This is a genomic window from Streptomyces sp. NPDC007896, assembly GCF_042959425.1.
Taxonomy (GTDB): Bacteria; Actinomycetota; Actinomycetes; order Streptomycetales; family Streptomycetaceae; genus Streptomyces.
Genome location: NZ_JBIBKX010000002.1, coordinates 112,013 through 223,932, shown reverse-complemented (window position 1 = coordinate 223,932; position 111,920 = coordinate 112,013). Strand labels below are relative to the sequence as shown.

Annotated in this window: 106 protein-coding genes, 1 tRNA gene and 1 pseudogene (1 of these 108 cut by a window edge); 38 read left to right on the top strand and 70 right to left on the bottom strand. The window is 69.8% G+C overall.

Translation table 11 applies throughout. From position 1 onward, the window contains the following. Both ACFZDJ_RS08660 and ACFZDJ_RS08655 read right to left on the bottom strand, forming a co-directional pair. Positions 1 to 626, bottom strand: partial view of a thioredoxin-like domain-containing protein gene (locus ACFZDJ_RS08660; RefSeq protein WP_390932843.1) — the start only. It extends 1,216 nt beyond the left edge of the window; 626 of the gene's 1,842 nt are visible here — the first part of the coding sequence; its start codon is at positions 624 to 626; the stop codon falls past the left edge of the window. Between the two features lie 30 nt (positions 627 to 656). Beyond that, positions 657 to 1,112, bottom strand: a complete 456-nt coding sequence (locus ACFZDJ_RS08655; protein WP_384908496.1) for a cupin domain-containing protein — start codon at positions 1,110 to 1,112, stop codon at positions 657 to 659. A gap of 52 nt (positions 1,113 to 1,164) precedes the next feature. Between ACFZDJ_RS08655 and ACFZDJ_RS08650 the strand changes: the two genes are divergently transcribed. Further along, on the top strand, positions 1,165 to 2,217 hold the full coding sequence (locus ACFZDJ_RS08650; RefSeq protein WP_391057162.1) for a helix-turn-helix domain-containing protein: 1,053 nt from the start codon (positions 1,165 to 1,167) through the stop codon (positions 2,215 to 2,217). Here the strand turns inward: ACFZDJ_RS08650 and ACFZDJ_RS08645 are convergent. Next, positions 2,188 to 2,691: a hypothetical protein gene (locus tag ACFZDJ_RS08645; RefSeq protein WP_391057159.1), complete on the bottom strand. Its 504-nt coding sequence runs from the start codon at positions 2,689 to 2,691 to the stop codon at positions 2,188 to 2,190. The genes ACFZDJ_RS08650 and ACFZDJ_RS08645 overlap by 30 nt on opposite strands. A 142-nt stretch (positions 2,692 to 2,833) precedes the next feature. Here ACFZDJ_RS08645 and ACFZDJ_RS08640 point away from each other — a divergent pair, with 142 nt between their 5' ends. After that, positions 2,834 to 3,328: an LURP-one-related family protein gene (locus ACFZDJ_RS08640; RefSeq protein WP_391057156.1), complete on the top strand. Its 495-nt coding sequence runs from the start codon at positions 2,834 to 2,836 to the stop codon at positions 3,326 to 3,328. 21 nt (positions 3,329 to 3,349) lie between these two features. On the opposite strand, the gene ACFZDJ_RS08635 is transcribed toward ACFZDJ_RS08640, so the two are convergent. After that, entirely contained in the window at positions 3,350 to 4,144 is a 795-nt protein-coding gene (locus ACFZDJ_RS08635) for a carbon-nitrogen family hydrolase (protein WP_384908489.1), read from the bottom strand. A gap of 154 nt (positions 4,145 to 4,298) precedes the next feature. Here ACFZDJ_RS08635 and ACFZDJ_RS08630 point away from each other — a divergent pair, with 154 nt between their 5' ends. Next, positions 4,299 to 5,123, top strand: a complete 825-nt coding sequence (locus tag ACFZDJ_RS08630; protein WP_390932834.1) for a maleylpyruvate isomerase family mycothiol-dependent enzyme — start codon at positions 4,299 to 4,301, stop codon at positions 5,121 to 5,123. Positions 5,124 to 5,190: 67 nt separating this feature from the next. Here ACFZDJ_RS08630 and ACFZDJ_RS08625 read toward each other — a convergent pair whose 3' ends face one another. After that, a complete protein-coding gene (locus ACFZDJ_RS08625) occupies positions 5,191 to 6,495 on the bottom strand; it encodes a nitrate/nitrite transporter (protein WP_101399237.1) in 1,305 nt (434 codons plus the stop codon). Continuing rightward, positions 6,492 to 7,166 carry a GntR family transcriptional regulator gene (locus ACFZDJ_RS08620; protein WP_168509712.1) on the bottom strand — a complete coding sequence of 225 codons (675 nt, stop codon included), beginning with the start codon at positions 7,164 to 7,166 and terminating at the stop codon, positions 6,492 to 6,494. Before ACFZDJ_RS08620 ends, ACFZDJ_RS08625 begins: the two co-directional genes overlap by 4 nt. 222 nt (positions 7,167 to 7,388) lie before the next feature. Between ACFZDJ_RS08620 and ACFZDJ_RS08615 the strand changes: the two genes are divergently transcribed. Beyond that, positions 7,389 to 8,285 carry a D-alanyl-D-alanine carboxypeptidase family protein gene (locus ACFZDJ_RS08615; protein ID WP_390932830.1) on the top strand — a complete coding sequence of 299 codons (897 nt, stop codon included), beginning with the start codon at positions 7,389 to 7,391 and terminating at the stop codon, positions 8,283 to 8,285. A 124-nt stretch (positions 8,286 to 8,409) separates the two neighbouring features. On the opposite strand, the gene ACFZDJ_RS08610 is transcribed toward ACFZDJ_RS08615, so the two are convergent. The 3 genes from ACFZDJ_RS08610 to pdhA (ACFZDJ_RS08600) are packed head-to-tail and all read right to left on the bottom strand — an operon-like array spanning position 8,410 to position 12,111. Then, positions 8,410 to 9,867 carry a 2-oxo acid dehydrogenase subunit E2 gene (locus tag ACFZDJ_RS08610; protein WP_390932828.1) on the bottom strand — a complete coding sequence of 486 codons (1,458 nt, stop codon included), beginning with the start codon at positions 9,865 to 9,867 and terminating at the stop codon, positions 8,410 to 8,412. A 10-nt stretch (positions 9,868 to 9,877) separates the two neighbouring features. Continuing rightward, complete coding sequence (locus tag ACFZDJ_RS08605; protein ID WP_168509709.1) at positions 9,878 to 10,858, bottom strand: alpha-ketoacid dehydrogenase subunit beta; 981 nt, start codon at positions 10,856 to 10,858, stop codon at positions 9,878 to 9,880. Between the two features lie 2 nt (positions 10,859 to 10,860). Then, positions 10,861 to 12,111, bottom strand: a complete 1,251-nt coding sequence (pdhA, locus tag ACFZDJ_RS08600; RefSeq protein WP_390932826.1) for a pyruvate dehydrogenase (acetyl-transferring) E1 component subunit alpha — start codon at positions 12,109 to 12,111, stop codon at positions 10,861 to 10,863. A gap of 380 nt (positions 12,112 to 12,491) precedes the next feature. On the opposite strand from pdhA (ACFZDJ_RS08600), the gene ACFZDJ_RS08595 reads away from it, so the two are divergent. The 3 genes from ACFZDJ_RS08595 (at position 12,492) to ACFZDJ_RS08585 (ending at position 14,965) form a co-directional block, all read left to right on the top strand. Further along, positions 12,492 to 13,160: a response regulator gene (locus ACFZDJ_RS08595; RefSeq protein WP_384908477.1), complete on the top strand. Its 669-nt coding sequence runs from the start codon at positions 12,492 to 12,494 to the stop codon at positions 13,158 to 13,160. Positions 13,161 to 13,320: 160 nt separating this feature from the next. Further along, positions 13,321 to 13,743 (top strand): pyridoxamine 5'-phosphate oxidase family protein, encoded by a 423-nt coding sequence (locus ACFZDJ_RS08590; protein ID WP_391057152.1) that lies wholly within the window; start codon positions 13,321 to 13,323, stop codon positions 13,741 to 13,743. A 103-nt stretch (positions 13,744 to 13,846) separates the two neighbouring features. After that, positions 13,847 to 14,965: a phosphotransferase gene (locus tag ACFZDJ_RS08585; protein WP_391057149.1), complete on the top strand. Its 1,119-nt coding sequence runs from the start codon at positions 13,847 to 13,849 to the stop codon at positions 14,963 to 14,965. Positions 14,966 to 15,097: 132 nt separating this feature from the next. Here ACFZDJ_RS08585 and ACFZDJ_RS08580 read toward each other — a convergent pair whose 3' ends face one another. Beyond that, the gene (locus tag ACFZDJ_RS08580; protein WP_391057146.1) at positions 15,098 to 16,669 is read right to left on the bottom strand and encodes a protein kinase; all 1,572 of its coding nucleotides are present in this window, start codon (positions 16,667 to 16,669) and stop codon (positions 15,098 to 15,100) included. 457 nt (positions 16,670 to 17,126) lie between these two features. Between ACFZDJ_RS08580 and ACFZDJ_RS08575 the strand changes: the two genes are divergently transcribed. Then, entirely contained in the window at positions 17,127 to 18,758 is a 1,632-nt protein-coding gene (locus ACFZDJ_RS08575; RefSeq protein ID WP_391057143.1) for a protein kinase, read from the top strand. A gap of 117 nt (positions 18,759 to 18,875) precedes the next feature. Here the strand turns inward: ACFZDJ_RS08575 and ACFZDJ_RS08570 are convergent, their stop codons facing one another. Beyond that, on the bottom strand, positions 18,876 to 19,418 hold the full coding sequence (locus tag ACFZDJ_RS08570) for a bacterial proteasome activator family protein (RefSeq protein ID WP_054234194.1): 543 nt from the start codon (positions 19,416 to 19,418) through the stop codon (positions 18,876 to 18,878). 156 nt (positions 19,419 to 19,574) lie between these two features. On the opposite strand from ACFZDJ_RS08570, the gene ACFZDJ_RS08565 reads away from it, so the two are divergent. Continuing rightward, positions 19,575 to 20,051 carry a hypothetical protein gene (locus ACFZDJ_RS08565; protein WP_391057140.1) on the top strand — a complete coding sequence of 159 codons (477 nt, stop codon included), beginning with the start codon at positions 19,575 to 19,577 and terminating at the stop codon, positions 20,049 to 20,051. Positions 20,052 to 20,156: 105 nt separating this feature from the next. Here the strand turns inward: ACFZDJ_RS08565 and ACFZDJ_RS08560 are convergent, their stop codons facing one another. Continuing rightward, a complete protein-coding gene (locus ACFZDJ_RS08560; RefSeq protein WP_391057137.1) occupies positions 20,157 to 21,146 on the bottom strand; it encodes a zinc-binding dehydrogenase in 990 nt (329 codons plus the stop codon). A 176-nt stretch (positions 21,147 to 21,322) separates the two neighbouring features. Further along, positions 21,323 to 21,994: pseudogene (locus ACFZDJ_RS08555) on the bottom strand (potassium channel family protein); the annotation flags it as partial. A gap of 341 nt (positions 21,995 to 22,335) precedes the next feature. Between ACFZDJ_RS08555 and ACFZDJ_RS08550 the strand changes: the two are divergent. Then, positions 22,336 to 23,445, top strand: coding sequence for an NAD-binding protein (locus ACFZDJ_RS08550; RefSeq protein WP_391057134.1), 1,110 nt, complete (start codon positions 22,336 to 22,338; stop codon positions 23,443 to 23,445). Between the two features lie 274 nt (positions 23,446 to 23,719). On the opposite strand, the gene ACFZDJ_RS08545 is transcribed toward ACFZDJ_RS08550, so the two are convergent. The 5 genes from ACFZDJ_RS08545 to pdhA (ACFZDJ_RS08525) are packed head-to-tail and all read right to left on the bottom strand — an operon-like array spanning position 23,720 to position 29,597. Further along, positions 23,720 to 25,111, bottom strand: coding sequence for a molybdopterin-binding protein (locus ACFZDJ_RS08545; RefSeq protein WP_391057132.1), 1,392 nt, complete (start codon positions 25,109 to 25,111; stop codon positions 23,720 to 23,722). Further along, complete coding sequence (locus ACFZDJ_RS08540) at positions 25,108 to 26,043, bottom strand: NTP transferase domain-containing protein (RefSeq protein ID WP_391057130.1); 936 nt, start codon at positions 26,041 to 26,043, stop codon at positions 25,108 to 25,110. Before ACFZDJ_RS08540 ends, ACFZDJ_RS08545 begins: the two co-directional genes overlap by 4 nt. 25 nt (positions 26,044 to 26,068) lie before the next feature. Next, positions 26,069 to 27,454: a 2-oxo acid dehydrogenase subunit E2 gene (locus tag ACFZDJ_RS08535; RefSeq protein ID WP_391057128.1), complete on the bottom strand. Its 1,386-nt coding sequence runs from the start codon at positions 27,452 to 27,454 to the stop codon at positions 26,069 to 26,071. Continuing rightward, entirely contained in the window at positions 27,454 to 28,458 is a 1,005-nt protein-coding gene (locus ACFZDJ_RS08530) for an alpha-ketoacid dehydrogenase subunit beta (RefSeq protein ID WP_101399209.1), read from the bottom strand. Before ACFZDJ_RS08530 ends, ACFZDJ_RS08535 begins: the two co-directional genes overlap by 1 nt. Continuing rightward, entirely contained in the window at positions 28,455 to 29,597 is a 1,143-nt protein-coding gene (pdhA, locus tag ACFZDJ_RS08525) for a pyruvate dehydrogenase (acetyl-transferring) E1 component subunit alpha (RefSeq protein WP_391057125.1), read from the bottom strand. The genes ACFZDJ_RS08530 and pdhA (ACFZDJ_RS08525) overlap by 4 nt, the downstream gene beginning before the upstream one ends. Before the next feature lie 173 nt (positions 29,598 to 29,770). On the opposite strand from pdhA (ACFZDJ_RS08525), the gene ACFZDJ_RS08520 reads away from it, so the two are divergent. After that, entirely contained in the window at positions 29,771 to 30,271 is a 501-nt protein-coding gene (locus ACFZDJ_RS08520; protein WP_373306538.1) for an Lrp/AsnC family transcriptional regulator, read from the top strand. A gap of 60 nt (positions 30,272 to 30,331) precedes the next feature. Here ACFZDJ_RS08520 and ACFZDJ_RS08515 read toward each other — a convergent pair whose 3' ends face one another. Both ACFZDJ_RS08515 and ACFZDJ_RS08510 read right to left on the bottom strand, forming a co-directional pair. After that, positions 30,332 to 30,922 (bottom strand): TetR/AcrR family transcriptional regulator, encoded by a 591-nt coding sequence (locus ACFZDJ_RS08515; RefSeq protein WP_168509697.1) that lies wholly within the window; start codon positions 30,920 to 30,922, stop codon positions 30,332 to 30,334. Further along, the gene (locus tag ACFZDJ_RS08510; protein WP_390932804.1) at positions 30,919 to 32,433 is read right to left on the bottom strand and encodes a 3-hydroxyacyl-CoA dehydrogenase; all 1,515 of its coding nucleotides are present in this window, start codon (positions 32,431 to 32,433) and stop codon (positions 30,919 to 30,921) included. The genes ACFZDJ_RS08515 and ACFZDJ_RS08510 overlap by 4 nt, the downstream gene beginning before the upstream one ends. 148 nt (positions 32,434 to 32,581) lie before the next feature. On the opposite strand from ACFZDJ_RS08510, the gene paaN reads away from it, so the two are divergent. After that, a complete protein-coding gene (gene paaN, locus ACFZDJ_RS08505) occupies positions 32,582 to 34,282 on the top strand; it encodes a phenylacetic acid degradation protein PaaN (protein WP_391057123.1) in 1,701 nt (566 codons plus the stop codon). A 22-nt stretch (positions 34,283 to 34,304) separates the two neighbouring features. Here paaN and ACFZDJ_RS08500 read toward each other — a convergent pair whose 3' ends face one another. Genes ACFZDJ_RS08500 through ACFZDJ_RS08490 form a run of 3 tightly spaced genes read right to left on the bottom strand, consistent with a single transcriptional unit; the run spans position 34,305 to position 37,110 of the window. Further along, positions 34,305 to 35,048, bottom strand: coding sequence for a TrmH family RNA methyltransferase (locus ACFZDJ_RS08500; protein ID WP_390932800.1), 744 nt, complete (start codon positions 35,046 to 35,048; stop codon positions 34,305 to 34,307). Further along, positions 35,045 to 36,274: an HTTM domain-containing protein gene (locus tag ACFZDJ_RS08495; RefSeq protein WP_391057120.1), complete on the bottom strand. Its 1,230-nt coding sequence runs from the start codon at positions 36,272 to 36,274 to the stop codon at positions 35,045 to 35,047. Before ACFZDJ_RS08495 ends, ACFZDJ_RS08500 begins: the two co-directional genes overlap by 4 nt. Beyond that, the gene (locus ACFZDJ_RS08490; RefSeq protein ID WP_391057117.1) at positions 36,271 to 37,110 is read right to left on the bottom strand and encodes a DUF5819 family protein; all 840 of its coding nucleotides are present in this window, start codon (positions 37,108 to 37,110) and stop codon (positions 36,271 to 36,273) included. Before ACFZDJ_RS08490 ends, ACFZDJ_RS08495 begins: the two co-directional genes overlap by 4 nt. A 366-nt stretch (positions 37,111 to 37,476) precedes the next feature. Between ACFZDJ_RS08490 and ACFZDJ_RS08485 the strand changes: the two genes are divergently transcribed. After that, positions 37,477 to 38,610 carry an acyl-CoA dehydrogenase family protein gene (locus ACFZDJ_RS08485; protein ID WP_391057115.1) on the top strand — a complete coding sequence of 378 codons (1,134 nt, stop codon included), beginning with the start codon at positions 37,477 to 37,479 and terminating at the stop codon, positions 38,608 to 38,610. Between the two features lie 157 nt (positions 38,611 to 38,767). Here ACFZDJ_RS08485 and ACFZDJ_RS08480 read toward each other — a convergent pair whose 3' ends face one another. The 4 genes from ACFZDJ_RS08480 to ACFZDJ_RS08465 all read right to left on the bottom strand — a co-directional run bounded on the left by ACFZDJ_RS08480 (position 38,768) and on the right by ACFZDJ_RS08465 (position 42,192). Continuing rightward, a complete protein-coding gene (locus ACFZDJ_RS08480) occupies positions 38,768 to 39,097 on the bottom strand; it encodes a rhodanese-like domain-containing protein (protein ID WP_054237233.1) in 330 nt (109 codons plus the stop codon). A gap of 71 nt (positions 39,098 to 39,168) precedes the next feature. After that, complete coding sequence (locus tag ACFZDJ_RS08475; RefSeq protein ID WP_168493646.1) at positions 39,169 to 40,068, bottom strand: hypothetical protein; 900 nt, start codon at positions 40,066 to 40,068, stop codon at positions 39,169 to 39,171. Positions 40,069 to 40,127: 59 nt separating this feature from the next. Next, positions 40,128 to 41,684 carry a DUF2252 family protein gene (locus tag ACFZDJ_RS08470; RefSeq protein ID WP_391057112.1) on the bottom strand — a complete coding sequence of 519 codons (1,557 nt, stop codon included), beginning with the start codon at positions 41,682 to 41,684 and terminating at the stop codon, positions 40,128 to 40,130. A 136-nt stretch (positions 41,685 to 41,820) separates the two neighbouring features. Next, on the bottom strand, positions 41,821 to 42,192 hold the full coding sequence (locus ACFZDJ_RS08465; protein WP_054237231.1) for a helix-turn-helix domain-containing protein: 372 nt from the start codon (positions 42,190 to 42,192) through the stop codon (positions 41,821 to 41,823). Between the two features lie 104 nt (positions 42,193 to 42,296). Between ACFZDJ_RS08465 and ACFZDJ_RS08460 the strand changes: the two genes are divergently transcribed. Further along, on the top strand, positions 42,297 to 42,950 hold the full coding sequence (locus ACFZDJ_RS08460) for an FMN-dependent NADH-azoreductase (protein ID WP_168493642.1): 654 nt from the start codon (positions 42,297 to 42,299) through the stop codon (positions 42,948 to 42,950). 247 nt (positions 42,951 to 43,197) lie between these two features. Here ACFZDJ_RS08460 and ACFZDJ_RS08455 read toward each other — a convergent pair whose 3' ends face one another. Next, the gene (locus ACFZDJ_RS08455; protein WP_168509690.1) at positions 43,198 to 44,040 is read right to left on the bottom strand and encodes an NAD(P)H-binding protein; all 843 of its coding nucleotides are present in this window, start codon (positions 44,038 to 44,040) and stop codon (positions 43,198 to 43,200) included. 125 nt (positions 44,041 to 44,165) lie between these two features. Next, positions 44,166 to 45,200 (bottom strand): WYL domain-containing protein, encoded by a 1,035-nt coding sequence (locus tag ACFZDJ_RS08450; protein ID WP_391057110.1) that lies wholly within the window; start codon positions 45,198 to 45,200, stop codon positions 44,166 to 44,168. A 155-nt stretch (positions 45,201 to 45,355) separates the two neighbouring features. Here ACFZDJ_RS08450 and ACFZDJ_RS08445 point away from each other — a divergent pair, with 155 nt between their 5' ends. Then, positions 45,356 to 45,958, top strand: a complete 603-nt coding sequence (locus ACFZDJ_RS08445) for a TIGR03086 family metal-binding protein (protein ID WP_390932786.1) — start codon at positions 45,356 to 45,358, stop codon at positions 45,956 to 45,958. 135 nt (positions 45,959 to 46,093) lie between these two features. On the opposite strand, the gene ACFZDJ_RS08440 is transcribed toward ACFZDJ_RS08445, so the two are convergent. From ACFZDJ_RS08440 to ACFZDJ_RS08420, 5 genes are all read right to left on the bottom strand, one after another. Next, positions 46,094 to 47,605: an FAD-binding protein gene (locus tag ACFZDJ_RS08440; RefSeq protein WP_391057107.1), complete on the bottom strand. Its 1,512-nt coding sequence runs from the start codon at positions 47,603 to 47,605 to the stop codon at positions 46,094 to 46,096. Between the two features lie 275 nt (positions 47,606 to 47,880). Then, entirely contained in the window at positions 47,881 to 49,581 is a 1,701-nt protein-coding gene (locus tag ACFZDJ_RS08435) for an NAD(P)/FAD-dependent oxidoreductase (RefSeq protein ID WP_168509688.1), read from the bottom strand. An 85-nt stretch (positions 49,582 to 49,666) separates the two neighbouring features. After that, positions 49,667 to 51,142 carry an FAD-dependent monooxygenase gene (locus ACFZDJ_RS08430; protein ID WP_168509687.1) on the bottom strand — a complete coding sequence of 492 codons (1,476 nt, stop codon included), beginning with the start codon at positions 51,140 to 51,142 and terminating at the stop codon, positions 49,667 to 49,669. Positions 51,143 to 51,356: 214 nt separating this feature from the next. Continuing rightward, complete coding sequence (locus ACFZDJ_RS08425) at positions 51,357 to 51,752, bottom strand: pyridoxamine 5'-phosphate oxidase family protein (protein WP_054237224.1); 396 nt, start codon at positions 51,750 to 51,752, stop codon at positions 51,357 to 51,359. A 47-nt stretch (positions 51,753 to 51,799) separates the two neighbouring features. Then, positions 51,800 to 53,293 carry an MFS transporter gene (locus ACFZDJ_RS08420; protein WP_384908429.1) on the bottom strand — a complete coding sequence of 498 codons (1,494 nt, stop codon included), beginning with the start codon at positions 53,291 to 53,293 and terminating at the stop codon, positions 51,800 to 51,802. Between the two features lie 206 nt (positions 53,294 to 53,499). On the opposite strand from ACFZDJ_RS08420, the gene ACFZDJ_RS08415 reads away from it, so the two are divergent. Beyond that, a complete protein-coding gene (locus ACFZDJ_RS08415) occupies positions 53,500 to 53,901 on the top strand; it encodes a winged helix-turn-helix transcriptional regulator (RefSeq protein ID WP_384908788.1) in 402 nt (133 codons plus the stop codon). Between the two features lie 14 nt (positions 53,902 to 53,915). Here the strand turns inward: ACFZDJ_RS08415 and ACFZDJ_RS08410 are convergent, their stop codons facing one another. The 3 genes from ACFZDJ_RS08410 to ACFZDJ_RS08400 form a co-directional block, all read right to left on the bottom strand. Next, positions 53,916 to 54,440, bottom strand: coding sequence for a flavin reductase family protein (locus tag ACFZDJ_RS08410; protein ID WP_235613982.1), 525 nt, complete (start codon positions 54,438 to 54,440; stop codon positions 53,916 to 53,918). Positions 54,441 to 54,555: 115 nt separating this feature from the next. Beyond that, positions 54,556 to 55,866, bottom strand: a complete 1,311-nt coding sequence (locus ACFZDJ_RS08405) for a cation:proton antiporter (protein ID WP_391057103.1) — start codon at positions 55,864 to 55,866, stop codon at positions 54,556 to 54,558. Then, positions 55,863 to 56,309: a nuclear transport factor 2 family protein gene (locus ACFZDJ_RS08400; RefSeq protein ID WP_168493630.1), complete on the bottom strand. Its 447-nt coding sequence runs from the start codon at positions 56,307 to 56,309 to the stop codon at positions 55,863 to 55,865. The genes ACFZDJ_RS08405 and ACFZDJ_RS08400 overlap by 4 nt, the downstream gene beginning before the upstream one ends. A 236-nt stretch (positions 56,310 to 56,545) precedes the next feature. Between ACFZDJ_RS08400 and ACFZDJ_RS08395 the strand changes: the two genes are divergently transcribed. The 3 genes from ACFZDJ_RS08395 (at position 56,546) to ACFZDJ_RS08385 (ending at position 59,302) form a co-directional block, all read left to right on the top strand. Then, the gene (locus tag ACFZDJ_RS08395) at positions 56,546 to 57,241 is read left to right on the top strand and encodes an antibiotic biosynthesis monooxygenase (protein WP_054237220.1); all 696 of its coding nucleotides are present in this window, start codon (positions 56,546 to 56,548) and stop codon (positions 57,239 to 57,241) included. Positions 57,242 to 57,545: 304 nt separating this feature from the next. After that, complete coding sequence (locus tag ACFZDJ_RS08390) at positions 57,546 to 58,499, top strand: SRPBCC family protein (RefSeq protein ID WP_391057100.1); 954 nt, start codon at positions 57,546 to 57,548, stop codon at positions 58,497 to 58,499. Further along, on the top strand, positions 58,496 to 59,302 hold the full coding sequence (locus ACFZDJ_RS08385; RefSeq protein WP_384908419.1) for a 4'-phosphopantetheinyl transferase family protein: 807 nt from the start codon (positions 58,496 to 58,498) through the stop codon (positions 59,300 to 59,302). The genes ACFZDJ_RS08390 and ACFZDJ_RS08385 overlap by 4 nt, the downstream gene beginning before the upstream one ends. Positions 59,303 to 59,452: 150 nt before the next feature. Here ACFZDJ_RS08385 and ACFZDJ_RS08380 read toward each other — a convergent pair whose 3' ends face one another. The 16 genes from ACFZDJ_RS08380 to ACFZDJ_RS08305 all read right to left on the bottom strand — a co-directional run bounded on the left by ACFZDJ_RS08380 (position 59,453) and on the right by ACFZDJ_RS08305 (position 76,922). Beyond that, positions 59,453 to 59,725, bottom strand: coding sequence for an acyl-CoA carboxylase epsilon subunit (locus tag ACFZDJ_RS08380; RefSeq protein ID WP_391057098.1), 273 nt, complete (start codon positions 59,723 to 59,725; stop codon positions 59,453 to 59,455). 14 nt (positions 59,726 to 59,739) lie between these two features. Further along, a complete protein-coding gene (locus tag ACFZDJ_RS08375) occupies positions 59,740 to 61,308 on the bottom strand; it encodes an acyl-CoA carboxylase subunit beta (RefSeq protein WP_067384835.1) in 1,569 nt (522 codons plus the stop codon). A gap of 45 nt (positions 61,309 to 61,353) precedes the next feature. Continuing rightward, positions 61,354 to 61,668 (bottom strand): acyl carrier protein, encoded by a 315-nt coding sequence (locus ACFZDJ_RS08370; RefSeq protein ID WP_384908417.1) that lies wholly within the window; start codon positions 61,666 to 61,668, stop codon positions 61,354 to 61,356. After that, a complete protein-coding gene (locus tag ACFZDJ_RS08365; protein ID WP_391057096.1) occupies positions 61,652 to 62,998 on the bottom strand; it encodes an MFS transporter in 1,347 nt (448 codons plus the stop codon). Before ACFZDJ_RS08365 ends, ACFZDJ_RS08370 begins: the two co-directional genes overlap by 17 nt. A gap of 4 nt (positions 62,999 to 63,002) precedes the next feature. After that, on the bottom strand, positions 63,003 to 63,902 hold the full coding sequence (locus ACFZDJ_RS08360; RefSeq protein ID WP_384908784.1) for an alpha/beta hydrolase: 900 nt from the start codon (positions 63,900 to 63,902) through the stop codon (positions 63,003 to 63,005). A 122-nt stretch (positions 63,903 to 64,024) separates the two neighbouring features. Beyond that, positions 64,025 to 65,500: an FAD-dependent monooxygenase gene (locus ACFZDJ_RS08355; protein ID WP_391057094.1), complete on the bottom strand. Its 1,476-nt coding sequence runs from the start codon at positions 65,498 to 65,500 to the stop codon at positions 64,025 to 64,027. A gap of 166 nt (positions 65,501 to 65,666) precedes the next feature. Then, positions 65,667 to 67,289: an FAD-dependent monooxygenase gene (locus tag ACFZDJ_RS08350; RefSeq protein ID WP_391057091.1), complete on the bottom strand. Its 1,623-nt coding sequence runs from the start codon at positions 67,287 to 67,289 to the stop codon at positions 65,667 to 65,669. 2 nt (positions 67,290 to 67,291) lie between these two features. Next, positions 67,292 to 68,227, bottom strand: a complete 936-nt coding sequence (locus tag ACFZDJ_RS08345) for an aromatase/cyclase (RefSeq protein ID WP_168509678.1) — start codon at positions 68,225 to 68,227, stop codon at positions 67,292 to 67,294. 50 nt (positions 68,228 to 68,277) lie between these two features. Beyond that, a complete protein-coding gene (fabG, locus tag ACFZDJ_RS08340) occupies positions 68,278 to 69,063 on the bottom strand; it encodes a 3-oxoacyl-ACP reductase FabG (RefSeq protein ID WP_384908409.1) in 786 nt (261 codons plus the stop codon). Positions 69,064 to 69,196: 133 nt separating this feature from the next. Continuing rightward, a complete protein-coding gene (locus ACFZDJ_RS08335) occupies positions 69,197 to 69,472 on the bottom strand; it encodes an acyl carrier protein (protein ID WP_054237212.1) in 276 nt (91 codons plus the stop codon). A 74-nt stretch (positions 69,473 to 69,546) separates the two neighbouring features. Further along, positions 69,547 to 70,761 (bottom strand): beta-ketoacyl synthase N-terminal-like domain-containing protein, encoded by a 1,215-nt coding sequence (locus ACFZDJ_RS08330; protein ID WP_391057088.1) that lies wholly within the window; start codon positions 70,759 to 70,761, stop codon positions 69,547 to 69,549. Next, complete coding sequence (locus ACFZDJ_RS08325) at positions 70,758 to 72,029, bottom strand: beta-ketoacyl synthase (RefSeq protein ID WP_101399151.1); 1,272 nt, start codon at positions 72,027 to 72,029, stop codon at positions 70,758 to 70,760. The genes ACFZDJ_RS08330 and ACFZDJ_RS08325 overlap by 4 nt, the downstream gene beginning before the upstream one ends. Beyond that, on the bottom strand, positions 72,026 to 72,355 hold the full coding sequence (locus tag ACFZDJ_RS08320) for a TcmI family type II polyketide cyclase (RefSeq protein ID WP_054237209.1): 330 nt from the start codon (positions 72,353 to 72,355) through the stop codon (positions 72,026 to 72,028). Before ACFZDJ_RS08320 ends, ACFZDJ_RS08325 begins: the two co-directional genes overlap by 4 nt. A 165-nt stretch (positions 72,356 to 72,520) precedes the next feature. Next, positions 72,521 to 74,296 carry a biotin carboxylase N-terminal domain-containing protein gene (locus tag ACFZDJ_RS08315; protein WP_391057085.1) on the bottom strand — a complete coding sequence of 592 codons (1,776 nt, stop codon included), beginning with the start codon at positions 74,294 to 74,296 and terminating at the stop codon, positions 72,521 to 72,523. 362 nt (positions 74,297 to 74,658) lie between these two features. Beyond that, positions 74,659 to 75,672, bottom strand: coding sequence for an NAD-dependent epimerase/dehydratase family protein (locus ACFZDJ_RS08310; protein ID WP_391057082.1), 1,014 nt, complete (start codon positions 75,670 to 75,672; stop codon positions 74,659 to 74,661). A 56-nt stretch (positions 75,673 to 75,728) separates the two neighbouring features. Next, positions 75,729 to 76,922: a ScbA/BarX family gamma-butyrolactone biosynthesis protein gene (locus tag ACFZDJ_RS08305; protein ID WP_391057079.1), complete on the bottom strand. Its 1,194-nt coding sequence runs from the start codon at positions 76,920 to 76,922 to the stop codon at positions 75,729 to 75,731. Positions 76,923 to 77,396: 474 nt separating this feature from the next. Between ACFZDJ_RS08305 and ACFZDJ_RS08300 the strand changes: the two genes are divergently transcribed. Together ACFZDJ_RS08300 and ACFZDJ_RS08295 are read left to right on the top strand one after the other, a co-directional pair. Continuing rightward, the gene (locus ACFZDJ_RS08300) at positions 77,397 to 78,191 is read left to right on the top strand and encodes a response regulator transcription factor (RefSeq protein ID WP_168509673.1); all 795 of its coding nucleotides are present in this window, start codon (positions 77,397 to 77,399) and stop codon (positions 78,189 to 78,191) included. Between the two features lie 232 nt (positions 78,192 to 78,423). After that, positions 78,424 to 79,044: a ScbR family autoregulator-binding transcription factor gene (locus ACFZDJ_RS08295; RefSeq protein ID WP_168493607.1), complete on the top strand. Its 621-nt coding sequence runs from the start codon at positions 78,424 to 78,426 to the stop codon at positions 79,042 to 79,044. 696 nt (positions 79,045 to 79,740) lie between these two features. On the opposite strand, the gene ACFZDJ_RS08290 is transcribed toward ACFZDJ_RS08295, so the two are convergent. After that, complete coding sequence (locus ACFZDJ_RS08290) at positions 79,741 to 80,346, bottom strand: TetR family transcriptional regulator (RefSeq protein WP_390932753.1); 606 nt, start codon at positions 80,344 to 80,346, stop codon at positions 79,741 to 79,743. Positions 80,347 to 80,658: 312 nt separating this feature from the next. Here ACFZDJ_RS08290 and ACFZDJ_RS08285 point away from each other — a divergent pair, with 312 nt between their 5' ends. Next, positions 80,659 to 81,861 (top strand): histidine kinase, encoded by a 1,203-nt coding sequence (locus tag ACFZDJ_RS08285; protein WP_391057077.1) that lies wholly within the window; start codon positions 80,659 to 80,661, stop codon positions 81,859 to 81,861. Positions 81,862 to 82,137: 276 nt separating this feature from the next. Here ACFZDJ_RS08285 and ACFZDJ_RS08280 read toward each other — a convergent pair whose 3' ends face one another. The 6 genes from ACFZDJ_RS08280 to ACFZDJ_RS08255 all read right to left on the bottom strand — a co-directional run bounded on the left by ACFZDJ_RS08280 (position 82,138) and on the right by ACFZDJ_RS08255 (position 87,351). Further along, entirely contained in the window at positions 82,138 to 82,278 is a 141-nt protein-coding gene (locus tag ACFZDJ_RS08280) for a hypothetical protein (protein ID WP_391057074.1), read from the bottom strand. 92 nt (positions 82,279 to 82,370) lie between these two features. After that, complete coding sequence (locus ACFZDJ_RS08275) at positions 82,371 to 83,120, bottom strand: hypothetical protein (protein WP_391057071.1); 750 nt, start codon at positions 83,118 to 83,120, stop codon at positions 82,371 to 82,373. Positions 83,121 to 83,133: 13 nt separating this feature from the next. Further along, entirely contained in the window at positions 83,134 to 84,018 is an 885-nt protein-coding gene (locus ACFZDJ_RS08270; RefSeq protein WP_391057068.1) for a DNA-processing protein DprA, read from the bottom strand. Between the two features lie 335 nt (positions 84,019 to 84,353). After that, positions 84,354 to 84,848, bottom strand: coding sequence for a hypothetical protein (locus ACFZDJ_RS08265; RefSeq protein ID WP_391057066.1), 495 nt, complete (start codon positions 84,846 to 84,848; stop codon positions 84,354 to 84,356). Between the two features lie 113 nt (positions 84,849 to 84,961). Then, positions 84,962 to 86,893, bottom strand: coding sequence for an alpha/beta hydrolase (locus ACFZDJ_RS08260; protein ID WP_391057063.1), 1,932 nt, complete (start codon positions 86,891 to 86,893; stop codon positions 84,962 to 84,964). Beyond that, positions 86,890 to 87,351, bottom strand: a complete 462-nt coding sequence (locus ACFZDJ_RS08255) for an amino acid ABC transporter permease (protein ID WP_391057060.1) — start codon at positions 87,349 to 87,351, stop codon at positions 86,890 to 86,892. Before ACFZDJ_RS08255 ends, ACFZDJ_RS08260 begins: the two co-directional genes overlap by 4 nt. 493 nt (positions 87,352 to 87,844) lie before the next feature. On the opposite strand from ACFZDJ_RS08255, the gene ACFZDJ_RS08250 reads away from it, so the two are divergent. From ACFZDJ_RS08250 to ACFZDJ_RS08225, 6 genes are read left to right on the top strand one after another with little or no spacing between them, the layout of a single operon-like run. Beyond that, positions 87,845 to 88,402, top strand: a complete 558-nt coding sequence (locus tag ACFZDJ_RS08250) for a hypothetical protein (protein WP_391057057.1) — start codon at positions 87,845 to 87,847, stop codon at positions 88,400 to 88,402. Between the two features lie 60 nt (positions 88,403 to 88,462). After that, entirely contained in the window at positions 88,463 to 90,148 is a 1,686-nt protein-coding gene (locus tag ACFZDJ_RS08245) for a hypothetical protein (protein WP_391057054.1), read from the top strand. Positions 90,149 to 90,150: 2 nt separating this feature from the next. Further along, entirely contained in the window at positions 90,151 to 91,449 is a 1,299-nt protein-coding gene (mycP, locus tag ACFZDJ_RS08240) for a type VII secretion-associated serine protease mycosin (protein ID WP_391057051.1), read from the top strand. A gap of 1 nt (position 91,450) precedes the next feature. Beyond that, positions 91,451 to 91,894: a hypothetical protein gene (locus ACFZDJ_RS08235; RefSeq protein WP_390932733.1), complete on the top strand. Its 444-nt coding sequence runs from the start codon at positions 91,451 to 91,453 to the stop codon at positions 91,892 to 91,894. A gap of 2 nt (positions 91,895 to 91,896) precedes the next feature. Continuing rightward, a complete protein-coding gene (locus tag ACFZDJ_RS08230; protein WP_391057049.1) occupies positions 91,897 to 93,138 on the top strand; it encodes a hypothetical protein in 1,242 nt (413 codons plus the stop codon). A 4-nt stretch (positions 93,139 to 93,142) separates the two neighbouring features. After that, the gene (locus tag ACFZDJ_RS08225; protein WP_391057047.1) at positions 93,143 to 93,349 is read left to right on the top strand and encodes a hypothetical protein; all 207 of its coding nucleotides are present in this window, start codon (positions 93,143 to 93,145) and stop codon (positions 93,347 to 93,349) included. Between the two features lie 293 nt (positions 93,350 to 93,642). Here the strand turns inward: ACFZDJ_RS08225 and ACFZDJ_RS08220 are convergent, their stop codons facing one another. Further along, positions 93,643 to 94,176, bottom strand: a complete 534-nt coding sequence (locus ACFZDJ_RS08220) for a DEAD/DEAH box helicase family protein (RefSeq protein WP_391057045.1) — start codon at positions 94,174 to 94,176, stop codon at positions 93,643 to 93,645. A 171-nt stretch (positions 94,177 to 94,347) separates the two neighbouring features. Here ACFZDJ_RS08220 and ACFZDJ_RS08215 point away from each other — a divergent pair, with 171 nt between their 5' ends. Next, the gene (locus ACFZDJ_RS08215) at positions 94,348 to 94,575 is read left to right on the top strand and encodes a hypothetical protein (protein ID WP_391057043.1); all 228 of its coding nucleotides are present in this window, start codon (positions 94,348 to 94,350) and stop codon (positions 94,573 to 94,575) included. 188 nt (positions 94,576 to 94,763) lie between these two features. On the opposite strand, the gene ACFZDJ_RS08210 is transcribed toward ACFZDJ_RS08215, so the two are convergent. Further along, a tRNA-Leu gene (locus tag ACFZDJ_RS08210) sits at positions 94,764 to 94,850 on the bottom strand. Positions 94,851 to 95,217: 367 nt separating this feature from the next. On the opposite strand from ACFZDJ_RS08210, the gene ACFZDJ_RS08205 reads away from it, so the two are divergent. The 7 genes from ACFZDJ_RS08205 to pknB all read left to right on the top strand — a co-directional run bounded on the left by ACFZDJ_RS08205 (position 95,218) and on the right by pknB (position 103,554). Further along, positions 95,218 to 95,361 (top strand): hypothetical protein, encoded by a 144-nt coding sequence (locus ACFZDJ_RS08205; protein ID WP_384913837.1) that lies wholly within the window; start codon positions 95,218 to 95,220, stop codon positions 95,359 to 95,361. Then, on the top strand, positions 95,349 to 96,206 hold the full coding sequence (locus tag ACFZDJ_RS08200; protein ID WP_391057041.1) for an FhaA domain-containing protein: 858 nt from the start codon (positions 95,349 to 95,351) through the stop codon (positions 96,204 to 96,206). Before ACFZDJ_RS08205 ends, ACFZDJ_RS08200 begins: the two co-directional genes overlap by 13 nt. A gap of 10 nt (positions 96,207 to 96,216) precedes the next feature. Beyond that, positions 96,217 to 96,744, top strand: a complete 528-nt coding sequence (locus ACFZDJ_RS08195; RefSeq protein ID WP_168509669.1) for an FHA domain-containing protein — start codon at positions 96,217 to 96,219, stop codon at positions 96,742 to 96,744. Between the two features lie 120 nt (positions 96,745 to 96,864). Continuing rightward, entirely contained in the window at positions 96,865 to 98,418 is a 1,554-nt protein-coding gene (locus tag ACFZDJ_RS08190) for a Stp1/IreP family PP2C-type Ser/Thr phosphatase (RefSeq protein ID WP_391057038.1), read from the top strand. A 26-nt stretch (positions 98,419 to 98,444) separates the two neighbouring features. Further along, positions 98,445 to 99,893, top strand: a complete 1,449-nt coding sequence (locus ACFZDJ_RS08185) for an FtsW/RodA/SpoVE family cell cycle protein (protein ID WP_390932720.1) — start codon at positions 98,445 to 98,447, stop codon at positions 99,891 to 99,893. Next, complete coding sequence (locus ACFZDJ_RS08180; protein ID WP_384913830.1) at positions 99,890 to 101,377, top strand: peptidoglycan D,D-transpeptidase FtsI family protein; 1,488 nt, start codon at positions 99,890 to 99,892, stop codon at positions 101,375 to 101,377. The genes ACFZDJ_RS08185 and ACFZDJ_RS08180 overlap by 4 nt, the downstream gene beginning before the upstream one ends. Before the next feature lie 170 nt (positions 101,378 to 101,547). Then, a complete protein-coding gene (pknB, locus tag ACFZDJ_RS08175; RefSeq protein WP_391057035.1) occupies positions 101,548 to 103,554 on the top strand; it encodes a Stk1 family PASTA domain-containing Ser/Thr kinase in 2,007 nt (668 codons plus the stop codon). A 307-nt stretch (positions 103,555 to 103,861) separates the two neighbouring features. Here the strand turns inward: pknB and ACFZDJ_RS08170 are convergent, their stop codons facing one another. The 6 genes from ACFZDJ_RS08170 to ACFZDJ_RS08145 all read right to left on the bottom strand — a co-directional run bounded on the left by ACFZDJ_RS08170 (position 103,862) and on the right by ACFZDJ_RS08145 (position 108,442). Continuing rightward, on the bottom strand, positions 103,862 to 104,614 hold the full coding sequence (locus ACFZDJ_RS08170) for a class E sortase (protein ID WP_390932714.1): 753 nt from the start codon (positions 104,612 to 104,614) through the stop codon (positions 103,862 to 103,864). A gap of 62 nt (positions 104,615 to 104,676) precedes the next feature. Continuing rightward, positions 104,677 to 106,029 (bottom strand): class E sortase, encoded by a 1,353-nt coding sequence (locus tag ACFZDJ_RS08165; protein ID WP_391057032.1) that lies wholly within the window; start codon positions 106,027 to 106,029, stop codon positions 104,677 to 104,679. Then, positions 106,026 to 106,664, bottom strand: a complete 639-nt coding sequence (locus tag ACFZDJ_RS08160) for an aminodeoxychorismate/anthranilate synthase component II (protein ID WP_391057029.1) — start codon at positions 106,662 to 106,664, stop codon at positions 106,026 to 106,028. Before ACFZDJ_RS08160 ends, ACFZDJ_RS08165 begins: the two co-directional genes overlap by 4 nt. Then, positions 106,661 to 106,822, bottom strand: coding sequence for a hypothetical protein (locus tag ACFZDJ_RS08155; protein WP_165854063.1), 162 nt, complete (start codon positions 106,820 to 106,822; stop codon positions 106,661 to 106,663). The genes ACFZDJ_RS08160 and ACFZDJ_RS08155 overlap by 4 nt, the downstream gene beginning before the upstream one ends. A 73-nt stretch (positions 106,823 to 106,895) precedes the next feature. Next, entirely contained in the window at positions 106,896 to 107,627 is a 732-nt protein-coding gene (locus ACFZDJ_RS08150; protein ID WP_391057839.1) for a class E sortase, read from the bottom strand. 35 nt (positions 107,628 to 107,662) lie between these two features. Further along, a complete protein-coding gene (locus tag ACFZDJ_RS08145; protein ID WP_168509664.1) occupies positions 107,663 to 108,442 on the bottom strand; it encodes a DUF881 domain-containing protein in 780 nt (259 codons plus the stop codon). A gap of 143 nt (positions 108,443 to 108,585) precedes the next feature. On the opposite strand from ACFZDJ_RS08145, the gene crgA reads away from it, so the two are divergent. Further along, positions 108,586 to 108,840, top strand: coding sequence for a cell division protein CrgA (crgA, locus tag ACFZDJ_RS08140; protein ID WP_054236413.1), 255 nt, complete (start codon positions 108,586 to 108,588; stop codon positions 108,838 to 108,840). Between the two features lie 286 nt (positions 108,841 to 109,126). Here crgA and ACFZDJ_RS08135 read toward each other — a convergent pair whose 3' ends face one another. Next, positions 109,127 to 110,038, bottom strand: a complete 912-nt coding sequence (locus ACFZDJ_RS08135; RefSeq protein WP_390932706.1) for a rhomboid family intramembrane serine protease — start codon at positions 110,036 to 110,038, stop codon at positions 109,127 to 109,129. A gap of 174 nt (positions 110,039 to 110,212) precedes the next feature. Next, a complete protein-coding gene (locus ACFZDJ_RS08130) occupies positions 110,213 to 110,746 on the bottom strand; it encodes a peptidylprolyl isomerase (RefSeq protein WP_168509662.1) in 534 nt (177 codons plus the stop codon). A gap of 311 nt (positions 110,747 to 111,057) precedes the next feature. Here ACFZDJ_RS08130 and ACFZDJ_RS08125 point away from each other — a divergent pair, with 311 nt between their 5' ends. Next, positions 111,058 to 111,744, top strand: coding sequence for a DUF5324 family protein (locus ACFZDJ_RS08125; RefSeq protein ID WP_390932702.1), 687 nt, complete (start codon positions 111,058 to 111,060; stop codon positions 111,742 to 111,744). The last annotated feature ends 176 nt before the right edge of the window (positions 111,745 to 111,920 follow it).

The window sequence follows — 111,920 nt, the reverse complement described above, 5'->3', positions numbered from 1 at the left end:
TGGTGCCGGGTCGTGTCACTGACCAGGAGGTTCCCGCTCGGCAGGGCGAGGGCCTTGCCGGGGAAGCGGAGCGCCGTGGGCTCGGGCTCGGGTGCCACGTACGGCCCGTCGCCGCGGCGCAGCGTCCCCTTGGCCGCGTGCTCGGCCTCCAGTTCCTCCACCAGGCGGGCGATCGCGTGCGCGTGCCCCTCACCGGCGTGCTGCGCGACCACGTACCCCTCGGGGTCGATCACGACGAGCGTCGGCCAGGCGCGCACGGCGTACTGCTTCCAGGTCGCGAGCTCGGGATCGTCGAGCACCGGGTGCTCGACCCCGTACCGCTCCACCGCGTCCACGACCGCCTGGTGCTCGGCCTCGTGCGCGAACTTCGGCGAGTGCACCCCGATGATCACCACCGTGTCCCGATGCTTCTCCTCCAGCTCCCGCAGCTCGTCCAGGACATGCAGACAGTTGATGCAGCAGAAAGTCCAGAAGTCGAGGACGACGATACGTCCTCGCAGGTCGGCAAGGGTGTACTGCTGCTCTCCCGTGTTCAGCCAGCCGCCCTTGCCGATCAGCTCGGGGGCGCGGACACGGACGCGACGGGGGGTGGGTGCCGAGGCAGCGGTCGGGGCGGAGTCGTTCATGGAAACAAGGGTGCCACCCGCCACCGACCGTCAGGTCAGGGCATGCCCCGTGGTGGCGTCCACGTGGTCCGGGACCTCGTCGTGGCGGTCGCCGACGGTGACGGTTCCGGTGGGCTCGAAGAGCAGGATCGCGGCGCCGGCAGGGGCGGCCGGCTTGTGTTCGGTGCCGCGGGGGACGGTGAAGACGGAGCCCTTGGGCAGGACGACGGTCCGCTCGCCCGCCGTCTCCCGCAGCGCGATGGTCAGCTCGCCCTCCAGGACCAGGAAGAACTCGTCCGTGTGGTCGTGCACGTGCCACACGTGCTCGCCCTCGACCTTGGCGATGCGCACGTCGTAGTCGTTGACGGCGGTGACGATACGAGGGCTCCAGAGGTCGGAGAAGGAGGCGAGGGCGGTCGAGAGGGCGACGGGTTCACCGCCGCTGCTCGAAGAGGTCGCGTGGGTGCTGTTCGAAGAGGTCGTGTGAGTGCTGCTCGAAGAGGCCATGTGGGCATCCTCGGCGGTGGTGCAGCAAGGGCACGAGTGCTAGAAATCGCATATGGCGCAAGGATCCTCTCATCGTGTCGTGCTGATCGTCGACGAGAACTCGAACCCGTTCGAGATGAGCTGTGCCATCGAGGTCTTCGGGCTGCCCCGGCCCGAACTGGGGCGGGAGTTGTACGACTTCCGGCTCTGCGCCGCCGGGCCGCGCACGCGGATGCGCGACGGCTTCTTCACGCTGACCGGAGTCGCCGGGCTGGAGGCGGCCGAGGAGGCGGACACGCTGATCGTGCCGAACCGGCCGGACACCGAGGCCCCGCGCTCACCCCGCGTCCTGGACGTCGTACGCCGGGCGCACGCGCGCGGCGCACGGCTACTCGGCTTCTGCTCGGGTGCGTTCACCATCGCGGAGGCCGGGCTGCTGGACGGACGGCGGGCGGCCTGCCACTGGATGTGGGCGGACTCCTTCCGGGCGCGTTTCCCGGCGGTCCGCCTGGAGCCGGACGTCCTCTTCGTGGACGACGGCGACATCCTCACGGCGTCCGGCAGCGCCTCGGCGCTCGACCTGGGGCTGCACGTCGTACGCCGGGACCACGGCGCCGAGATCGCCAACGCGGTCAGCCGACGGCTCGTGTTCGCGGCGCACCGCGACGGAGGTCAGCGGCAGTTCGTGGAGCGGCCGGTGCCCGACGTGCCGGACGAGTCGCTCGGTCCGCTGCTGGCGTGGGCGCAGGGACGGCTGGGCGAGCCACTGACGGTGGCGGACCTCGCGGCCCGCGCGGCCGTCTCCCCCGCCACGCTCCACCGTCGTTTCCGAAACCAACTGGGGACCACGCCGCTGGCCTGGCTCACCGGGGAACGCGTCGCCCTCGCCTGCCGGTTGATCGAGCGAGGAGAGGAACGGCTGGACGTCGTGGCCGCGCGGAGTGGCCTGGGTACGGCGGCCAATCTACGGGCACGGCTAAGGCGGGAGACCGGGCTGAGCCCGTCGGCGTACCGGAAACGGTTCGGGCCGGGCCCTGGAGAGGCGATGACACCCGGCCGCTTCGCGAGGAAGGAGCCGGGCGCGGGTGTTCCGGCATCAGGAGGACGGGGCGGGGTCGGGTTCTGAAGTGGCCCGGGATCTGATCTGCTTGAACCAGGCCTCCGACACCGCCTTCGGGATCTTCGCGGTCAGACCCCCTTCTTTGGTGAAGGCGAGCCCTCGGCCGTAGTCGCCACCGCCACAGTTGTCGGACTGGAAAGTGAGCCTCACGTCGGCGGACGTGTCGATCACGGGGCGGGGGGCGTCCTTGCGGGTGACCCGGAAGCGGATCGGGCCGGAGTCGGGGTCCACGTCGTGCGGCAACGGAAGACTCACGCGCGTGACGCCCTCCTGCGGCAGCTCACCCTTCGTGCACCTGCCCCGCGCGCACAGCTCGAAGGAGGCGCCCCCCAGGTCGCCGTACCCCTGGTGGACGAACAGCACGCCGACACTGGAGACGGTGCCCACGCCGGCGCAGATCTCCGCCTGGGAGCACCCGGACGTGGCCGCGAGCAGGGCGGCCACGCCGACGAGGGCACGCCTTTCCGTGATCGCTCGCACTGGACCTCGCCCTTGACCTCGCACTGGACCTCGGACCAGACCTCGCACCACACCTCGCACCAGCGACTTCCTCCCCCTCGCCCCCGCCTTCGGAAGGGGTGAACGCGTGATGATCTTGTGAATCCCGGGAACCGGTAACGGTATGAGATTCCTCGTACGCGACCGGCTCCTCGGCTTCGGTGACGACTACTGGATCGAGGACGACCACGGCACCAAGGTGTTCCTCGTCGACGGCAAGGCGATGCGACTGCGGGACACCTTCGAGCTGAAGGACACCCGCGGGCGTGTCCTCATCGACATCCACCAGAAGATGTTGGCCCTGCGGGACACGATGGTGATCGGGCGGGACGGGGAACCGCTGGCGACGATCAGACGCAAGCGGCTGTCCCTGCTCCGCAACCACTACCGGGTGTCCCTGGTGGACGGTACGGAACTCGACGTCAGCGGCAAGATCCTCGACCGCGAGTTCGCCGTCGAGTACGAGGGTGAGCTGCTGGCGGTGATCTCGCGCCGTCGGCTGCACGTGAGGGAGACGTACGGCGTCGACGTCGTCCGCGAGGACGCGGACCCCGCGCTGCTGATCGCGGTGGCGGTGTGCGTGATCCACCTGGCGGAGAAGGAGCGGGCCGAGGACTGACTCAGCGGGGCGAGGACCGGCTCAGCGGCGCGGTGCCGTCAGTCCCAGCATCCGGTCCTTCAGCGCCGGGAACTGCTCCCGCGTGGTCGCGACCTTCCCGGGGTCGAAGTCCACCGTGAGCACCTGCTCCCCTGCCCCGGCCTCCGCCAGGACCTCCCCCCACGGATCGACCACGATCGAGTGACCGGCCTGGGGAACGCCCGCGTGCGTGCCGGCCGTTCCGCAGGCGAGAACGAACGCCTGGTTCTCGACCGCGCGGGCCTGGGCGAGCAGCGTCCAGTGGGAGCGGCGCCGCTCGGGCCACCCGGCCGAGAGGACGACGGTCTCGGCGCCGGCGTCGACGAGCCCGCGGAAGAGCTCGGGGAAGCGGAGGTCGTAGCAGGTGGCGATGCCGAGGGTGGTCTCCGGCAGACGGACCGTCACCAGTTCGCCGCCCGCGCCCATCAGTACGGCCTCGCCCTTGTCGAAGCCGAAGCGGTGGATCTTTCGGTAGGCGGCGGCCAGGTCGCCGGAGGGGGTGAAGACGAGGGAGGTGTTGTAGAGCGTGCCGTCGGCGTCCCGCTCGGGGATCGACCCGGCGTGCAGCCAGATGCCCGTGTCGCTCGCCGCCTTCGCCATGACCTCGAACGTCGGCCCTTCGAGGGACTCCGCCTCCGTGCCGAACGACTCGTAGGCGAACGCCCCGGTGGTCCACAGTTCCGGCAGCACGACCAGATCGACTCCGGCTTGTTCTCGTACCAGAGCCGCCACACGACGCCGACGCGAATCGACCGATTCGCCGTCGTTTACGTCGATCTGGAGGAGAGAGGCGCGCACACTACCACCGTCCTGGCATTCGAGCCGTCCATACAGGCCTACGATCGTCACACCAAAGCACTGCCGGGGTGCCTCACAGCAGCGTAACTTAGCGTCCCAAGACACCCGCTGCCTGTGCACTGCCCGCGTCCAACCGCCCGAGGGGTCCCGTTCCGTGAGTCTGCATCCCAGCCTTCAGTCCTACGCCGACGCCTGGACCCACTCCGTCGATGCGATATCCGAGTTGGTGTCGCCGTTGGTGGAAGGTGAATGGAACCGGCGCACGCCCTGCCCCGGCTGGTCGGTACGTGATCTCGTCTCGCATGTCATCGGGCTCGACTGCGAGATGCTGGGCGACCCGCGGCCGATCCACACGCTCCCCCGCGACCTGTTCCACGTGACGAACGAACACCAGCGGTACATGGAGATGCAGGTCGACGTGCGCCGCCACCACACGGCACCGGAGATGACCTCCGAGCTGGAGTACACGATCATCCGCCGCAACCGTCAGCTGCGGAACGAGTCGCGGCAGCCGGACGCCAAGGTACGTGGCCCGCTCGGGACCGAGATCACCCTCGAACAGGCGATGCAGAGGCGCGCCTTCGACGTATGGGTGCACGAACAGGACCTGCGGACCGCGCTCGGCGTCCCCGGCAACCTCGACTCTCCCGGCGCGCACATCGTCCGCGACAAACTCCTCGAGGCCCTGCCGAAGGTCGTCGCCAAGGACGCGGGGGCGCCCGCGAACTCGGCGGTCGTCTTCGACATCCACGGGCCGATGGAGTTCCTGCGGACGGTGCGGGTCGATGCGGACGGGCGCGGCTCGATAGACGGCGCCCCCTCGCTCGGCCCGGCCGCCACCCTCACCCTCGACTGGGAGACGTACTTCCGCCTCGCCTGCGGCCGCGTCACGGCCGAGGCCGTCTCCGACCGCATCAAGACGGAGGGCGACCCGGAACTGACCACAGCCATCCTGAGGAACTTCGCGGTCACGCCGTAGCGCGGGGTTCTTCGACTGCGGGTGGGCGGGGGCTGGTCGCGCGGTTCCCCCCGTCCCTGAAGGGGCGCTACGCGGGGACGTGTACCGTCTCCACGCGGCTGGCCACCAACCGCTCACGCTCCCTGCGCGCCGCCTGCTTCCGCAACCGGAAGATCTGACTCAGCCCCAGCGCCTGAAGAACGAACACGGCGGAGAAGGCGACGCGATAGTTGTCCCCGGTCGCGTCCAGCAGCACGCCGATCGCGAACAACGTCGTCATGGAGGCGACGAAACCGCCCATGTTGGTGATCCCGGACGCGGTCCCCTGCCGCTCCGGCGGATTCGCGGGCCGCGCGAAGTCGAACCCGATCATGGAAGCCGGCCCACACGCCCCGAGCACCGCGCACAGCACGACCAGCAGCCACATGGGATCCCGGTCACCGGGATACGCCAGCGCACTCGCCCAGACCACCGCCGTCGCCGTCACCGTCCCGAGCGCCAACGGCAGCCGCGCCGCGTGATGCCGGGCGACGATCTGCCCGTAGACAAGACCCACGAACATGTTGGACAGCACCACGAGGGTGAGCAGTTCACCGGCCGTCGCCCGCGACAGCCCCTGCGCCTGGACCAGGAACGGCATGCCCCACAGGAGCAGGAAGACCATCGCCGGGAACTGTGTCGTGAAGTGCACCCACATCCCCAGCCGCGTACCGGGTTCCCGCCACGACGCCGCGATCTGCCGCCGCACATACGCGGCCCCCTGGTGCGGGAACGGTTCCGGCTCGTGCCCCTCGGGGTGGTCCTTCAGGAAGAGAAGAAGGAGTACGAGGACGACGACCCCGGCGAACGCGCTGCCAGCGAACGCCGTCGTCCACCCCACCCCGTGCAGCAGCCGCGCGATGACAAGGGTGGAGACCAGGTTGCCCGCCATGCCCACAAGACCGGCGAGCTGCGCGACCAACGGCCCCCGCCGCGCCGGGAACCATCGCGTGCCCAGGCGCAGCACGCTGATGAACGTCATCGCGTCCCCGCAGCCCAGCAGCGCGCGCGAGGCCAGCGCCATCCCGTACGTGGAGGAGAACGCGAAGCCCAACTGGCCTGCGGTGAAGAGCAGTACGCCGATGGTCAGTACCTTCTTGGTGCCGAGCCCGTCGACCAGCAGTCCCACGGGTATCTGCATGCCCGCGTAGACGAGGAGTTGGAGGATCGAGAAGGTGGAGAGCGCGGAGGCGTTCACATGGAAGCGGTCCGCGGCGTCGAGCCCGGCCACTCCCAGCGACGTACGGAAGATGACGGCGACGAAGTAGACGGAGACGCCGATGCCCCAGACGCCGATCGCCCGGCGTCCGCCGGGCGGGTCTCCGGGGAGCGAGACGGCCGAGTGGGAGCTCATCGGACCTCTCCCCGCGCCAGGTTCGAGAACCAGCTGACGTGTCCGTGGACGATATTGACCGCCGCCTCCGCGTCGCCGGACCGCAGCGCTTCAAGGATCGCCTCGTGCTCGGTGAGCGTCTTGGTGATCCGGTCCGGATGCGCGTGCATCACGGCGACGCCCATCCGCAACTGCCGGTCGCGCAACTGGTCGTAGAGCCGGGAGAGGATCTCGTTGCCGCCGCTGCGGACGATCTCGGCGTGGAAGCAGCGGTCGGTGACGGCGGCGCCGGCCAGGTCTCCCGCGGCGGCCTGCTCCTTCTGCTGCGCGAGGAGTTCCTCCAGGCGCGCGATGAGATGCGGCGACGCGGGTACGGCCTTGCGGACCGAGTGTTCCTCCACAAGTTGCCGTGTCTCGACCACGTCCGCGATCTCCTGCGCGGAGACGGGCAGGACGAGCGCGCCCTTCTTCGGGTAGAGCTTGATCAGGCCCTCGACCTCGAGCCGGAGCAACGCCTCGCGCACCGGCGTGCGCGAAACGCCCACGGCCTCGGCGAGTTCGCCCTCGGTGAGCAGCGTCCCGCCCTCGTAACGACGTTCCAGGACACCCCGCTTGACGTGGGCGTAGACGCGGTCGGCGGCGGGGGGTTGCTTGGTGGCGGGCGGAGCGGACACGGACGGCGCGGCAGGCATGCGCACATCATAGATACAACACGTACGCATGGTCGTGCGTCGTCCAGGATGCGGACCGGTAGCCTTTCACGCGGTCAACACCCGCCCCTCGGCGTAACCCACGTCACACAATTCCACCCCCTCGTCCGTGCATCCCTTTGGGTCCCTCACGAGTCCGTACGTAAGACGGCACTGCCATGTGCCGTTCTCCCAGGGGCATTTCGCGCATTCGGAGCGTTCATTTTGATTACCGGCATTAAGGGCACGCGTTTCCGCCGAGCCGCCGCTGTTACCGTCACCACCGGCGCCGTGCTGGCGGCCGGAGCTTTCGGGGCCGCCCCCGCAGGGGCTGTCACGACGCCCACGATCGCCGCCGCCGGCGGCTACGTGATGAACAACGGCACGGCCAAGACCTTGTACACCAAGGCTGCGGACACCCAGCGTTCCACCGGTTCCACCACCAAGATCATGACCGCCAAGGTCGTGCTCGCGCAGCCGAACCTCAACCTCGACGCCAAGGTCACGATCCAGAAGGCGTACAGCGACTACATCGTCGCCAACACCGCGTCATCCGCCCACCTGATCGTCGGCGACAAGGTCACCGTCCGTCAGCTCCTCTACGGTCTGATGCTGCCGTCCGGCTGTGACGCCGCCTACGCGCTCGCCGACAAGTTCGGCTCGGGCTCCACCCGTGCCGCCCGTGTGAAGTCGTTCATCGGCAAGATGAACACCACGGCGAAGAGCCTCGGCATGACGAAGACGAAGTTCGACTCGTTCGACGGCATCGGCAACGGCAACAACTACTCGACGCCGCGCGACCTGACGAAGCTCGCCAGCAGCGCGATGAAGAGCACCACGTTCCGCACGGTCGTCAAGACCAAGTCGTACACGGCGAAGACCGTGACGAAGACCGGCAGCATCCGCACCATGGCGGCGTGGACCAACACGAACACGCTGCTCAGCAGCTACAGCGGCACCATCGGCGTGAAGACCGGCTCCGGCCCCGAGGCCAAGTACTGCCTCGTCTTCGCCGCCACCCGCAACGGCAAGACGATCATCGGCACGGTCCTCGCGTCGACCTCGATCCCCCAGCGCGCCACGGACGCCACCAAGCTCCTGAACTACGGCTTCGCCAGGTAGTTTCCCGGACACCAGCCGAAGGGGGCCCATCGCTCATCGCGACGGGCCCCCTTCGTCGTACTGGGCCGCGCGCCCCTGGGGACGCGCGGCTCGTCTTCGCTCACGCGCTCACGCGCTCACGCGCTCACGCCCAGGTGATCAGCCGCTTCGGCTGTTCCAGGATCGCCGCCACGTCGGCCAGGACCTTGGAGCCCAGTTCGCCGTCGACCAGGCGGTGGTCGAAGCTCAGCGCGAGTGTCGTCACCTGGCGGGGCTTGACCTTGCCCTTGTGGACCCACGGCTGGAGCTTGATCGCGCCGATCGCGAGGATCGCCGACTCGCCGGGGTTGAGGATCGGCGTGCCGGTGTCGACGCCGAAGACGCCGACGTTCGTGATCGTGACCGTGCCGCCCTGCATCGCGGCGGGTGAGGTCTTGCCCTCCCGGGCCGTGGCCACCAGCTCGCCCAGGGACCCGGCGAGTTGGGGGAGCGTCTTGGTGTGAGCGTCCTTGATGTTCGGGACGATCAGACCACGCGGGGTGGCGGCGGCGATGCCCAGGTTCACGTAGTGCTTGAGCACGATCTCCTGGGCCGCCTCGTCCCAGGACGCGTTGACGTCCGGGTTGCGCTTGATGGCGACCAGCAGGGCCTTGGCGATGAGCAGGAGCGGATTGACCCGCAGGCCCTGCATCTCCTTGTCCTGCTTGAGCTCCTCGACGAGCTTCATCGTGCGCGTCACGTCGACCGTCACGAACTCGGTGACGTGCGGCGCGGTGAACGCCGAGCCGACCATCGCGGCGGCCGTGGCCTTGCGGACCCCCTTGACCGGGATACGGGTCTCACGCGCCGAGTCGTACATGACGACCGGAGCGGGAGCCTGGGCCTGGGCGGGAACCGGGGGCGCCGTCACGGCCGGCTGCTCCGCGGCCGGAGCCGGTGCGACCGCCGCGTGCACGTCCTCGCGCGTGATGATGCCGTCCGGACCCGAAGGCGTGATCGTGGCCAGGTCGACGCCGAGGTCCTTGGCGAGCTTGCGGACCGGGGGCTTGGCGAGGGGGCGCTGCCCGCCCGGCGCGGACCCGTGGCCATGGCCGTTGAGCTCGCCCTGGATCGCGGTGGCCGCCAGGAACGTCTCGGGCTGCTGGGCCGGGACCGCGGAGCCCTTGCGAGGGCGGCGCTTCGTGGAGGCCTCGGCCACCCCGTACCCGACGAGGACCGGGGTGCGGCCCTCGGGCTTGGGTTCCTCGGCGACCGGTGCCTGGGGGGTGGGTGCGGTGGGCGCCTCGGCCACAGGAGCTTCCACGGCGACGGGGGCCTGCCCCGTCGGCGCCGATCCGCCGGCCACGTCCACCGCGATGATCACCTGGCCCACGTCCACCGTCGTCCCCTCGGGGAAGTGGAGTTCGCGCACCACACCGTCGTAGGGGATGGGAAGTTCCACGGCGGCCTTGGCGGTCTCGACCTCGCAGACGACCTGGCCGTCGGTGACCGTGTCACCGGGCTGGACGTACCACTTGAGGATCTCCGCCTCGGTGAGTCCCTCGCCCACGTCGGGCATCTTGAACTCGCGGAGCCCCGACGCGTTCTCAGTCATCGTCGTCACGACCCTCTCCTCAGTACGCCAGCGAGCGGTCGACGGCGTCGAGCACCCGGTCCAGGCCCGGAAGGTACTCCTCTTCCAGGCGCGCCGGCGGATAGGGGGCGTGATAGCCGCCCACCCGCAGGACGGGTGCCTCCAGGTGGTAGAAGCACCGCTCCGTGATGCGGGCGGCGATCTCCGCGCCCGTACCGAGGAAGACCGGGGCCTCGTGCACCACGACCAGGCGGCGGGTCTTCTCCACCGAGGCCTGGACGGAGTCGAAGTCGATCGGGGACATCGAGCGCAGGTCCAGGACCTCGATCGACTTGCCCTCCTCCTGGGCGGCCGCGGCGGCCTCCAGGCAGACCTTCACCATCGGGCCGTAGGCGGCGAGCGTCAGATCGCTGCCCTCACGCGCCACGACCGCCTTGTGCAGCGGTCCGGGAATCGCGTCCTTGGTGACCTCGCCCTTGTCCCAGTAGCGCCGCTTCGGCTCGAAGAAGATCACCGGGTCGTCGCTCTGGATGGCCTGCTGCATCATCCAGTAGGCATCCGACGCGTTCGACGGGGAGACCACCTTCAGGCCCGCCACGTGCGCGAACAGCGCCTCGGGTGACTCGGAGTGGTGCTCGACCGCGCCGATGCCACCGCCGTACGGAATCCGGATCACGACGGGGAGCTTGATCTTGCCGAGCGCCCGCGCGTGCATCTTCGCGAGCTGCGTGACGATCTGGTCGTACGCCGGGAAGACGAAACCGTCGAACTGGATCTCCACCACCGGCCGGTAGCCGCGCAGCGCGAGACCGATCGCCGTACCGACGATGCCCGACTCGGCGAGCGGGGTGTCGATGACCCGGTCCTCGCCGAAGTCCTTCTGGAGCCCGTCGGTGACCCGGAAGACACCGCCGAGCTTGCCGACGTCCTCACCCATGATCAGGACCTTGGGGTCGGCGTCGAGGGCCGTGCGCAGCGACTCGTTGATCGCCTTGGCCAGCGCCATCTTTTCCGCAGCCATCGCTACTTGCCCTCCCCTTCATCCGCGAACGACGCCTGGTAGGCGGCGAACTGGGCCCGCTCCTCGTCGACGAGCGCGTGCCCGTCGGCGTACACGTTCTCGAAGATGGCGAAGTGGTCCGGGTCCGGCATGGCGCGAACGACTTCGCGTACTCGTTTGCCCAACGCCTCGCTCTCGGCCTCAAGTTCCGCGAAGAATCCCTCGTCCGCGTGGTTTGAAGCCTCCAGGTACGTGCGCAGGCGCAGGATCGGGTCCTTCGCCTCCCACGACTCGCGCTCCTCGTCGGCCCGGTACTTGGTCGGGTCGTCCGAGGTGGTGTGCGCGCCCATGCGGTAGGTGTACGCCTCCACGAGGGTGGGGCCCTCGCCGCGGCGGGCCCGCTCCAGCGCCCACTTGGTGACCGCCAGGCAGGCCAGGACGTCGTTGCCGTCGACCCGCACGCCCGGGAAGCCGTAGCCCTGCGCGCGCTGGTAGAGCGGGACGCGGGTCTGCTTCTCGGTCGGCTCGGAGATCGCCCACTGGTTGTTCTGGCAGAAGAACACGACCGGGGCGTTGTAGACCGCGGAGAAGGTGAACGATTCGGCGACGTCGCCCTGGCTGGAGGCGCCGTCCCCGAAGTACGCGATCACGGCCGAGTCCGCGCCGTCCTTGGCGATGCCCATGGCATAACCGGTGGCGTGCAGCGTCTGCGAGCCGATGACGATCGTGTACAGGTGGAAGTTGTTGCTGTTCGGGTCCCAGCCGCCGTTGTTCACACCCCGGAACATGCCGAGCAGGTTGGTCGGGTCGACCCCGCGGCACCAGGCGACGCCGTGCTCACGGTAGGTCGGGAAGACGTAGTCGTCCTCGCGGGTGGCCCGCCCGGAGCCGATCTGGGCGGCCTCCTGGCCGAGCAGCGAGGCCCACAGGCCCAGCTCGCCCTGGCGTTGCAGGGAGGTGGCCTCGGCGTCGAAGCGGCGGGTCAGCACCATGTCCCGGTACAGACCGCGCAGATCTTCGGGGGTGATGTCGGCGACGTACGGGTCGTACGTGGCGTCCTTGACCCGCTCGCCCTCCGGCGTCAGCAGCTGGACGAGCTCGGGACCGGGGCCCGATGCGCCAGGTGCGCCGGGTACGCCCGGTGACTTCTTGCCGGCCGCGCTGGTGCGCTTGCTCGCGGCGCTCTTCGTACCGGTCGTACCGGCGCCGCTTTTCGCAGCGGTCGTACCGGCGCTGCGTCGCGGCTTGCGCGCGGCAGTGCTCTCCACGGTCACGTGTGCTCCTCCGTCGGTCCGGCCCCCGGGGTTGCCGGGTGGCCAGTGCGGCTCGCCTGCTCCAAGTACCCGTGCACGGGGTGGGTGCACTCGGCCGGGAACAGGCGTGACAGGTGCCCCGGCGAGCGCCCTGCAACGGCCACGTTACCCAGTGCTCCACAATTCTGTGAAACCCCTCCTGACCTGCGTTTTTGCTTGGACTTCCCACTACTTATTAGTCGGATTTCCAAGTAATGCACGCAGGTCGGGAACAGTCGCTGGTCACAGCACTGGTCACAGCCTCGCAGGGGGCCGGAACACGGGCACGTTATCCCGGTCACCCCAGGCACGGGAAGAGTTCACCCCGGGCAGGGCCAAGGGTGGCGTGTGACACTGACTTTGTGCCCGAAAGCGGAAAAATTACCGTATTTCTCCTCGACGATCACGAGGTGGTACGGCGCGGTGTCCATGAGTTGCTTTCGGGGGAGGACGGCATCGAGGTCGTCGGCGAGGCCGGTACGGCGGCCGACGCGCTGGTGCGGATCCCGGCCACGGCCCCGGACGTCGCGATCCTGGACGTACGGCTCCCGGACGGCAGCGGAGTGGAGGTCTGCCGCGAGATCCGGTCGCGGAACGAGGACATCAAGTGCCTGATGCTGACCTCCTTCGCCGACGACGAGGCGCTTTTCGACGCGATCATGGCGGGCGCGTCGGGCTATGTGCTGAAGGCGATCCGCGGCGCTGAACTGCTCTCGGCCGTACGCGATGTCGCGGCCGGCAAGTCGCTGCTCGACCCCGTGGCCACCGCGCAGGTCCTCAAGCGGCTGCGGCACGGCGGCGGCGGTGCCAAGAACGACGACAAGCTCGGGCACCTCACCGAGCAGGAGCGCAAGATCCTCGACCTGATCGGCGAGGGGCTCACCAACCGCTCCATCGGCGAGCGGCTGCATCTCGCCGAGAAGACGATCAAGAATTACGTGTCGAGCCTGCTGTCCAAACTGGGCATGGAACGGCGCTCCCAGGCCGCCGCCTATGTGGCGCGCATCCAGGCGGAGAAGCAGCACCACTGAGTGCGGCACCAATGAACACGGGTCACCGGGTGCGACTGAACCCGGGTCACCGGGTGTGGCGCCGCCGATACCGTCCTACTTGCTTTTCGGGACCTTTGGCCCCTCTTCAGGGGGCGGGTGCCTCTTTTTCGGGGCCTTCAGGGTGCCGGAAATTGGGGGCATGCCCATCGACGAAGAGCTCGCCGTGGAACTCCTCCGCCGTACCGACCATGGCCGGTTGGCCGCCAGCCTGCGCGCCATGCCCTTCCTCGCCCTAGCCCGGCACGTCGTGGTGGACGGCCGCGTCCTGTTGCGCCTGCACCGGGGCTGCGGGTACCACCGGGCCTGCCTCGGGAGCGTCGTCGCCTACGGCACCGACAACCTGGCTTCGGCAGGGCCCGGCGAGAGCGTGTGGTCCGTGCAGATCGTGGGCCGGTGCGAGGCCGTGGAGCCGACCGAGGCCCACCGGGAGCTGTTCGGGCCCGCGCCGCGGTTCATGGACGGCGAGCCCTTCGACCCGGTCCATCTGAGCATCGAGCCCCAGTTCTCCACCGTCCATTCCTCGGACGATGCCATGGAACGCCAGTTCCGGAGCGCCCTGTGACTGTCCCGTGATCGAAGACGACTGTCTGTGACAAACCCGAGGTCAGAGGCCCGGCCCGTGCCCTAGCATCTGGCGCGTGCCGCGCCTATCTGCACCACCCCCGGTGTCTCACGCGCCCCCTCTGGGCGCCCTCCTCCGCCAGTACGCCGCCGGGTCCGCGTTGACCTGCGACCCCGTCGAACAGGGGCTGCTCAACCGCGGATACCGGCTCCGCACCACCCGCGGCCGTTACTTCCTCAAGCACCATTTCGACCCCGAGACCGCCGACCCGGTCGCGATCGCCCGCCAGCACCGGGCGACCCAGCGTCTGGCGGACCTCGGCGTCCCCGTCGCCCCGCCGCTGACCGGCACCGACGGGCGCACCGTCGCCGTCATCGGGGGCCACGCGTACGCGCTGCACCCCTGGATCGACGGCCGACACCGGCACGGCGGCCAGCTCACCACGCAGCAGTGCGCACGGCTGGGGGCGCTCCTGGGCGTCGTCCACGCGAGCCTGGAACGGGTGATGCCGACGCAGGGCCGCGCCCCGGCGAGACCGACCGACGTCACCGGGGCGACGGAGGGATCGGCGGGCGCGGGAGGCTCAGCGAGGGCCGGAGACTCAGCGAGGGCAGGCGCGGGAGGCTCAGCGGCGGCGGAAGGGGTGGATCCGGCCCGGGGAGCCGACCCCGCCGACACCTTCGCGCTCATCGACCGCCTGCTCGCCCAGGTGCGCCGCCACCGCCCGTACGACGCCTTCGACGAGCTGGCCCGGCACCGGCTCCTGGAGCGGCGCGCCCTCCTGGAGCGGCATGCCGACCGACGGCCCCCGCAGGGCGGCTCGGTGGGCTGGGTGCACGGCGACTTCCACCCCTTCAACCTGCTCTACCGCGACGGCGAACCGGCCGCGATCGTCGACTGGGACCGGCTGGGCGTCCATCCCCGCGCCGAGGAGGCCGTACGCGCCGCGGTGATCTTCTTCGTACGTCCCGTCGGCGCCCTGGACCTGGCGAAGGTGCGGGCCTACGCGCGCGCGTACCGGCGTACCGCGGGCGCCGGCCCCGCCGAGCTGGCGGCCGCCGTGCACCGGGTGTGGTGGGAGCGCCTCAACGACTTCTGGATGCTGCGCTGGCACTACGAGCGCGGCGACACCCGCGCCGATCCGCAGTTCCCGGCGGCCTCGGCGCTGGCGGTGTGGTGGACGCGGGAGTACGACGCGGTGTGCGAGGCGTTCGCGGGCTGATCGCCGACACCGGTCGGGACAGACACGGCGGCCGGGGCGCGAACACCGCGGCCGGGGGAGGGAAACACCACGCGCGCGTGGCGCCCGTTTCGGGCTTCACGCGCGCGTGGAAGGCGTTTCCGTCGGTGTCCCTCAAGGGTTCTGCGAGCTGCCCTGGCTGTCGCCGCCACCGACGGCACCGTCCGTCGGATCGGCCGGCGTCGTCGGATCCTGGCTCGCGGTCGCCGGGTCCGAAGGCGTCGTATCCGTCGGCGTCGTGTTCGTGGCCGTGTCCGACGGCTGGTTCGAGGGCTGGCTGCTGTAGCTCTGGGACGGCGTGTACGACGGCGTGTAGTTCGAACCGCCGCCCGAGCTGGTGTTGTCGTCCGTGGAATCGTCCGTCGCGGTGTCCGTGGGGCTGTCGCTGGGACTCGCGCTGGTCTCGTTGTCCTTGGCGGACGGCGTGGTGGTCGGCGAGTGGGTCGTACCGCTCCCGCCGCCACCCGTGCCACCGGTGGTGTGGAGCGCGAGCGCGACGCCCGTCGCGATCGCGATCACCGCGAGGACCGCGAGGATCCACAGCTTGCCGCGGCCGCTGCCGTGGTTGCCGTGCCCCTCGAAGCCGCCGTCGTCCCCGCCGCTGCCGTACGGCGGGATGATCGGCGCCGGGATCTGCGTGGTGCCGGACTCACCGGGATGCGGCAGCGCGGTCGTGCCCGCGAAGCCGGACGCCGGGGTGTGGAACCCCTCGTGCATGGCGACCGGGCCGGTGTTCCAGGTGCCGGTGTGCCCGCCCTGGTCGTACAGCATCTGCAGCCCGTACTGGACAAGGCCGCGCATCTCCTCGGCGGTCTGGAACCGGTCGTCCGGCTCCTTCGCGAGGGAGCGCATGACGAGCCCGTCGAGCTCCGGCGGCGCCCCCTGCGCGACCTCGGAAGGGGGTACCGGGATGTCCTGGACGTGCTGGTAGACCACCGACAGCGGCGTCTCGCCGGTGAACGGGGGCCGCAGCGCGAGCAGCTCGTACAGCAGACAGCCGGTCGCGTACAGGTCGGAGCGGTGGTCGACGGCCTTGCCGAGAGCCTGCTCCGGGGAGAGGTACTGCGGTGTGCCCATGACCATGCCGGTCTGGGTCATCGTCGACTGCGCGCCGTGCAGGGCGCGCGCGATGCCGAAGTCCATCACCTTCACCGCACCGGTGTTCGTGATGATCACGTTCGCCGGCTTGATGTCGCGGTGCACGATGCCGTGCTGGTGCGAGTAGGCGAGCGCCTCCAGGACACCGGACACGATGATCAGCGCCTGCTCGGGCCCGGGGGCCTCGGCGTTGATCAGCAGGTCGCGGATCGTGCGGCCCTCGACGAGCTCCATCACGATGTACGGCACGATCGCGTGGCCGACGACGTCCTCGCCCGAGTCGTACACGGCGACGACGGCGTGGTGGTTGAGTCCGGCCACCGACTGCGCCTCACGCGTGAAGCGGGCCTTGGACACCGGGTCCTCGGCCAGGTCGGAGCGGAGCAACTTGACCGCGACGGTGCGCCCGAGGCGCACGTCCTCGGCCGCAAACACCTCGGCCATGCCGCCCCGGCCTAGTCTGTGGGTCAGCCGGTATCGGCCGTCCCCCACAAGTCCGCCATTACCCCACATCTCCGGCGCATCTGACATACCGCCGCCAGTCGCCTCGGGGTCGGACGGGCCCTGAGCGCGCTGCTGCTGTGCCATCAGTCCTCGCCGTCGTTTCTGCCCGCGGTCTGCGCGGTGGTTGTTACGGTCTCCGTCGGGCCACGCTACAGGCTTCGCGCAAGACTCCGGCCCGAGATGGAAGTGAGATGGACCGGCCATGAAACCTGTCCAGGGTGTCGGCGTGCAAATTCTGTGTACCGCCCGTACGGCACCTGTAACGCTTCCGCGACGCTTCTTTCGCAGACGGTCACGGAACGGGCACCGCGCTTGACGTGTCAGTGCCCTACGGCAGACTTGGCCGGGAATCAGCCAATCGATCAACGAGACACAGATCGATCACAGCACGGACTCAGACGGACTCAGACGGACTCAGTACGGGTCACAACGCAGTTCACCGCGCAGTTCATTGCGCGGATCACCGCACGACCGCGCGGAGCGCGCGCAGGACAGCTCGCAGCACAGGCAGAACAATCCGCGCCAATGGGGGACGCAGAACATGAGCCAGGACGGCGCACAGGGCCGGTACGCGGGACGCGCGGTCGCCGGCGGCCGCTACCAGCTGCGTGATCTGCTCGGCGAGGGCGGCATGGCCTCGGTGCACCTCGCCTACGACTCGGTGCTCGACCGCCAGGTCGCGATCAAGACACTGCACACCGAACTCGGCCGCGAGCAGGCCTTCCGCGAGCGCTTCCGCCGCGAGGCCCAGGCGGTGGCGAAACTCACGCACACGAACATCGTCTCGGTCTTCGACACCGGCGAGGACGAACTGGGCGGCATGACGACGCCGTACATCGTCATGGAGTACGTCGAGGGCCGCCCGCTCGGCTCCGTGCTCGACCAGGACATCGCGCAGTACGGCGCCATGCCCGCCGACAAGGCCCTGAAGATCACCGCGGACGTGCTGGCGGCCCTGGAGATCAGCCACGAGATGGGCCTGGTCCACCGGGACATCAAGCCGGGCAACGTGATGATGACGAAGCGCAACGTCGTCAAGGTGATGGACTTCGGCATCGCCCGCGCCATGCAGTCCGGCGTCACCTCGATGACGCAGACCGGCATGGTCGTCGGCACCCCTCAGTACCTCTCCCCGGAGCAGGCGCTCGGCCGGGGCGTGGACGCCCGGTCCGACCTCTACTCCGTCGGCATCATGCTGTTCCAACTGGTCACCGGACGGCTGCCGTTCGAGGCCGACTCACCGCTGGCCATCGCGTACGCGCATGTCCAGGAGGAGCCGGTCACGCCCTCCTCGATCAACCGCTCGCTGCCCCCGGCGGTGGACGCGCTGATCGCCCGCGCGCTGAAGAAGAACCCGAACGAGCGCTTCCCGAGCGCCGAGACCATGCGCGACGAGTGTCTGCGGGTGTCACAGTCGCTGCAGGCCGCCGCGCCGAGCATCGTGCCGGGGGCCAGGACGTCGAGCGGCGCGGGCGTCGGCTCGGCCGTCTTCCCGCCCGTGGACCAGGCGATGCCGACCCCGGGTCCCGTGCAGACCCCGTACCAACCCCATCCCTACGGCGCGCCGACCCCGCCGCCCGCGCCGTCCCAGGCGTACGGGTATCCGCAGCAGGGGGGCTACCCGACGCCGGGGGTCCCGGCGTACGCCCCCCAGCAGGGCGTGTCGACCCCGCCGCCGTACCACCTCACGCCCCAGCCCCAGAACTCCGTCCCGGGAGGTTCCGGTGGCCGCAAGGGCAACAAGGCGGTCGTCGTCGGCTCGATCGTGGTCGCGCTCGTCGCGATCGGCGGTCTGATCACCGCCCTCGCGCTGAACAACAACGGCGGCGGCGACAACCAGGGAGGCGGCGGCAGCAGCCCCTCGACGTCCGTGGTGGCGGGGCACAAGGGTCCGGACACGTCGAAGACGATCGACAAGGAGAAGTGCACGTCTCCGCAGGAGTCGTACAACGACCCGAACAAGATCAAGATCCCGGACTTCCAGTACAAGAACCTGACGTCCGTGAAGTCCTGCTTCCAGGCCGCGGGCTGGCAGATGAAGATCAAGCGCGTCGACGAGAACACCTACGGCCAGGACACGATCATGGATCAGTTCCCGTCCGCGGACGAGGACGTCGATCCCAAGAACATGCCGGTGATCGAGCTGAGCGTCTCTTCAGGCAACCCGTCCTGAACCGCCACGCATAAGCCCGACAACACTTACGAGCGCCCATGGCGCGCATGAGTACCCATAAGGCGGGCCCGGCACTTCACGTGCCGGGCCCGTTTCGTGAGAAGGAGTCGCCCAGGGCTACAGGTACGGTCCGCCGGAGCGGCCGCCCGCGCGCGGGTCCTCGTCGCCGTCCAGGCCGCCGACACCCGGCGGGAGCGCGCGGCGCATCTGCTCCAGCTGGGCCCTGGCCGCCATCTGCTGGGCGAACAGAGTCGTCTGGATCCCGTGGAAGAGGCCCTCGAGCCAGCCCACCAGCTGGGCCTGCGCGATGCGCAGCTCGGCGTCGCTGGGGGTCGCGTCGTGCGTGAAGGGCAGCGAGAGCCGCTCCAGCTCCTCGACCAGCTCGGGCGCCAGGCCGTCCTCCAGCTCCTTCACGGAGCTGGCGTGGATCTCCTTGAGCCGGACCCGGCTCGCCTCGTCCAGAGGCGCGGCGCGCACCTCTTCGAGAAGTTGCTTGATCATGCTCCCGATACGCATGACCTTGGCGGGCTGTTCGACCATCTCTGTCACCGGGACCTCGCGGGAGTCCTCGTCTCCGGTGCCGCCGAGAGCCATCCCGTCCTGGCCAACGACCAGGATCTGGGGGTTCTCCGGCGACCTTTCGTTCCTCGGCATCTCCATGCCGCCATTCTCTCGCACACCTCCACCCCATCACGGTGGTGCCCCCCATGCAGCCTGATCCACCATCCAGGTGACCGCCGAGATGCCGGGAAGGAGGCGTCATGTGAGGCTTGCCCCATTGATCATGGGACTCCTCACCGGGAGGGGGTCACCCACGTGACTCCACGGCTCACCGCGCTCCGTGTGCCCGGACTGCTGCTCGTCCTGACGACCGGCGCGGCATCCCCTTCGTACGCCGTCTCACGCGCCGTCCCGTACGCGGTGTCGTACGCCGCCGATCCCGCTCCGAGCGCCGGCGCATCCCGCGCGGGGAGCAGCGCGGGCCAGGGCCGTACGCGTCCGGGGCGCGAGGAGCCCTCGGCGCCGGACGAGGACGGGAGCGGGAGCGGCGAGGACACCGTGCCGACGTACACGGACCGCGACCCCGCCGGGGAGAACGCCGCGTCGGACCCCGAGGAGACCGGTGCATCCGAGCCGTCGCGGCCCGCGGCGGTGCCCGTCCAGCACGACGAGGTCGGCCCGGCGACCGCCCCCGAACCGGTCCTCAAGATCCTGCCCCTCGGCGGCGGGCTGATCCTCATCGGCCTCGGCCTCGGCCTCGCCTTCCTCGCCCTGCGCCTGCGACGCGGCTGAGCAGATCACCCGGGCACCCGGACCAGGTCGCCGGGGCTTCGGTGCCGCAGTCGTTGCCGGGGACGGCTCCTCCTCGTCCCCTCCCAACCCTTTCCCAGTCCTTGCCTAGTCCTTGCCGGGGACGACGAGGAGGACCTTGCCGATGTGGCCGCTCTCCTCCAGGACCTGGTGCGCCGTCGCCGCTTCGCTCATCGGCAGCTCGCGGTCGACGACCGGCCGTACATGGCCGGAGGCGATCAGCGGCCACACGTGCTCGCGCACGGCCGCGACGATCGCCGCCTTCTCGCCGAGCGGGCGGGCGCGCAGCGAGGTGGCACTGATCGCGGCACGCTTCATGAGGAGCGCGCCGATGTTCAGCTCCCCCTTGGCGCCGCCCTGCAGACCGATGATCGCGAGCCGTCCGTTGACCGCGAGGGCCCGCACGTTCCGGTCGAGGTACTTGGCGCCCATGTTGTCGAGGATGACGTCGGCGCCCGAGCCGTCCGTGGCCCGCTCGATCTCCTCGACGAAGTCCTGCTCGCGGTAGTTGATGAGGATGTCCGCACCGAGCTCGGCGCAGAAGTCGAGCTTCTCCTTGGTACCGGCCGTGACGGCGACCTTCGCGCCGACGGCCTTCGCCAGCTGGATCGCCATGGTGCCGATGCCGCTGGAGCCGCCGTGCACGAGCAGCGTCTCGCCCGGGCGCAGGTGGGAGACCATGAAGACGTTGGACCAGACGGTGCAGGTCACTTCGGGCAGCGCGGCCGCCTGCCTGAGGTCCAGCCCCTCGGGAACGGGCAGCAGCTGTCCGGCCGGGACGGCGACCTTCTCGCCGTATCCGCCGCCCGCGAGCAGCGCGCAGACCTCGTCGCCGACGGCCCATCCGGAGACTCCGGGGCCGATCTCGACGATCCGGCCCGAGCATTCGAGTCCGGGGTACGCGGAGGCGCCGGGCGGCGGGTTGTAGAAGCCCTGTCGTTGCATCAGATCGGCGCGGTTGACGGCGCTGGCCACTACTTCGACGAGGACTTCCCCGTGACCGGGAACGGGGTCCGGCACATCCGTCCACGTGAGCACTTCGGGGCCGCCGGGCTGGGTGATCGTCACTGCCTTCATGAAGCTGACGCTACCCCTGTCACACGGTGAGAAGCCCGCGGGCACCGTCCACGGCGGGCTGCCGGCGCTCGGCCCGGCGGACGACGACGAAGGTGGTCACGTGGTCCCGGCGCGCTGGGTGGGTGTCCGCGGAAGTCCGAGGATTCAACCCCGAGGATTCAGTCCTGTGACAGCGGTCAGCTGTGCGGTGCCACCTGGGCGCCGCGCGTGACCCGCACGATGGTGATGACCCGGTCCGTCAACTGGAGCTTCCCGATGGCCGGATCGTCGTAGCCGAGCACGCGATGCCCCCGTACGACACTGACCACCAGGTCGTCCGTCTCGCGTACACCCTTGCCCACCTCGGCCTTCACGACGGGCCGTTCCACGATGTCGAGCCCGCTGCCCTGCTGGATGAGGTCTTCCATGACCATGCCGGCGCTGGGGCTGAGCACGGAGAGTCCGAGGAGCCGTCCGGCCGCGCTGGCACTGGTGATGACGGCGTCGGCGCCGGACTGCCTGAGCAGCGGCGCGTTCTCCTCCTCACGCACCGCGGCGACGATCTTCGCTTCCCGGTTGAGCTGGCGTGCGGTCAGCGTGACCAGCACGGCCGTGTCGTCGCGCTGGGTCGCGATGATGATCTGCCGCGCCTTGTGGACCTCGGCCCGCATCAGCACATCACTGCGGGTCGCGTCCCCGACGACCCCGGCATACCCCTCGGCCGTCGCCGCGTCGACCGCCTTGGCGCTGGGGTCGACGACCACGACCTGCTCTTTCTTCAGCCCGGTCGCACAAACGGTCCGCACCGCCGACCGCCCCTTGGTCCCGAACCCGACAACGACGGTGTGGTCGCGCAAAGTCGCCCTCCATCAGTTTCCCGAAAGCACCTTATGAGCAGGCCCGTTCAGCCGGCACCGACGACCCGCACACCGGTGGAGCTCATTGCTCTGCCCCCTGCCCTCAACCGTCGACCGTATCCGGTCGGCGCCGCGCGATCCCCTCGGGCGACGCGCCCTCAGCCGCCGCACCACCGAACCGCCCTGTGGTGCTTTGGCTAATCTTCATCGAACAGAACCTCACCCGGCATACGCCCGAAGCCACCCAGGAGCGGGACGTGCCGGGTTCTGTGGTTCAACACCGGTGCAGCATCGTCGTCCGAGATCATGGTCACCACGCCGGCCGGCTGGATCACCGTCGCAGGGGGCAAGCGATGAACGACGAGAAGCAACCACCCTCCAAGACCGGGAGGTTCTCGATTCTCCGGTCCCTCTGGTACCGGTCACGGGCCGAGGCTCTGGACGATGCCGAGGCCGGACGTTCGATCACCATGCCCATCGAGAGCGGCGTGCCGCCTCTCCAGCAGGTGCTACGGCGCTTGGCCATGGCCCTGTTGGTGCTGGCCGTCACTACGTTTCTCGTCTGGTTCGACCAGGACGGCTACAACGACAACTCGGACGGCAGCGTCGACTTCCTCGATGCCGCGTACTACGCGACCGTCACCCTCTCGACGACCGGATACGGCGACATCACCCCGGTCAGCGACGCTGCCCGGCTCACCAACATCCTGGTAATCACCCCGCTGCGCGTCCTCTTTCTGATCATCCTGGTCGGGACCACGCTCGAAGTGCTCACCGAGCGCACCCGCCAACAGGTGCGGGTGCATCGTTGGCGCTCGCGCATGCGGGATCACGTGGTCGTCGTCGGCTACGGGACCAAAGGCCGGCACGCCATCGAGACGCTTCTGGGGCAGGGCATCCCCAAGGACAAGATCGTTGTTGTCGACCCGCAGCGGAAGATCGTGGAGGCCGCCGGCACCGATGGGCTGGTTTCGGTACTCGGAGACGCCACCCGCTCCGACACCCTTCGAAAGGCCGAGTTGCAGAGTGCTGCCCAGGTGATCGTTGCCCCTGAGCGCGACGACACCGCGGCATTGGTCACCCTTACCGCGCGCCAGCTCAACAAGCGCGCGACCATCGTCGCCGCGGTGCGGGAAGACGAGAACGTACCGCTGTTGAGGCAGAGCGGCGCCGATACGGTCGTTACCAGCTCCAGCTCCGCGGGACGTCTCCTCGGTGTGTCCATGGCCAGCCCTCATGCCGCAGACGCTTTGGAGGATCTGATGACCTCCGGGAGTGGACTGGATCTCGCGGAGCGACCGGTGACCAAGGATGAGGTTGGTCGATCGCCTCGGGAGTGCACGGATCTGATCGTGGCCGTCGTACGCGGGAACGCGGTCTTCGACTACACCGAGCCGCAGGCCGCGACCCTCCAGGCCGGAGACCGTGTGATCTCGATCAGGCAGTCAGTATCCAGCAGCTGATCAGGCAAAGCGTGACCGTGGCGTTGCGCTGCGTGCAAAACGCCGAATCTCGCTCAGGACGACATCAAGACCGTGGCGTCCGCCGCCTCCGTCACAGGCAGCGCCGCATATCCCCTCAAGGGCGGAGTCCTGGCGGGCAAAACCCTTGCTACCGCAGTGAACTGTGATGGGACCCGCACCCTCCACAACACGAGGATGCCGACGGCTCGGCGTGAACGTTTCACGTGAAACACTCCCCGATCCGGCTCACCGTCCGGTTCATGCCCCACTCGACTCAGGCATTCCCCATACCGGCCAATGCCCAGGGCAGATCGAGGAGTTCCAGCTCCTGACCCTGACGGGCGCCGCCGGGCGGTACGACCGCGAGGGCGTCGGAAGCCGCGATGCCTCGCAGCATGGCCGGACCGTTGTAGTGCAGCGGCATGGCCCGGTCGGCACGCACCACGACGGGGATGAGCCGGGTGTCGTACGGGTGTCCGTGGACCGCTTCCCCGAGGGGCAGCGTGTACGGCTCCGGGGCCACCCGGCCTGCCAGGATGCGCAGGAGAGGCTCGGCGAGCGTCAGCAGGCCGGAGACGGCCGCCAGGGGGTTGCCCGGCAGGCCGACGAGGTGCTGGTTCTCCGTGGTGCGGGCCAGGAGCATGGGGTGCCCCGGGCGGACCTTGACACCGTCCACGAGGAGTTGGGCGCCGATCCGGCTCAGGGTGGGGTGGACGTGGTCGACGGGGCCCGAGGCGGTGCCCCCGGTCGTGACGATCAGGTCGGCGTCGGAACGGGTGATCGCCTTGTGCAGGGCCTTGGCGTCGTCGCCCAGCCTGCGTACCGCGAGGACCTCGGCACCGAGCGCGCGCAGCCAGGGCGGCAGCATCGGGCCGAGCGCGTCCCGGATCAGGCCCTCCTGGGGGAGCCCCTCGGTGAGCAATTCGTCACCGAGGACGAGGACTTCGGCGCGGGGGCGGGGTACCGCGGTGAGGGTGTCGTATCCGGCGGCCGCGGCGAGGCCCAGCACGGCGGGGGTGACCAGGGCGCCGGCCGGCAGGAGCTGGTCGCCGCTACGGCATTCCTGGCCACGGGGCCGGATGTCCTGCCCGTGCACGGCCTCCCGGGTGGCGTGCAGCCGCCCCTTGTCGTCGAGGCGCCCGTGCTCGCTGCGCAGCACGGCGGTGGCGTCCTGCGGGATGCGCGCGCCGGTGGCGATCCGCACCGCCTCGCCGTCGATGAGCGGCTCCGGCTTCGCGTGGCCCGCGAGTACCCGCTCCTCGCGGAGGTCCCAGGGGCCGGGTCCGGCGACCGCATAGCCGTCCATCGCGGAGGTGTCGAAGGAGGGGAGGTCGGTGAGCGCGGCGAGCGGGGCGGCGAGGACCAGGCCCAGAGCCGCGTCCAGGGACACGGAGGCGGGGGCGCGCCGCGGGACGGAACGGGCGGCCCGCTCGGCGGTCGTACGGGCCTGGGGCCAGGGGGTGGCCTTGTGCCCGTCGCCCTTGCCCTTGGCGCCGGGGGCGTGGGTGCGGTTCTCGCCCTCCGATGTGGGCGCGGGGACCGCGGGGGTGCCGTGGCCGTGCCGGGGGTCGGACGCGCCTCGGGGGTCCTTGACCAAGGCCAGGGCCTCCTCCACGTCGAGGTCGTCGGCGTCCTGGCCGAGGGGCCTGGCGCGGGGCGCGTTCATCCGGCGTCGGGGGTCGGCTTGGCGTCTGAGGTCGGCTTGGCGTCGGGGGCGTCCTCGGCGGCCCAGCGGAGCGCGAGCGCCGCGGCCCTGCGGGATGCCTCCGCGACGGCCTCGGGGCCTCCCCCGGCCTGTGCGGCGGCGTACCCCACGAGGAACGTGGTCAGCGGCGCCGCGGGCCGGGCCACACCGTGCGCGGCGTCGCGGGCCACGTCGAGCAGGAGGCCGGTGTCGACGTCCAGGTCGATGCCCAGCTCGTCCTTGACTGCGGAAATCCATTCATCCAACACGTTCCCATGCTCCCTGATGCGGGCCCGGGCCGCGGCGATGTCGTCCCAGGTGTCGCAGTCGAAGGACGCGACGGGGTCGGAGATGCGGGTGAGGTCGAGCGCGGCGGTGAGCCGCCGCAGCGGCAGGCCGATGACTCCACCGTGGGCGGCGGTGAGCGCCGCCAGCTCCCGGCGCAGGGCGTCCGCGCGGTAGGCGGCCACGAGCGGCTGGTCGCGGCCGTCGGGGTCGGTGAGCAGCACGCCGTCGGGTTGCGCCGGGCCCTTGGGGGCGTCGCCCGTCCGCAGGGCGTCCAGCAGGCGCCCTACCGTCGTCCGGTCCAGGAACGGCAGGTCGGCGGAGAGCACCACGACGTGTTCCGCCGAGGTGTGCCGCAGGCCGGCGTCGAGCGCTGCGAGCGGCCCCCCTCCGGGCGGGTCCTCGCGTGCCCACTCCACGGGCCGCGCGGTCTCTCTGGGCTCGGCGACGACCACCGTGGTGGTGGCGGTGGCACAGGCGGCGAGCACCCGGTCGAGGAGCGGGCGCCCGCCCACGCGCAGACCGGGCTTGTCCGCGCCGCCGAGCCGGCGGGCGGCGCCGCCCGCGAGGACGACGGCGTCGTACGGGGCGGCGGGGCCGGGGGTCCCCGGTGGCTCGGACGCGGTCATCCCCCGAGTATGCGTGCCGCCGCGATCACAGGGAACGCAGGAGCACCGCCGGCTGTTCGACGCAGTCGGCCACATGGCGCAGGAAGCCGCCCGCCGTGCCGCCGTCACACACCCGGTGGTCGAAGGTGAGCGAGAGCTGGACGACCTGGCGCACGGCCAGCTCGCCCTCGTACACCCAGGGCTTGGGGACGATCCGGCCGACGCCGAGCATGGCGGCCTCGGGGTGGTTGATGATCGGCGTGGAGCCGTCGACGCCGAACACCCCGTAGTTGTTCAACGTGAAGGTGCCGCCCGTGAGGTCCGCGGGCGTCAGCGTGCCGGTGCGTGCGGCCCCGGTCAGCCGGGCGAACTCCGCGCTCAGCGATTCCGCGTCGCGCGTGTGGGCGTCCCGGACGACGGGGACGACGAGACCGCGCTCGGTCTGTGCCGCGAAGCCCAGGTGGACGTGGCCGAGTCGGACGATCTCGCGGGCTTCCGTGTCGACCGTGGAGTTGAGCTCCGGGTAGCGGGCCAGTGCGGCGGTGCAGATGCGGGCGAGCAGCGCCAGCAGGGAGATCTTGGGGCCGCCGGTGGCGTTCATCGCCCTGCGCGCGTGCAGGAGTTCGGTCGCGTCGGCGTCCACCCAGCAGGTCGCGTCGGGGATCTCGCGACGGCTGCGGGAGAGTTTGTCGGCGACCGTGCCGCGGATGCCGCGCAGGGGGATGCGGGTGCCGGCCGTGGCAGGTGCCGGGCCGACGGGCGCGGGTTCGGGGGTGTGCGGGGCGAGCAGGCTTTCCGGCTCCAGGACCGGGGTGCCGGCCGAGCGCAACGCGTGCTCCACGTCCGACCGCAGGATCAGCCCGTCGGGGCCGGAGCCCACCAAGGTCCGCAGGTCCAGGCCGTTTTCCCGGGCGAGCCTGCGGACGAGCGGGGAGATCACCGGCACGGGGCCCTCGGCGCGTGCCGTCGTCCCGATGTGGTCATGGGCCGGCCTGGTCTCCCGCGCCGGGGCGCCCGGGTGGTTGTCGGCGGCGGAGTGGTGTGCGGGCCGGGTCTGCGTGTGTGCCCCGGGCGGAGTGGTTGCCCCGGCGGGCGGCCGTACCCTTCTGCGTCGCGCCGGTGGCGCCCCGGTGCCGTACCCCACCAGCACGTTGCCGGAGCCCTCGCTCTCCTCGCCGGAGGACGGCGCGCCGACCGCGACGGTCAACAGGGGGGAGCCCACGGGCAGTTCCGTGCCCTCCTCGCCGAAGCGTGCGGTGACCACGCCTCCGTAGGGGCAGGGGACCTCGACCATCGCCTTGGCCGTCTCGACCTCGACGACGGGCTGGTCGACGGCGACGACGTCGCCGACCTCCACCAGCCAGCGGACGATCTCCGCTTCGGTGAGGCCCTCACCGAGGTCGGGGAGCTTGAACTCGAGCACCTGGGCCATCAGCTGTCCGCCTCCCATTGCAGACGCCCCACGGCGTCCAGGATCCGGTCGACGCCGGGCAGGTGGTGCCGCTCCAGCATCGGCGGCGGGTACGGGATGTCGAAACCGGCGACGCGCAGCACCGGCGCCTCCAGGTGGTGGAAGCAGCGCTCGGTGACGCGGGCCGCGATCTCGCCGCCCGGGCCGCCGTAACCGCCGGCCTCGTGCACGACGACCGCGCGTCCGGTCCGCCGTACCGATGCCGCCACGGTCTCGTCGTCGAAGGGCACGAGCGAGCGCAGGTCGACGACTTCGAGGTCCCAGCCCTCGGCCCGCGCCGCCTCGGCCGCCTCCAGGCAGACGGGCACGGACGGGCCGTACGTGATGAGCGTGGCGCTGCGGCCCGGGCGTCGCACCACCGCGCGGCCTATCGGTTCAACGGCCGGTGGCTCGTCGGGGTTCCAGGAGTCCTTCGACCAGTACAGGCGCTTGGGCTCCAGGAAGACGACCGGGTCGTCGGAGGCGATGGCGGCGCGCAGCAGCCCGTAGGCGTCGGCGACGGTCGCGGGGGTGACGACATGGAGCCCGGGGGTCGCCATGTAGTACGCCTCGGAGGAGTCGCTGTGGTGCTCGACTCCGCCGATGCCGCCGCCGTACGGGACACGGATGGTGATCGGGAGCGGCATGGCGCCACGGGTGCGGTTGCGCATCCGTGCCACGTGGGAGATCAGCTGCTCGAACGCCGGGTAGGCGAACGCGTCGAACTGCATCTCCACGACCGGCCTGAGCCCGTACATGGCCATGCCGACGGCCGTCCCCAGGATGCCCGCCTCGGCGAGCGGGGTGTCCGTGCAGCGGTCCTCGCCGAACTCCTTGGCGAGCCCGTCGGTGACGCGGAAGACGCCGCCCAGGGTGCCGACGTCCTCGCCCATGACGTGGACGGTCGGGTCGGCGGCCATGGCGTCGCGGAGCCCGCGTGTGAGGGCCTGCGCCATGGTGGCGGGTTTGAGCGCGACAGTGGTCATCGGGCCGTACCCTCCGTCTCGGCCTCGGCCGCGAGCTCGGCGCACAACTGCACCTCCTGCTCACGCAGTTGAGGTGTGGGCTCGGCGTACACATGGGCGAAGAGGTCCATGGGGTCGAGCACCGGGTCCTGGTTCATGCGGGCGCGCAGGTCGGCGGCCATGGTCTCGGCGGCCTCGCGGGCCTCCCGTATGCCGTCGTCGTCGAGCAGGCCGCGCTCGGTCAACTCGTGCTCCAGGAGGGCGATCGGGTCGTGCGCCCGCCAGGTCTCGACCTCGGAGTCGCCTCGGTAGCGGGTGGCGTCGTCGGCGTTCGTGTGGGCCTCCATGCGGTACGTCACGGCCTCGACCAGCGTCGGACCGCCTCCCGCGCGCGCGTGGCGCACGGCGTCGCTCAGGACCTCGTGCACGGCCGCCGCGTCGTTGCCGTCGACCAGCCGGCCGGGCATTCCGTAACCGACGGCCTTGTGGGCCAGGGAGGGGGCGGCGGTCTGCTTGGCGAGCGGGACGGAGATGGCGAAGCCGTTGTTCTGGACGAGGAAGACGACCGGGGCCTGCCAGACCGCCGCGAAGTTCAGCGCCTCGTGGAAGTCGCCCTCACTGGTGCCGCCGTCGCCGACCAGGGCGAGCGCGACCACGTCGTCGCCCTTGAGGCGGGCGGCGTGCGCGAGGCCCACGGCGTGCGGGAGCTGGGTGGCGAGGGGGGTGCACAGGGGTGCGATGCGGTGCTCGTGGGGGTCGTAGCCGGTGTGCCAGTCGCCGCGCAGGAGGGTGAGGGCCTGGACGGGGTCGAGGCCGCGGGCGACGGCGGCGAGGGTGTCGCGGTAGCTCGGGAAGAGCCAGTCGCGCTCCTCCAGGACGAGTGCGGCGGCGACCTCGCAGGCCTCCTGGCCGGTGCTGGAGGGGTAGACGGCGAGGCGGCCCTGCTTGGTGAGGGCGGTGGCCTGCGCGTTGTAGCGACGGCCGCGCACCAGTTCCGCGTACAGGCGGCGCAGCAGGCCCGGGTCGACCTGCGCGGCGGCTTCGGTGCCGAGGACGCGGTGGGGCAGCGCGTCGGGCAGCAGCGGCGCGGGGTCGGTGCGGGGCTGCCAGGCGGGCGGCGGCGTGGGCCGGTAAGCGCCTCGCTGCTCCATGACCGTCATGACGGCACCTCCTCGTGGGAGCGGCTTGGGCGCTGCACGGGTGTGAGGCGCCTCACCTACCGATTGTTCGGTCGTCGGCACATTTTGGCTACAGGCACCGTCAGGCTGTGGACAAACGGTTCGGCACAGCCTGAGATGGACGCAGTACGTCCATGGTAGGGAGGCGGGGGGACATGGCACCTGAACAAATGGCCGAGCCGTCGGAGGCCGGCCCCGTCCCGCCGCCCGCCCGTCCGCTCGACGCCATCGATCAGGACATCCTGCAGATGCTCCAGGCGGACGGCCGCGCATCGATACGCTCCGTGGCCGAACGGGTCCATGTGTCCCGCGCCAACGCCTACGCGCGGATCAACCGGCTCATCGAGGACGGCGTGATCCGCGGCTTCGGGGCGCGCGTCGACCACGAACGCGCCGGGCAGGGCACGTCCGCGTACATCACCCTCAAGATCGTGCAGAACTCCTGGCGCACGGTCCGTGAGCAGCTCAGGGTGCTGCCCGGCGCCTCCCACATCGCCCTGGTGGGCGGCGACTTCGATGTCCTGCTCCTGGTGCACACCCCCGACAACAGAGCCCTCCGCGAACTGGTCCTCACCCGCCTCCAGGCCATCCCCGAGGTCCTCAGCACCCGAACACTCCTGGTCTTCGAGGAGGAGGACCTGGAGCCGGAGGGGTGACCGAGCCCGAGCGGTGACCGAGCCCGAGTGGTGAGCTCCGTGCCGGGGGCGGCCGAAGCGTCACGCCTCGTTCCGGAGCCCTCCGAAGACCAGCTGCGCCACCGCGTCGGCGACCTCGCGTTCGCCCATGCCCCGGCTGTCGGGGCGGTACCACTCGACGAGCGAGTTGATCATTCCGAAGACCAGGCGGGTCGCGAGGCGGACCTCGATGTCGCCGCGTACGTCCCCGTCGGCGGCCGCGGCCTTCAGGAGTTCGGCCACCTGGTGGTCGAACTCGCGGCGCCGCTCCAGGGCCCAGCGCTCGGTGCCCGTGTTGCCGCGCACGCGCAGCAGCAGGGTCACGTACGGGAGTTCCGCGGTGAGTACCTCGACCATGCGCCGTACGACGTACTCCAGGCGCTCCACCGCACGCCCCACGCGCGCGTGCTCCTCGTCGAGGATGGCGAAGAGGCCGTCCAGAGCCCGGCTGACGGCGCGGCGCAGCAGCTCCTCCTTGCCCGTGACGTGGTGGTATATCGACGACTTGGAAATGCCGGCCGCCTTGGAGAGATGCTCCATGGAGGTGCCGTCGTAGCCGCGTTCGTTGAAGACCTGGACGGCGACGGAGAGCAGGCTCTCGGGGGTGTACGTGTCGCGCTTGGCGGTGGTCATGAGCTTCCCTCGCGCTTCTCGGTGGCGTACGCGTGGCGGTAGAGCGCGAGAGAGGGCGCGTAGCGCCCGGAGGGATCGCGCTGGTGCAGGTCGTCCAGAAGGGAGCAGGCCCAGCTCCGGCCGAGCCTGCGGCTCCATTCGAAGGGGCCCAGGGGGTAGTTGACCCCGAGCCGCATCGCGGTGTCGATGTCCTCCTCGGTGGCGACGCCCTTGGCGACGGCGTCGTGCGCAAGATCGACGATCCTCGCCACGGTCCGGGCGACGATCATGCCGGGAACGTCCCCGATGACACTGACGGTCTTGCCCAGCGCCTGGAAGAGGCCGACGGCCTCGGAGAGGGTCTGCGGGGCGGTGTCCTGGGAGGCCGAAAGGGCGATCCTGGTCGCCCGGCGGTAGTCGAGCGCCAGGTCGAAGTAGACGACGTCGCGGAACTCGACCGACGTCTGGCCGTCGGCTAGGACCAGCTGGCCGCCGCTGGGCAGCACCAGCCGGGTCCCGTGGTCCTCCTCGTCCTCGCGGACCTGGATTCCCGCCTCGCGGATCAGCGTGAGCAGTTCGGAGGCCGGGCCCAGATCGCCCTCGGCGACGACGTACGCGGGCGCCTGCGCCTTCTCCGCGGTGTGCGGCTCGGGACGCTCGGCGTCGGCCCCGTGGTCGTACCAGCCGTGCCCCGTCTTGCGGCCGAGCCGGCCGGACTCGACGAGCCGCCGCTGGGCGAGCGAGGGCGTGAAGCGCACGTCCTGGAAGAAGGACTGCCACACGGAGTGCGTCACGGACTCGTTGACGTCCTGGCCGATCAGGTCGGTCAGCTCGAAGGCCCCCATCCGGAAACCGCCGGACTCGCGCAGGACGGCGTCGATCGTCGCGGGGTCGGCGGCCTGCGCCTCGTACACCGCGAAGGCCTCGGCGTAGAAGGGCCGGGCGATGCGGTTGACGATGAAGCCGGGGGTGTCGGCGCAGGCGACCGGTGTCTTCCCCCAGGCGCGTGCCGTCTCGTACGCGCGCGTGGCCGACGAGAAGTCGCTCGCGTACCCGGAGACGACCTCCACCAGCGGCAGCAGCGGCGCCGGGTTGAAGAAGTGCAGTCCGACCAGACGGCCGGGGTTGCGCAGAGCGCCGCCGATGGCCGTGACGGACAGGGACGAGGTGTTGGTGGCGAGCAGACAGTCGTGTTCGACGATGTCCTCGAGCTCGCGGAACAGCTGCTGTTTCGCCTCGAGTTGTTCGAGCACCGCCTCGATGACGAGCGCGCAGTCCGCCAGCTCGGCGAGGCTGTGCGCGGGGTGCAGCCGGGCGCGTGCCGCGTCCCGGTCGGCGGCGACGAGCCGGTCCTTCTCGACGAGCCGGTCGAGACGCGCGCCGATCGCTTCGGCCGCCGCGTCGGCACGCCCGGGAACCGTGTCGAAGAGCCGCACGGGGTGGCCCGCGACGAGCGCGACCTGGGCGATGCCCTGGCCCATGGTGCCGGTGCCGACGACGGCCACGGGGCTGTTGAGGTCGAGTGCTGTCATGTGCGCGATCCTCCCGCACGGGGTTTTCCACAGATGCGGCGGACCCCCTTGTCCCGACCGATCGTTCGGTTACTCTAACTCTGTCCGGCTATTTCTGCCCAGGTCATGAGCTCAGCGAAGAGTTCTTGAGACGAGGAGATGGTCCCGCATGGCCGCCGAACTGACCGCGCACGAGCTGACCGCCCAGCACCGGCCCACGCTCGACCAGGCACTGGAAGCGATCCGTACGCGCGCGTACTGGTCCCCGCACCCCGAGCACCCGAAGGCCTACGGGGAGAACGGCAGCCTGAGCATGCCCGAGGGCAAGGCCGCCTTCGACGCCCTCCTCGGCAGCCGCCTCGACCTCGGCCAGCCCGGCACCGACGACTGGGTGGGCGGCGAGATCTCCCCGTACGGCATCGAGCTGGGCGTCACCTACCCGCACGCGGACGTCGACGTGCTGCTGCCCGCCATGCGGGCCGGGCAGCGGGCCTGGCGCGACGCGGGCGCGGAGATGCGCGCGCTGGTCTGTCTGGAGATCCTCAAGCGGATCGCCGACCGCACGCACGAGTTCGCGCACGCGGTCATGCACACCAGCGGCCAGGCCTTCATGATGGCGTTCCAGGCGGGCGGCCCGCACGCGCAGGACCGCGGCCTGGAGGCGGTGGCGTACGCGTATGTGGAGCAGGTCCGCACCCCCGACACCGCGGAGTGGACCAAGCCCCAGGGCAAGCGCGACCCGCTCGCGATGACCAAGCGGTTCACGCCGGTGCCGCGCGGCATCGCGCTGGTGATCGGCTGCAACACCTTCCCGACGTGGAACGGCTATCCGGGCCTGTTCGCCTCCCTGGCCACCGGCAACGCCGTGCTCGTCAAGCCGCACCCGCGCGCGGTGCTGCCGCTCGCGCTCACCGTCCAGGTCGCGCGCGAGGTGCTCGCCGAGGCGGGCTTCGACCCGAACCTGGTGGCGCTGGCCGCCGAGCGGCCCGGGGAGGGCATCGCCAAGACCCTGGCCGTGCGCCCCGAGATCCGGATCATCGACTACACCGGGTCGACGGCGTTCGGCGACTGGCTGGAGACCCACGCCCGCCAGGCGCAGGTCTACACGGAGAAGGCCGGCGTCAACACGGTGATCGTGGAGTCGACCGACGACTACAAGGGGATGCTGTCCAACCTGGCCTTCTCCTTGTCCCTGTACAGCGGCCAGATGTGCACGACCCCGCAGAACCTCCTCATCCCCCGCGACGGCATCCGTACGGAGGAGGGCTCCAAGTCGTACGACGAGGTGGTCGCCGACCTCGCCCGGTCGGTCGACGGACTCCTCGGGGACGACGCGCGTGCCAACGGGCTGCTGGGCGCGATCGTGAACCCGGACGTCAAGGCGCGTCTGGAGGCCGCGGCGGGGCTCGGCGAGGTCGCCCTCGCCTCACGGGAGATCGCCAACCCGGAGTTCCCGGACGCGGTCGTCCGCACCCCGGTGATCGTCAAGCTCGACGGCGCGCGGAAGTACTGGGAGAGTGCCGACGACGAGGCCGCCTACATGAACGAGTGCTTCGGACCGGTGTCCTTCGCGGTCGCGGTCGACTCGGCGGGGGACGCGGTGGAGCTGCTGCGGCGGACCGTCCGGGAGAAGGGGGCGATGACCGTCGGGGCGTACACCACCGACGAGGTCGTCGAGGAGGCCGTGCAGGAGGCCTGTCTGGAGGAGTGCGCCCAGCTGTCCCTGAATCTGACGGGCGGCGTGTACGTCAACCAGACGGCGGCGTTCTCCGACTTCCACGGGTCGGGGGGCAACCCGGCGGCGAACGCCGCGCTGTGCGACGGGGGCTTCGTGGCCAACCGGTTCCGGGTGGTGGAGGTCAGGCGCTAGATCCCGATCCGCCGGACAGGCCCTACCGCCCCTGCGGGGCGCTCCAGTGGAACAGGGTCATGGCCACGCTCGTCGCCAGGTTGTAGCTGGAGACCTGGGGGCGCATCGGGAGCGACACCAAGTGATCGGCACGAGCGCGCAGGTCGGCGGAAAGGCCGCTGCGCTCGGAGCCGAACGCGAGCACGGCGTCGTCCGGGAGCTTCATTGCCCGGATGTCCTCGCCGTCCGGGTCGAGGGCGAACACCGGCCCGGACGGCAGCTCGGCCACCGTCAGCCGCTCCACGGCGGTCGCGAAGTGCAGGCCCGCCCCGCCCCGCACGACTGTGGGGTGCCAGGGGTCGAGGGTGCCGGTGGTGACGACGCCGGTGGCGCCGAAGCCGGCCGCGAGGCGGATCACGGCACCGGCGTTCCCGAGGTTGCGCGGATGGTCGAGCACGACCACGGGGGCGGTGCGGGGCGTGTGGGCCAGCGCCCGCAGATTGGCCTCGCGGGAGGGACGTACCGCCAACGCGGCCACCGCGGTCGGGTGCGGACGCGGGACGAGGGAGCGGTACGTGGCCTCCGGGACCTCCACCAAGAGGGCGTCCAGGGTGTCCCGTACGTCCGGGGCCAGCTCGTCGGTGAGGGCGAGCGCCGCCTGCCGGTCGCCGGTGACCGCCACCAGGACCTCGGCCCGGAAGCGCACGGCGTGCTTGAGGGCGTGGAAGCCGTCGAGCAGGACGGAGGTGTCGGCGAGGCGGCGCCAGGCGCTCACGGGGTCCTTCATGCGGTGAAGCCTACGTGCGGGTCCTCGGCCGGCTCCGGGGTGCGCGGCTCCTGAGCGCGCTGGCCCGGCAGCTCGCGGGCGCCGGGCGGGAACAGTCGGCCACGCGCGCGTGCCGCCCATCCGCCGAGGCGCCGCAGGAACGACGTCGGCAGGAACACCGCGTCGGCGGCGATCATCGCGAGCGAGAAGAACGGCAGCCCGAGGACCACGGCGATCACGGCGTGCTCGGTCATCATGGCGGCCAGCAGGACGTTCTTGACGCGCCGGTTGATCAGAGTGAAGGGGAAGGCGACCTGCACGGCGACCGTCCCGTAGGTCACCAGCATCACGATCGTGCCGTGTGAGGCCAGCAGGTCGGACAGCGCCGGCCAGGGGGAGAAGTAGTCCAGGTGGAGCGGGTAGTAGACGGCGGTGCCGTCCTGCCAGCGCGAGCCCTGGATCTTGTACCAGCCGGCGGTCGCGTAGATCAGACACGCCTCGGCCATGATCACGAGCAGGGCCGCGTTGTGCACGGCGTTGGCGATGACGTCGAGCAGGGTCCGAGGCTCCGCGGCGCGCGCCAGGCGGCCGACGGCCCACCACAGCGCCTGGACCGCCCACAGCCCCCAGAAGACCAGCAGCCAGCCGGGGCTGAGCCGCCCCGCGCCCGTCGCCGCGGCGAGCAGCAGGCCGAGCGCCGCCCACAGGACGAGTCCGACCCGGTCCTGCGCCCCGGCCCGCGGGAGGTCCCCACGCGCGCGTGCCTCCCGCGCGAGCCGGGCCCGCCGGGCGTCCAGCGACCACACCTGTCCACAGCGCGTGAACACCAGATAGATCGCCATCAGGTGGATGACGTTGTCGCCGCCGTCCCCCATGAAGATGCTGCGGTTCTGCAGCGAGAGCACGCCGACCATGAAGAGCACGGACATCGTGCGGGTCCGCCAGCCCACCAGCAGCAGGAGCGCGGAGAGGACGGCCAGGGTGTAGACGATCTCGAACCACACCTGGCTGTCGGACCACATCAGGATCGTGAAGGCGTGGTTGTCCGCGACGAGCCGCTGGGCCAGGTCCCACTTCCACGGTCCGTCGGGGCCGTACATCTCCTGGCGGTGCGGGAACTCGCGCAGCAGGAACAGCAGCCAGGTGGCGGCGAAGCCGATGCGGATCACGGCCGTCTGGTACGGGCCGAGGGCGGCGTCGGTGACCCGGGCGATACCGCGCGAGATCGACACTGCGATGCGGTTCATCGGGCGCTCGCCTCCGTCCGCGCGTCCGTCACGTCCTCCTCGGGAACGGTCCACCAGGGCAGCTCGCGCAGGACGGGCGTGTCGGACACCTGCTCCTCGCTCCATTTCGGGGGCGGCACATTGGTGGTGCGGGAACGGACCTGGACGCTTTCGACGACCGCGCCTTTGCCGCCGGCCCCCTCACGGTCGAGACGCAGCACGACGACCCGGCGCAGATAACGCTGGGAGAGGTCGCCGCGCAGGCCCATCGGGCGGTTCTGGTTGTCGTGCGTGCCGGTGTAGAAGTCCCAGGCCCGGCGCAGTTCGTTCTGCTGGGTGTGGCTCGGCAGCAGATTGCCGTCGATCGCCGCGCCGTCCAGCGCGGACAGGTCGTACCAGCCGGTCTCGGTGATGCCACCGTCCGCGCCACGGACCTGGGCACGGACCTGGACGTCGATGTTCTGCTGCAGCGGGTTGGGGGCGAAGAGCTTCCAGTTCTGCTCGAACTCCGGGTAGATCCAGTCGTCGATCGCCCGGCCGTGCTGCTTGGTGACCGTGTTCGAGGGCGCGACGTGCAGGAACACCATGCCGAGGTGCACACAGGCGACAACCGCGACGACCGCGAGGGCGAGGGCGGCGACAACCTGGGAGCGGAGGGGGAGGGACGCTATGCCGGTGGGGGCGGGGACTGGAACGGGGACGGGGGGATCGGCGGGGGGTGCCTGGGGGACGGGGTCCTGGTCCGTGGAGGGGGTGCTGTCAGGGGTGGAACCTGCGGAGGCGGGGCCCTCGGGCAGGGAGCAGTCAGGGCCGTCCGGCAGGTGCCGGGCCTTCGAGCCCTCGTCGTACTCGTCCATTCCGCCCCGATTCCCGATCCCGGTCCGATTCCCGCCGCCGGGCCGCGCGGCGCCGTGGCACCTGCGCGCACCACACCGCGGCGTGCGCACGGGAACGGTACTCAGGCCGGACCGCCAGGCACAGCCCCATTCGGCACAGTGCGCACAACAGCGACACAACAGCGACCCCGAGGTTATCCACAGCGGTGGACACCCTACGGCCGCCCGCCCCCGCGCGTGACGTGACAAACCGAACGATCGGTCTGCAGGCGTGGTGGGGCTTCCGTGGTCGAACCGTTCCCTTCTTGTAGAACCTGTTCTATCTTGACGCTCCGTCAGATCCGGTGTCCGCCGGGTCGGTGGGTCGGTGCGTGGGAGGACAGGACCGTGGACTTCACCTTCACCGAGGAGCAGCAGGCGGCGGTCGAGGCGGCGAAGGCGGTGTTCGGCGGGGTCGCGCCGGACGGAGTGCCCAGCCCCGCGGTCACCGCGGGCGCCGTCGCCGACGACTTCGACCGGGCGCTGTGGGCGAGGCTCGCCGATGCGGATCTGTTGAGTCTGCTGCTCGCCGCGGAGTACGGCGGGGCCGGCCTCGACGCGATCGCGCTGTGCCTGGTGCTGCGCGAGGCGGCGAAGGTGCTGGCGCGGGTGCCGTTGCTGGAGAACAGTGCGGCGGCGGTGGCCGTACAGGCGTACGGCGGCGACGAGCTGAAGGCGGAGCTGCTCGCGCGGGCGGGCCGGGGCGAGGTCGTGCTGACCGTCGCGGCGAACGGGCGGACCGGGCACGACCCGGCCGAACTCGCCGTGACCGCACGGCAGGACGGTGGCGCGTGGGTGCTGGACGGGGTGCAGACGGCGGTTCCGTGGGCGGAGAATGCCGACTTCACCGTCGTACCCGCGCACACGGGCGGCGGCCGGACGGTCCTCGCGCTGGTGCCCCGGGTCCATGAGGGGGTCGTCCTCGGTGAGCAGATCTCCACGACCGGCGAACGGCTCGGCGAGCTGCGTCTGGAGTCCGCGCGGATCATCGCCCGGGATGTCATCGAAGCGGACGGGGCGTGGGAGTGGCTGCGGGAGCTGTTGGCCACCGGGACATGCGCGCTGGCGCTCGGGCTGGGCGAGCGGGTGCTCGGGATGACGAGCGCGTACACGGGCAAGCGGGAGCAGTTCGGGTTCCCGGTCGCCACGTTCCAGGCCGTCGCCGTGCAGGCCGCCGACCGCTATATCGACCTGCGGGCGATGGAGGCGACGCTGTGGCAGGCCGCGTGGCGGATCAGTACGGGAGCGGGGGGTGCGCTTCCTGCCTCCGGGGACGTGGCCGTCGCCAAGATCTGGGCGTCGGAAGGGGTACGGCGGGTCGTGCAGACCGCGCAGCATCTGCACGGGGGGTTCGGCGCCGACGTCGACTACCCGCTGCACCGGTACCACGCCTGGGCCAAGCAGCTTGAACTGTCGCTCGGACCGGCGGCGGCACACGAGGAGGCACTGGGGGATCTGCTCGCGGCCCATCCCCTGGGCTGAACCCCCACGCCCGCAGCGCGTCTTCGCCTCCCCGGGCGTGGGCGAGCCCCGGGCAGCGGCGGGACGCCGCGCGGCGTGATGATCGCCGCTCGGCAAAGGCGGGCGCGGGCGCGGACCCTTGCGGGTGGCTCCAGCGGGCGTGAACCCCAGCCGGTGGCTACAGCACGAAGCCGGGGGTGCCCTTGTCGTCCACGACCGGGCGGCCGGCGGCGGCCCAGACCTGCATGCCACCGTCGACGTTCACAGCGTCGATGCCCTGCTGGACCAGGTACATCGTGACCTGCGCCGAACGGCCCCCGGAGCGGCAGATCACATGGACCCTGCCGTCCTGCGGCGCCGCCTCGGTCAGCTCGCCGTAGCGTGCGACGAACTCACTGATGGGGATGTGCAGCGCCCCCGCGGCATGGCCCGCCTGCCACTCGTCGTCCTCCCGGACGTCCAGCAGGAAGTCTCCGTCCGCGAGATCCCCGACCTCGACCGTGGGCACACCAGATCCAAAGCTCATACCCCCGACGCTACCCGACCGCGCGGGTGGCCCGAAGCCCCATCGGACCGGCCCTAGCCGACCAGCCGGGCCAGCTCCTTCTCGCGCTCGTCGACCTGGGCCAGCAGCTGCTCGGCGATCTCTTCCAGCAGCCGGTCCGGGTCCTCCGGGGCCAGCTTGAGCATGGCGCCGATGGCGCTCTCCTCCAGCTCGCGGGCGACCAGGGCGAGCAGTTCCTTGCGCTGGGCGAGCCACTCGAGGCGGGCGTAGAGCTCCTCGCTGCGGCTCGGCTTCCACTCCTCGGGCACCGGGCCCGCCGCCCACTCCTCGGACAGCTCCCGCAGCAGTGCCTCGTCGCCACGGCTGTACGCGGCGTTGACCCGGGCGATGAACTCGTCGCGCCGCCTGCGCTCGTCGTCGTCCTGGGCCAGGTCGGGGTGGGCCTTGCGGACCAGCTCGCGGTAGAGCTGACGGGCCTCCTCGCTGGGGCGCACGCGCTGCGGGGGGCGTACGGGCTGGTCCGTCAGCATCGCCACCGCCTCGGGGAACAGTCCCTCGGAGTCCATCCAGCCGTGGAAGAGCTCCTCGACCCCGGGCATCGGCATGACCCGCGCCCGCGCCTCGTCCGCCTTGCGTATGTCCTCCACGTCCCCGGTGCGCGCGGCGACCGCCTCGGCGATCTGCGCGTCCAGCTCGTCGAGGCGCGAGTACATCGGGCCGAGCTTCTGGTGGTGCAGGCGCGAGAAGTTCTCGACCTCGACGCGGAAGGTCTCCACGGCGATCTCGAACTCGATCAACGCCTGCTCGGCCGCCCGCACGGCCCGCTCGAGCCGCTCCTCGGGCCGCGCCTGCGCCTCGGGCGCCGCCTCCGGTGCGGACTCGTCGTGGGCATCCGCATCCCCGGTGCCCTGGGGCCGGGCATCCTCGGCCTGGGTACGGTCGGACTCGCTGTGCTCGGCTTCCGGGGTCGTCACCCGACCAGACTAGGCCACGGCCCCGTACGACTCGCGGCCTTCCCCCGGCCGGGGCGGGCTCACACCCCGAGCTCCGCCGCCACCCGCCCTTGCCTGACCGCCGTGACCAGCTCCGCGTGGTCCGCCTCCGTACGGTCGGCGTAGGCCACGGCGAACGAGGCGATGGACTCGTCCAGCTCCTCGCTCTTCCCGCAGTACCCGGCGATGAGGCGGGGGTCGGCGGTGTGGGTGTGAGCGCGGGCGAGAAGGGCGCCGGTCATGCGGGCGTAGTCGTCGACCTGGTCGGCGGCGAGGGCGGCCGGGTCGACGCTGCCCTTGCGGTTGCGGAACTGGCGTACCTGGAAGGGGCGGCCTTCGACGGTGGTCCAGCCGAGCAGGATGTCGCTGACGACCTGCATGCGCTTCTGGCCGAGGACCACCCGGCGGCCCTCGTGCGGCACCTGCGGTATGGCGTGGCCGGCCGTCGCCAGATGCGGGAGCAGCGCCGAGGCGCGGGCCTCCTTCACCTGGAGGACCAGGGGTTCGCCGCGGTGGTCGAGGAGCAGCACGACGTAGGAGCGGGTGCCGACGCTGCCCGTGCCGACGACGCGGAAGGCGACGTCGTGCACCGCGTACCGCGCGAGGAGGGGGAGGCGGTCCTCGGAGACGGTGGTCAGGTAGTGCTCCAGCGAGGCCGCGACCGCCGCCGCCTCCGCGTCGGGTACACGGCGCAGCACCGGAGGCGCGTCCACGAAGCGGTGGCTGCCGTCCTCCGTCGGCCGGGTCGACTTGGCCGCGAACCGTCCGCTGGTGTTGGCCCGCGCCTTCTCCATGACCCGCTCCAGCGTGCCGAGCAGGTCGTGGGCGTCGGCGTGGGAGACGAGTTCCTCGTCCGCGATGGCGTTCCACGCGTCCAGTACCGGGAGCTTCGCGAGCAGCCGCAGCGTGCGTCGGTAGGCACCGACCGCGTCTTGGGCGGCCTTGCGACAGGCGTCCTCGTCCGCGCCCGCTTCCCTGCCCGCGAGCACGAGCGAGGTGGCGAGGCGCTTGAGGTCCCACTCCCAGGGGCCGTGTGCCGTCTCGTCGAAGTCGTTCAGATCGATGACCAGGCCGCCGCGCGCGTCTCCGTACAGGCCGAAGTTGGCCGCGTGGGCGTCGCCGCAGATCTGGGCGGCGATGCCGGTCGTGGGGGTGCGGGCGAGGTCGTAGGCCATGAGGCCGGCCGAACCGCGCAGGAAGGCGAAGGGGGTGGCGGCCATCCTGCCGACCCGTATCGGAGTGAGCTCCGGGATCCGGCCGAGGTTGGACTCCTCGACGGCGGTCACCGCGTCCGGGCGGCCGGCGTCGAAGGTCAGCTCCGCGTGCGCGGCGCGCGGCACCCGTCGGCGCAGCGCCTTGCCCTCTTCCTTGGGTGCGGCCTGCACGGGCCGGCCCGCGAATCCGCGCACTCCGAAGACCCCGGAGATCCTGGACGCCTGTCGGCCCTGCTCACTCTGGTGGTCCTGTCGGCCCTGCTCGCTCCGGTGGTCCTGTCGGCCCTGCTCGCTCCGGTGGTCCTGTTCGCCCTGATGGTCCTGCCCGCCCGGCCGGCTCCGCTGGTCCTGCTGCGCCTGATCCGCTGCACCAAGATCCGTCATACCGACTGCCTCCCCCGTCACGCACGAACATCAACTCGTGATGACCGTACCGCCGGTGGCTGAAACGCGTCAGACCCTGTGGACAACTCCCGGCCTGTGGAAAACGCGGCTCCTCCGAATCAGCCCCGGTTCAGGGTCACTTGCGGAGTTCGCCCGGGCACGGCGGGCCCCCCGGCAGGTGCTTCTCCGCCCAGGTTCCGAGTTCCACGAGCGCGGGTTGCAGTGCGGCGCCCGCCTCCGTCAGGCCGTACACGACCCGCAGCGGAGGGCCCTCGTCGACCTCGCGGACGACCAGCCCCGCCGCGCCGAGTTCCGTGAGGCGGTCGGAGAGCATCCGTTCGCTGATGCCGGGGATCGCCCTGCGCAGGTCGGCGAAGTGCGCGGGGTGCGGCAGCAGCACGGCCACGACCAGGCCGGTCCAGCGCTTCCCGAGCAGTTGGAAGACGCGGGCCATGCCGTCGTCGACCCTCTGGCACGGCCCTGCGTCATGAGTCCCCGGCTCTGGCATGGGTCCAGGGTACTGCGTTCCCGTGGGGGGATGAAAAAAAGTAAGTAGCTGTGTTATCTCTAGTCCAGTACAAAAAGTTCGCCCCCTTCTCCTGGAGATTCCCCATGGCCACCCTCCTGCACGTCGACTCGTCCGTTTTCCCGGGCGCAGCCTCCGCCTCCCGCACGGTCACGGACGCGTTCCGCAAGGCCTGGGAGGAGCAGCACCCGCAGGGCACCGTGATCTACCGCGACCTCGCCGTGAACCCGGTCCCGCACATCACGGCCGACGCCCACACCGCCGGGTTCGCCCCCGCGGACGCGCACACCCCCGAGCAGGCCGCCGCCTTCGCCGAGCGCCTGACGTTCATAGAGGAGCTGGAGCAGGCGGACGCGATCCTGATCGGCGCGCCCATGTACAACTTCACGATCCCCTCGACCCTCAAGGCCTGGCTGGACCAGGTGATCCTCATCGGCCGTACCGCCATGAGCGAGGACTCGAAGGTCAAGGGCACCCCGGTCACGGTCGTCGCCAGCCGCGGCGGCTCCTACGCGCCGGGCACCCCGCGCGAGGGTTACGAGTACGTCCAGAACTACCTGGAGGCGATCCTGCGCGACACCCTCGCCCTGGACGTCCACGTCATCGTCCCGGAGCTCACGATGGCGCCGCACAACCCGGCGATGGCCGACCTCATCCCCCTTTACGAGGCCTCCCGCGCCAAGGCCGTCGACGAGGCGGTCACGAAGGCCAAGGAGTTCGCCGAGCGCTTCGCCGCGTAGCCCCTCCGGGGGGAGGCCGGGCAAGCCCCGGTGCGCCCCTGACGACGCGACGGCCCCGCAGGTCACGAACCTGCGGGGCCGTCGCGTCGCACGAGCCGACGCACCATACGTACTGTCGTGCTGTCGTGACACGTACTGTCGTGCGGCCGTGTGGGCCGCCGAATGCCCACTGCCGCGGGGGATGGATCGCAGCGGGCATCCGGCGGCGGTACCGGGGGGGGCCAGCAGGCCGAGCGGGCCGTGCGGGCTACTTGAACGCCGGGAGGCTGCGGCTCACCCAGCCGGAGAAGGGGGTGGCCGGACGGCCCAGGACCTTCTCCACATCGGGGCTGACCCGCTGCTCGGCGGGGAGCGGGGCGCCGAGGATGTCCAGGGTGCCGGGGATGACGTCCTCGGGCATGAACTGGGCCATGTGGGTGTGGGCGGCCTCGCGGGTCAGTTCCACGAAGGTCACTTCCTCACCGATGGCCTCGGCGATCACCTCGGCCTGCGCACGCGGGCTGACCGCTTCGGGGCCGGTCACCTCGTACGTACGACCGGCATGGCCGTCCTCGCGCAGGACGACCGCGGCGACCGCGGCGATGTCCGCAGGGTCGACGACCGGCAGGGCCACGTCACCGAACGGGGCGAAGACCGTGCGGTCGGCGCGGACCGACTCGGCCCAGGCGAAGGCGTTGGAGGCGAATCCACCCGCGTGCAGGATCGTGAAGTCGAGGCCCGAGCCGCGTACGGCCTCCTCGAACTCGCGCAGCCTGCCGTGCGAGGCGGAGTCGGGGCGGGTGGCGTTGATCTGCGAGGAGAGCAGGACGACCCGCTTGACGCCGGCGTCCCTGGCGGCGGCCAGGAGGTCGGTCGCGGCCTCGCCGTAACCGAGCAGTTCGCCGGCGAGCAGGATGAAGAAGGCGTCGGCGCCTTCGAGGACCGGCCGCATGCTCTCGGCGCTGCCGAGGTCGGCCTGGGCGTGGCGGACACCCTCCGCCGGGGAGGGCAGCGGGCGGCGCGAGACCGCGACGACCTGCTCCCCCGCCTCGGCGAGCGCCTCGATCAGCGGACGTCCGACATTTCCGGTGGCTCCAGTGACGACAATCATCAAAAACAACTCCCTTAGTGCGTTAATCCGAACCAGTAATCAGCAGTCATCGGCTTCATCGGTGTGGGGCGTGGCGTGGGGGATGGCGTGGGGATGGTCTCGGGATGGTCTGGGAAATCCGCCGGTCATCCGTGGTGGGCGGCCATGACAGGGACGCTAACATCCTCCGTATAGTAGGTACCTACAGGAAAGTGACTATCCGAGCGGATCTCTTCCTCGCGGCCGCCGTACACCGCGGTGAGCGAGCGGCCCAGCCGTACGAGCGACTCCCGCGCCTCCGGCGGATCGAGCACCTCGACGCGGCCGCCGAGACCGGCCAGTTGCGCGGCGAGCACCTCCACCGACGGACCGTCGGCCGTGAACTCGACCCGGCCGTCGACCTGGGCCTCGCCCGTCCGCAACCGCCCGCCCAGCAGTTGCCGCAGCACCGGCAGGGCGTCGCGGTCGGCCCGCGCCCGTACGGTCGCCGCGGTCAGCCGCTGCTCCACCTCGGCGGCCAGCTCCCGCCAGGCGGCGGCGAGGTCGAAACCCTCCGGGCGTCGCACCGGCTCACCGGTCCGGGTCGCGGAGGTGACCCTGCTGAGCCGGAAGGTGCGCAGTCCCGCCTCGGTCCCGGCGACGAGGTACCAGCGGCCGGCCTTCGAGACCAGGCCGAGCGGGTGCACCGTGCGCTCGCCGGGAGCCTGGTCGGGATGGGCGTAGCCGAGCCGGACCTGTTCGCCGTCGAGCACCGCCCGCTCCAGGGTGTGCTGGTGGGGGCCGCCGCCACCCGCCGTGCGCGACCAGTCGACACCGTCGATGAGGATGGCCTTGGCGGCCGCCTCGGCGTGCGGCCGCATGGGCGCGGGCACCGCCCGCATCAACTTCCGTAACGCGGCACGCAGTTCGGGTGAGGCCGACAAGGGGCCCGCGGCCAGGAACAACGCCCCGATCTCCCGCGAGGTGAAACCGGTCAGATCGGTGCGGGCGCCGCCGACCAGGCTCCAGCCGCCACCCCGGCCGCGCTGCGAGTAGACGGGGACACCGGCGGTGGTGAGGGCCTCCAGGTCACGGCGTGCGGTGCGCTCCGACACCTCCAGTTCCTGGGCCACCTCGCGCACGGTCACCCGCCCGCGCGCCTGGAGCAGCAGCAGGGTCGCCACCAGACGGTCAGCCTTCACAGCAACCGGCCCCCTCCGAGATTTCGAGATCTGAGATCTGAGATTTTGAGATGCTTTGAGCCAATACATCTATTTTCAGCAAGATCTGATGAGGCTTCGGTAATAGGCCACAAGGTGACCTGTTTGACGTCGACGATGAAGGCATGACTCAAGACATGGCTGACAGCACCAATCCCCCCGCCAACCCGCCGACCGACCCCCGTGGCGGCCTGTTCAAGGCCGTCGAGCTCACCGGACATACGCTCGCCGCGCTGCGCCCCGAGCAGTACGACACCGTCACCCCGTGTCCCGACTACTCGGTCCGTGACATGGCCAACCACGTGGTGTCCGTGCTGCGCCGGGTCGCCGTCATGGGCGCGGGCGGCTCCTTCATGAGCGTTCCGCACTTCGCCCAGGACGTCGCCGACGGCGACTGGGCCAAGGCATGGGCGGAGGCGACGAAGGAGTTCGACGCGGTGTGGTCGGACCCGGCCGTACTGGGCCGCCAGATCGGCCTGCCCTGGGGCCCGGTTCCCGGGGTGGTCGCCTCGGTGATCTACACCAACGAGTTCGTGCTGCACGCCTGGGACCTGGCGAAGGCGACCGGCCAGAGCCCCGAGTGGGACCCGGAGATGCTCGCCGCGCCGCTGGCCAACATGCACCGGGCCGTGCCCGCGGAACCCCGCGGCGGCCAGGTGCCGTTCGGTCCTGTGGTGGAGGTGCACGAGGACGCTCCCGACATCGACAAGCTGGTGGGCTGGTACGGACGTCGTCCCTGACGAGGCGACGCGGCAGACGATCGAGCGGGCGGGCCGCCGGAGATCGATCCGGCGGCCCTTCCACATGTCCGGGTCCATGAGACGTCCGGGTTCATGAGATGGCCGGGTCCATGAGATGGCCGGGTTCACGAAGCGTCAGGCTCCGATGCCCTGGGCGAACTTGAAATAGTGGTACGGGTCGTACTTCGCCTTCACGACCTTCAGCCGCGCGTAGTTCTCGGCGTAGTACGACTGCCGCCAGTTCGGCAGCTTCGCGTCCATCCAGTTCTGGTACGTCTCGCCGTTGGACAGCGGGTCGATGGTGTCGAACCCGTGGTCGACCCAGCTCGTGGCGACGGCCTTGGTCTCGGCGGTGACCTGGGCCGGGTCGTTGATCAGGACCCGGTAGTTGACGGAGAAGAGAGAGTCACGGTGCACGTACGCCGTGTCGGTGCGGGCCGGGTCGTTGGCCGCGCCTCCGAAGAAGTGGAAGTCGAGGTACCGGGCCTGCCCGGCCTTGCGGTCGGCGTCGAAGGCCGTCACCACGTTCGCCCAGTCGCTCTGCGCGTAGGGCGCGCTGCCCAGCCGGGTCCGCTCCAGACCGAAGGCCGGCCGGGTGAGCACCCCGCTCGGCGACTTCCCGGCGCGCTGGCACTGGTCCTGGGTCAGAGTGCTGCAACCGAAGATCATCATCATGACCTGCTGGTACGTCATGACCGCGTCCTGGCGGGCCGTCACCGCGCCGGTCAGCGACAGCAGCCGCGCCGCCTCCGAGGCCAGTTCGGCCGGGGTGCCGCGGGAGGCGAGGAAGACGTTGAGCGCCGGTACGGTGCCGGGCGCCGCGTCGGCCTGGACGAGGTAGGCGCCGCCGCCGATGGTGCGGGGGGCGTCCACCAGCCACTGGCCCACGCCGTGCAGCACGTCGGCCGCGCGGTCGTACGGGAAGATCAGGTTGCTGATGGCCATCTGGTCGCCCTCGTGCGGGGTGACCGTGAAACGGGTGACGACGCCGAAGTTGCCGCCACCGCCGCCGCGGATCGCCCAGAAGAGGTCGGGATGGCTGGTCGGCGAGGCGGTCACCACGCAGCCGTCGGCGAGAACCACCTCGGCCGAGGTGATCGCGTCGCAGGCCATGCCGGTCGGGCGGGTCAGGAAGCCGAAGCCGCCGCCCTGGAGGAAGCCGCCGGCCGACACGGTGGGGCAGCCGCCCTCGCTGACCACCAGGGCGTGCGGGGCGAGCGCGTTGAGTATCTCGACGTTCTTGGCGCCGGGGCCGATGTCGACGGTGCCGCTGCCGACGGTGATCGCGTTGAGCCGCGACACGTCGATGATCAGGCCGGGCGTGGTCGAGTAGCCGCCGAAGCTGTGGCCGCCACTGCGGACCGCGGACGGCAGTGCGTTGTCCTGGGCGAAGCGCAGCGCGACGGAGACGTCGGAGGAGCTGACGCAGTACGCGACGGCCTGCGGGTTGACCGAGTCGAACTGGCCGAGTTCCAGCTGCTTGGCCACGCCGTAGCCGGAGTCGGTGGGCAGCACCAGCTGTCCCTGGAGCTTGCCGGCGAGGGTGCTCCAGGGGGCGGAAGAGCCCGCGGAGACAGGGCTGTTGGGCAGGACGGCCAGACCGACGGCGGCCGTTCCCGCACCGATCAGTGCTCTACGAGTGATCACGGATGTCCCAAGGTTCTAGGAAACGGTGGATGTAGTGGATGTAGGTGGAAGTCAGTGGGGGAGACGCAAAGGGAGGAGCAAGGGGGCCGGCGCCGGGCCCACGGGGGGAAGGTGGGCCCGGCGCCGGATCCGGGGGGAAGTGGCTCTGTGAAGGCGGGCCGGGAGGCGGGGCCTTCGAGGGGGTGCCTTCGAGGCGGTGCCTTCAAGATGGAGTCTTCGAGGTGGCGCCTTCGAGGTGGCGTCTTCGAGATGGCGCCTTCGAGATGGGGCCGCGGTCAGGACACCTTGCGGCCGCGCACCCCCTGCTTGACTACGCCGGCCAGCATCGAGCGGCCGAGGTCGCGCATCTCCTTGGGACCGGAGGTGCTGGCCCACCACATGAACTTCATCATCGTGGGGGTGGTGGCCCGGAAGAACCGGAGGTCCTCGGGGCCCTTCCAGCCGAAGGGCGTGTTGACGGACTCGCAGTCGCGGATCGCCTCGAAGACGATGTCCGCGGCCTTGTCACCGTCGATCTCGCCCGCCTCGTACCGCTCGCAGGTCTCGGCGGTGGTGTCGAAGAGGACCTTGAAGGCGTGGCTGTCCGGCCACCACAGGCCGGTGTAGGGCGCCTTCTCCATCTCCTTGAAGTGCCGGTCGTCACCGTCGAACTGGAAGTTCTGGCGCGCCATGATCTGGCGCATGGTGGCCGGCGTGGTGAAGCAGGCCCACACCCGGAACACCGCGTTCCACAACCGGAAGTGGCTGAAGGCGATGTACGAGCTGTTGACGATCTTGTCGTTGTACTCCAGGAGCCCCTGCTCCAGACGCTCCACGTACTCGAAGCGCTCCTCGGTGAAGTCGTTCTCGCGCAGGGCGTCCAGGATCCGGTAGGCGAGGGCGTCGACGACCTCGAAGGTGTTGGACAGACCGCGCGAGTACAGCGGGTCGATGAAACCGGCCGCGTGCGACATCAGGCACCAGCGGGCGCCGATGGTGCGCTTGGAGGAGTACTGGAGGCGGTCGGTGGAGACCCACTCGCGGATCCGCTTGGCGCCCTCGAACTGCCGCTTCACCGCCGGGTACATGTCGAGGTAGTGGTTGAACTCCTGGTCCGGCGTCATGTCCTTCGGCTTGGGGTACAGCCGCTCGTCGAAGGTCAGGCCGACACTGCAGGCCGGGTTCTTGGAGTCCTTGTAGTTGTCGAACGGGATGATCCAGAACCAGCCCCGCTCGATGAGGTGGTGCAGGGTGCCGCCGTGGAAGGGCGACTCGGCGGGCGGGCGCAGCGCCTCCGGGTAGTTGCACACGTCGTCGTACGGCTTGATGCCGACGTAGTGCGTGAACAGTGAGCGCGCGTGGTGCTTGTGCCGGGGCGGGTTCTCGCGCAGGTCGAACTTCTGCGCGAGCGGGGAGCGGAAACCGCTCGCGTCGATCAGGTACTTGGCCCGGAAGACCTCGCCGTTCCTGCCGGTGATGGTGACGCCGTCGTCGTCGACGTCGAGGTCGGTGGCGAACCAGTTCTGGCGGAGCGTGCAGCCGTACTTGGCGGCGACGTTCAGGTAGTGCGAGTCCGTGTCCTGGCGGAAGAGGTGCACCGCCTCGGTGAGCATCTTCGGGATGACGAACATCGTCGCCTCGTGCGGGTCCGGCTCGCGGTTCGGCCGGTGCGTGACGAAGCCGAAGCTCTGCTTGCGGCCGTGCGTCGGACCGATGTGCTCGGTCACGGCCTTCACGTCCAGCATGTGCTTGATCTCGGGGACGTCGTAGCGCACGGCCAGAATGTGCAGCCACTCGACGAGCTGCGGGTTCTGGGACTCACCTACGGCGAACCTCGGGTGCTGACCGGCGTCGATGAGCACCACGTTCGCGCCCTGACGGGCCAGGATCGCTCCCATGATCGAGCCCGCGAGGCCCGACCCCAGGATGGCTACGTCGCATTCGGTCCACTCGGCGGCCTTGTCGGCCTTCTTCGCTTCCTCAGCCTTGGTGGGCAAGACCGCACTCCTCTTTCTCGTTTCACGGACGGGTCGGATGGGTGGCGCGCGTCCTACTGAAGGGATGGGGATCGACCGGAGGGGTTCAGGTGGCGGTGCCGGGCTCGCCGAACCACTGGGCGAGCGCGTCGGTCAGGCCGTCCGTGGAACCGTCGGCGCCGACCCAGGCGATGTAGCCGTCGGGGCGTACGAGGAGGTCGGCGGCCGGGGCGGCGGCGTCGGGCCGGGTGGCGGTGACGACGTCGACGCGGTCGGACCAGGCGGCCGCAGCCTCGCGCAGCGCCGCGTTGTCATGCAGGTCGAGGAGGACCGGGCGGCCCTGGTGCAGCAGCTCGTACGTGGTGGTCTTCTCGTCGCCGACCAGCAGGTCCTGGTCGGGCAGCCGGCGGCCGAGCAGCGGGTGGCCGCCCTCGACGGCGCCGTAGGTGATGTCCAGGCCGGTGACCAGGCCGACGAGGTGACGTCGTACGTCCTCGATCTGGACCAGTTCGGCGAACAGGTCGCGCAGCGGCTGGGCCTCGGGACCGCCGAGGTAGAGGGTGCGCTGGACCAGGGTGTTGTAGACGATGCGGGCGCCGACCGGGTGGCGCTCGGAGTGGTAGGTGTCGAGCAGGCCCTGGGGGGCGTGCCCCTTGACGGCGGCGGCGAGCTTCCAGCCGAGGTTGACCACGTCGCCGACGCCCGCGCTGATGCCCTGGGCGCCGATCGGCAGGTGGATGTGGGCGGCGTCGCCCGCGAGGAAGACCCGGCCCTTGCGGTACTCGGCGGCATGCCGGCTGGCGTCGGTGAAGTAGCTGGTCCACAGCTGCTTGGCACCGCTGATGTCCTCGCCGGTCACCCTCTGGAAGGCGGCGGCCACCTCCTCGAAGGTGGGCGGCTCCTGGGTGGGGCGGACACCGGCGCCGCGCTCGAAGACCACCACGCGGGTGGCGCCCGGGCCGAGCGGCAGGACCACGACCATGCCGGCCTCGCCGACCTCACCGGTGGGGCGCAGCCGCAGCTGGACTCCGGCGACGTCCGCCATCTTCATCTCGATGGTGGCGCTGACGCCGGGGAAGTCGATCCCGGCCAGGTGGCGGACGGTGGAGCGGGCGCCGTCACAGCCGACGACGTACGCGGCGCGCAGCGTCTCGACGCCCTCCGGGCCCGCGACCTCGACCTGGACCCCGTTCTCGTCCTGCGTCAGGCCGATGACCTCGTGGCCCCGGCGGACGTCGGCGCCCAGACCCACGGCCCACTTGTTGATGATGGCCTCGGTGCGTGACTGCGGAACACCGCGGACACCGAAATTGCCGCCCTCGACAATGCGGTAGTCGATGGGGAGTCCACCGAAATGGCCGCCGGGTATGGTCTCCAGCGGACCGAAATCCTCGAGAAGTCCACGCTGGCCGAATTCCTCGATCGTACGGGCGGAGAATCCCAGCGCACGGGACTGCTGCATCGGCTGTTCCAGCCGGTCGAGCACGATGACCGAGAGACCCGAGAGGCGCAGTTCTCCCGCGAGCATGAGGCCCGAGGGTCCCGCTCCGGCAACGATCACATCGGCATTGAAGGCGTCCATATTCCCTCTCCCGCTGGCGTTTTCTCCAGTATTCCGAGGGCTCCCGGGAAGCTGAATGGCCGCCGATACAGGACTCTGACAAGTTCGTCAGAGGCCTTGCAGCTACTGGGGGGTACGGGGGGTCAACTACAGGCGGAGCATGCGAGAGGGTGCCGGAAGTGTCTTCCGGCACCCTCTCGCCCCGTATGTGCCCCGGGAGTTCGGTACAGGCCGTTCAGTACAGGCCCATCACGCGGTCGACCGCGATCTCGATGACCGCGAGGCCCGGGGGCTGCGGCGGCTGGGACCAGTACCGCTTGGCGTAGCGGCGCATCCCCTCCACCACCCGGGGCGGGTCGGTGGAGACGGTGGCCGGGCCCTCCAGGGTGATCCAGCGGGGGCCGACCAGCTGGCACACGGCGGCCCGGCCACCGGCCCTGGCTAACAGGTTGCGGGACTTGCGGCGGTGCACCGTGGTCATCACCCGGGCCAGGCCCGCCTCACCGTCCCAGGTGAACCGTACGGGCGCGACGTGCGGCGTGCCGTCCGGGCGAAGGGTGGTGAGGGTGCACAGGGCGTTCTCGGCGAGGAACTCCTCCGCCGCGGCGGACAGGGGCAGGGGCTTGGACATGGCCGGGTCCGTTCTTCCGTCGTCCGACTTCGGTCTCTGGTCTTCCGTCAGGCGTGTGCGGGGACGGCCGCGGACTGCTCGGAGGACCTGGTGAACGGCAGCAGCACCAGGGTCACCACGAAGGCGGCGGCGGCGAAGCAGGCGCCCACGAGGAACGCGTCGTGGAAGACGGTCGTACGGGCCTCCTGGACCAGGGCGGGAACACCGTGGGCCTTGGCCGTCAGCTCGTCGACCCTGCGGAAGGCGTAGGTCGCCGCGACCGCGAGGCCGAGCGCGCCGCCGACTTCCTGGGCGGTGTTGATGAGACCGGCGGCCAGACCCGACTCGCGCTCCTCGATCCCCGCGAACGCGGAGACCTGCAGCGGGACGAAGGACATTCCGAGGCCGAGGCCCATCAGGACGAAGGCGGGCAGCACGTCCGTCAGGTAGGAGGCGTCGGACGGGGCACGCCACAGCAGCATCATGCCGGTCGCGGCGAGCGCGAGGCCGACCAGCAGGACGGGCTTGGCGGCGACCTTGGTGACGACCTGGGAGGCGACGCCGGCGCCGACGGCGGTGAGCACCGCGAGCGGCACGTACGCGAAGCCGGTCTTGACGGCGGAGTAGTCCAGGACCTGCTGCATGAAGAGGCTGGCGAAGAAGAACAGGGTGACGCAGGTGCCGAGCAACAGGATGGCGATGCCGTTGGCGGCGCGCAGCGAGGGGCGGCGGAAGATGCCGAGCGGCATCAGCGGCTCCTTGGCGCGGCGCTCGATGACGATGAAGGAGACGAGCAGGATCGCGGAGAGGATGAACCCGCCGACGACCCGGCCGGTCGGGACATTGGAGTCGGAGACGGTCTGGCCGAGGGTGAAGATCAGCAGGACCAGGCCGGCGGTGAGGGTGACCGCGCCGGCGACGTCGAAGGACTTGCTCCGCTGGGCGGAGCGGCTCTCGCCGACGACCATCGGGGCGACCAGGGCGCCGATGACGCCGATCGGGACGTTGATGAAGAAGATCCAGCGCCAGCCGGGCCCGTCGGTGAGCAGACCGCCGAGGGTGACACCGGCGACGGCGGCGAGACCGCTGAGCGCGCCCCAGGCACCGAGCGCCTTGTTGCGGGCCGGGCCCTCTTCGAAGTTGTTGGTCAGCAGGCTGAGCGCGGCGGTGGCGATGAACGCGGCCCCCAGGCCCTGGGCACCGCGGGCGCCGATCAGCATCGCGGCGTTCTGCGAGACCCCGGCGAGCAGCGAGGAACCGGCGAACAGGAGCAGGCCGGTCTGCAGCATCCGGCGGCGGCCGAGGGTGTCGGCGAGCCGGCCGGTCAGCAGCAGGAAGCCGCCGAGGAGCATGCCGTAGGTGGTGACCACGTACTGGAGAGCGGTGGTGGAGATGTTGAGCTCGTCCTCGATGGTCGGCAGGGCGACGTTCACGATCGACACGTCGAGGAAGGTCATGAAGCCGGCCAGGCAGAGGAAGGCCAGGATGAGGCCGGGGCGGCGAGCCGGCCCGGACTCGCCCGCCGCCTTGGCGGGGCTGTGGGTGGACTCTTGGATGGACATGTCACTCCCTAGGAGCATGAGGATTCTCGGACGGGGACGTACAGGGAGGTACTGGCTTTGCTGGCTTCTTGGAAGCTAGCATCCTGGGTATAGTAGGTACCTAGAGGAAAGTGACTTCCCGGAAGGTGATGGTCGGAATGAAGGACACAGCCACGCAGGGCCGTACGGCCGCGAGCGGCGCCGCCGACGCGACCGGCATGCCGGTCATGACCAGCCCCGAAGCCGCGCACGCGGCCGGCGCCGGCACCCCGCAGAGGTGCCCGATCGCCCCGGTCCTCGACATCGTGTTCAGCCGCTGGACCACGCCGATCCTGTGGACGCTGAACGCCTTCGGCACCCAGCGGTTCGTGGAACTGCACCGCAACATCGGCACCATCACGCCGAAGGTGCTGACGCAGCGACTGCGCCAGCTGGAGCGGGACGGACTGGTGATCCGCACGTACTACCCGGAGGTGCCGCCCCGCGTGGAGTACGAGATCAGCGACCTGGGACGGACCCTGGCCCCGCTGTTCGCGTCGCTCTTCGACTGGTCGACCGGCCACCTGCCGCTGGTGGAGCAGGCGCGGCAGGCGTTCGACGAGGCGGAGGAGGCCGCGGCCCGCCACTGAACCGGGTAGGTCCCTCAGCTCCATGCCGGTGTCCGCATGGAGCCCTGGAAGAAGATCAGCGGGTCCTCCTGTTCGGCCTCGGAGGGCGCGCGCAGACCGACGACCTCGCCCAGCAGGATGGTGTGGTCGCCGCCGTCGTACTCGGTGACCAGCCGGCACTCCAGATGCGCGAGCGCCTCGCTGAGCACCGGCAGGTCGAGGACGGACCTGTGGTGCGGCACCTCCTCGATCCGGGCGGTCCGCCGACCGGCGAACGCCCAGGCCACGGGCTCCTGCCGCTGCGTCAGGAAGTTCACGACGAAGCCGCCGGACTCCTGGACCACGGGCAGCAGCCGGGAGTCGTCGTGCAGGCAGATGAGCACCAGCGCCGGGTCCAGGGAGACCGAGGTGAAGGAGTTCACCGTGGCGCCCGTGGCGTTGTCGCCGCTGCCCGAGGTGATGACCGTGACACCGGTGGCGAAGTGTCCGCACACGGTGCGCAGCGCGCGGCCGTCGACCGGACCGAGCTGCTCGGGGATGGCTTGCGAAACGGGGATCACGACAGCCCTCTCGTTCTCGGATACGGGGTTACGGAGTTACGCGGTTACGGAGTTCGGGGGTTGGGGGTACCGGGTTCGGGGTGCCCGGTTACGGGGGTGCCGGGGGCGTTCCTGATCAGGCGGCGCGCGAAGCCGGGGCCTCGGACGGCTCGGACGGCTCGGGCACGACGGCCGGCACCGGGCGGCGCCTGGACAGCAGCGGACCCGCCATCGCCGTCGTGACGAGCGCCATGATCACGAGCATCGTGAACATGCGGGTGTCGAGGACGCCCAGGCTGACGGCGGCGTTGAGGATGATGAGTTCGGTCAGGCCCCGGGTGTTCATCAGCAGCCCCAGGTCCTTCGACTCACGCCAGGAGAACCCGGCCAGCCGCGCCGGAAGGATGGCGCCGACCAGCTTGCCGGCGCAGGCCACGACGATGATCGCGACGAGCGCGACGAGGTCACCGGCGGTGAGCGAACCGAGGTCCACGCCGAGCCCGGTGACGATGAAGAAGACCGGGAGCAGCACGACGCTGACGTGGTCCATGGGCTTGCGCAGATGCTCCGCGAGAACCATGGCGGGCTCACGGGGCATCACGAACCCGAACAGGAAGGCCCCGAAGATGGCGTGGATGCCGATCCAGGTGGTCAGCCAGGCCGAGGTCAGGGCGCCCGCGCACAGCACCGCGAGCAGCGCCGACCAGCGCTCGGTGGCAGCCCAGCGCCATACCAGCCGGGCCACCAGCGGCCGTACGACCAGCAGCATCCCGGCCACGTAGAGCGCGCTGCAGAGGCCGATGCGGGCGAGGTCGGAGTAGTTCCCGTTCGCCGTGACCAGGGCCGAGACATAGGCCAGCAGGCACCAGGCGAGCAGGTCGTCGATGGCGGCGCTGGCCAGCGAGAGCGAACCGGCCCGGGTGTCCAGGAGCTTGTTCTCGGTGAGGATCCGCGCCAGGACGGGGAAGGCGGTCACCGACATCGCGGTGCCGATGAAGGTGGCGAACGCGACGAAGGAGATGTGGTGTCCGGCCACCGTGGAGTGCTCGTCGTAAAGGAAGGGGGCCAGCGCCACACCCAGGCCGAAGGCCATCGCGATCGACGAGAGCGATACGCCCGCGGCGAGCCGGGCGTGCGGCTTGATCAGGCGCTTCTCGAACTCCCAGCCGACCACGAACATGAACAGGATCAGACCGACCTGGGAGACCGCGGACAGCAACGGCCTTACGTCGGCGGGGAAGAGGCGCTCGGTGAGGTTCCCCGGCAGCAGGCCGAGGACGCTCGGGCCGAGCAGGACGCCCGCGGTGATCTCGCCGACCACCATCGGCTGACGCAGCTTCTGCGCGAGCCGGCCGAGTGCGGCGCCGGCCACGAGCACCACGCCGATGTCGGCAAGCATGATCGCGAGTTTCATGTCCTGGGGACTGGCCGCCGCCAGCGTCGTCATTGGGGCTCCCGGGGTCGGGGCGGGGTGCCGCGGGTCCACAGCACGCGGAAGGTCAGGGAGGAGAGCCGCCAGCCCTCCGCGGCGCGGCGGGCTTCGCCGGTCGCGAGGGTGCCGACCTGGAACAGGGGCTCGTCCGCCGCACCGGGGTGGTGCGCATGCGTCGAGACGAGGTTGGCGCGCAGCACGGCCCGCTCACCGGCGTCGTCGAGGTCGACGACCGCGGGCGAACCGAGGTGCTGGGTGGCGGCGAAGGCCGCCAGCGCGTCACGGTGGTAGCCGGCGAGTCCGTCGAGGCCCTCGTGCCGGCTCATCGGGAACTCGACCAGGGCGTCCTTCGTGAAGAGCCCCCGCGCCCACGCGTCGTCGAGTTCGTCGTCGTCGAGACCGATGAGGTACCGGTCAAGGAGAGTGGATATCTCTAATACTTCCGGGCCTGGCTGCATTACCCGAGCATGGCGCCCGCGCCAATCGGCAACCAAGGCCGCTTTTCACAGCCCTGACGAAGTTGAGAAAGATCTGACACCGCACTCAAACAATTGACAAAAGCGCCGCCAATCCTGAAGTGCCGACCCTTTCACATGGGCAGATCTTCTTGCCATGCTGCATTCGTAGCTCCATTCGTAGCTCCACCCGCACCTTCATTCGCACTCCCATTTCCTCGAACGGAAGAGACGAGAGAATGCCGAAGATCGCAGCCGATGGTCAGCACCTGACCGTTCTCAACCTGTTCTCGACCGACGCCGCCGAGAAGCAGGTCAAGCTGCTCGCCGCGATGCGCCAGATCGTCGACACGGCGGCCTACGAGGGCTGGATATCCAGCACGGTCCACGCCGGGCAGGACAAGCCGGGAACGGCCAACTTCATCCAGTGGCGCAGCACCGAGGACCTGGAGAGCCGTTACGCCGGTGAGGAGTTCAAGCACCGCACCCTCCCGCTCTTCGGTGAGATCACCACCTCGATCCGTCTGCTCCAGAACGAGATCGCCTTCACGCAGCAGAAGCCGGAACTGGGCGGCGTCACCGAGATCTCCCCGTCCCGCGACGACTACACGGCCATCGAGCTGTTCGGCGTGCTGCCGGAGAACCAGGAGGACCTGATCGACGCCCTGGGCGAGTCCCAGACGTGGCTGGTCGACGTCCCCGGCTACCGCACCCACACGGTGCTGCGCGGCCTGCGTGCCCGTGGCATCGAGGGCAAGTTCGTCGTCGTCTACTCCCAGTGGGACAGCAAGGAGGCGTACGACGCCTTCCGCTCCGTGCCCCAGGGCGAGCGCTCCCCGGAGCGCCAGAAGGTCGACGCCCGCGTCGCCGCGCTCCAGACCTGGCAGGACGAGAACACCTACCAGGTCGTCCACACCCGCTCCGCGGGCGAGTGAGCCACCCGGTGGCGGGCCGACCGGTCGGGCGGCGGTCGGCCCGTCACCGGGTCTGCACGTTGTTTCACGTGAAACACCCGCACGGCGGCTCTGAAGACATGGCAGCCCCGCCCGCACGGCAGACCCACGCACAACAGAAGCACGTATGACAGATCGCGCACGGACGCGGACGCACGGGCGCGTTCCCATCCCCACTGGCTGGCCGCTGCCGGGAATCCCCCACCCGGCAGCGGCTTTTCTGTCCGTCACGTTCCCGTTCCCGTCCCGCCCCCGCGCGCCACACCAGGACGAGGAGACAGCACGCATGGAACACCCGGGCATGCGCCAAGTCGCGCACGAGATCACCATCGCGGTCCCGGCGGACACCGTCCACCGGCTGATCGCCGAGGTGGGGAACTGGCCGCGGATCTTCCCCTCGGTCATCCACGTCGAGTACGAGGAGGCTCCCGAGGGCGAGGAGCGGCTGACGATCTGGGAGACCGCACCGACCGCGGCGGGCGAACCTCGCTGCCGTCCGCTGCGCCGGATCGTCGAACCCGCCAAGCTGCGGGTCAACTTCCAGCACCTGGTCACCACGGCCCCCGTCGCCGGCCTCGGCGGCGCCTGGCTCGTCGAACCGCTCGGAGAGAACGCGTCCCGAGTACGGCTGCTGCACGAGTTCCGGGCCGCCGACGACGACCCCGGGGCCCTGGACCGGATCGGCGCCGAGATCGACCGGAGCGCCGTCGCGGAACTCGCGGCGCTGAAGGAGAACGCGGAACGCGAATACGCCGACGCCGAGTTGACGTTCTCGTTCGAGGACACCGTCCACGTCGTCGGGTCCGCCAAGGACGTGTACGCCTTCATCAACGAGGCCCACCTGTGGTCGGAACGTCTGCCGCACGTCGCGACGGTCCGTCTGGAGGAGGACACCGTGGGGCTCCAAACCCTGGAGATGGACACCCGGGCCAAGGACGGCTCCGTCCACACCACCAAGTCCTACCGGGTGACCTTCCCCCACCAGCGCATCGCGTACAAGCAGGTCACCCTGCCCGCCCTGATGACCCTGCACACCGGTCACTGGACCTTCCAGGACACCGACCAGGGCGTCGCGGCGACCTCCCAGCACACGGTCACCCTCAACACGGACAACATCGAGAGCATCCTCGGTGACACCGCCACCGTCGCCGACGCGCGCGAGTACGTCCACACCGCTCTGTCCACCAACAGCCTGGCCACCCTGAACCATGCCAAGGCTCACGCGGAGGGCCGCCGTTGACCCCGACGGTGCGCCGGCTCGCCGTAGCGCGAGGGGAGTTGGACGTGTGGCTGCTGCCACCGCCCGACTCGCCGCGTGACGTCCCGTACGACGAGCTCGACGCGTACGAGAGAGGTCGGGCCGACTCCTATCGGCGGCCCGACGACCGCCAGATGTACGCCGCGGCGCACGTGGGACTGCGCCGGGTCCTCGCCGGTTACACCGGCATCGAACCGAGCCGGCTCAACCTCGCCGGCGAGCGGTACAACGGCAACGGTGAACGCCACGGCAAGCCCGTGGTGCTCGGCGTGCCCGGCGGCGCCCCCCAGTTCTCGCTCTCGCACAGCCACGGCCTGGCGATCGTGGTGGTGGCGGAGTCACGGGTGGGCGCCGACGTCCAGCGGCTGCCGTCGCCCCAGACCGCCGAGGCGTGTCTGCCGGCGCTGCATCCGGCCGAGCGGGAGGAGCTCGGGAAGATTCCCGAGCACGAACGGACCATGGCCTTCGGCCGCCTGTGGACACGCAAGGAGGCGTATCTGAAGGGGCTGGGCACCGGGCTGACCCGGGGAGCCGACCTCGACTACCTCGGTGAGGCGGGGCTGGCCGAGCGGCCGACGGGTTGGGTGGTGGGCAACCTGCCCCTGTGTTCCACCCACATCGCGGCGGTGGCGCTGGCCGGGGCGGGAGATCGGCCCGTCGCCCTTCGCGCCGTGCCTACCGCTTATCTCTACGCCCCGGACGCGGTGGAGCGTCTTGTGGAGATGGAACCGGGGCTGCGGTCGATGCTCCGGGATCCTGCTCAGCATGGGGATCTGGAGCGCTGAGGAGATGGGGGGACTGCGGGTCGGGCTCAGGGTGCGGGTTGTCGTGGGCTGGTCGCGCAGTTCCCCGCGCCCCTGAGGGGGCACGACCAAGGGGCCGGAGAGTTCTGGTGAACTCTCCGGCCCCTTCGGGCTGTGGTGCCCGTGACGGGTTCAGGCCGCCGCTCGCCAGGTGCGGGGGCCGTCGAAGCCGGTGACGCGTTCGGGGCGGCGCCACAGGGCGACGACCTGGTGCTTGCGGGCCGTGTCGTCGGGTGCGACGCCGGGGCCCGCGGTGACGGCCATCAGTACCGCGGTCAGCGCGGCCAACTCCTCCGGGGAGGGGCAGCCGCGCTCGATCCGGAAAAGCGGACCGGACGCGGGTTCCAGGACGGGATCGGGGGCGGGATCGGGAACGGGGACAAGGGCGGGGCGCTGGATGCTCATGGTTTCCTCCCTGCTCACTGAGGCGGGTTGCCGTGCTTGCGGCGCGGCAGCTCGGCGTGCTTGGCCGCGAGCATGGCGAGCGAACGGGCCAGGACCGCCCGGGTCTCGCGCGGGTCGATGACGTCGTCGACCAGCCCACGTTCGGCGGCGTAGTAAGGGTGGACCAGCTCCTCCTTGTACTGGTCGATTTTCTCTTGACGCATCGCGTCGGGATCGTCCGCGGCCGCGATCTCCCGCCGGAAGACCACGTTGGCGGCCCCCTCGGCCCCCATGACCGCGATCTCGTTGGTCGGCCAGGCCAGCGCGATGTCGGCGCCGATGGAGCGGGAGTCCATCACGATGTACGCGCCGCCGTACGCCTTGCGCAGCACCACCGAGACCCGCGGCACGGTCGCGTTGCAGTACGCGTACAGCAGCTTGGCGCCGCGCCGGATGATGCCCTCGTGCTCCTGGTCCACGCCCGGCAGGAAGCCGGGCACGTCGACCAGCGTGACCAGCGGGATGTTGAAGGAGTCGCAGAACTGCACGAACCGCGCGGCCTTCTCGCTCGCCTTGATGTCCAGGACACCCGCCATGGCGGCTGGCTGGTTGGCGACGATGCCGACGGTGTGGCCGTCGATCCGGGCCAGCGCGCAGACGATGTTCGGCGCCCAGCCCGCGTGCACCTCCACGTAGTCGCCGTCGTCGACGAGCTCCTCGACGACCCCGCGCATGTCGTACGAGCGGTTGCCGTCGTGCGGCACCAGGTCGAGCAGCACGTCCCCGGACCGGTCGCCCGGGTCACCGCTGACGTGGCGCGGCGGCAGCTCACGGTTGTTGGACGGCAGCAGCGACAGCAGATAGCGCACCTCGGCGAGGCAGCTCTCCTCGTCGTCGTGGACGAAGTGCGCCACTCCGGAGACAGCGCCGTGCACGTCCGCGCCGCCGAGCCCGTTCTGGCTGATCTCCTCGCCGGTGACCGCGCGGACCACGTCGGGCCCGGTGATGAACATCTGCGAGATGTCCCGGACGGCGAAGATGAAGTCGGTCAGGGCGGGCGAGTACGCCGCGCCGCCCGCGCACGGGCCCAGCATCACGCTGATCTGCGGGATGACGCCGGAGGCCCGGGTGTTGCGCTGGAAGATGCCGCCGTACCCGGCGAGCGCGGAGACACCCTCCTGAATGCGGGCGCCCGCACCGTCGTTGAGGGACACCAGCGGCGCCCCGGCGGCGATGGCCATGTCCATGATTTTGTGGATCTTGCAGGCGTGGGCCTCGCCCAGCGCGCCGCCGAAGACACGGAAGTCATGGGCGTAGACGAAGACCGTACGGCCCTCGACCGTGCCCCAGCCGGTGATCACACCGTCGCCGTAGGGCTTCTTCGCCTCCAGGCCGAAGCCGGTCGCCCGGTGCCGGCGCAGCGGTTCGACCTCCTGGAAACTGCCCTTGTCCAGCAGTAGTTCGATGCGCTCGTGAGCGGTCAGCTTGCCCTTGGCGTGCTGTCGTTCGGTCGCCTTCGGGTCCTGCCCGGCACGGGCGATGTCCTTGCGTTCGGCCAGCTCCATCAGCCGGCCGCCCAGTTCGATGGGTATCGCGGGCTCCATGTACGGATCTCCCATTCAAGTGGATCAAGAGGAAAGACGGTTCGGTCAGCGGGCGAGCAACGCGGTCAGCTCGCCGACGGTGCTCTCCCGCAGCACCTCGGCGGGCACCTCGGCGTCGAGGGCGCGCCGGATCCGACGCCCCAGGTGCAGGGCGTCGAGCGTGTCCAGGCCCTGGCCGCGCAGCGGCAGACCGGGCGAGAGCCGGTGCCCCGGCGGGACCGCGAGCAGGTGGTGCAGTTCGAGGCGCAGACAGTGGCCGATGGTGTGGGCACGCGCGTCGGGGGTCATGGCGCGCAGCTGGACCGGGTCCGGGAGCCGGTCGAGCCAACTGCACGGGGTGTCGTCACTCAGGGGACTCATGGGGCTGCCTTTCAGGGAGAGGGCCGGGCCCGAGGAGTGCCGGTTCCGGCCGGTGGCTGGGAGGGAATCGACGTGTCCGCCCCGCGAGCAGCACCGCGAGCGCCGCCGCCGCCGAGGCGAGCCCTCCCACGTACAGGCCGGAGCGCGCACCGTGACGGACGGTGAGCCAGCCCACGAGGAGGGCGCCGAGTGGGGTGAGTCCTTGCAGGATGAGCGTGTAGAGCGCCATCACCCGGCCGCGGTAGGCGGCGTCGCTGCCCAACTGGATGCGGTGGTTGGCGGCCTGGGCGAAGTAGAGGGTGGCGAAGCCGGTCGGAAACAGCAGCACGGCCGCCCACACGTAGGTGGGCGACCAGCCTGCCGCCGTCTCGAGGAGCCCGAAGGCCAGTGCGGAGGCGGTGACGGTCAGGGCGGCCGGGCGGGCGCTGCGCGCGGTGGTGGCGAAGGCGGCGAGCAGCGAACCGGCGGCGAACGCCGTGGTCAGCAGCCCGAACGCGGTCGCGCCCGAGTGGAAGACGGTCTTGGCGAGCAGCGGCAGGGTGAGCTGGAAGTTGAAGCCGAACAGGCCGACCACGGCGACCAGCGCCAGCGGCACGAACAGGTCGCGGCGCCCGCGCACGTACCGCAGCCCGTCGACCACCTTGACCCCGCGCTCCGGCGGGGCCGTGCGCAGGAGTTCCCCCGGGCGCATCAGGCGCAGCCCGGTCACGGTGGCGAGATAGCTGGCCGCGTTGAGCAGCATGGCCGTCCCCGCGCCGACCGCGCTGATCAGCAGTCCGGCGAGGGCGGGACCCACCACGCGGGCGGTGTTGAAGTAGGCGGCGCTGAGCGCCGAGGCGTTGGGCAGCAGCTCGGGGCCGACCATCTCGCTGACGAACGCCATCCGGGTGGGCACCTCGACCGCGTTGACGGTGCCGAGGCCCAGCGCGAACAGATACAGCTGCCACAGCTGGGCGGAGCCCGCCAGGACGAGCACGGCGAGCGCCAGCGCGAGGACGCCAGAGACGAGGTTGGCGAGGGTGAGCAGCAGCCGTTTGTCGTGGCGGTCGGCGAGCCGGCCGCCGTACAGCGTGAACAGCAGCAGTGGGGTGAACTGGAGCGCGGTCACGGTGCCCAGGGCCGTGCCGGAGTCCCCTGTCAGGGAGAGCACCAGCCAGTCCTGGGCGGTGACCATCATCCAGGTGCCCGCGACCGAGACGACCTGGCCGGCCGCGAACAGCCGGAAGTTGCGCACGGCCAGGGACCGGAAGGGCGTACGACGGGTGCCGCCGCCCGCCGCCCTCCTGCCCCTCTTCGCCGTGTCCCTGGCCTTGGGCCGTGTGGTCGTCATGGCATCAAGGGGTCACGGACGCGCCCGCGGACCGGCGCGCGAGGCATTCCTCGAAGAACGCGAACGCGCGCAGGTGATAGGTGCGGGCGGCCCAGCCGAGACTGATGTTGTGCCCGGCACCGGGCTGACGGTCGACGGCGGCGGACGGGGCCGAGGCGAAGTGCGCGGCGAGGTCGGCGACGGTGTCCTCGTCGTGGTGCCACCACAGTTCCTGCTCGGCGAACGTCAGCCGCACCGGAACCTGCACGGCCGCCGCCGCGACCGGGAACCGCCGCGGCCACTGAAGTGCCTCGGCCTGCTCGCGCGGGGGCATCGGGGCGACCAGGGCCTCCGCCTCGCGGAAGGTGTTCGGCGGGTAGAAGCGCAGGGCACCCCAGTTCCGCTTCCAGTGCCGGTGCTGGTGCGGGTCGGGGCCGCCCTCCGGGTGGTCGACCGCGTAGTCCCGGCCGAGCCCGGAGATGTCGAGCCCGAGCAGCGGCGGTACGGCCGGATCCGGATCGCCGGCCTGGCAAGCGGCGTACGTCAGGGCGAGCTTGCCGCCGAAGGAGTGCGCGAGCAGGAACACCCCGGCGCCCGTCTCGGCGCGGCCGGCCAGGTGCCGCAACGCCGCGTGCAGCGCCGCGGACTGCTCGGCCAGGCTCTGACCGCTCGGGGCGTCCGCGGCGGACAGCCCGTAGCCGGGCCGGTCGACGGCGACCATGGTGTAGCCGAGCCGGGCGCCGAGGGCGAGCAGGGAGACGTCGGGGTGGGCCTGCCCGTCGAAGTACCCGGCGCTCATTCCTCCCCCGTGCACCGCGACGACCGTGGCCCGCGGTGGCCCGGACGGCTGGGCGATCAGCGCGGAGAGCGTGACGTCACCGGCCGCCAGGGCGACGGGGCGCACACCCGGGGACATCGTGGGCATGGCCGAACCGGTTACGGACGAGGGGATGGTCTCGACCGTGGGAACGCTCACTGGGGTACTTCCTCTCGTGTTCGTGCTCTCGTGTTCGTGCTCTCGTGTGGAACGGATGCCGGTGGTGGTTCTCAGCGGGCTTCGGGCGCGCCGAACCAGCGGTGCAGCGTCGCGCACAGCTCCGCCGAGCCGGTGTCCGCCCAGGCCACATAGCCGTCGGGGCGGACCAGCACCGCGGCGGCGCCGCCGAACGCGGCCGGGTCCTGCGGGGTACCGGTGACGACGGTGACGCGGTCTTTCCAGCGGGCGGCCGCCTCGCGCAGCACGGAGTCGTCGGCGAGGTCGAGCAGTACGCCCTGGGCGGCGTGGAGAAGTTCGGGTGTACGGACCTCGCCGACGGCGGTGTTCAGCGCCCGCGGCGGCAGCCGGCGCCCGACCAGCGAGTCTCCGGCGTCCCCGAGGTCGTAGCGGACGTCGAGGTGGCTGACCACCCCGGCGAGGTGCCGCTTGACCGTGTCGAGGCCGATGAGCTCGGCGAACAGATCGCGCAGCGGCTGCGACTCGGGGCCGCCGAGGAAGACCGTGCCCTGTGCCTTGGTGTTCATCAGCAGCCGCGCGCCGACCGCGTGACGCTCGTCGTGGTAGGTGTCGAGCAGTCCCTCGGGGGCCCGGTCCTGGACGGTCGCCGCGAGCTTCCAGCCGAGGTTGACCGCGTCCTGGACACCGGTGCTCAGTCCCTGGCCGCCGGCCGGCAGGTGAATGTGCGCGGCGTCGCCGACGAGCAGCACCCGCCCGCGCCGGTACTCGGTGACCTGGCGGGTGGCATCCGTGAAGGAGCTGACCCAGTCCGCGCCACCGCCGGAGATGTCCTCACCCGTCAACCGCTCCCAGGCCGCCGCCACTTCGGCGAACTCCGGGGTCTCACTGCGGTCGGCCGGCGGGGTGCCGTGCTCGCACACGATGATCCGGTCCACGCCCTCCTTCAGCGGGGCGGCCATCACCATGCCGCCGGGCAGCCGCTCGCCCAGGAAACGCGGCGGGATCTCGCAGCCGACGACATCCGAGAGGTACATGCCGCGGGTGGCGGGCGTACCGGGGAAGTCGAAGCCCGCGGCCTTGCGCACCGGGCTGTGCCCACCGTCGGCGCCCACCAGGTACGCGGCGCGCAGCCTGCGCTCGCCGTCGGGCGCGGCCACGGTGACGGTGACCCCGGTCCCGTCCTGCTCCAGCGCCAGGAACTCCCAGCCCCGCCGGATGTCGGCGCCGAGCTCACGCGCCCACTCCTCCAGGACCGCCTCCGTCCGGGACTGGGGGACGCCACGGGCTCCGAAGTGGGCGTCCTCCAGCACGGTGTAGTCGAACTGCACCCCGCCGAAGTGGCCCATCGGGCTCTTCTCCAGCCCGCCGAAGCGCGGGACAAGGCCGCGCTGGTCGAAGGACTCCATGGCGCGGGCGGTGAACCCGAGCCCGCGCGACTGTCCGGTGGGCCGCGCCAGCCGCTCGGCGACGATGACACTCACCCCGCCCAGCCGCAGTTCCCCGGCCAGCATCAGCCCGGCCGGGCCGGCGCCGACGACGATGACGTCCGCGTCCATCTGCGCGTCCATGGGTGTCCTCTCCTCGCGCGCCCGGGCGCGCGTCGCATCGGTGGGTGACGTGCGGTGCCTCAGCTGTGCGTGTGCTGGTCCGAGCTGCGCGTGTGCTGGTCCGAGCTGTGCCTGTGCTGGTCCGTGCTGCGCCTGTGCTCGTCGGTGACGGGCCGGGCGGTCGTTCTCAGTCGTCGTCGGCGGCCGGGGCGCCGAACCAGCGGGTCAGCGCCTGCTCCAGACCGGCCTGACCGGCCTGACCGGCCGGACCGGAATCGGAACCTGCCCACGCCACGTAGCCGTCGGGCCGTACCAGCAGGGCCTGCCCGATCGGCAGCGGGCCGTCGGCCGCGGGGCGGTCGGCGACGAAGGCGATCCGGTCCGACCAGGGGGCCGCCGTCGCGCGCAGCGCCGGGGCGCCGTCCCCGTCCAGGGACAGCAGCAACCCGCGACCGGTGCGCAACAGTTCGGTCGTACGGCGCCGCGCGCCACGCTCCGCGGACTCCAGCCACGCGTCCGGCAACCGCCGCCCGAGCAGCGGGTGTTTGTCGGAGTGGATCTCGGGGCCGACGCCGACGCCCTTGGCGGCGCCGGCCCCGAAGTCGTCGCCCCCGGCGCCGCGACCCTCGACGCTCTCGACGCCCTCGACGTCGTACCGGATGCCGAGGCCGCTGATCATCCCGGCGAGGTGCTGCCGTACGCCGTCCAGGGCCACGAGTTCGGTGAGCAGGGCGCGGGCGGGTTCGACCTCCGGGCCGCCGAGCAGCAGCTCGACCTGGGCCCGGATGTTGGCGAGGACCTGGCGTCCCACGGTGTGGCGCTCGGAGTGGTAGGTGTCGAGGAGGTCCTCGCCCGCGCTGCCGCGGACGACGGCGGCGAGCTTCCAGCCGAGGTTGAAGGCGTCCTGGACACCGAGGTTGAGGGCCTGTCCGCCGCTCGGCATCTGCCGGTGCGCGGCGTCCCCGGCGAACAGGACGCGACCGTGCCGGTAGCGGGAGAGCTGCCGGTTGGCGTCGCCGAAGGCGTTGACCCACAGGGGGGTGCCCTGGCTGATGTCCTCGCCGGTGACGCGCTTCCAGACGTCGGTGACCTCCGCGAAGTCCGGTTCGGCGCCGCCGCGTTCGGCGGCGGGCCGCCCGAACTCATGGACCATCACCCGGGTCACCCCCTCGCGGGTGGCGGCGATGGCGAGCCCGTGCTCCAGGCGCTGGAAGCGCCGGTCGGCGACCTCGACGCCCCAGACGTCGGCGCGCAGCAGTTCGCGTGCGGCGTCCCGGCCCGGGAAGGGGGCCCGGACCAGACGCCGTACGGTGCTGTCCTCGCCGTCGCAGCCGACCAGGTAGCGGGCCCGGATGCGGACGGGACCGTAGGGACCGATGGCCTCGGCCTCCACCCCGTCCTCCGCCGTGAGGGACAGCAGCTGGTGCCGGCGCCGCAGATCGGCGCCCAGCGCGGCGGCCCGCCGCTGCAACAGCTCCTCGGTGCGGGTCTGCGCCACCTTCCACTGCCCGGGGTGCGAGCTGGGCAGCGTCAGGTCCAGCGGTACGCCGCCGAAATGACCGCGCGGCTCGCACGGCGGCGTACCGAGCTCGTCCAGCAGCCCGCGGGAGTCGAAAATCTCCATCGTGCGGGCGTGCAGGGTGGAGGCCCGGGATTCGGTGGTCGGACCGGGGCGCTGGTCGACGACGACCACCTCGGCGCCGCCCAGCCTCAGCTCGGTGGCGAGCATCAGCCCGGCGGGGCCCGCTCCGACCACGAGGACGTCGGTGTCCAGGATGGTCGTGTCGGTGTCCTGATGGTCCGTCGTCATCGTCAACGCCTGTTCTCTGCGAAGGCCTTGGCGTGGGTGAGGGTGGCCCGGCTGTTGGTGGACAGGGCCGTGTGGACGTACTCGCGGGCGTCGGCGACGGTGGCCCCGCAGCCGAGGATGCTCTCGATGTTGTCCGTGTTGAGGGTGACGGTGTGCTGGGAGGTCGCCGCGACGCCTTGGTCGGTGTCCTGGAAGGTCCAGTGACCGGTGTGCAGGGTCATCAGGGCGGGCAGGGTGACCTGCTTGTACGCGATGCGCTGGTGGGGGAAGGTCACCCGGTAGGACTTTGTGGTGTGGACGGAGCCGTCCTTGGCCCGGGTGTCCATCTCCAGGGTCTGGAGCCCCACGGTGTCCTCCTCCAGACGGACCGTCGCGACGTGCGGCAGACGCTCCGACCACAGGTTCGCCTCGTTGATGAAGGCGAACACGTCCTTCGCCGAACCGTCGACGTAGACGGTGTCCTCGAAGGAGAAGGTCACCTCCTCCGCCGCGTGCGCGAACTCGACGTTCTTCTTCAGCGCGGCCAGCTCGGAGCGGCTGTTCTTGTCGACGGCCTGGTCGATCCAGAGGAGGTCGTGCGGGTCGTCGTCGACGGCGCGGTAGTCGTGCAGCAGCCGTACCCGGGACTCGTTCTCGCCGAGCGGCTCGATGATCCAGGTGCCGCCCATCGCGGCGACCGGCGGGGCGGTCACCTCTTGGCGGAAGGTGATGCGCAGGGCCTCGGGGTCCAGTTCGCGGCGCGAGGTCCAGTTCTTGGCCTCGCCGTTGGCGGTGGCCCAGATCCGTATCCGCTCCTGGGAGCCGTCGTGCTCCACGCGGTCCACGTGGATGGTGGGCGGGAAGATCCGGGGCCAGTTGGTGACCTCCGCCAGCAGCCGGTACACGGCCGGTGCGGGCGCGGCGATCGTGATCTCGTGCTCTACCTCACGGGTCGTCATGACGCTTTCTTCTCCATGGCTGGGTACGGGCTGCCGGTCGGTGGGGGTGCTCAGAAGTTGCCGAGTCCGCCGCAGACGTTGATGGCCTGCGCGGTGACCGAGGCGGCCGTGTCGGAGGCGAGGTAGGCGACCATGCCGGCGACCTCCTCGGGGGTGGAGTAGCGGCCGAGCGGGATCTTGGCCTGGAACTTCTCGAGGATGGCGTCCTCGGAGGTGTCGTAGGCGGCCGCGTATCCGGCGCGCACGCGCTGGGCCATCGGCGTCTCGACATAACCGGGGCAGACGGCGTTCACGGTGATGCCGGTGGGGGCGAGCTCATTGCCGAGGGCCTTGGTGAAACCGACCACGCCGTGCTTCGAGGCGGAGTAGGGGGCACCCAGGACCACGCCCTGCTTGCCGGCCGTGGAGGCGATGTTGATGATGCGGCCACGGCTCTTGTGGCGCATGCCGCCGGTGTTGAGCACCTCCCGCGTCAGCCGGAACACGCTGTTGAGGTTGGTGTCGATGACATCGGTCCACAGCTCGTCCTCGATGTCGGCGGTGACGCCGCCACCGGACCGGCCGGCGTTGTTGACCAGGACGTCGACGGTGCCGAAGCGGTCGACCGCGGCCTGCACGAAGGCGCCGACCGAGGCGGGGTCGCGGACGTCGAGGACCGTGCCGTCGGCGTCGATGCCCTCCTCCTGGAGGACCTTGACGGTCTCGGCGACGTTGTCCGCGCTGCGGGCGCCGATGAACACGCGGTGGCCGGCCGCGGCCAGCGCCCGCGCGGACGCGAGGCCGATGCCGCTGGTGGCCCCCGATATGAGAGCGACCCGCTTTTCCAGCGTTGACATGTGCTTCCTCTCCCTCTTGTTCTGCGGGACTGCGCTTGCTTCTGCGGGGCTGCGGCGGAGCCGGACCGGACGAGGTCACGAGGTCACGAGGTCAGGTGAAAGGTTTCGCCCGGTCCGGGAACGCCGTCGGGCGTCAGGCGGCGGCGGGCTCGTCGGCGCCGAACTGCTGGTTCACGGCCTCGATGAGGGCGCGCGGGGTGTCGGCGTCGGTCAGCAGGTCCTCGTCGAGGACGATCCCGTACTCGCGCTCTATACGGCTGCCGGTCTCCAGGAGGGCCAGCGACTCGTAGCCGAGGACTTCGAACGGCTCGTCGAGGATGTCGCCGTCGAGGTCGACGCCCTCGTCGACGCCGGCGCCCTCCTGGAGGATGCGGCGCAGGTCGTCCAGGGTGAATTCCGAAGTGGACACGTGGGTTCCTTCCCAGGTCGAAATGGATCGTTCAGTCGGGGGTCTCGGGGCGTTGGGGGCAGAGGGAGCGCCGGTCAGTCCACGGCGCGGACCACGACGGCCGAGTTGAAGCCGCCGTAACCGCGGGCCAGGACCAGGGCGGTGCGCACCTGGGCGGTGCGCGACTGGTTGAGGACCAGGTCGAGGCCGTACTCCTCGTCGGGGTTGATGTGGACCGTCGGCGGGATGAGGCCCTCCTCGATGGCCAGCAGCGCGGTGGCGACGTCGAGCGGGGCCGCGCCGGAGTACAGCCGGCCCGTCATCGTCTTGGGCGCGGTGACCGGGACGCCCCGGACCCCGAAGACCGCCGAGATCGCGTCGGCCTCGATACGGTCCAGCTCCGGCACGCCCGCCGCGTCCGCGAAGACCACGTCGACGTCCTCGGGGGCGGTGCCCGCGTCGGCGAGGGCGAGCTCGATCGCCTTGCGCAGGGCGGGCTCGCGGTCGCTGCCGGGCCGCGGGTCGAACGTCGAGCCGTAGCCCGCGATCTCGCCGTAGATCTTGGCGCCGCGCCCGCACGCCGACTCGACCGACTCCATGATCAGGATGGCGCCGCCCTCGCCCGGAACGTATCCGGCCGCGTCGGCGTCGAAGGGCAGGTAGGCGCGGGTCGGCTCGTCGCTGGTGCTCAGCCGGTCGCCGGCCATCTGCGCCACCCAGCCCCAGGGGCAGATCGACGCGTCGACGCCCCCGGAGACGATCATCGGGGTGCCCTTGCGGATGAGCCGCCGGCCGTGCGCCACCGCGTCGAGACCGCCGGCCTCGTCACTGACGATGACGCCGCTGGGGCCCTTGAGCCCGTTGCGGATGGAGATCTGACCGCTGTTGACGGCGTAGAACCAGGCGAAGGACTGGTACGCGGACACGTACTGGCTGCCCTGGCTCCACAGCTTCTCCAGCTCGCCCTGCCCGAACTCGAAGCCGCCCGAGGAACTGGCCGTGACGACGCCCATGTCGTACTCGGGCAGTTCCTTGGGGTCGATGCCCGCGTCCGCGAGCGCCCACTCGGCGGCGACCAGCGCCATCCGCGTCATGTGGTCGGTCTGCGGCAGCAGCCGGCTCGGCAGCACGTCCGCGGCGACGAAACCGGGCACCTCGCCCGCCAGGGTCGACGGGTAGGAGGACGGGTCGAAGCGGGTGACCCGCCCGATGCCGTTCTTGCCGGTCCGGGTGGCGGCCCAGTAGTCCTGTGTGCCCAGTCCGTTGGGGGCGGCGATGCCCAGACCGGTCACTACCACCGTGGTGGTCATGCCACGCTCCTCTCGGGACGCGCCAGCACCATGGCGCTCTGGAATCCCCCGAAGCCGCTGCCGACCGTGAGCACCGCGTCGGTGAGCTGCTCACGGGCGACCAGCGGCACGTAGTCGAGGTCGCACTTGGGGTCGGGGGTGGTGAGATTGGCCGTGGGCGGCACGACGTGGTTCTCCATCGCCAGCGCGGACGCGGCGATCTCGATGGAGCCGATCGCGCCGAGCGAGTGCCCGACCATCGACTTGATCGAGCTGACCGGGGTCCGGTAGGCGTGGTCGCCCAGGCTCCGCTTGAACGCCTCGGTCTCGTGGCGGTCGTTCTGCTTGGTGCCCGAGCCGTGCGCGTTGATGTAGTCGATCTCGGTCGGGTTCATCCTGGCCTCGTCGAGCGCGACCGTGATGGCCTCGGCCATCTCCGCCCCGTCCGGGCGCAGACCCGTCATGTGGTACGCGTTCGAGCGCGTCGCATAGCCCGCGATCTCGGCGTAGATGTGCGCGCCGCGCCGCTTGGCGCTCTCCAGCTCCTCCAGGACGAACACGGCGGCACCCTCACCGAGGACGAACCCGTTGCGGGTCCCGTCGAAGGGGCGCGAGGCGCGCTCGGGTACGTCGTCCCGGGGCGTCGTCGCCTTGATCGCGTCGAAGCACGCCATCGTGATCGGCGAGATCGGGGCGTCGGACGAACCCGTGATCATGACGTCGGCGGAGCCCTCGCGGAGCAATTCCACGGCGTGCCCGACCGAGTCGATGCCGGACGTGCAGCCCGTGGAGACCACCGTGTTGGGGCCCTGCGCGCCCACGGCCCACGCGACCTCGGCCGCGAAGGAACTGGGGACCAGGTAGTTGTACAGATGCGGGGCCGTGTAGGCGTGGTCGACCAGGTGGAGCCGGCCGCCGTCGCTGACGACGTTGTACTCCTCGTCGAGCCCCATGGTCGCGCCGACCGCGCTGCCGATGGTGACGCCGACGCGGTACGGGTCGTAGGCGTCGATGTCGATACCGCTGTCGGCGACCGCGCCGCGGGCCGCGACCACCGCGAACTGCGCGGCGCGGTCCATCCGGCGTATCTCCTGCGGGCGCAGTCCGTGCTCCGCGGGATCGAAGTCGATCTCGGCGGCGACCCGGGAACGGAACGGGCTGGGGTCGAAGAACGTGATGCGGCGGGTGGCCGTACGGCCCTCGCTCAGCAGGTTCCAGAAGTTCTTCGCCCCGACACCACCGGGGGCGAGCACCTCGATACCGGTGATGACAACTCGTCGGCCGGTCACGCGGACGCCTCCCAGTTGTAGAAGCGTGTGGCCATCGCGTCGGCCGGGGAGCGCCAGGTGGCCGGGTCGTACGCCTCGATGAACGGCTTCAGGTCCTCGCTGATCTGTATGAAGCGGGGGTCGTGCCGGGCGTGCTGGATCAGCTCGCCGCCGTTGTCCGCGTCGAAGTCCTGGAGGTGGAAGTACAGACCCCGGTACTGGAAGAGCTGGCGCCGGCGCGTGCCCATGCGGTGCGGCATTTCCGTGTCGTCGAAATCACCGAAAATCTTCGCGACGTCGACGCTCGACCCGGGATCCATCCGAGCCACAATCAGCGTGCTGTACATACGTTTCCCTCTCCTCGGGGCCCACCACACAACAGTTGACGAAAGCTCTTATTCAGTATCTTGGGCGGTACGAGCGGTTTCAATATTCCCCGTGTCAGGGAATTGTCAGACCGGTTCAGAATTTCGCTGGAGAATGCCGGGCAATGCCAAGCAATGCCGGGGAATTCAGCTGGTGATTTCGCACATGGCGGCGCCCGAGGCGACGGACGCGCCCACTTCGGCGGTGAGACCCTTGATGGTGCCGGAGCGGTGGGCGTTGAGGGGCTGTTCCATCTTCATGGCCTCCAGGACGACGACGAGGTCGCCCTCCTTGACCTCCTGGCCCTCCTCGACCGCGACCTTGACGATCGTGCCCTGCATGGGCGAGGCGAGCGTGTCACCGGAGGCGACCGGGCCCGACCTCCTGGCGGCGCGGCGTTTCGGCTTGGCGCCGGCGGCGAGGCCGGTGCGGGCCAGCGACATGCCCAGCGACGAGGGCAGCGAGACCTCCAGGCGCTTGCCGCCGACCTCGACGACGACGGACTCGCGGCCCGGCTCGTCCTCCGCATCCGCCGCCTCGGCGAGGTCGGTGAAAGGCGGGATGCCATTGGCGAACTCGGTCTCGATCCAGCGGGTGTGGACCGTGAACGGATCGGTGGAACCGGTCAGTTCGGGGGCGAAGGCCGGGTCCTTGACGACCGCGCGGTGGAAGGGCAGCGCGGTGGCCATCCCGCCGATCTCGAACTCCTCGAGGGCGCGGGCGGCGCGCTGGAGCGCCTGCTCGCGGGTGGCGCCGGTGACGATCAGCTTGGCGAGCAGAGAGTCCCAGGCCGGGCCGATCACGCTGCCGCACTGCACACCCGCGTCCAGGCGGACGCCGGGACCGGAGGGCGGCGCGAAGGTGGAGACCGTGCCGGGGGCCGGAAGGAAACCCCGGCCGGGGTCTTCGCCATTGATGCGGAACTCGAAGGAGTGGCCGCGCAGGGCGGGGTCGCCGTAGCCGAGTTCCTCGCCGTCGGCGATGCGGAACATCTCGCGGACGAGGTCGATGCCGGCGACTTCCTCGGTGACGGGGTGTTCGACCTGGAGGCGGGTGTTGACCTCCAGGAAGGAGATCGTGCCGTCCATGCCGACGAGGAACTCCACGGTGCCGGCGCCGACGTAGCCGGCTTCCTTGAGGATCGCCTTGGAGGAGGAGTACAGCTCCGCCACCTGGTCGTCCGACAGGAACGGCGCCGGGGCCTCTTCCACCAGTTTCTGGTGGCGGCGCTGCAGGGAGCAGTCGCGGGTGGAGACGACGACGACGTTGCCGTGGGTGTCGGCCAGGCACTGGGTCTCGACGTGGCGGGGCTTGTCGAGGTAGCGCTCGACGAAGCACTCGCCGCGGCCGAACGCGGCCACCGCCTCGCGGACGGCGGAGTCGTAGAGCTCGGGGACCTCTTCGAGGGTGCGGGCGACCTTCAGGCCGCGTCCGCCGCCGCCGAAGGCCGCCTTGATCGCGATCGGCAGCCCGTGTTCCTGGGCGAAGGCGACGACCTCGTCGGCGCCGTTCACCGGGTCGGGGGTGCCCGCGACGAGGGGGGCTCCGGCGCGCTGGGCGATGTGGCGGGCGGCGACCTTGTCGCCGAGGTCGCGGATGGCCTGCGGGGGCGGGCCGATCCAGGTCAGGCCGGCGTCGAGGACCGCCTGGGCGAACTCGGCGTTCTCCGACAGGAAGCCGTAGCCCGGGTGGATGGCGTCCGCGCCGGAGTCCTTGGCGGCCTGGAGGACCTTGGCGATGTCCAGGTAGCTGGTGGCGGGGGTGTCACCGCCCAAAGCGAACGCCTCGTCCGCCGCCCGGACATGCGACGCGTCCCTGTCTGGTTCCGCATACACGGCAACGCTCGCGATCCCGGCATCCCGGCACGCCCGGGCCACGCGGACAGCGATTTCGCCACGGTTGGCGATGAGCACCTTGCGCACGATGAACCTCCCCAGACTCCGCTCGGAGCCACAAGACTGTTCGAGTGCGCACTTCCCCTTCAATACGGTCCGTTGCAGAACTGGGTCAGAATCCGCAGACCCGGGGCAGCATTTACCGGAAGAGGAAAGAAGAAGGTCAGGCCTCCGTCAAATTGCCGGACCCGGCGGACGGATCCGCCGGGTCCGGAAAGAAAAGGAATGCGCCATTCCGGGGAGAATTTCGAGGGGCGTTCGGGAGGCGTTCCGGGGTGGCGTCCGGGAGACGTTCAGGAGACGTTCAGGAGGCGTTCAGGAGGCGTTCAGGGGCTGCGTTCGGGAGGCACTTCCCGCCGCCCCACAGGGTTTCGCGGGCCCGTACTCGGTCAACCGTCCAGCAGGGCCTTGCGGTACCAGGGTGCCGCGAGGGGGAAATCGGTGTCGAAGCCGGCGCCGGGTGCGCGACGCAGGTCGGACCAGAGCGGGGTGCTGTCGAAGACGTGGTCGGTGGTGAACATGTCGAGCCCGGACGCAGGCACGCCCTTCTCGGCCAGGACCGCCCGGGCTCGGTCGGCGGTCAGTTCCCGGTCCGGCCAGTCGGTCCCCGTGCAGTCGGCGACCGCGCGCAGGAGGGTGTCCACGCGGAGGGGCTCCGGGTGGGTGGCGTGGTAGACGGAGGCGGTCAGGTCGGCGGCGGGGGCGAGCGCGGTGGCCACCAGCAGCGCGGCCAGTTCGGGTGCGGCGATCACGGAGGTCCGGGCGGGCCAGCCCTCCACCGTGCCGGGCAGCACGCGCAGCATCCGGGTCAGGCCGGGCACCACCCACCTGTCGCCCTCCCCGTACACCAGGTGCGGGCGCAGGACGACACCGCCGGCCGCGAGGACGGTGTCCTCGGCCGTGGCCCGGGTGAGGGACGTGGGCGAGCCCGGGTTGCGGGACAGTTCTTCGGGCCGGTCGCCGCGGAAGGTGCCACGACCGTAGACGGACGCGGTGCTCAACTGGACGATGCGCGCGACCCCCGCGCGGCGCGCTTCCTCGATGAGCGCCGCCGTGCCACGGGCGTTGACGGCCTCGTTGACCTCGACGCCGCCGCCGATCTGCGAGGCGCAGTGGATCAGGACGTCGACTCCGTCGCACACCCCGCGCAAGGACGCGGGGTCGGTCAGATCGGCCCGTACGACGCGAGCACCGCCATGGGCCGCAGGGCCCTCCTGGGCCGGAGGACCCTCCTGAGTCGCAGGACCCTCCTGGATGGGAGAGCCCTTGTGGAGCGGGGAACCGGAGCCGAGCAGGGGACTGCGATGGGACATGAGCCTCAAGTCGGCCCGGTACCGGGCCGCTTCACGGGCGACGTGTCCGCCGACGAATCCGGCGGCGCCGGTGATCAGGATGGTGGGCACGGGTCTGTCTCCTCGGGATGGGGACGCTCTCCCAGGCGTACGGAGGATGCGCGGGCTCAGCGACCGCGCGGGCTCAGGACGAGCTCGGCGGTGAAGACGGTCTCAGCGTGCTGCGTACCGCGCACCCGCACCAGTACGCCGCCGTCCGTACCGTGCGGTTCGGCCTGCGGCTCGATCCAGCAGGGTGCGTCGAACTCGGCGTAGCGCGCGAAGTTGCTCTTGAGGCCCACCAGAAGGGCGTCCGGCATCCCGGTCGAGACGAGGGCGGCCTGCCGGGCGGCTTCCAGCAGCACCATGCCCGGTATGTGATCGACGGGGTGGTCGAAGAAGGTGGGGTGGGCGATGTCGACGCGCAGTTCCCAGCGGTCGCCGGTACCGGAGACCGATCCGGGCTCGGACTTGAGCTCGGACTTGAGCTCGGACTTGAGCTCGGACTTGAGCTCGGACTCAGGCCTGGACTCAGGCCTGGACTTGGGCTCGGCGAGCAGCACGTGCCGGTCGTCGGAGTGTCCCACCGCGGCCGGGTCGATCGCGGGCGGCACGACGCGGTCGGTGGTGGTGGGCCGGCCGGCTCGCAGCCTGCGGTGGACGGCGGGACTGGTGCAGCTGAACGCGGCGCCCGCGGTGGCCAGCGCCCTTCCGTCGCGCAGCACGGTGACGTCGTAGCGCATACCGCCGAGCACCCGGCCCCTGCGGACGATGTCGCGGCAGACGGTGCGCAGTTCGACTTCCGTGGGGACGGCGTCCGCGACGAGGAGTTCGGGGGAGGTGCTGAAGAACATGTCCCACATCAGGAACTGGTGCCCGAAGGGGACGCCGAACTCGGCGTGTGCGAGCAGGGAACCGATCTGGCGGACGGACTCGATCAGGAGCATCGGGTCCTGATAGCCGCCGGACTGGGTGAAGAAGGAGTGGCTGCGCGGCCACTGGGCACTGACCGCGAACTCGTCCGGCCGCTCGGGTCCGGCTGGTTCGGCGGCGGCCTCCCAGCCGGTCAGCAGGACTTCCGAGACGGCGGCGCGATGGACGTACTCGCGCGGAACCGTCGTGGTCAGCCGCGGCGTCAGAGTTCGCGCGGCGGTCTGGACGGAGGCTTTGACAGAGGCCTGGGCAGAAGCCTGAACAGAGGCCTGAACGGCGGGTTGAACAGCGTTTCGAGCAGCGGGTCGTGAGGCGGTTCGTGAGGCGCTGGTGCCCACCGTCGCGACGTCGTCTTCGACGGACACACGGGTGGAGGTGGTGTACGACATGTACGGCACTCCTGTCTGGTTCCGAGCAGGGGGCAGCAATCCGTACCGCCGGCAGCCACCCCCCGTGGCCGACGTTCTCTCGCTCACACAAGATACAGACATGTCTGTTCGGTTTTTCAAGTAAAGCTTTAGCATCCTTCGAGCGATGAGCCGTCGCTACGGGCCGGTACAGCACGATTGCGCCACCCGGGACGCCTGATCTTTCAAACCGTGCAGACCTGCATGGTTATCGCCAGAGACACGCGCCGGACAAGGGGGTCCACCCTGACCGCAACCTGCCGGAAACATGACCTTGAAGCATCGAATCTCTCTACATACACGCAGGTCAGCGTGGGTAGATTGGAAATGGTACAGACCGACGCGCGGGGGATTTCGAACGCGTTGACAATCAGACAAGTCTGTTTGCTATCGTCCTCATTGTGAGAGTTCAGCAGTCCGTTCCGTGATGACGAGACTGTGCCTCAGGAGGAGCAGATGAATCGGCAAGCCGTGGATCTACTCGACGCCCGATCGCAGCGCAATCTTCCGCACCGCCCCACGATTCCCCAGCCCGGGCGGGCCGTTGCCCCACAGACGGCCGCCGACCACCCCGGCCCTCCGGCCGGAGCACTGCGCGTCCTGGTCGTAGAAAACGATGTCAGGGCCGCCGACTCCCTCGTCCAGGGCCTGCTGCGGCAGGGGTACGCCGCGCAGAGCGTGGCCACCGGCACCAAGGCGCTCCAGGCGCACCGCGATGCCGATCTCCTACTGCTCGACCTGGACCTGCCCGACCTGGACGGGCTCGAGGTGTGCCGGGGCATCCGGGCGGTCTGTGACACCCCGGTCATCGCCGTCACCGCGCGCGGCTCCGAGCTCGACCGGGTGCTCGGACTACAGGCCGGCTCGGACGACTACCTGGTCAAGCCGTACGGCTTCCGCGAGTTACTGGCCCGGATGGAGGCGGTGATGCGCCGGGTGCGTCAACAGCCCGCCGCCGCCCAGGTCATCACCCACGGGCCGCTGCGCATCGACGTCGGCACCCGGGTGGCCACGCTGAACGGGAAGCCGGTGGACCTGACCCGCAAGGAGTTCGACCTGCTGCATCTGCTGGCCTCGCAGCCCGGCACCGTCATGCCGCGACGCCAGCTCATGGCGCAGGTCTGGGACGACACCTGGTCCCACCGCGGGCGCACCATCGACACCCACGTCAGCAGCCTGCGCGGCAAGCTCGGTTCAAGCAGTTGGATCATCACTGTACGCGGTGTCGGTTTTCGGCTCGGCCACCCCTGAGCGGCACCCGCAGGCCGTACGAGAACCACGTGAGGACCGCTCGACGACCCCATGAGGACCACTCGATGACCGCTTGACGGCCACGTGAGAAGCACTCGAGGAGCGGCCGAGGACCGACCGAAAATCGAGCCAAACCGGAAGCAAATACTCCCGCCTACTGACGGCGTGCCGCCTTGCCGATACAATACAGACCAGTCGGTAAAATTCCAGTGGGCGAGAGCAAGGACCTGGTATGGCCACACAAGAGCGCGGGACGAGGTCGAGGCACTCGATCCTGGAGTCCGCGGCCCGCGTGTTCGACGAGCGCGGCTACGACGCGGCGAGCACCAACGACATCCTGGCCCGTACGGGCCTCACTCGAGGCGCGCTGTACCACCACTTCCCTTCCAAGGAAGCGATCGCCGTGGCCCTCGTGACCGCGCACAGCGAGGCGCTGGTGGTGCCGGACCAGGCGGTGAAGCTCCAGGCGGTCATCGACCTCACCCTGGAGTTCGCCCAGCGTCTCCAGCGTGATCCGGTACTACGGGCCAGCGTGCGGCTCGCCGTCGAGCAGACGTCGTTCTCGCGGCCGCCGCAGACGGCGTACGAGCAGTCCGGCGCCGCCATACTCGCCCTGCTGCGGCAGGCCGAGGAGCAGGGCGAGATCCTGCCCGGCGTGGACATCCAGGAAGCCACGTCGACCATCGTCGGCGCCTTCACCGGCCTGCAGTTGATGTCCCAGGTCTACAGCAACCGCGAGGATCTGCCGGAACGCATCGGTGCGTTCTGGCGCTTCGTGCTGCCCGGTCTGGCCACGCCCGGCATGCTCGGCCGCCTCCGCACCGTCCCGCCGCCGGCCCACGAGCCCGCCTGACCCGCGTCCGGCCCGCCCGGCCGCACCCCTGAACCCGACAACCTCACAACCAAGCCCGCACCCCGCGCCCCCGCACCGCCCGCCGAACAGAACACGGCGCCCCGAACGCGAACTCCGGGCAGGTCCGCCTCACCCGTGAGGGACCCCAGCCCGACTCCTCACGCCGGGCCAAGCCCTCTCACCACGGGTGCCCTTCGCATGCCGTCCCGTTCACGGGCACGCCCCGCGACGGACCTCCGAAGGCCGAGGGCCTGTCCCGACCCCGGCCCCCGGACAACACCCGCTCCGGACCAACCCCGTCACCGCAGGCGCCCTCTCGCGCCGCCCCGAACACGGGCACACCCCGCAACCGGCCTCCGAGGGCCCCACCCGCACCCGGGCCCCGACACGTCACCGAGCTCGGGCCTCGTTCCCCCGCGCGCAGCCCAGCCGGGCTCCAGCCGCCTTCCAACTCCGGGACGCGGCCGATGTCCCCCGGGCCCTGGGCCGCGTACCAAGCCCAGGACCATGAACCCGCCCGGGGTTCGCGACTCCCCACCGCTGCCTCACCCAGGTCGAGAGACGGCCCCTGCCCCCCGGCCCGGCCGAGCTGCGCTCGCCGAACCTCAGGCCAACTCGGCCCGGAAGGGGAGACCTTGAGAAAGTCCCAGAGGCCCGCGCTCACGACTTCAAGACGTCAGGCCCCCTCAGGCCCCCTCAGACCCCCTCAGACCCGCTGCTCACCCGCCGTTCCTCCTCCGCCCGCCCCTCCCCGGCCAACGAGAACAACGGGCGCAACAACACCCACAACCGCTTGGACGTCTTGGGGTCCCACCACTCCGCGTCCGTGTGCCCGAGCGACTCCAGCCCCGCGGCCACCACCACCGCCAGCTCGGCCAGATCCTCCGGCGCCGGCACGACGTCCCGGTGCGCGTCGACCACCCGCCTGCGCACCAACGCCAGTACGTCGTCACGCAACCGCGGGGGGCCCGCCGACCCGTCCATCGCCAGCTGTATGCCGGCCCGGACCAGTTCCTCCGTACGCAACGCCTCGCACAGGGCGACCAGGAGGCGCTCCGGGGCATCCTCCACGGGCCCCTCGAAGGCCTCGTCCATCAGCGCGACAACCCGCTCGTACGCCTGCTCGTACACCGCGGCCGTCAACTCCGCGGTGGAGGAGAAGTGGTGATAGAGAGCCCCCCGGCTCACCCCGGCCCGGCGGCAGATGTTGACCAGTCCCGCATCGGAGAGCCGGCCGTTCGCTATCAGTTCCGCCGCGGCACGGACGAGAGCCTGACGGGTCTGTTCGGACCGGGTCTGCATCAGGCTGCACCTGCCTATTCCTGCTCTTGGCATGAAGGAGCGCGCGGGTGCCCTGAGGGCGCCAGCAACAACCGGAATCATACAACCATGCATGTTTTAGTCGACAGCCCCGTGAACCCAGACCTCCATCCAATCCCCATAAATCCTGCAGCTCTTGCCCATGGACGGCCTCTTGGCGGCCGGACGATCCCGTGAGCACAGCCCATCCGGAACCCCCTCCCACTCTTGACAATCAGACAAGTCTGTTTGTTACGTTGGCGATGGCCACGTTGCCCCCGGCACCCAAGCGTCACCCGAGCGTTGAGGAGTCCGATGAGCAGCACGACCGCCCCCACCGCGCCCACCTCCACGACCGCACCGACCGGCCCGATCCCCCCTGTCACCGCGACCATCCCCCTGGTCGGCAGTGGATTCGGCGAAGCCCTGCACGAGGGCCTGGTCCGCGCGGCGGCCCGGATGTCGCCCCACCCGGGCCACTCCCCCTCAATGTCGTCCGCCGCCACCCTGGGGTCCTGGGAGACCGGCGCCGTCCTGGACCGCTTCACGGCCCGCCTCCCCACCGCACTCGCCCCCGCCGAGGCGGAAGTGCCCACCCTGCGCACCACGCTGACGGAGTTCGCCCGCACCGCCCTGGCCCGTGCCGCGGACACCACCCCCGCTCCCACCCCCGCGCCCATCGCCCCGCCCGTCGCCTCCCCGCACCAGGTGGCCGCCGCGGTCGCCCTGCTCCTCGAGTGCGCCCTGCTGCACGTCCTGGAGAACGGCATCGCGCACCACGAGAGCGCGCTGCCCCGCGCGGTCGCGGTCGTCCGGCGCCTCGGCGAGGTCGTCCGGGAGTCCGGGGAGGGCATGTGGTCCGGCGACGACGGCCGCGGCGAGCGCCGCCGGCTGGCCCGGCAACTGCACGACGAGCTGGGCGGCGCCCTGTCCCTGGCCCGACTCAGCCTCGACGCCGCGGCGACCTGCGCCCCCGGCAGGACCGGCTCACCCACCCCCGGCGCTCCCGGCACCGTCGCCGCCCACCTCGCCACCGCCCAAAGGGCACTGGCCGCGGCGGCCAGGGAGAACCAGGCGCTCATCGACGGCGTGCGCCACCGCGCCGACCTGCCGCCCCTGCGCGAGGCCCTGGAGGCCTTCCTCGCGGGCCCACGTCCCCGCGACGGCCGCCGTATCCAGACCTCCGTCGAGGTCATCGGCGACGAGTGGACCCTCTCCGAGCGGCACCGGGAGGAGACCTTCCTCGCCCTGCGCGAGGCCCTGCGCGACCGCCTGGCCCGCTCGGGCGCGCGCCGCGTGGACACCGTCGTACGCATCACCAGGCGCTGGCTGTACGCGAAGGTGACCGACGACGGCCACGGCCCCGCGGGGGGTTCCGCCGACTCCGCCGATTCCGCGCGGGCCCTGCGCTCCCTCACCGACCGCGTCGAGGACCTCGGCGGCCGCACCGGCATCACCCCGGGCACCCCCACCGGCACCCTGCTGGAGATCCACCTGCCCCTGCGCAGACACCCCTGAGCCCCGCCCGACAAAAACTGAGAGACAGAACACACTCCGACCAGCACCCCGGCCAACCCCACGTCAACCCACCCGGACCCGGCCCGGCGCGCCCGACCCCTGCCCGTACCGGAGACACGGAAAAGGGCCCATCGTCTTGACGATGAGCCCTTTTCGCTGGTGAGGCACCGACGGAACTCGCTGGTCAGGCGGAATCTCGGGCACCTTGAAGATCGTCTCCCACGCTATTCCCTCGGTTTTCCCACGCTCCTGGTCAGGAGCACACAGACGGCAACGTCACATCAGCAGTCCGTTGCTCTCGCCGCGCTCGCCGTGAACCACTCGCTGCCATACCGGCGACGGCACGTCCGCCGCCAGCACAGTGTCCAGCGCTCCCGCACCGCTTTCGCGGACAAGGTCGGAGGCCTCTTCGTCCAACGGGAAATCACCCTGCAGAACATCGCAGTGCTGGGCTCGATGCCTGGCTGTCCAGGCAGATAGGTCGCCGTCGGCTCTGGCCGGCTGCGGGTTCAGGCGTGGTTCCAGGGGCGGAGCACGCAGGCGTCCCAGGAAAAGCGGCGCAGTCGCGCCTGTTCGACAAGCGTGGCGGTATCGCCGTAGGAGGCGTTCAGATGCCGTCCGAGAACGACGATGGCCACGCTGCCCGCACCTGCGGCCTTCAAAGCCGTAGCTGCGGACTGGGCGTGGCTGCCAGTGGTCCAGGTGTCATCGATGAGCAGGACGTTCTCGCCCCAGAGCGCCGAGGAGGTGTAGCGCGCGATAGAGGCGGTACGGCCGAGTGCGGCTGCCTCCGGCGCCGGGGTGAGCAGGTCGCGGTAGCGATTGCGGATGACGCCGACCATCTCGGCGGTCATGGTGCGCAACGGATGGCCTTCGCGGCCACTGGTACTGGGGACCGAGGTGACGATGTCAAAGCCGGGTACCGCGCAGTGGTCCGCGATGCAAGCCTCGTGCAGGGCGAGGAAGCGCCACAGAACGGCTGCCAGCCCCATTCGGAAGTACTGTTGCTGGGGACCTGCGGCGTTTTTGTAGCGCCACAACTCGTTGGCGTACTGCTCGCCCTTGAGGGCCAGGCTCACCGGGACCACAGCGTCGGCCATGCCCGTGCCGAGAATGCTGCTGGCCTGCTGGCACGGCCAGCAGGTGGGGTAGCCGGGCTTCGCCGGGCCGCGGCAGATCTGGCAGATGCCCGGGCCGGGCAGTAAAGGGTGAACGAGGAAGTTGGCGTAGCGGGCGGACAGCCCGACGACGGATGCCACCCGGGTCCGCCGGTTACGCCCAGGTCAGCTCGCCCGTGGCCGGGACGAGGGAGTCGAGCTCACGGAAGACGTCGTCCGGGCCGTCGATGACGGTGGTGTTGGGCCTGGTCGCGTACTCCCGCGCCCATTCGTGGGTCATGAGGGAGCGCATGAGGAAGACCCGGCGGCCGTGTTCCAGGGCAAGGCGAGCCTGCATCCGGGCTCCGCTGCGATAGGCCGCCTCAACCACGACGGTGGCCAGGCTGTAGCCGCTCATCACGGCGTTACGCATGGGGAAGGACACCTTCGAGGGTGGCGCATCCGGCCAGAACTGGGAGATGACCAGCCCCCGCTCGGCGATCTCCTGTTGCAAGCGCGCGTTCTGGGCCGGGTAGGTGCGACGCAATCCGGTGCCGATGACTGCGACAGTACGGCCGCCGACAGCGAGCGCGGTGCCGTGCGCGGCGGCGTCGATGCCGGCGGCCAGGCCACTGACCACCGTGACACCGCGCTCGGCGAGCCCTCCCGCGATGGCACGGGCGTGGGCGATGCCCTCCGGGGTTGGAGTGCGGGTTCCGACGACTGCGACCCGCAGGTCGTCCTCGATGGAGGTACCGCGCAGAAAAAGGAACGGTGGGCGCTGGTGAACCAGCCGCAGATAGAGCGGATAGTCCTCATCCAGGATCGTCACCAACCGCATACCCTCGCGTTCCCAGGCGGCGATCTCAGCGGCGACGGCATCCAGGTCCGCGGCGGGTTCGGTGTCGAAAAGGGCGCCCTGACCTGCTGCGTCAAGCGCGTTCTCCAGAACCTCGCACGCACTCCCGACGGTCTCGATCTGGTCAGTGAGCTCGGGCCATGCGCGATCGCCACGCCGCAGCAGTGCGACGAGGGCGGCTCGCTCCAGCACATGGTCCATGGCTCGAGTATAGAGATGGCTCCATGGTCAGTCGCCCAGTTGGCAAGGTACTCAGCTATTTCGTTCCCGCGGTGAAAACGACCGTGTCACGTGTACCCCCACCGTTCTGGCCGACCACTCAACCAATTTCTAATGCGCCGGTTGTCAATATGATCTGCCGTAAGCGGTCGTGCCACAGCCGGCCAGCCAAGCATCCTCGCGCCCAAAAAGAGCCCTCCATACTGTCAGAGCACGGTATATCAGGCGGCCTCCAGCCTGCGGCAAGGCTCTGAACCGATCTGATATTCCTCGGACTCTGCCGATCGATACTGCGTCGAGAGATAGGCTGCCCTGGTTCAGTGCTCACCCGCCGACGCCGTTGGCGAGGTGGATGAAATCGGGCTGGTCGCCGACCAGAATTCGGATCGGACGTTGGGGCGGGGGATGGGGTAGTTGTAGTCGGGCCCGTTGGGGGAAGTCGTCGGGTCTGCCACCTTGGACGGCTTGGCACATGGAGAATCCACCTCGAAGGCGACCTGCCCCGCTCCGCCCACAACTAGGGAAATCCCGAATCCGTCAGACGACTGAGCGAAGATGGCGGGAAATTTCTCGCTCTTGTTTACGGATTTGATTCGGTATCCGCTCTTTTCCCAGAACCGCTGCACGACTCCAAGGAAGTTTCCTCGGCGCTCCTTGGAGATGATGGTCATCACCGTGCGCGAGCGAGACACATCACAGCTACCCGTGGAAGTCCCGCTGTGAGTCCAGTGCACTTCGGGCTCGATGGCGCCCAAGGTCGCATCGAGCATGGCATCCGCGCGTTCCGCTGCTTGCTGCATGGTGATATTCATGGTCGGTCCCCGCCTTCCACCTGAAACCTGCTTTGCGGTATCCTGCGCAGCGCCGCAACCGGCCAGCATGACAGCAGCCGCCGCAACAGTCGGAAGCGTCCTCCATAGTTTCTTCATCGAGGTCGTTCCACTCCAATATTCTCGGACTGCCCCGCCACAATCAGAGCGATGTTATTGGCGGACTCTTTATCTTTTTCCGGGTTGAAGTAATTTGAGTGAGCTGGCGCCGGATCGTGGGTCGTCGGTCTTGGCCCGTCGTCCACGTGGAAGCGGTGGGCACCGAAGTCCCGGCTCGCCGGGTCGGTTCCGAACCAGATCTCGTCGGGATCAGTCACGCCGTCCCCGACCTTGTGACCGACGACTCCGCCCACAGCTGCGCCAGCTGCACCGCCGACCAGGTCCCCGAGATAGCTTCCCGACTCATGCCCCAAGACGCTTCCCGCAACAGCACCGATCCCGGCGCCGACCACCATGCCACCCGCTTCCCTGTGGTTGGGAAGCATTGTCACAGGGTCGTTGTCGGCCGCGCCTACGAAGACGTGATTCTTGCCGACGTTGAGATCCTCGGCATGGTCTGCACCTGTGCCAGGGCTGCCTACAAGGATGATGTCATCGGCACCCGGGATGCCGCCATCGTGCTGTGCTGCCTGTCCAACGGTGAGTGAGCCGTAGGAGTGACCAATGGCGGTGATGTGGGGGTCGGCATGCTCGTTCGTGGCCGAGATACCAGCCATGAAATCGTTGTAGGTGTTCGCTCCGGCCTTGGCATCGTCCATGGAAACGACGTCCGCGTTGTGCACGAACTCTGAGGCCGGCATTTGCGGGGCGTCATACCCCAGCCACACGATCGAAGCACTTGAGGGGTCGTAGAATTGAGCCTCTTGGGCCGTGTCACGCGCCCTCTTGAGATCGTTCTTGGCGAAATCTGCATCAAGAGCCGTGCCCAGACCCGGAACATAAGTCGACACATTCTTCGACGTGTCTGGGTTTCCGTAACTGACAATGGCCCGACCGTTGCCCTCGTCTCCGATTCCGAGTAGGTACATCGGCGGGAACTTCGGATCCGGGTGCTTCAATTGGTAGTCAATCGACTTCAGCCCGTCCAGCATCGTCTTCGAGCCCTCGTCGTGCTGCCCCGAGAGTTTTCCGATGAGCAGCTGAAGATTCTCCCGGTTCGCCTCGTCTCGCGCCATGGCCGGGATGCCGTCCAGGTTCCCGATCACGTTTGGGTAAGTCGCCAGGTATTCCTCCCGCTGTTCCCGCGTGAGGTGGTCCCACCATTCCTTGCGTGCGGCAGCGGACTTGTCGAGCGGGATGTCGTCTGTCAGGTAATCCGCTGCCGACCGTACGGCCTGAGCGTCGGCAGCAGCGTCGGCCCAGGTCTTCGCGTCCACCGTCAGCCCCGGTCCTGCCTTCAGCTTGCTCAGCGCCGGGCGGTAGCGTTCGTCGATCTCCCGGGCCTCGCGCAGGGCGTGGGCGACGCGGTCGGCGATGTCCTGCGCCTTGGCGTGGTTGGGGTTGGGGTTGATCAGGCCAGGTCCCCCCGGACCACTGCCCGGCGTGTACAACCCCCTGTCGCCAGGTGCGTACAGCCCTTTGTTCCCCGGGGTGAGGGTGCCGTTGTTGCCCACTACCGTTCCGCCGGGGATCTTCTCGCCGGTCAGGTCGTTCTTACCGGCCTCCGGGTACCCGACGCTTCCGTCGTCCTGCACCGTGTACGACAGGCCGGCGGCATCGTCCAGAGCTTCCTTCAACCGTCGCTGAGGGGCGGCAAGTTCGGTGGAGAGACCGTTCACCGAGGTCCGGATCAGTCCGCACTCGGTACGGATGTAGTGGTAGTTGCGGCTCAGCTGGTTCAGACGCCGGATGGCGGCCTTCGCCGACTCACTCTCCTGCGTCTTTGCCAGGCTGCCGGCCATCTCGGCATCGACGCGTTCGGCCGCGGCATCGGCGTGGTGCGAGACCTTGGCCCAGCCGTCGGCCGCGTCATCCAGTTCCGACAGTTTCAGGTCCCGCAACTGCTGCCAGGTCAGCACCGACGTCACCGGTGCTTGCCCCCCTCCGACACGTGCACAGCGCGGGCCTTGGCGGCCACGGCACCGTCCACCTCACCCAGGTCCCGGGCGACAGCGCGCAGTTTGGGTTCCAGGGATTCGCACTCGTCCCGCACCGACTCCAGTCGCTTCTCCCAGGAGGTAAGTACGGTCTTCAACGCACTCAGGCTTGCCAGGCCCGCGGCGCCCTTCGACACACCCGTGTGGCTGGACTGCAGGCCGTTCTTCGTGGACTGGGTGCTGATTCTCAGGTCGTCCGCCGTGCCCGCAGCGCGGCTCCACGGCCCGTTCGAGTGCCGCAGAGTGCCCGAGCCGCCGCCCGTCCCGGTCATCGACCCGCTCGTGGGAGTACTGCCGCCGGGATCGGCCGGCAGCTGGTTGAGCTGCATCTGGGTGGAGTGGCGCTCGGCCGCCGCGGCCTTGATCTGTTCCCACTCGTCCCACGCCACCAGTGATCCCTCCCCCTGTACGCCTCCACGGCGCTACCTGAGCCTGCTGTTGCGGACGCTACCCGGCGGCCGCCACGCACTGTATCCGTGCGATCCGCCACAGCGACTGAGTACTTGTACTCATGTCCACGGAGGTGCCCTGCCGCCACAGTGGCCACAAGGCAGCGAGACTTCCGCACAGCACCGTTGGGCGGGACAGCCGAACCACGGTCTCGCATCGGCCATTCACAGCACGATCTCCGCGCCTGGCGACAGCCCGCTCTCGCCCGGATGCCGCCCTGCAGCAGGCCGGACATGACGGCAGTGGAGGATTCCGACGCGCAACGAGGTCAGCTTTCGGCCACCTCACGCCATGGTGGCAACAGGATTCCGCAGAGACGCAAGATCACCTCTATCTTGCGGGAGTTGCTTCTGTTACGAACGGGAATGTCAGAGGCACTGTCAGTGAGCGACCGAAGATACTCGCTGCGAAGTCAGCCTTATGGGGGAGGACATGGTGGCGGGCACAGGGGACCCGCAGGCAACTGCCGCATCACTGGGCGCGGTTGCCGGAGCGATCGCAGCGTCGGGTATTGGGCCCTTCGCCGGCGTCGGCGCCGCCGTCTCCCAGGTACTGCGGGTCGAGAGCGAGACGCTGACGACCTTCAAAAAGCGGGTCGATGACCTCCTGACCCAGCTGGAAGAGTCGAAGGCCGCCCCGCGCAGGATCGCGGACGGTGCCCTGCCGACGGGACGGCTGGGAAGCTTCGACGAGGCCGACGCGCTGCACACCGCCTACACCCGCGTGCACTCCCGCCTGGAGAACCTGTCCAAGATGCTGGCGCTTCAGATCGAGGGACTGGTCGTCACGGTCGACGCGTCGAAGAGCAACTACCACAACCTGGATGACCACATCCGCGACCGCCTGAGCCGGATCCGGATCGAGGCAGACAAGCTGCTCGTCGACAAGGCGGGTCCGGGGGCGAGGGCACACACCGGCAACGGGTCGAATGAGTCGGGTCGTGACCCGCAGGGCTCCCAGTCGACGAACGCGGAAGCCGGTGGCCTGTGATGTCCGTGTCGGAGAAGAGCGGCAGCACGGTGCCCGAGGCTGGGAAGGCAGGGCGGCTCCATGTCTGATCTGGGCAGCCGGGCTTGGGAGATGGTCAAGCTGACCCGGTTCCTGGCCCACGACCCCGAACAGCTGTGGGCCATGGTCGAACCCGCGGACGGTGCGACAGCCACGGAACTCGGCGACCTGCTGACCCAGGCCGCCAAGACGATCAAGGACATCGGCAGCGACCTGCGCACGCACAGCCTGGCGGTCGAGTGGGACGGCGAGGGCGGCGAGGCGTTCCGGACCTGGTGCCACCAGGCCGCGCTGGCCACTCTGGGCCTGGGCGACTACAGCGAAACCGCAGGCAAGTGGCTGGGCCACGCCGCGGACACGCTCCACGAGGTCAAGCCCCAGCTGGAGATCCTGCGCAGGCAGAGTGCCACCGCACGGTCGGTGCTCGACGCGCACGCGGCAAAGGCGACCGACGTCGGTAACCACGATGGCGGCCCCACGGACTCCGAGGTGACGAAGGCCAAGACCCAGTACGCCAACCACAGCGCCGAGGCGGCCGGGCAGATGATGAAGCTGGCCCAGTCGTACACCGCCTCGACGGAGCAGATCGACGCGCTGGAGGCGCCCGAGTTTCCTGAGCTGCCGAAGCAGTTCGTGCCGTCCGAGATTCATGGCGACACTCACATTTCTGCCCCGTCTTCCGGCGGCGCGGCAGGCCAGGCGACGACGACACAAGCTCAGACGTCCGTTCACAAGGCTGCCATCGGCACCAGTTCAAGCGGAACGAGCCCGGCTCCACGGGTAGCCGCGAGCCACCACATGGCGGTCTTGCCGGTAGTGCCGGACGCGACGCCAGGCCGCCTGCCGGAAACGACGAACACGGCGATCGACAGCGTCAGCACGCTCCCGTCCGCCCCCACGGTTCCACCGTCCGCTTCGGCTCCCTCCTCGGGCGCAGGCGATGTGGGCGTCAGGACGTCGTCGCCGACCGGACTTCTGCCACCCGCCTTCGGGGCCGGTACGACGATTCCGCCCAGCGTTCGGGGAAGCGAGGGACGAGCCGTGTACGGAGGCCGGGGCCCTGTGCCCACGCCTTCCGGCTCTGCCACGTCGGGAGCTTCACGCGTGCCGGGGCGCGGACTCACCGGCCCCTTCGGCCCCGGCATGTCCGGTAGCCAGCCGCAGGCCGCTGGGCGTGGACCGGCCGTCCCTGGTGCGGCCAGAGGCGCCAACGGCATCACCGGTGGCCGCCCCGTATCGCCAACGAACGGACGACCTGCTGGTGCGATTCCACGCGGCACCGTTGTCGGCGGCACTCCGAGTCAGCAGCAGCCTCCCATGGGCCGTGGCACCGCACCGGGAGGATCCGGCCCTGGCACCACGCCGCCCCGCGGCAACGACCGCACGACAAACCCCGAAAGCGCGGCGAAGAGCGCCCGCCCGCTTGCACAGTCCAATGGGATCGTCGGCGGGCAGCCCAAGACATCCCGACAGCGTGGACGGGCGGGGCTCACCTCAGGGCGCGCCGGACTCGTACGGGGATCGGGCGCAGACGGCGCACGGCCGCAGAGCGGCGGAACAGCCCGCGGTGCCTCCGCCGTCGCCCCTGCCCCATACGGTGGTGACTGCTCCGCCCGTGACGAGCGGTCGCGCAACCGCACGCATCAGAGGGCAGAGGACGAAGACGGTCGACCGAGCACGCCCCGCCTGCCCAGCGGTCCCGACGGACACGCACGACGAGAAGGATGACCATGCGCACCCGCAGCAAGCAGGCCGGACGGTACGGCCAGGTCGTAGCGGCCGTCGCCGGCGTCCTGTTGGCGGGCGTCGCCGTGACGCCCGCGTACGCCGACACCGTCCGCGACCGGCAGTGGTACCTGGATGCCATGCGGGCCGAGCAGATGTGGAAGACCAGCACGGGCAAGGGCATCACGGTCGCCGTGATCGACACCGGCGTCCAGGGCGACATCCCCGACCTGCGCGGCCAAGTCCTGTCGGGCAAGGACTACTCCAGGCACCCCGGGGACGAACACTCGGACTACGACGGCCACGGCACCAGCATGGCCGTCCTTATCGCCGGAACCGGAGCCAAAGGCCGAGTGACAGGTTCCTACGGCCTGGCCCCGGGGGCGAAGATCCTCCCGATCCGCATTCCGGACTTCATCGAGCAGAGCCGTAGTGACGGCAACCCGGACGACTACCCCACCTACATGGCGAAGGCCATTCGGTACGCGGCCGACTCGGATGCCCAGGTCATCAACATCTCACAGGCGAGCACCGCGCATTCACGGCAGCTGAACGAGTCCGTCGCCTACGCGCTGTCCAAGGACAAGCTGATCTTCGCAGGCGTAGGCAATGACGGCGCCGGCCTCAACGAGCTGGAGTACCCGGCGGCAACTCCCGGCGTGGCCGGCGTCGGAGCGATCGGCAGAAACGTCAAGGCGACGCAGGAGTCCCAGCACGGTCCCCAGGTCGATCTGGCCGCACCGGGCGAGGACATGGTCGCCGCCTGCCTCGGCGGTACGGAACTGTGCAAGACGCACGGCACCAGCGACGCCACCGCCATCGCCTCCGCATCCGCCGCCCTGATCTGGTCCAAGCACCCCGACTGGACGAACAACCAGGTCCTGCGGGTCATGCTCAACACCGCGAGCAAACCCAAGAACGGCAAGGAGCGCACCGACTATCTCGGCTACGGCACCGTACGGCCCCGCATCGCGCTGACGAACCCTGGCAGTCCCGGCCCAGCCGACGTGTACCCGCTGCCCGACTTCAAACAGGCGGCGTCCGAGGCGTCCGACGGGGCGGCCTCCGCTTCCGCACAACCTGAGGGGAAACCGGCGGCTGCGGCTTCCGGAACCACCAGTGCAATGCCCTGGATTCTCACGGGCGTTGGAGCCGCCTTCCTTACCGGTGCGGTGCTTGTCGCCGGTGCGGTGCGCAGGCGCCGACGCGTTGCGGTGGCGGGCCTTGCGCAGGCGGCCGTGCCGCCGGGCCCCGGGCCGACTGGCTGGCCGTACGGAGACAGCAACCACGGGGGGAGGTCCTGACATGGCGTGGGATGAGTGGGAGCAGTTGAAGGCCGATGCACTGGCCCGCAGGCAGGAAGGCATGCGACTGGACAGCGCTGCTGCCGCAGGCGGAGGCGGGGGCGGCACCGGAGAATCGGCCGACCTCAAGACGAACAAGTCGGGGAAGAAAGCTGCGGTCAAGTCGCTACGGGATGAGATTCGGCCCGACACGGACACTGCCGGCAGCCATGCCGATGAATCCTCGTCGGCGACCGTTCGGGAATTCAGCGGCTGGGCTACCGGCTCCGGGCTCAAGGCCGCGCATGAGGAATGGGACCTGCAGGTCAAGAGCCTGAAAGGGCGCCTGGGGGAAGACCAGACGGCGCTGGAGAAGACCCATCAGGACTTCCAGTACCTCGACTTCGGCATCGGGGGCCAGATAGTGCAGATCGACACGGGGCACGAGACCCGTCGGGAAGGCTAGAGATGGCCACGGGCAAGCTCACCTATCAGGACGTGGTCACCATCAACCTGGGTGTGTTGATCACAGCGGCCAAGGACTGGGACGACATGGCCGGCGGTTTTGACGACCTGGGGCGCCTGTACGGGGCGAAGGTGGAGTCCTTTGCGAGCGACGGTAGATGGGTCGGCGTCAGCGCCAACGCGGCCGCCTCGCGGTTTGCGGTCACACGCAAGCAGTTCACCGATGCGCAGACGGAGGCCCGCGCCATGGCCTCGCTTCTCCGGGCCGCCTACGAGCGGTTCTCCCAGCTGATCGGCCGCGTGAAGGACTTGGTCGAGCAGGCGAAGAAGGACGACATGACCGTCAACAGCAAAGGCGAGGCGGTCTACGACTTCACTAAACTCGCCCCCTTCAGGCACGAACCGGACTACCCCACGTACGTGTCGCAGGTGAAAGAGGCCGAGGCCGACTGGACGAAGAAGATCAAGGATGCTGTGCAAGCGGTCGACGACGAGGACCAGATCGTCGAAAGCGCTCTGCGCGAGGCAGCCGGGGTCAAGAGCTGGTACGAGCGCGCGTTGGACCCCCTGGGCCAGGGCCACAACTTCAACGGGGCCGCAGCCGGCGACATCGGGACATACGAACAGGAGGCCAAACGGGAAGAAGCGGAGCAGAAAGCCGAAGCCGAGCGTAAGAAAAAGGAGAAGGAGTCCAGCGACAGTACCCTTAAGACCATCCTCAGGGGTATCGGGAAGGGCGCTCAGATATTTTCGCAGCAGCCCGGCGGTCTGGGCACGAAGCTCGTGGGCACGGTGATTGAAGGCGCCGCAGACGCTACCGGCTACAACAACACCCAAGGGATTACGATCGGCGGCTCCCTCGGGTTCGGCGTGGGCATTTCCGGATCGATTTCTCTCGTCGAAACCCACACTCCGGACGGCCGCAACCAACTCAACTTGATGTATTCCGGAGGGAGCACTACCGCAGGCTGGGACTTCGGCGCCGCTGCAAATGTCGGAGTCGTAAAGAGCAACGCCGACGACATCAGTCAGCTGAAGGGTGCGGGTTGGGACAAGTCGGGATCACTCCACGCCGGTCTTGGTATTTGGGGGGCCCATCAGAACGCAATCGGGACAACAAACTCGAAAGGCGACCCCGTCGGCACAGCCTCGTACGGTATAGGTGCGGGCTTGGGCAACGAAGCTTCCACGGGGTTTAGTAACGCAGACGGATGGACCCTGTGGGAAAGCGGGAAGGGAAAATAAATCCATGTTCTTCGGGATGATTGGAATCATCTTCTTCGTAGTTGGGATTCTCTTCGCTACGAATGTCGGCGGGGCGGCTGAACGGGCCTTTCGTGGCTTCGCTCAAACGAACCCAACGGTTGGAACCGCCACACCGAAAACACTGCGTCTCGTGGGCGGTTTCTGGATCCCTCTGGGGGCATTCTTCATCGCGGTCGGCTTCTTCAGATGACATGCCTTGGCCGACGTCGGGGGTGACTTGGGGTCGGCGGCCGACATGAACCAAGCCGTTCGCGAGAATTGACCAGGTTTGCTATGGCGGAGTAGACCGAGCGTCGGACGACGCCCGGTCGATCTGGTCTCGCGGCATGCCCGTCAGAGGCGGTGCTGGTCCCAGCCCCGTCCCAGCTCGACGCTGTCACTGGCAACGCACCGCAGGGGTGCACGGTGCAGTCGGCGGGCAACCGCACCTCAGCCCGATGATGTACTTGCGCCATTCCCCGCGCTCCTCCTTCGTGGTCCCGCTCACACTCCTGCCGCCCCCGTATCCACCCTGTGGACAATCTTCCCGTCGAACTCCCAGTGCTCCACCAGGTCCGCGGCGAGGTCCCGTATGCGGGCGGGCGCGCCGTACATCGCGTTCATCGTGGCGACGGCCTGCTCAACGCGGCGCCGCTCGGTGTCGTCGAAGCCGTCGGTGATGCGGTCGGCCTCCTCGTCGATCTCCGTGGGGTCGACGTCCTGGTCCATGACGAGCTGGATGACGCGGCTCTCGTGGAAGACCTTGACGGTGGCGCCGTCGTCGGCGGCACGCTTGAGGTCGTAGACGTCGATGTAGTCGCCGAACACCTCGCGGGTGTTGCGGTCGGCCTCGGAGATCGGGGTGCCGGTGAAAGCAAAAAGCGTGGCGTGCGGGAGCGCGTCGCGCAGGTGGCGGGCGTAGCCGTCGAGGGAGTCGTAGTGGCTGCGGTGCGCCTCGTCGACGACGACCACGATGTTGCGGCGGTCCGACAGCAGCGGGTGGTCCGCGCCAGACTCCTTCTCCTCCTTGGCAGGCAAGGCCCAGTGCCCCCTCAAACCCCACACCCTCGGCCGCGGCATCCACCTCCCCCTCGTCGACCCGGAGCCCAGCCCAGCGGGCCCCCTCAAGGTCTGCCGCCGGCGCACGATCACCGTCAGCCCCGAAACCGGCGCCAAGCACTGGCAGTCCCTGGAGTACGGCGGCCCGGAATGGCCGAGGGCATCGAAGCAGCGGGCTCACGCCGCATCCGCGGCATCGCGGCCCAGACGATCCTCCTGGCCTTCCCACTCGCCCACGCCAACCGCCGCAAGATCAAGAAATGGCTCGAGACGCTGGCGCTCGGCGGCGACCGCCCCCGCCGCCGCACCCACCACCGGCGGAAGACCAAAGATCGCGGAGCCTGGACACCCACCGGCCACCTGATGCCGGCCGCCTGATCCGAGGGCCAGCGCCACCCCAGCACCAACCGGAGAACAACCAGCACGAAAAGCAGGGCCCCGACCGTGAGATACCTCACCGTCGGGGCCCTGCCGCGTCACTGTCCGGGCCGGCCCGTCGCAACAACGAGAAACGGGCCCCACCAGGACTTTCGTCACTGGTGGAGACCCGTTTCGTCGGTTTCTCCTGGTGCGCGAGGGGGGAGTTGAACCCCCACGCCCTTGCGGGCACTGGAACCTGAATCCAGCGCGTCTGCCTATTCCGCCACCCGCGCATTGGGTGTGTCTTTGGTCTCTCACCGAGTGGTGTGAGCGCCTGTCGACATGCAGAAGATTAGCACGCTGTCCGGGGTGGAATCACATCCCTTTCCACGGCCACAGGCCCCGCCGGCACCGCACGTCTCAGGCCTAACCGGTTCACGTATCAACCTCGTACCGGTCCAGGCCATCTCTCCAGGAGCAGGGCAGGGTGCACAGTCAGGTGCGGGACACTGGTCTCGGAGCGCCTCTACGATCCTTGGCAGGAGTAGTGCCGGGAAGTGTTCGAAGAGGTGCCCCGGCGGGAACTTCGGGAAGGGACTTCGGAAGGCGTCGACACCCGTCGACAGGGCCGACAGGGGGAACCAGCCGATTTCCCGACGCGTGGATACGATCAGTAAGCAGTACCAGCAGGACCAGGACGACTACGGCAGGCCGTACGACACAGTGGGCCGTAGGCAGTACGACGTGGACAGCAGGCAGAACCAGGACGGTTACGAAGGAGGAGGTGCCCCATGGGAGTCCTGAAGAAGTTCGAGCAGCGTCTCGAAGGTCTGGTCAACGGCACCTTCGCCAAGGTGTTCAAGTCCGAGGTCCAGCCCGTGGAGATCGCCGGAGCGCTGCAGCGCGAGTGCGACAACAACGCCACGATCTGGAACCGCGACCGGACCGTCGTACCCAACGACTTCATCGTGGAGCTGAGCGCGCCGGACTTCGAGCGCCTCAGCCCCTACTCCGGCCAGCTCGGCGACGAGCTGGCCGGGATGGTGCGCGACTACGCCAAGCAGCAGCGCTACACCTTCATGGGCCCCATCAAGGTCCACCTGGAGAAGGCGGACGACCTCGACACCGGTCTCTACCGGGTGCGCAGCCGTACGCTCGCCTCCTCCACCGACCAGCAGACCCCCGAGCGCGCCCCCGCGGGCCCGCCCCCCGGCCGGCCCGGTGGCTACGGCTATCCGGCTGCCGCCCCGGGAGCGAGTCCCGCAGGCGCTCCCCCGATGCCGTCCGCGCCGCCGCCCGGCGTGCGCCCCGGCCCCTCGCCCATGGGCTCCCGGCCCGGCGCGGCTCCGGGCCCGGCGGCCGGCGGCCGCATGCGGCACTGGATCGAGATCAACGGCGCCCACCATCAGATCTCCCGCCCGACGCTGGTGCTGGGCCGCAGCACCGAAGCAGACGTGCGGATCGACGACCCCGGCGTATCCCGCCGGCACTGTGAGATCCGGACCGGAACGCCCTCGACGATCCAGGATCTCGGGTCCACCAACGGCATCGTGGTGGACGGGCAGCACACCACCCGCGCTACGCTCCGCGACGGCTCGCGGATCGTCGTGGGCAGCACCACCATCATTTACCGGCAAGCCGAAGGGTGAAGCGGGGGCAATGTCAGAGCTGACCCTCACGGTCATGCGGCTGGGTTTCCTGGCCGTACTGTGGCTGTTCGTGATCGTGGCCGTGCAGGTCATCCGCAGCGACCTGTTCGGAACGCGCGTCACACAGCGCGGCTCGCGCAGGGACGCCTCCAGGCCGCAGCAGGCCGCGCGCCAAACCACACCACCTCCGCAGCGCCAGCAGGCGGCGCCGCCGAGCGGCGGCGGTGGCCGACAGCGCCGCGGCGCCCCCACCAAGCTGGTCGTCTCCGAAGGCACTCTCACGGGCACGACCGTCGCGCTGCAGGGGCAGACCATCACCCTGGGCCGCGCGCACGACAGCACCATCGTGCTGGACGACGACTACGCGTCCAGCCGCCATGCCAGGATCTACCCGGACCGGGACGGCCAGTGGATCGTCGAGGACCTCGGCTCCACCAATGGCACGTATCTCGACCGGAGCCGACTGACGACTCCCACGCCTGTTCCGCTGGGCGCGCCGATCCGCATCGGCAAGACCGTCATCGAGCTGCGGAAGTAGTACGACAATGAGCGAGCGGAGCGAGCACGCAGCAGCGGTCCACACGACGGACCCCGGCGCGCTCCCGACCGGAGGGTGGGCACCGTGCGGATGTACCCGGAGCCGACGGGCGAGGTGCGCATGAGTCTGTCACTGCGCTTCGCCGCCGGATCGCACAAAGGCATGATCCGCGAGGGCAACGAGGACTCCGGTTACGCCGGTCCCCGCCTGCTCGCGATCGCCGACGGGATGGGCGGCCAGGCCGCCGGTGAGGTCGCCTCCTCCGAGGTGATCTCCACCATCGTCGCGCTCGACGACGACGTCCCGGGCTCCGACATCCTCACCTCGCTGGGCACCGCCGTACAGCGTGCCAACGACCAGCTGCGGATGATGGTCGAGGAGGACCCCCAGCTGGAGGGCATGGGGACCACCCTCACCGCACTCCTGTGGACGGGTCAGCGCCTCGGCCTCGTGCACGTCGGCGACTCCCGCGCGTACCTCCTGCGTGACGGCGTCCTCACGCAGATCACCCAGGACCACACGTGGGTGCAGCGCCTCGTCGACGAGGGCCGCATCACCGAAGAGGAAGCCACCACCCACCCGCAGCGCTCCCTGCTGATGCGCGCGCTGGGCAGCGGCGACCACGTCGAGCCGGACCTCTCCATCCGCGAAGTCCGCGCCGGCGACCGCTACTTGATCTGCTCCGACGGCCTGTCCGGCGTCGTCTCCCATCAGACGATGGAAGACACGCTCGCCAGCTACCAGGGCCCGCAGGAGACCGTCCAGAACCTCATCGAGCTCGCGCTGCGCGGCGGCGGCCCCGACAACATCACCGTCATCATCGCCGACGTCCTCGACATCGACTCCGGCGACACCCTCGCCGCCCAGCTCTCCGACACCCCGGTCGTGGTCGGCGCGGTCGCCGAGAACCAGCACCAGCACCAGCTGCACGACAACGGCGCCATGCAGACCCCCGCGGGCCGCGCCTCCAGCCTCGGCCGTCCGGTGCCCGGACAGGGCGGTGGCGGCGAGTTCGGCCCGCCCGGCAGCGGCGACACCACCGGTTACGTCTCCACGGGCGGCTACGGCGACTACTCCGACGAGGACTTCGTCAAGCCGAGCGCCGGGCGCAAGTGGCTGAAGAGATCCCTCTACACCGCGCTGGCCCTCGCCGTCATCGGCGGCGGTCTGTACGGCGGCTACCAGTGGACGCAGACGCAGTACTACGTCGGCACCCAGGACCAGCACGTCGCGCTGTACCGCGGAATCAGCCAGGACCTGGCCTGGGTCTCGCTCTCGAAGGTGGAGAAGGATCACCCCGAGATCGAACTCAAGTACCTGCCGCCGTACCAGCAGAAGCAGATCAAGGCGACGATCGCGGAGGGCGGCCTCCAGAACGCCCAGAAGAAGATCAGCGAGCTCGCCACGCAGGCCTCCGCGTGCAAGAAGGACGCCGAGCGCCGCGCCGCCGACAGCAACAGCGCGAAGACCGGCACGGGCCAGGCAGGTGGAACCACGGGAACCACAACCACCTCTCTGACGTCCAAGGCCACATCCAGCCCGTCCCCGAAGCCGAACGCATCGAGCTCGGCACCGTCTTCGAAACCGTCCACCTCCACCGCACCCACTCCCACACCCGGCCCCAGCCTCTCCGACGAGGAGCAGAAGCTGGTCTCGCTGTGCGGTAAGCAGTAAGAAGCCGTGAGGGGCCCTGTCACACCATGAGCAGTAGTACGAACACGCCGACGCACCACACGTCGACCATCGGTTCGATCGGCACACCGAGCCGCCGCAACACCGAGTTGGCGCTGCTGGTGTTCGCCGTCCTCATCCCGGTCTTCGCGTACGCCAACGTGGGCCTCGCCATCGACGAGAAGGTGCCGTCCGGACTGCTGAGCTACGGCCTCGGCCTCGGCCTGATCGCGGGCGTCGGCCATCTCGGCGTCCGCAAGTTCGCGCCGTACGCCGACCCGCTGCTGCTGCCGCTGGCGACGCTGCTCAACGGCCTCGGGCTGGTGATGATCTGGCGTCTCGACCAGTCCAAGCTGCTCCAGTCGCTGCCCAACTTCGCGCAGGCAGCGCCCCGCCAGCTGATGTACACCGCGCTGGGCATCGGTCTGTTCGTCGCCGTGCTGATCTTCCTGAAGGACCACCGCGTCCTGCAGCGCTACACCTACATCTCCATGTTCGCGGCCCTGGTCCTGCTCCTGCTGCCGCTGGTCCCGGGCCTCGGCGCCAACATCTACGGCGCCAAGATCTGGATCTCGATCCCCGGTCTGGGCACCCTCCAGCCCGGCGAGTTCGCGAAGATCATCCTCGCGGTCTTCTTCGCCGGCTACCTCATGGTGAAGCGTGACGCGCTGGCCCTCGCCAGCCGCCGCTTCATGGGCCTCTACCTGCCGCGCGGCCGTGACCTCGGCCCGATCCTGGTGGTCTGGTTCGTCTCCATCCTGATCCTGGTCTTCGAGACCGACCTCGGTACCTCGCTGCTGTTCTTCGGCATGTTCGTGATCATGCTGTACGTCGCCACCGAGCGGACCAGCTGGATCGTCTTCGGTCTGCTGATGTCGGCGGTCGGAGCCGTCGGCGTGGCGAGCTTCGAACCGCACATCCAGACGCGTGTCCAGGCCTGGCTCGACCCGATGCGCGAGTACAAGCTCAGCCGGACCGTGACCCACGACGGCATCCTCCACTCCGAGCAGGCCATGCAGGCCCTGTGGGCCTTCGGCTCCGGCGGCACGCTCGGCACCGGATGGGGACAGGGCCACTCGGAACTCATCCGGTTCGCCGCCAACTCCGACTTCATCCTCGCCAGCTTCGGCGAGGAACTGGGCCTGGCGGGGATCATGGCGATCCTGGTCATCTACGGCCTGATCGTGGAGCGCGGCATCCGCACGGCGCTCGCGGCCCGCGACCCGTTCGGCAAGCTCCTCGCCATCGGCCTCTCCGGCGGCTTCGCGCTCCAGGTCTTCGTCGTCGCGGGCGGCGTGATGGGCCTGATCCCGCTCACCGGTATGACGATGCCGTTCGTGGCCTACGGAGGCTCCTCCGTCATCGCCAACTGGGCGCTGATGGGCATCCTGATGAGAATCAGCGACACGGCCCGCCGCCCGGCCCCCGCGCCCGCCCCCAGCCCCGACGCCGAGATGACCCAGGTGGTCCGACCGTGAACAAGCCTCTGCGCCGGATCGCGCTCTTCTGCGGGCTCCTCGTCCTCGCCCTGCTCATCCGCGACAACTACATCCAGTACGTCCAGGCGGACAGCCTGCGGACCGATGCGAGCAACCGCCGCGTCGCCATCGAGCGGTACGCCACTCCGCGCGGCGACATCATCGTCGACGGCAACCCGATCACCGGGGCCACCAAGTCGACCAAGAGCGGCATCAACGACTACGAGTACAAGCGCACCTACAAGGACGGCCCCATGTGGGCGCCGGTCACCGGGTACGCCTCGCAGGCCTTCGACGCCTCCCAGCTGGAGAAGCTGGACGACGGCATCCTCACCGGCAACGACGACCGGCTCTTCTTCCGCAACACCCTCGACATGATCACGGGCAAGAAGAAGCAGGGCGGCAACGTCGTCACCACCCTCAACGCCGCCGCGCAGAAGGCCGCGTACCAGGGCCTGCTGAGCCGCGGCAAGGGCGCCGTCGCCGCGATCAACCCGCAGACCGGCGCGATCCTGGCACTGGCCTCGACCCCGTCGTACGACCCCTCGACCTTCGCCGGAATCTCCGGGAGCGACGAGAAGGCCTGGAACAAGCTCCAGAAGAAGAACAACCCCGACGAGCCGATGCTCAACCGGGCGCTGCGCGAGACCTACCCGCCGGGCTCCACCTTCAAGGTGGTCACCGCGGCGGCGGCGCTGGAGAACGGCCTGTACACATCCGCGGACCAGAAGACCAACTCGCCGCTGCCGTACACCCTGCCGACCACCACGACCCCGTTGAAGAACGAGGGGAACATCCCCTGCGAGAACGCCACCATGCGCGTGGCGCTCAAGGTGTCCTGCAACACGGTCTTCGGCAAGATCGGCGCGGATCTCGGCAAGGACAAGATGCTCGCGGAGGCCGAGAAGTTCGGCTTCAACTCCGAGCAGCTCACGCCGGTGCGCTCCAACGCCTCCGTCTTCCCCAAGTCGATGGACAAGCCGTCGACCGCGCTCAGCTCCATCGGCCAGTTCGAGACCGCCGCGACCCCGCTGCAGATGGCCATGGTCGCCTCCGCCGTCGCCAACAACGGCACGCTCATGAAGCCGTACATGGTGGACAAGCTGCAGGCCCCGAACCTGGACGTCATCTCGCAGACCGAACCGCAGAAGATGAGCGAGCCGCTCTCCAAGAGCAACGCCCAGATCCTTCAGTCCATGATGGAGACGGTCGTCAACGATCCGCAGGGCACCGGCAACAAGGCCCAGATCAGCGGCGTCACCGTGGGTGGCAAGACCGGTACCGCCCAGCACGGTGTCGCGAACAGCGAGAAGCCGTACGCGTGGTTCATCTCGTACGCCAAGCTCCCCGACGGCAGCTCGCCGGTCGCCGTGGCCGTCGTGGTCGAGGACGGCAGCGCCAACCGTGAGGACATCACGGGCGGTGGTCTCGCCGCCCCCATCGCGAAGAGCGTGATGGAGGCGGTCATCAACAGCAAGAAGTGACCCCTGTCACGTCCCCTTCACATCGGTGCACGTTGCGATACCGGTCCTGTATCGGGTGACGGGCTTGGCCAGGTCACAGGAGCCGAGCCGGGTACGGTATGCCCGGACGGCACACCGCCGGACCACACATGCGTGCGGTCGGGACCGACGGAGAGGGCTGGTAGGTAGCTATGGAAGAGCCGCGTCGCCTCGGCGGCCGGTACGAGCTGGGCCAGGTGCTCGGCCGTGGTGGCATGGCGGAGGTACATCTCGCCCATGACACCCGGCTCGGCCGCACCGTGGCGGTGAAGACGCTGCGAGCCGACCTCGCACGCGATCCGTCGTTCCAGGCCCGGTTCCGCCGGGAGGCCCAGTCGGCCGCCTCGCTCAACCATCCCGCGATCGTCGCCGTGTACGACACGGGTGAGGACTACATCGAGGGCATCTCCATCCCGTACATCGTGATGGAGTACGTCGACGGGTCCACGCTGCGCGAGCTGCTGCACTCGGGCCGCAGACTGCTCCCCGAGCGGTCCATGGAGATGACCATCGGCATCCTCCAGGCCCTCGAGTACTCCCACCGCGCCGGAATCGTCCACCGCGACATCAAGCCGGCCAACGTCATGCTGACGCGCAACGGCCAGGTCAAGGTCATGGACTTCGGCATCGCCCGCGCCATGGGTGACTCCGGCATGACGATGACGCAGACCGCCGCGGTCATCGGCACCGCCCAGTACCTCTCCCCGGAGCAGGCGAAGGGCGAGCAGGTCGACGCGCGCTCGGACCTCTACTCGACCGGCTGCCTCCTCTACGAGCTGCTGACCGTGCGTCCGCCCTTCGTGGGCGACTCCCCGGTCGCGGTCGCGTACCAGCACGTACGTGAGGAGCCGCAGCCGCCTTCGGTCTTCGACCCCGAGATCACGCCCGAGATGGACGCGATCGTCCTGAAGGCACTGGTCAAGGACCCGGACTACCGCTATCAGTCCGCCGACGAGATGCGCCAGGACATCGAGGCCTGCCTCGACGGCCAGCCCGTCGCGGCCACGGCCGCCATGGGCTCCGTGGGCTACGGCGGCTACCCGGACGACCAGGCCACCACGGCGCTGCGCTCCTCGGACGCCCAGGCCACGTCCATGCTGCCCCCGATGAACCCGGACGACGGCGGCTACGGCTACAACAACTACGACGACCGCCCGGCCCGCCGCCGCCAGCAGAAGAAATCGAACACCTCGACGATTTTGCTGGTCGTGGCGGGTGTGCTGGTCCTGGTCGGCGCGATCCTGATCGGGAAGTGGATGTTCGGGGGCGGCGGGGTGAGCAACAACACCGTCCCCGTTCCCAACCTCGTCAGCCAGACGGTGAAGGAGGCCACCCAGCTGGCCACCAACGCCGAGCTGAAGGTTTCGATCACCAAGAAGCCCTGCGAGACCGAGAAGACGGGCAACGTCTGCTCCCAGGACCCCAAGGCGGGCGTGAAGGCCACCAAGGGCGACACCATCAACCTGGTGGTGTCCACGGGGGCGCCGAAGGTCGCTGTGCCCAGCGTCCTCGGCAAGAGCCTGGACGACGCCAAGACGATCCTCGAGGGTGACGGTTACCAGTTCCAGGTCAAGACGAAGGCCCAGGAATCCACGGAGACCCCGAACACCGTCCTGGAGCAGTCCCTGCCACTCGGCAAGGAGGTGGAGAAGGGATCGACGATCACCCTCACCATCGCCAAGGCTGTCGCGAAGTCCACGATCCCGGACGTCGCCGGCAAGTCGTGTGAAGAGGCCAAGGCCGCGATGACGGCCAACAACCTGGTCGGCAGCTGCACCGAGGTCGACGTGACCGACCCGAACCAGGCCAACAAGGTCATCTCGACCGTTCCGGCAATCGGCAACCAGGCCGACAAGAACTCCAACGTGATCATCCAGATCGGCAAGGCGGCGGCGACCCAGACACAGGTCCCGAACGTCGTCACCCAGACGGTCAAGCAGGCCAGGCAGACCCTGCAGCAGAACGGCTTCAACAACATCCAGTTCGCCGACGGCAGCGATCAGAGCGACAACGCGATCGTGATCAGCCAGAACCCCCAGCAGGGAACGCAGGCAGACCCGAACTCCACGGCGATCATCCTGACCACCCAGAGCCTCGGCAACAACAACGGCGGCAACAACGGCGGCAACGGCTTCTTCGGCGGTCTCACCGGAGGCTGACGCGGCGGTCGAATCAACGGCTGAAGGAACTGTGCCCCGCCCGGGCTCCCGGCGGGGCACAGTTCGTCGTTTGAACGAAGCGGTTCTGCTGGTATCGAAGGCCCTGCGGGGCAGCGTGGCAAAAACCGCGACAGCCGCTCCTCCGTTCCGAGCGCCGACATGCAGAAGTTCGCGGGCGCCGCCCGGACGCCTCAAGGCACTGCGACAGGTAGCGCGAAACGGCAAGGCCCGAGGCCGCAAGAGGAAGTTGCGGCTCCGAGCCTTCGCCGTATGAGGTGACTGAGCTCCTGCGAGGAGCTCAGTCACCTCAGCCCAGCTCCGCCGGCGGCGTGCGCGCGCTGTCCACCTTCTGCACTCGCTCCAGCTCGCCCCACACGATGTAGCGGTACTCCGACGTGTAGACCGGCGTGCAGGTCGTCAGGGTGATGTAGTGGCCCGGCTTCGTCTTGCCTGACTGCTTCGGGACCGACTGGAGGACCTTGACGTTGTACTTCGAGGTCTCCGGGAGGATCGAGAAGACCTTGTAGACGTACCAGTCGTCCTTGGTCTCGAAGACGATCGGGTCGCCCTTCTTGATCTTGTCGATGTTGTGGAACTTGGCGCCGTGGCCGTCGCGGTGGGCGGCGAGCGTGAAGTTGCCCGTCTTGTCGCTCATCGGGAGCGTCGCCTTGACGGGGTCCACGTAGTAGCCGGCGACGCCGTCGTTGAGGACCTTCGTGGAGGTGCCCTTGTCGACCAGCACCTCGCCGTTCTTCATGGACGGAACGTGCAGGAAGCCGATGCCGCCGTTGGTGTCCAGGGCACCGGGACCGCCCTTGTCCTGGGCCCAGTTGTCGCGGACCTTGTCGCCCTGCTTGTCGGCCTCGCGGTCCGCGACGACGTTCGTCCACCACAGCGAGTAGACGACGAACAGGCCGAGCACCAGGCCCGCGGTGATGAGGAGTTCACCCAGGATGCTGACCGCCCTCGCGATCGGGCTCGCTCCACGACGTTTCGGAGCGGCCGTCTCGGCGTCGGCCTCGGCCTCGGCGCGCTCGTCGTGGTCGGTCCTCGCTGCCACTGTGCATCTGCCCCGTCTGGTCTGTCTCAGGTTGTCTCACGTGCTGGTGCCCGACGGGGCTCCTACCCGAGGAGCGCGTCCGGCTTGCCCTTGCTGCGCGGGCGTTCCTCGACCATCTTGCCCCACACGATCATGCGGTACTTGCTGGTGAATTCCGGCGTGCAGGTGGTCAGTGTGATGTAGCGGCCCGGCGCCGTGAAACCGGACCCCTGGGGGATCGGGTCCAGCACCTTCGTGTTCGACGGGGACGTCACCGGCAGGATCGACGTCATCTTGTAGACGAAGTAGTCGTCCTGGGTCTCGACCACGATGGAATCGCCGGGCTTGAGCCGGTTGATGTACCGGAACGGTTCTCCGTGCGTGTTGCGGTGCCCCGCGAGCCCGAAGTTGCCCGTCTTGGCGTCCGGCATCGCCGTCTTCAGGGCTCCCTCGCCGTAGTGACCCACCATCCCGCGGTCGAGCACGTCCGTCTTGCTGGTTCCCTCGGCGATCGGAGCGACCACGTCCAGCTTCGGGATGTGCAGGATGGCGAAACCCTGTCCCGGCTCGAACGTCCCCGGACTCCGCTTGCCGCTCGCCCAGTCCTCCTGGAGGTGGTGCGTGGCACTGCCCGCCTGCTGGTGCGCCCGCACGTTCGACCACCACAACTGGTAGGTCACGAACAGCAGCATCAGGACGCCGGTGGTGATGAACACCTCGCCGATCAGCCGGCTGACGAGGACGGCCGCACCAGGCTTCTTCGCACGCGCCGCCCGCCGGGCCTCCATACGGCTCAGCGGCGCCTCAGCGGCCCTCTCCGCCGACTCCACCGACTCCTGGGCATCCTGGGGCTCCTGAGCCCCTCCGTGGCGCCCATGGCGCCGCGCCGCCTTGCGCCGCGCCGCACGTCCCCCGGGCGCGGGTATCCCCTCGTTCGTGGCCCTGCCCGCCAACTGCTCGGCCCTGCGCCGTGCCTCGGAGACCTCCGAGGCACGCAGCGCCACGGTCGCGTCGTCCAGCTTCGGAGCCGCGCCGACCGGTTCGGCGTACATGGGCATGGGTCTGGTGAGCGGTTCGCCGTAGCCGGGAGCCGGATCCTGCGCACCCCTCGGCAACCCCTGCCAGTCCCGCGTGTACTCCTCGGGGCCGTCCACGGCGTACTGGTGCTGTCCCTGCCCGGACCACTCCTGCCGGAGCCCGCCCTCCGACCCGGCGGCGGGCGGTACGTCGGCCGGCGGCGGGGCGGCGTGCCGCCCGCCGGGCCGCGCGGCGGCCCCTGAGCCCGGCAGCGGATCGGTGAGCGGATCCGCGAGCTGCTCGACCGCGGCCTCGAACGCGCCGGGTCCCCCGTACGGCTGCTGCCCGTACGAGGGCCCGTTGTCTCCGATGTCGCCGTAGGCGGCGCCGGACTCGCGCTCGGGGCGCAGCGCGGTCACGCCGTGGCCCTGCCCACCACCGGGGCGAGCCCCACCGACCTCGCCACGGCACCCTGGTCGCCGCACTCCACCAGCCAGTTGGCGAGCATCCGGTGACCGTGCTCGGTCAGCACCGACTCGGGATGGAACTGCACACCCTCGACCGGGAGTTCACGGTGGCGCAGCCCCATGATGATCCCGTCGTGGGTACGGGCGGTGACCTCCAGCTCGGCCGGCACGGTCTCCGGCTCGGCGGCCAGCGAGTGGTAGCGGGTAGCGGTGAAGGGGGACGGCAGTCCGGCGAAGACGCCTCTGCCCTCGTGCTCCACCAACGACGTCTTGCCGTGCAGCAGCTCGGGCGCCCGGTCCACGACACCGCCGTACGCCACCTGCATCGACTGCATGCCGAGGCAGACGCCGAAGACGGGGACGCCCGTGTCCGCGCAGTGCCGGACCATGTCGACGCAGACGCCGGCCTGCTCGGGGGCGCCGGGGCCGGGTGACAGCAGTACGCCGTCGAATCCGTCCTGGGCGTGCGCGGTCGAGACCACGTCGTTGCGCAGCACCTCGCACTCGGCGCCGAGCTGGTACAGGTACTGGACCAGGTTGAAGACGAAGCTGTCGTAGTTGTCGACGACGAGAATCCGCGCGCTCACTGGTTGTTCACCGTCACATCGTTGAAGGGGAGCAGCGGTTCGGCCCACGGGAAGACGTACTGGAAGAGTACGTAGACCACCGCGAGAACGAGCACGAGTGAGATCAGCGCCTTCACCCATGCGTTTCCCGGCAGATGCCGCCAGATGAAGCCGTACATGCTGTCCCTTCCGTCGCATCACGGCACCAGAGCCACGCCCTACACCATCGGACCCACGCCGTACGGGACCAGACTAACGGCGTAGCGCCTGAGGTTTCCCGGCCTCCACGGGCTGCGTGGAATCCAGGTGTGCCCAGACGATCAGCCGATGGCTGTGTCCCCACTCCGGATCGCACGTGGTCAGCGTGAGATAGCGGCCCGGAGCCGTGTACCCGGACTTACGTGGCACAGGATCGATCACCTCAACGTCCGTAGGCACTGTTTTGTAAGGGCCTTTGTCGATCCGATACGTGAACCAGGTCGTCCCGTCGGTCAGCACCACCGCGTCCCCCCTGCGCAGCTGGGGAAAGTCCTTGAACGGGTCGCCGTACGTGCGCCGGTGCCCCGCGACGGAGAAGTTCCCCACCTGCCCGAGCTGGGCCGTCCCCCGGTAGTGCCCGAGCCCCTTCTGCAGGACGCTCGTGCCGGTGCCTTCGAGCACGGGCTTGTTCCACGTGAAACCAAGACGCGGGATGTACATCACCGCGAAGGGGTTGCCGTAGACGTAGGGGCCCGGGGCCTTCGGGCTCTCGCTCGCTTGCGCCGTCGGCGTCTTCGGGTTCCCGGTTGACGGGGCGATCGGGGGCGCCTTCGACTGCTGCGCGACCGATCCCTTCGACCACTGCTTCTGGAGCTGGTCGATCTGGTGGTTCATCTCGCTGTCGGCCTTCACGCCCGTCCAGAACAGGACGTAGACCACGAAGAGCACGATGAGCGTGCCGACGGTGATGCACAGTTCGCTCACTGTCCGGACGAGCACTCGCACCGACACGGGACCCCCAGCGGCAGCTGCTTCAGCCACTACTCCACAGGTTTTGCGTAGTGGAGATCCACTGTGCCCGAGTAGCCGGGAAGAGTCACCGTTCCGTTCTCCTCGACTTTCCAGCCGAGCCCGTAGACGTTGACGTACACCATGTAGTTCTGGATCGCCGCAGAGTCGGCGAGGGCCTTCTGGAGCTTCTGGGGGTCACCGATCGCGGTGATCTTGTACGGGGGCGAGTAGACCCGGCCCTGGAGGATCAGGGTGTTGCCGACACAGCGCACGGCGCTGGTGGAGATCAGCCGCTGGTCCATCACCTTGATGCCCTGGGCGCCACCCAGCCACAGGGCGTTCACCACGGCCTGCAGGTCTTGCTGGTGGATGACCAGATAGTCGGGCTGCGGCTCGGGGTAGCCGGGCAGCTTGGCCGTGGCGTTCGGCGGGGCGTCGTTGAGGGTGACCGTGACGGCCTTGCCCTTGAGCTTCTGGGTGCCGGTGTTCTTCTCCAGCGCGGCGAGCTTGGCGGTGTCGGCCTTGCTGCCGCCGTTCTCCCGCCCGGCGAGCGCGTCGACCTCGTCGCGCAGGACGCCGTTGGACTCGTCCAGCGACGCGTTCTTGTGGCTGCGCTCCTGAATGAGGTCGGAGAGCTTCAGCATGGACGCGTCCGTGCGGATATTGGTGCCCTTGGCCGTGTTGAAGCTGGTGAAGAAGATCAGCCCGGCGAGCGCGAAGACGGCGACGGTGAGTACACGTACGGGCCTGAAACGACGCGTAACGGCAGGACTGGAACCCGTCCCGGGGGAGTCGGCAGAATTGCTCAACGTACCCTTATCTCCTTCGGCGCCGCGGAAGCACTACGCTAACGGACGCCCGGGGGAGCGCTCAGTGTCCCCTTGTACGCTGCCCCGGAGCCCGCCCCCAGTTCCCTGCGCGGCCACGCAGCGCATCGACAGGAGAGACCCTCGTGCCGAAGTCACGTATCCGCAAGAAGGCCGACTACACGCCGCCCCCGGCGAAGCAGGCGACCAACATCAAGCTGACCAGCCGCGGCTGGGTCGCACCGGTCATGCTGGCGATGTTCCTCATCGGCCTCGCCTGGATCGTCATCTTCTACGTGACGGACGGGTCACTGCCCATCGACGCCCTCGGCAACTGGAACATCGTGGTCGGCTTCGGCTTCATCGCGGCGGGATTCGGCGTCTCCACGCAGTGGAAGTAGCTCTGCCCAGGGTTATCCACTGAGTTATCCACAAGAGTTTTCCACAGGTGGAAAAAGAACGACGATCTGTGGATAACTCATCCGGGGTTGACGCCGGTGTGACTGACCTACCGGGATCCGCAAACCTGTTCGCCCCCTGTCCGACCTGCGAAAACTCGGGTCAGTGACAGGGGGCACAGCTGTTCCCACACAGCGTGCACAAGATCCGCCACGATCTGTGGACAACACCGCTCCTCAGGGCTTCTCAGGTGAGCCGAGCGGTACCTCAGGTGAGCTGAGCGGTACCTCAGGTGAGCTGAGCCGTCCTGACCAGCGTCGCGACGACCACCAGGGCCAGGACCACGGCGCTCACCCCGTACTGGATCAGGGTCCGCCGGTCACGCGGGGCGTGGACCATGGCGTAGCCGACTACGACACCGGCGACGAGTCCGCCGATGTGGGCCTGCCAGGCGATGTTGCTCCACCCGAAGGTGAAGATCAGGTTGATCACCAGCAGGGCGATCACGGGGCGCATGTCGTAGTTGAGCCGACGCATCAGGACGGCGGTCGCGCCGAAGAGGCCGAAGATCGCGCCGGAGGCGCCCAGCGAGGGCTGGTTCGGCGCGGCGACGAGGTAGGTGAGCGCGCTGCCCGCGAGACCCGAGACGAAGTAGAGGGTGAGATAGCGGGCACGGCCGAGGGCCGCTTCCAGGGGGCCGCCGATCCACCACAGGCTGAGCATGTTGAACAGGATGTGGACATAGCTGCCGTGCAGGAACATCGCCGTCAGCATGCGGTACCACTGGCCCTCGGCGACGCCCTCGACCGAGCCGAGCAGCGGGACGTACGCGCGGCCGATGAGGTCGAAGCGGTCGGTGAAGCGGTCGCCCACCGACAGCTGTACCAGGAAGACGGCGAGGTTGAGCCCGATCAGGATCTTGGTGACGAGCCGGGGGTCCGCGGTGACCGTGCCACCCGCGAGGGTGCGGGGCTGCGAGGCCGACGGCGCGTGGCCGGTACCGGAGCCGGCGCGGACGCACTCGGGGCACTGGAAGCCCACGGAGGCACTGATCATGCACTCGGGGCAGATGGGGCGCTCGCAGCGGGTGCAGCGCACACCGGTTTCACGATCCGGATGTCGGTAGCAGGTGGGCAGGGCCTGGGCGCCCTGATGTCCCTGGTCCTGCGGGCCCTGCGGGTTGCCTGGCGCCTGGTCCATGGGGTCCCCTCAATCCGGTCGTACGCACTGCACCGCCCCGCCCATCCTTACGGATGAGCGGGGCGTTTGGTTCCCTGCGGGAGTCTTCGGGACCTTCGGGTCCTCGGGACTCAGCCCTCGCGGGACTCAGCTCTTGCGGGTCTCAGCCCTCACGGGACTCAGCCCTCGCGGGACTCAGCTCTTGCGGGTCTCGACGACGACCGACTCGATGACGACGTCGTTGACCGGGCGGTCGGTGCGCGGGTTCGTCTGGGTGCTCGCGATGGCGTCCACGACCTTCTGGCTGGCCGCGTTGGTGACCTCGCCGAAGATGGTGTGCTTGCGGGTCAGCCAGGCCGTCGGGGAGACGGTGATGAAGAACTGCGAGCCGTTGGTACCGGGGCCGGCGTTGGCCATGGCCAGCAGGTACGGCTTGTCGAAGGCGAGCTCCGGGTGGAATTCGTCCTCGAACTGGTAACCGGGGCCGCCGGTGCCGTTGCCCAGCGGGTCACCGCCCTGGATCATGAATCCGCTGATCACCCGGTGGAAGACCGTGCCGTCGTAGAGCTTGTCGGTGGACTTCTCACCCGTCTCCGGGTTGATCCACTCACGCTCGCCCGTGGCAAGCTCGACAAAGTTCCGGACCGTCTTGGGCGCGTGGTTCGGCAGGAGCCGGACTTCGATGTCGCCTTGGTTGGTCTTCAGGGTGGCGTAAAGCTGCTCGGCCACGATCTGCCTTCCGTTGCCTTCTTTTGACCCCCCGATCCTCGCACGGACAGGGCCACGCGTCGCCCGGCCACCACCTCCGAGCGAATATCCGCGGGCGCGCTTGCAGAAATCCCCTCGAGTCCTTGCGTGCACAGGGCGCGTCGCGGCGATCCGTGGCATTGTCGGCGACAAGCTCCTGTTGCCCCGTATGCCCTATCTCGCATGCCTCGCGGTCCCTCGGGGGGCATGATCTCGAACAGGGTGGAAAGGTGAACTCTGCCTTTTTGGGGTACCCGAACGCCCACGTACGCCACCGAGGAGGAGGAAAACCCGTGACCCGCATTGACAGCGTGCGCGCCGCGACCGGCTCGGCGAAGGACAGCGTGCTGCACGCCGCGGAAGTGGTGGCGCCTTACGCCGACACGGCCAAGGACCGGGCCTCGTACTACGCGAACGAGGCACTCGTACGGCTCGCACCCAAGGTGTCGCTGGCCGCCGAGCAGGCCCGCGTCCAGTACGGCGCCCATCTCGCGCCGCGCCTAGAGCAGGCCCGTACGCATGTGCCGCCCAAGGTCGACCAGGCCGCCGTCCGTACCCGCCAGGCGGCCGTGCAGGCCGCCGAGTACACCAAGCCGAGGATCGAGCAGGCGGTGGCCGCGGCTCAGCCTGTGCGTGCGGAGGCCGCGGCACGCGGTGTGGCGGCGATCGCCGCGCTGCGCGGACAGGTCTCGCCTCAGGAGATCCAGAAACTGGTCCGCAAGCACGAACGGCGCGCGAAGGCCGGCCGCGCCGCCAAGGGTCTGCTCGTTCTGGGGATTCTCGCGGCTGGTGCCTTCGCGGCCTGGAAGTGGTGGGACAAGCAGGCCAACCCCGACTGGCTGGTCGAGCCGCCCGCCGCGACGGAGGTGCCCGAGACGGGCCGTCTTTCCTCGGTCGACGGCACTGGCCTGTCCGACCTGGACCCCGAGGTCCAGGCCAAGCAGGCCGAGGAGGAGACGGACGGCGACGACCGCCGCTGACCCCGAACCAGGGAAACAGCCCTGAGCAAGGGCAACAACATCGCCGTGGGGGGGGGGGCCCCCCCCGCCCCCCCCCCCCCCCGCCGGGTGAGCGGGGGCCCGCCGGCCCCCCCGCCCCCCCGGCCCCCCCGCGCCCCCCCGCCCCGCCCCCCCCGCCGGGGGGGCCCGGGGCCGGG

Excerpts from the sequence above, each read along its gene's own strand:
- ACFZDJ_RS08655 (WP_384908496.1), bottom strand. The coding sequence starts at position 1,112 with ATGGCCTCTTCGAGCAGCACTCACACGACCTCTTCGAACAGCACCCAC.
- ACFZDJ_RS08650 (WP_391057162.1), top strand. The coding sequence starts at position 1,165 with ATGGCGCAAGGATCCTCTCATCGTGTCGTGCTGATCGTCGACGAGAAC.
- ACFZDJ_RS08640 (WP_391057156.1), top strand. The coding sequence starts at position 2,834 with ATGAGATTCCTCGTACGCGACCGGCTCCTCGGCTTCGGTGACGACTAC.
- ACFZDJ_RS08625 (WP_101399237.1), bottom strand. The coding sequence starts at position 6,495 with ATGAGCTCCCACTCGGCCGTCTCGCTCCCCGGAGACCCGCCCGGCGGA.
- ACFZDJ_RS08620 (WP_168509712.1), bottom strand. The coding sequence starts at position 7,166 with ATGCCTGCCGCGCCGTCCGTGTCCGCTCCGCCCGCCACCAAGCAACCC.
- ACFZDJ_RS08605 (WP_168509709.1), bottom strand. The coding sequence starts at position 10,858 with ATGGCTGCGGAAAAGATGGCGCTGGCCAAGGCGATCAACGAGTCGCTG.
- ACFZDJ_RS08590 (WP_391057152.1), top strand. The coding sequence starts at position 13,321 with ATGCCCATCGACGAAGAGCTCGCCGTGGAACTCCTCCGCCGTACCGAC.
- ACFZDJ_RS08580 (WP_391057146.1), bottom strand. The coding sequence starts at position 16,669 with ATGGCACAGCAGCAGCGCGCTCAGGGCCCGTCCGACCCCGAGGCGACT.
- ACFZDJ_RS08575 (WP_391057143.1), top strand. The coding sequence starts at position 17,127 with ATGAGCCAGGACGGCGCACAGGGCCGGTACGCGGGACGCGCGGTCGCC.
- ACFZDJ_RS08570 (WP_054234194.1), bottom strand. The coding sequence starts at position 19,418 with ATGGAGATGCCGAGGAACGAAAGGTCGCCGGAGAACCCCCAGATCCTG.
- ACFZDJ_RS08560 (WP_391057137.1), bottom strand. The coding sequence starts at position 21,146 with ATGAAGGCAGTGACGATCACCCAGCCCGGCGGCCCCGAAGTGCTCACG.
- ACFZDJ_RS08550 (WP_391057134.1), top strand. The coding sequence starts at position 22,336 with ATGAACGACGAGAAGCAACCACCCTCCAAGACCGGGAGGTTCTCGATT.
- ACFZDJ_RS08545 (WP_391057132.1), bottom strand. The coding sequence starts at position 25,111 with ATGAACGCGCCCCGCGCCAGGCCCCTCGGCCAGGACGCCGACGACCTC.
- ACFZDJ_RS08540 (WP_391057130.1), bottom strand. The coding sequence starts at position 26,043 with ATGACCGCGTCCGAGCCACCGGGGACCCCCGGCCCCGCCGCCCCGTAC.
- ACFZDJ_RS08535 (WP_391057128.1), bottom strand. The coding sequence starts at position 27,454 with ATGGCCCAGGTGCTCGAGTTCAAGCTCCCCGACCTCGGTGAGGGCCTC.
- ACFZDJ_RS08530 (WP_101399209.1), bottom strand. The coding sequence starts at position 28,458 with ATGACCACTGTCGCGCTCAAACCCGCCACCATGGCGCAGGCCCTCACA.
- pdhA (WP_391057125.1), bottom strand. The coding sequence starts at position 29,597 with ATGACGGTCATGGAGCAGCGAGGCGCTTACCGGCCCACGCCGCCGCCC.
- ACFZDJ_RS08520 (WP_373306538.1), top strand. The coding sequence starts at position 29,771 with ATGGCACCTGAACAAATGGCCGAGCCGTCGGAGGCCGGCCCCGTCCCG.
- ACFZDJ_RS08515 (WP_168509697.1), bottom strand. The coding sequence starts at position 30,922 with ATGACCACCGCCAAGCGCGACACGTACACCCCCGAGAGCCTGCTCTCC.
- ACFZDJ_RS08510 (WP_390932804.1), bottom strand. The coding sequence starts at position 32,433 with ATGACAGCACTCGACCTCAACAGCCCCGTGGCCGTCGTCGGCACCGGC.
- paaN (WP_391057123.1), top strand. The coding sequence starts at position 32,582 with ATGGCCGCCGAACTGACCGCGCACGAGCTGACCGCCCAGCACCGGCCC.
- ACFZDJ_RS08500 (WP_390932800.1), bottom strand. The coding sequence starts at position 35,048 with ATGAAGGACCCCGTGAGCGCCTGGCGCCGCCTCGCCGACACCTCCGTC.
- ACFZDJ_RS08495 (WP_391057120.1), bottom strand. The coding sequence starts at position 36,274 with ATGAACCGCATCGCAGTGTCGATCTCGCGCGGTATCGCCCGGGTCACC.
- ACFZDJ_RS08490 (WP_391057117.1), bottom strand. The coding sequence starts at position 37,110 with ATGGACGAGTACGACGAGGGCTCGAAGGCCCGGCACCTGCCGGACGGC.
- ACFZDJ_RS08470 (WP_391057112.1), bottom strand. The coding sequence starts at position 41,684 with ATGACGGATCTTGGTGCAGCGGATCAGGCGCAGCAGGACCAGCGGAGC.
- ACFZDJ_RS08465 (WP_054237231.1), bottom strand. The coding sequence starts at position 42,192 with ATGCCAGAGCCGGGGACTCATGACGCAGGGCCGTGCCAGAGGGTCGAC.
- ACFZDJ_RS08460 (WP_168493642.1), top strand. The coding sequence starts at position 42,297 with ATGGCCACCCTCCTGCACGTCGACTCGTCCGTTTTCCCGGGCGCAGCC.
- ACFZDJ_RS08455 (WP_168509690.1), bottom strand. The coding sequence starts at position 44,040 with ATGATTGTCGTCACTGGAGCCACCGGAAATGTCGGACGTCCGCTGATC.
- ACFZDJ_RS08445 (WP_390932786.1), top strand. The coding sequence starts at position 45,356 with ATGGCTGACAGCACCAATCCCCCCGCCAACCCGCCGACCGACCCCCGT.
- ACFZDJ_RS08430 (WP_168509687.1), bottom strand. The coding sequence starts at position 51,142 with ATGGACGCCTTCAATGCCGATGTGATCGTTGCCGGAGCGGGACCCTCG.
- ACFZDJ_RS08425 (WP_054237224.1), bottom strand. The coding sequence starts at position 51,752 with ATGTCCAAGCCCCTGCCCCTGTCCGCCGCGGCGGAGGAGTTCCTCGCC.
- ACFZDJ_RS08420 (WP_384908429.1), bottom strand. The coding sequence starts at position 53,293 with ATGTCCATCCAAGAGTCCACCCACAGCCCCGCCAAGGCGGCGGGCGAG.
- ACFZDJ_RS08415 (WP_384908788.1), top strand. The coding sequence starts at position 53,500 with ATGACCAGCCCCGAAGCCGCGCACGCGGCCGGCGCCGGCACCCCGCAG.
- ACFZDJ_RS08405 (WP_391057103.1), bottom strand. The coding sequence starts at position 55,866 with ATGACGACGCTGGCGGCGGCCAGTCCCCAGGACATGAAACTCGCGATC.
- ACFZDJ_RS08400 (WP_168493630.1), bottom strand. The coding sequence starts at position 56,309 with ATGCAGCCAGGCCCGGAAGTATTAGAGATATCCACTCTCCTTGACCGG.
- ACFZDJ_RS08395 (WP_054237220.1), top strand. The coding sequence starts at position 56,546 with ATGCCGAAGATCGCAGCCGATGGTCAGCACCTGACCGTTCTCAACCTG.
- ACFZDJ_RS08390 (WP_391057100.1), top strand. The coding sequence starts at position 57,546 with ATGGAACACCCGGGCATGCGCCAAGTCGCGCACGAGATCACCATCGCG.
- ACFZDJ_RS08380 (WP_391057098.1), bottom strand. The coding sequence starts at position 59,725 with ATGAGCATCCAGCGCCCCGCCCTTGTCCCCGTTCCCGATCCCGCCCCC.
- ACFZDJ_RS08375 (WP_067384835.1), bottom strand. The coding sequence starts at position 61,308 with ATGGAGCCCGCGATACCCATCGAACTGGGCGGCCGGCTGATGGAGCTG.
- ACFZDJ_RS08370 (WP_384908417.1), bottom strand. The coding sequence starts at position 61,668 with ATGAGTCCCCTGAGTGACGACACCCCGTGCAGTTGGCTCGACCGGCTC.
- ACFZDJ_RS08365 (WP_391057096.1), bottom strand. The coding sequence starts at position 62,998 with ATGACGACCACACGGCCCAAGGCCAGGGACACGGCGAAGAGGGGCAGG.
- ACFZDJ_RS08360 (WP_384908784.1), bottom strand. The coding sequence starts at position 63,902 with ATGCCCACGATGTCCCCGGGTGTGCGCCCCGTCGCCCTGGCGGCCGGT.
- ACFZDJ_RS08355 (WP_391057094.1), bottom strand. The coding sequence starts at position 65,500 with ATGGACGCGCAGATGGACGCGGACGTCATCGTCGTCGGCGCCGGCCCG.
- ACFZDJ_RS08350 (WP_391057091.1), bottom strand. The coding sequence starts at position 67,289 with ATGACGACGGACCATCAGGACACCGACACGACCATCCTGGACACCGAC.
- ACFZDJ_RS08345 (WP_168509678.1), bottom strand. The coding sequence starts at position 68,227 with ATGACGACCCGTGAGGTAGAGCACGAGATCACGATCGCCGCGCCCGCA.
- fabG (WP_384908409.1), bottom strand. The coding sequence starts at position 69,063 with ATGTCAACGCTGGAAAAGCGGGTCGCTCTCATATCGGGGGCCACCAGC.
- ACFZDJ_RS08330 (WP_391057088.1), bottom strand. The coding sequence starts at position 70,761 with ATGACCACCACGGTGGTAGTGACCGGTCTGGGCATCGCCGCCCCCAAC.
- ACFZDJ_RS08320 (WP_054237209.1), bottom strand. The coding sequence starts at position 72,355 with ATGTACAGCACGCTGATTGTGGCTCGGATGGATCCCGGGTCGAGCGTC.
- ACFZDJ_RS08305 (WP_391057079.1), bottom strand. The coding sequence starts at position 76,922 with ATGTCGTACACCACCTCCACCCGTGTGTCCGTCGAAGACGACGTCGCG.
- ACFZDJ_RS08300 (WP_168509673.1), top strand. The coding sequence starts at position 77,397 with ATGAATCGGCAAGCCGTGGATCTACTCGACGCCCGATCGCAGCGCAAT.
- ACFZDJ_RS08295 (WP_168493607.1), top strand. The coding sequence starts at position 78,424 with ATGGCCACACAAGAGCGCGGGACGAGGTCGAGGCACTCGATCCTGGAG.
- ACFZDJ_RS08290 (WP_390932753.1), bottom strand. The coding sequence starts at position 80,346 with ATGCAGACCCGGTCCGAACAGACCCGTCAGGCTCTCGTCCGTGCCGCG.
- ACFZDJ_RS08285 (WP_391057077.1), top strand. The coding sequence starts at position 80,659 with ATGAGCAGCACGACCGCCCCCACCGCGCCCACCTCCACGACCGCACCG.
- ACFZDJ_RS08270 (WP_391057068.1), bottom strand. The coding sequence starts at position 84,018 with ATGGACCATGTGCTGGAGCGAGCCGCCCTCGTCGCACTGCTGCGGCGT.
- ACFZDJ_RS08265 (WP_391057066.1), bottom strand. The coding sequence starts at position 84,848 with ATGAATATCACCATGCAGCAAGCAGCGGAACGCGCGGATGCCATGCTC.
- ACFZDJ_RS08250 (WP_391057057.1), top strand. The coding sequence starts at position 87,845 with ATGGTGGCGGGCACAGGGGACCCGCAGGCAACTGCCGCATCACTGGGC.
- ACFZDJ_RS08245 (WP_391057054.1), top strand. The coding sequence starts at position 88,463 with ATGTCTGATCTGGGCAGCCGGGCTTGGGAGATGGTCAAGCTGACCCGG.
- mycP (WP_391057051.1), top strand. The coding sequence starts at position 90,151 with ATGCGCACCCGCAGCAAGCAGGCCGGACGGTACGGCCAGGTCGTAGCG.
- ACFZDJ_RS08235 (WP_390932733.1), top strand. The coding sequence starts at position 91,451 with ATGGCGTGGGATGAGTGGGAGCAGTTGAAGGCCGATGCACTGGCCCGC.
- ACFZDJ_RS08230 (WP_391057049.1), top strand. The coding sequence starts at position 91,897 with ATGGCCACGGGCAAGCTCACCTATCAGGACGTGGTCACCATCAACCTG.
- ACFZDJ_RS08225 (WP_391057047.1), top strand. The coding sequence starts at position 93,143 with ATGTTCTTCGGGATGATTGGAATCATCTTCTTCGTAGTTGGGATTCTC.
- ACFZDJ_RS08215 (WP_391057043.1), top strand. The coding sequence starts at position 94,348 with ATGGCCGAGGGCATCGAAGCAGCGGGCTCACGCCGCATCCGCGGCATC.
- ACFZDJ_RS08200 (WP_391057041.1), top strand. The coding sequence starts at position 95,349 with ATGGGAGTCCTGAAGAAGTTCGAGCAGCGTCTCGAAGGTCTGGTCAAC.
- ACFZDJ_RS08195 (WP_168509669.1), top strand. The coding sequence starts at position 96,217 with ATGTCAGAGCTGACCCTCACGGTCATGCGGCTGGGTTTCCTGGCCGTA.
- ACFZDJ_RS08190 (WP_391057038.1), top strand. The coding sequence starts at position 96,865 with ATGAGTCTGTCACTGCGCTTCGCCGCCGGATCGCACAAAGGCATGATC.
- ACFZDJ_RS08185 (WP_390932720.1), top strand. The coding sequence starts at position 98,445 with ATGAGCAGTAGTACGAACACGCCGACGCACCACACGTCGACCATCGGT.
- pknB (WP_391057035.1), top strand. The coding sequence starts at position 101,548 with ATGGAAGAGCCGCGTCGCCTCGGCGGCCGGTACGAGCTGGGCCAGGTG.
- ACFZDJ_RS08155 (WP_165854063.1), bottom strand. The coding sequence starts at position 106,822 with ATGTACGGCTTCATCTGGCGGCATCTGCCGGGAAACGCATGGGTGAAG.
- ACFZDJ_RS08135 (WP_390932706.1), bottom strand. The coding sequence starts at position 110,038 with ATGGACCAGGCGCCAGGCAACCCGCAGGGCCCGCAGGACCAGGGACAT.